General features: G+C 31.4%; 102 protein-coding genes and 1 riboswitch (1 of these 103 only partly in view). Of the genes, 76 read left to right on the top strand and 26 right to left on the bottom strand.

Annotation, left to right across the window (positions count from 1 at the left end):
- Positions 1-3270: the 3' portion of an AAA family ATPase gene (locus tag KPL50_RS03635; RefSeq protein ID WP_216297080.1), read on the top strand. It extends 360 nt beyond the left edge of the window; the window shows 3270 of its 3630 coding nt (coding positions 361-3630); the start codon falls outside the window, past its left edge; the stop codon is at positions 3268-3270.
- A 475-nt stretch (positions 3271-3745) separates the two neighbouring features.
- Positions 3746-4015 carry a DUF1294 domain-containing protein gene (locus KPL50_RS03630; RefSeq protein ID WP_216297079.1) on the top strand — a complete coding sequence of 90 codons (270 nt, stop codon included), beginning with the start codon at positions 3746-3748 and terminating at the stop codon, positions 4013-4015.
- A 525-nt stretch (positions 4016-4540) separates the two neighbouring features.
- On the opposite strand, the gene KPL50_RS27375 is transcribed toward KPL50_RS03630, so the two are convergent.
- The 3 genes from KPL50_RS27375 to KPL50_RS03620 all read right to left on the bottom strand — a co-directional run bounded on the left by KPL50_RS27375 (position 4541) and on the right by KPL50_RS03620 (position 6175).
- The gene (locus KPL50_RS27375; protein WP_290443191.1) at positions 4541-4669 is read right to left on the bottom strand and encodes a hypothetical protein; all 129 of its coding nucleotides are present in this window, start codon (positions 4667-4669) and stop codon (positions 4541-4543) included.
- A gap of 139 nt (positions 4670-4808) precedes the next feature.
- Positions 4809-5351: a VanZ family protein gene (locus tag KPL50_RS03625; protein WP_216297078.1), complete on the bottom strand. Its 543-nt coding sequence runs from the start codon at positions 5349-5351 to the stop codon at positions 4809-4811.
- A 38-nt stretch (positions 5352-5389) separates the two neighbouring features.
- The gene (locus KPL50_RS03620; RefSeq protein ID WP_216297077.1) at positions 5390-6175 is read right to left on the bottom strand and encodes a nitrilase-related carbon-nitrogen hydrolase; all 786 of its coding nucleotides are present in this window, start codon (positions 6173-6175) and stop codon (positions 5390-5392) included.
- Positions 6176-6501: 326 nt separating this feature from the next.
- Between KPL50_RS03620 and KPL50_RS03615 the strand changes: the two genes are divergently transcribed.
- The 22 genes from KPL50_RS03615 (at position 6502) to KPL50_RS03510 (ending at position 32640) form a co-directional block, all read left to right on the top strand.
- Positions 6502-7338 carry a YihY/virulence factor BrkB family protein gene (locus KPL50_RS03615; RefSeq protein ID WP_216297076.1) on the top strand — a complete coding sequence of 279 codons (837 nt, stop codon included), beginning with the start codon at positions 6502-6504 and terminating at the stop codon, positions 7336-7338.
- Between the two features lie 1386 nt (positions 7339-8724).
- Entirely contained in the window at positions 8725-9393 is a 669-nt protein-coding gene (locus KPL50_RS03610) for a sugar transferase (protein WP_216297075.1), read from the top strand.
- Between the two features lie 50 nt (positions 9394-9443).
- Positions 9444-10493 (top strand): mannose-1-phosphate guanylyltransferase, encoded by a 1050-nt coding sequence (locus tag KPL50_RS03605; RefSeq protein ID WP_216297074.1) that lies wholly within the window; start codon positions 9444-9446, stop codon positions 10491-10493.
- Between the two features lie 20 nt (positions 10494-10513).
- A complete protein-coding gene (gene gmd / locus KPL50_RS03600; RefSeq protein WP_216297073.1) occupies positions 10514-11638 on the top strand; it encodes a GDP-mannose 4,6-dehydratase in 1125 nt (374 codons plus the stop codon).
- Between the two features lie 12 nt (positions 11639-11650).
- Entirely contained in the window at positions 11651-12583 is a 933-nt protein-coding gene (locus KPL50_RS03595) for a GDP-L-fucose synthase (protein ID WP_216297072.1), read from the top strand.
- Between the two features lie 8 nt (positions 12584-12591).
- Positions 12592-13176 carry a DapH/DapD/GlmU-related protein gene (locus KPL50_RS27370; protein WP_290443190.1) on the top strand — a complete coding sequence of 195 codons (585 nt, stop codon included), beginning with the start codon at positions 12592-12594 and terminating at the stop codon, positions 13174-13176.
- Between the two features lie 118 nt (positions 13177-13294).
- Positions 13295-14530 carry a glycosyltransferase family 4 protein gene (locus tag KPL50_RS03585; RefSeq protein WP_253200430.1) on the top strand — a complete coding sequence of 412 codons (1236 nt, stop codon included), beginning with the start codon at positions 13295-13297 and terminating at the stop codon, positions 14528-14530.
- 117 nt (positions 14531-14647) lie between these two features.
- A complete protein-coding gene (locus KPL50_RS03580) occupies positions 14648-15739 on the top strand; it encodes a glycosyltransferase family 4 protein (RefSeq protein ID WP_216297071.1) in 1092 nt (363 codons plus the stop codon).
- Between the two features lie 91 nt (positions 15740-15830).
- Positions 15831-17090, top strand: a complete 1260-nt coding sequence (locus KPL50_RS03575) for a hypothetical protein (RefSeq protein ID WP_216297070.1) — start codon at positions 15831-15833, stop codon at positions 17088-17090.
- A 69-nt stretch (positions 17091-17159) separates the two neighbouring features.
- On the top strand, positions 17160-18254 hold the full coding sequence (locus KPL50_RS03570) for a glycosyltransferase (protein ID WP_216297069.1): 1095 nt from the start codon (positions 17160-17162) through the stop codon (positions 18252-18254).
- A 4-nt stretch (positions 18255-18258) separates the two neighbouring features.
- Positions 18259-19290, top strand: coding sequence for a glycosyltransferase family 2 protein (locus KPL50_RS03565; protein ID WP_216297068.1), 1032 nt, complete (start codon positions 18259-18261; stop codon positions 19288-19290).
- Positions 19291-19373: 83 nt separating this feature from the next.
- On the top strand, positions 19374-20561 hold the full coding sequence (locus KPL50_RS03560; RefSeq protein ID WP_216297067.1) for a polysaccharide pyruvyl transferase family protein: 1188 nt from the start codon (positions 19374-19376) through the stop codon (positions 20559-20561).
- Positions 20562-20581: 20 nt separating this feature from the next.
- On the top strand, positions 20582-22108 hold the full coding sequence (locus KPL50_RS03555; protein WP_216297066.1) for an oligosaccharide flippase family protein: 1527 nt from the start codon (positions 20582-20584) through the stop codon (positions 22106-22108).
- Positions 22105-23289, top strand: a complete 1185-nt coding sequence (locus KPL50_RS03550; RefSeq protein ID WP_216297065.1) for a Coenzyme F420 hydrogenase/dehydrogenase, beta subunit C-terminal domain — start codon at positions 22105-22107, stop codon at positions 23287-23289. The genes KPL50_RS03555 and KPL50_RS03550 overlap by 4 nt, the downstream gene beginning before the upstream one ends.
- Positions 23290-23338: 49 nt before the next feature.
- Positions 23339-24391, top strand: coding sequence for an acyltransferase (locus KPL50_RS03545; RefSeq protein ID WP_216297064.1), 1053 nt, complete (start codon positions 23339-23341; stop codon positions 24389-24391).
- A gap of 51 nt (positions 24392-24442) precedes the next feature.
- Positions 24443-25429: a UDP-glucose 4-epimerase GalE gene (gene galE, locus KPL50_RS03540; RefSeq protein WP_216297063.1), complete on the top strand. Its 987-nt coding sequence runs from the start codon at positions 24443-24445 to the stop codon at positions 25427-25429.
- 91 nt (positions 25430-25520) lie between these two features.
- Entirely contained in the window at positions 25521-26432 is a 912-nt protein-coding gene (galU, locus tag KPL50_RS03535; RefSeq protein WP_216297062.1) for a UTP--glucose-1-phosphate uridylyltransferase GalU, read from the top strand.
- A gap of 2 nt (positions 26433-26434) precedes the next feature.
- Positions 26435-27538: an acyltransferase family protein gene (locus KPL50_RS03530; RefSeq protein WP_216297061.1), complete on the top strand. Its 1104-nt coding sequence runs from the start codon at positions 26435-26437 to the stop codon at positions 27536-27538.
- A 28-nt stretch (positions 27539-27566) separates the two neighbouring features.
- Positions 27567-28448: a beta-1,6-N-acetylglucosaminyltransferase gene (locus KPL50_RS03525; protein ID WP_216297060.1), complete on the top strand. Its 882-nt coding sequence runs from the start codon at positions 27567-27569 to the stop codon at positions 28446-28448.
- A gap of 46 nt (positions 28449-28494) precedes the next feature.
- The gene (locus KPL50_RS03520; protein WP_216297059.1) at positions 28495-29595 is read left to right on the top strand and encodes a right-handed parallel beta-helix repeat-containing protein; all 1101 of its coding nucleotides are present in this window, start codon (positions 28495-28497) and stop codon (positions 29593-29595) included.
- Between the two features lie 670 nt (positions 29596-30265).
- The gene (locus KPL50_RS03515; protein ID WP_216297058.1) at positions 30266-32137 is read left to right on the top strand and encodes a nucleoside-diphosphate sugar epimerase/dehydratase; all 1872 of its coding nucleotides are present in this window, start codon (positions 30266-30268) and stop codon (positions 32135-32137) included.
- Between the two features lie 320 nt (positions 32138-32457).
- Positions 32458-32640, top strand: a complete 183-nt coding sequence (locus tag KPL50_RS03510) for a hypothetical protein (RefSeq protein WP_216297057.1) — start codon at positions 32458-32460, stop codon at positions 32638-32640.
- Between the two features lie 240 nt (positions 32641-32880).
- Here the strand turns inward: KPL50_RS03510 and KPL50_RS03505 are convergent, their stop codons facing one another.
- Positions 32881-33771 (bottom strand): TraX family protein, encoded by an 891-nt coding sequence (locus KPL50_RS03505; RefSeq protein ID WP_216297056.1) that lies wholly within the window; start codon positions 33769-33771, stop codon positions 32881-32883.
- A gap of 316 nt (positions 33772-34087) precedes the next feature.
- Between KPL50_RS03505 and KPL50_RS03500 the strand changes: the two genes are divergently transcribed.
- From KPL50_RS03500 to KPL50_RS03490, 3 genes are all read left to right on the top strand, one after another.
- Positions 34088-35440 (top strand): nucleotide sugar dehydrogenase, encoded by a 1353-nt coding sequence (locus KPL50_RS03500; RefSeq protein WP_216297055.1) that lies wholly within the window; start codon positions 34088-34090, stop codon positions 35438-35440.
- Positions 35441-35734: 294 nt separating this feature from the next.
- Complete coding sequence (locus KPL50_RS03495; RefSeq protein WP_216297054.1) at positions 35735-38320, top strand: transglutaminase domain-containing protein; 2586 nt, start codon at positions 35735-35737, stop codon at positions 38318-38320.
- A 60-nt stretch (positions 38321-38380) separates the two neighbouring features.
- Positions 38381-40174, top strand: a complete 1794-nt coding sequence (locus KPL50_RS03490) for a hypothetical protein (RefSeq protein ID WP_216297053.1) — start codon at positions 38381-38383, stop codon at positions 40172-40174.
- 162 nt (positions 40175-40336) lie between these two features.
- Here KPL50_RS03490 and KPL50_RS03485 read toward each other — a convergent pair whose 3' ends face one another.
- Entirely contained in the window at positions 40337-41002 is a 666-nt protein-coding gene (locus tag KPL50_RS03485; protein WP_216297052.1) for a cell wall hydrolase, read from the bottom strand.
- Between the two features lies 1 nt (position 41003).
- A riboswitch (cyclic di-AMP (ydaO/yuaA leader) is annotated at positions 41004-41130 on the bottom strand.
- A gap of 279 nt (positions 41131-41409) precedes the next feature.
- On the opposite strand from KPL50_RS03485, the gene KPL50_RS03480 reads away from it, so the two are divergent.
- A complete protein-coding gene (locus KPL50_RS03480; protein ID WP_216297051.1) occupies positions 41410-42819 on the top strand; it encodes an oligosaccharide flippase family protein in 1410 nt (469 codons plus the stop codon).
- 72 nt (positions 42820-42891) lie between these two features.
- On the opposite strand, the gene KPL50_RS03475 is transcribed toward KPL50_RS03480, so the two are convergent.
- The 3 genes from KPL50_RS03475 to KPL50_RS27365 form a co-directional block, all read right to left on the bottom strand.
- On the bottom strand, positions 42892-44334 hold the full coding sequence (locus KPL50_RS03475; RefSeq protein WP_216297050.1) for a polysaccharide deacetylase family protein: 1443 nt from the start codon (positions 44332-44334) through the stop codon (positions 42892-42894).
- 295 nt (positions 44335-44629) lie between these two features.
- Positions 44630-44905, bottom strand: coding sequence for a transposase (locus KPL50_RS03470; protein WP_216297049.1), 276 nt, complete (start codon positions 44903-44905; stop codon positions 44630-44632).
- A gap of 520 nt (positions 44906-45425) precedes the next feature.
- Complete coding sequence (locus KPL50_RS27365) at positions 45426-45557, bottom strand: hypothetical protein (protein WP_290443189.1); 132 nt, start codon at positions 45555-45557, stop codon at positions 45426-45428.
- A 492-nt stretch (positions 45558-46049) separates the two neighbouring features.
- Here KPL50_RS27365 and KPL50_RS03465 point away from each other — a divergent pair, with 492 nt between their 5' ends.
- From KPL50_RS03465 to KPL50_RS03385, 17 genes are all read left to right on the top strand, one after another.
- Positions 46050-46718, top strand: coding sequence for a sugar transferase (locus tag KPL50_RS03465; RefSeq protein WP_216297048.1), 669 nt, complete (start codon positions 46050-46052; stop codon positions 46716-46718).
- Between the two features lie 11 nt (positions 46719-46729).
- Positions 46730-48067 carry a nucleotide sugar dehydrogenase gene (locus KPL50_RS03460; protein ID WP_216297047.1) on the top strand — a complete coding sequence of 446 codons (1338 nt, stop codon included), beginning with the start codon at positions 46730-46732 and terminating at the stop codon, positions 48065-48067.
- A complete protein-coding gene (locus KPL50_RS03455; RefSeq protein WP_216297046.1) occupies positions 48068-50017 on the top strand; it encodes an alginate lyase family protein in 1950 nt (649 codons plus the stop codon).
- Positions 50018-50032: 15 nt separating this feature from the next.
- Positions 50033-51430, top strand: a complete 1398-nt coding sequence (locus KPL50_RS03450; RefSeq protein WP_216297045.1) for a phenylacetate--CoA ligase family protein — start codon at positions 50033-50035, stop codon at positions 51428-51430.
- Between the two features lie 4 nt (positions 51431-51434).
- Positions 51435-52589, top strand: a complete 1155-nt coding sequence (locus KPL50_RS03445) for a sugar-transfer associated ATP-grasp domain-containing protein (protein ID WP_216297044.1) — start codon at positions 51435-51437, stop codon at positions 52587-52589.
- Entirely contained in the window at positions 52586-53629 is a 1044-nt protein-coding gene (locus KPL50_RS03440) for a glycosyltransferase (RefSeq protein WP_216297043.1), read from the top strand. Before KPL50_RS03445 ends, KPL50_RS03440 begins: the two co-directional genes overlap by 4 nt.
- Positions 53630-53679: 50 nt before the next feature.
- Positions 53680-55146, top strand: a complete 1467-nt coding sequence (locus tag KPL50_RS03435) for an oligosaccharide flippase family protein (RefSeq protein ID WP_216297042.1) — start codon at positions 53680-53682, stop codon at positions 55144-55146.
- Between the two features lie 95 nt (positions 55147-55241).
- Entirely contained in the window at positions 55242-56408 is a 1167-nt protein-coding gene (locus tag KPL50_RS03430) for a hypothetical protein (RefSeq protein WP_253200429.1), read from the top strand.
- A gap of 24 nt (positions 56409-56432) precedes the next feature.
- A complete protein-coding gene (locus tag KPL50_RS03425; RefSeq protein ID WP_216297041.1) occupies positions 56433-57680 on the top strand; it encodes a hypothetical protein in 1248 nt (415 codons plus the stop codon).
- Between the two features lie 15 nt (positions 57681-57695).
- Positions 57696-58526, top strand: a complete 831-nt coding sequence (locus KPL50_RS03420) for a glycosyltransferase family 2 protein (protein ID WP_216297040.1) — start codon at positions 57696-57698, stop codon at positions 58524-58526.
- A 3-nt stretch (positions 58527-58529) separates the two neighbouring features.
- A complete protein-coding gene (gene pssD / locus KPL50_RS03415; protein ID WP_216297039.1) occupies positions 58530-58979 on the top strand; it encodes a PssD/Cps14F family polysaccharide biosynthesis glycosyltransferase in 450 nt (149 codons plus the stop codon).
- On the top strand, positions 58976-59473 hold the full coding sequence (gene pssE / locus KPL50_RS03410; protein WP_216297038.1) for a PssE/Cps14G family polysaccharide biosynthesis glycosyltransferase: 498 nt from the start codon (positions 58976-58978) through the stop codon (positions 59471-59473). Before pssD ends, pssE begins: the two co-directional genes overlap by 4 nt.
- Before the next feature lie 26 nt (positions 59474-59499).
- The gene (locus KPL50_RS03405; RefSeq protein WP_216297037.1) at positions 59500-60627 is read left to right on the top strand and encodes a glycosyltransferase; all 1128 of its coding nucleotides are present in this window, start codon (positions 59500-59502) and stop codon (positions 60625-60627) included.
- A gap of 112 nt (positions 60628-60739) precedes the next feature.
- On the top strand, positions 60740-62275 hold the full coding sequence (locus tag KPL50_RS03400; RefSeq protein ID WP_216297036.1) for a right-handed parallel beta-helix repeat-containing protein: 1536 nt from the start codon (positions 60740-60742) through the stop codon (positions 62273-62275).
- A 181-nt stretch (positions 62276-62456) separates the two neighbouring features.
- Positions 62457-63149 carry a YveK family protein gene (locus KPL50_RS03395; RefSeq protein WP_216297035.1) on the top strand — a complete coding sequence of 231 codons (693 nt, stop codon included), beginning with the start codon at positions 62457-62459 and terminating at the stop codon, positions 63147-63149.
- Positions 63143-63811 carry a CpsD/CapB family tyrosine-protein kinase gene (locus KPL50_RS03390; RefSeq protein ID WP_216297034.1) on the top strand — a complete coding sequence of 223 codons (669 nt, stop codon included), beginning with the start codon at positions 63143-63145 and terminating at the stop codon, positions 63809-63811. Before KPL50_RS03395 ends, KPL50_RS03390 begins: the two co-directional genes overlap by 7 nt.
- 244 nt (positions 63812-64055) lie before the next feature.
- Positions 64056-65105 carry an LCP family protein gene (locus tag KPL50_RS03385; protein WP_216297033.1) on the top strand — a complete coding sequence of 350 codons (1050 nt, stop codon included), beginning with the start codon at positions 64056-64058 and terminating at the stop codon, positions 65103-65105.
- A gap of 157 nt (positions 65106-65262) precedes the next feature.
- Here KPL50_RS03385 and KPL50_RS03380 read toward each other — a convergent pair whose 3' ends face one another.
- The 6 genes from KPL50_RS03380 to KPL50_RS03355 all read right to left on the bottom strand — a co-directional run bounded on the left by KPL50_RS03380 (position 65263) and on the right by KPL50_RS03355 (position 73111).
- Complete coding sequence (locus KPL50_RS03380; protein ID WP_253200428.1) at positions 65263-66837, bottom strand: glycine betaine ABC transporter substrate-binding protein; 1575 nt, start codon at positions 66835-66837, stop codon at positions 65263-65265.
- Entirely contained in the window at positions 66830-67966 is a 1137-nt protein-coding gene (locus KPL50_RS03375; protein ID WP_216297032.1) for an ABC transporter ATP-binding protein, read from the bottom strand. Before KPL50_RS03375 ends, KPL50_RS03380 begins: the two co-directional genes overlap by 8 nt.
- 180 nt (positions 67967-68146) lie before the next feature.
- Entirely contained in the window at positions 68147-69724 is a 1578-nt protein-coding gene (locus tag KPL50_RS03370) for a glycine betaine ABC transporter substrate-binding protein (RefSeq protein WP_216297031.1), read from the bottom strand.
- The gene (locus KPL50_RS03365) at positions 69717-70850 is read right to left on the bottom strand and encodes an ABC transporter ATP-binding protein (protein ID WP_216297030.1); all 1134 of its coding nucleotides are present in this window, start codon (positions 70848-70850) and stop codon (positions 69717-69719) included. Before KPL50_RS03365 ends, KPL50_RS03370 begins: the two co-directional genes overlap by 8 nt.
- A gap of 273 nt (positions 70851-71123) precedes the next feature.
- On the bottom strand, positions 71124-71750 hold the full coding sequence (locus tag KPL50_RS03360; RefSeq protein WP_216297205.1) for a TrkA C-terminal domain-containing protein: 627 nt from the start codon (positions 71748-71750) through the stop codon (positions 71124-71126).
- A 224-nt stretch (positions 71751-71974) separates the two neighbouring features.
- Entirely contained in the window at positions 71975-73111 is a 1137-nt protein-coding gene (locus tag KPL50_RS03355) for an SLC13 family permease (protein ID WP_216297029.1), read from the bottom strand.
- Positions 73112-73256: 145 nt separating this feature from the next.
- Here KPL50_RS03355 and KPL50_RS03350 point away from each other — a divergent pair, with 145 nt between their 5' ends.
- On the top strand, positions 73257-73745 hold the full coding sequence (locus tag KPL50_RS03350) for a VanZ family protein (protein ID WP_216297028.1): 489 nt from the start codon (positions 73257-73259) through the stop codon (positions 73743-73745).
- A 67-nt stretch (positions 73746-73812) separates the two neighbouring features.
- Entirely contained in the window at positions 73813-74577 is a 765-nt protein-coding gene (locus KPL50_RS03345; protein WP_216297027.1) for a hypothetical protein, read from the top strand.
- 71 nt (positions 74578-74648) lie between these two features.
- Here KPL50_RS03345 and KPL50_RS03340 read toward each other — a convergent pair whose 3' ends face one another.
- On the bottom strand, positions 74649-74792 hold the full coding sequence (locus KPL50_RS03340; RefSeq protein WP_216297026.1) for a hypothetical protein: 144 nt from the start codon (positions 74790-74792) through the stop codon (positions 74649-74651).
- Between the two features lie 251 nt (positions 74793-75043).
- Here KPL50_RS03340 and KPL50_RS03335 point away from each other — a divergent pair, with 251 nt between their 5' ends.
- On the top strand, positions 75044-76063 hold the full coding sequence (locus tag KPL50_RS03335) for a ComEC/Rec2 family competence protein (protein ID WP_253200427.1): 1020 nt from the start codon (positions 75044-75046) through the stop codon (positions 76061-76063).
- Positions 76064-76211: 148 nt separating this feature from the next.
- Here the strand turns inward: KPL50_RS03335 and KPL50_RS03330 are convergent, their stop codons facing one another.
- Positions 76212-78035: a MutS family DNA mismatch repair protein gene (locus tag KPL50_RS03330; RefSeq protein ID WP_216297025.1), complete on the bottom strand. Its 1824-nt coding sequence runs from the start codon at positions 78033-78035 to the stop codon at positions 76212-76214.
- Between the two features lie 193 nt (positions 78036-78228).
- Here KPL50_RS03330 and KPL50_RS03325 point away from each other — a divergent pair, with 193 nt between their 5' ends.
- Entirely contained in the window at positions 78229-79053 is an 825-nt protein-coding gene (locus KPL50_RS03325; protein ID WP_216297024.1) for a hypothetical protein, read from the top strand.
- 60 nt (positions 79054-79113) lie between these two features.
- On the opposite strand, the gene KPL50_RS03320 is transcribed toward KPL50_RS03325, so the two are convergent.
- Positions 79114-80616: a leucyl aminopeptidase gene (locus tag KPL50_RS03320; protein WP_216297023.1), complete on the bottom strand. Its 1503-nt coding sequence runs from the start codon at positions 80614-80616 to the stop codon at positions 79114-79116.
- Positions 80617-80871: 255 nt separating this feature from the next.
- Positions 80872-81351 carry a ferritin-like domain-containing protein gene (locus KPL50_RS03315; RefSeq protein WP_216297022.1) on the bottom strand — a complete coding sequence of 160 codons (480 nt, stop codon included), beginning with the start codon at positions 81349-81351 and terminating at the stop codon, positions 80872-80874.
- Positions 81352-81547: 196 nt separating this feature from the next.
- Between KPL50_RS03315 and cmk the strand changes: the two genes are divergently transcribed.
- Positions 81548-82093 carry a (d)CMP kinase gene (gene cmk, locus KPL50_RS03310; RefSeq protein ID WP_216297021.1) on the top strand — a complete coding sequence of 182 codons (546 nt, stop codon included), beginning with the start codon at positions 81548-81550 and terminating at the stop codon, positions 82091-82093.
- Here cmk and KPL50_RS03305 read toward each other — a convergent pair.
- Positions 82065-82235: a hypothetical protein gene (locus KPL50_RS03305; RefSeq protein WP_216297020.1), complete on the bottom strand. Its 171-nt coding sequence runs from the start codon at positions 82233-82235 to the stop codon at positions 82065-82067. The genes cmk and KPL50_RS03305 overlap by 29 nt on opposite strands.
- Positions 82236-82390: 155 nt before the next feature.
- Here KPL50_RS03305 and KPL50_RS03300 point away from each other — a divergent pair, with 155 nt between their 5' ends.
- Positions 82391-82564 carry a hypothetical protein gene (locus tag KPL50_RS03300; protein ID WP_216297019.1) on the top strand — a complete coding sequence of 58 codons (174 nt, stop codon included), beginning with the start codon at positions 82391-82393 and terminating at the stop codon, positions 82562-82564.
- A gap of 302 nt (positions 82565-82866) precedes the next feature.
- On the opposite strand, the gene KPL50_RS03295 is transcribed toward KPL50_RS03300, so the two are convergent.
- Positions 82867-85164 (bottom strand): diguanylate cyclase, encoded by a 2298-nt coding sequence (locus KPL50_RS03295; protein ID WP_216297018.1) that lies wholly within the window; start codon positions 85162-85164, stop codon positions 82867-82869.
- A gap of 386 nt (positions 85165-85550) precedes the next feature.
- Between KPL50_RS03295 and yidA the strand changes: the two genes are divergently transcribed.
- From yidA to KPL50_RS03275, 4 genes are all read left to right on the top strand, one after another.
- On the top strand, positions 85551-86375 hold the full coding sequence (gene yidA, locus KPL50_RS03290) for a sugar-phosphatase (RefSeq protein ID WP_216297017.1): 825 nt from the start codon (positions 85551-85553) through the stop codon (positions 86373-86375).
- 299 nt (positions 86376-86674) lie between these two features.
- A complete protein-coding gene (locus KPL50_RS03285; RefSeq protein ID WP_216297016.1) occupies positions 86675-87352 on the top strand; it encodes a hypothetical protein in 678 nt (225 codons plus the stop codon).
- Between the two features lie 492 nt (positions 87353-87844).
- Positions 87845-88501: a deoxynucleoside kinase gene (locus KPL50_RS03280; protein ID WP_253200426.1), complete on the top strand. Its 657-nt coding sequence runs from the start codon at positions 87845-87847 to the stop codon at positions 88499-88501.
- 731 nt (positions 88502-89232) lie between these two features.
- Positions 89233-89919: a PBECR4 domain-containing protein gene (locus KPL50_RS03275; RefSeq protein WP_216297015.1), complete on the top strand. Its 687-nt coding sequence runs from the start codon at positions 89233-89235 to the stop codon at positions 89917-89919.
- A 15-nt stretch (positions 89920-89934) separates the two neighbouring features.
- On the opposite strand, the gene KPL50_RS03270 is transcribed toward KPL50_RS03275, so the two are convergent.
- A complete protein-coding gene (locus KPL50_RS03270) occupies positions 89935-90318 on the bottom strand; it encodes a hypothetical protein (RefSeq protein ID WP_216297014.1) in 384 nt (127 codons plus the stop codon).
- Between the two features lie 206 nt (positions 90319-90524).
- On the opposite strand from KPL50_RS03270, the gene KPL50_RS03265 reads away from it, so the two are divergent.
- Positions 90525-91415 (top strand): N-acetylmuramoyl-L-alanine amidase, encoded by an 891-nt coding sequence (locus tag KPL50_RS03265; RefSeq protein WP_216297013.1) that lies wholly within the window; start codon positions 90525-90527, stop codon positions 91413-91415.
- A gap of 225 nt (positions 91416-91640) precedes the next feature.
- Here the strand turns inward: KPL50_RS03265 and KPL50_RS03260 are convergent, their stop codons facing one another.
- On the bottom strand, positions 91641-94184 hold the full coding sequence (locus KPL50_RS03260; protein ID WP_216297012.1) for an FAD-dependent oxidoreductase: 2544 nt from the start codon (positions 94182-94184) through the stop codon (positions 91641-91643).
- A gap of 194 nt (positions 94185-94378) precedes the next feature.
- Between KPL50_RS03260 and KPL50_RS03255 the strand changes: the two genes are divergently transcribed.
- The 20 genes from KPL50_RS03255 to KPL50_RS03160 all read left to right on the top strand — a co-directional run bounded on the left by KPL50_RS03255 (position 94379) and on the right by KPL50_RS03160 (position 112256).
- Positions 94379-95269: a DegV family protein gene (locus KPL50_RS03255; RefSeq protein ID WP_216297011.1), complete on the top strand. Its 891-nt coding sequence runs from the start codon at positions 94379-94381 to the stop codon at positions 95267-95269.
- 180 nt (positions 95270-95449) lie between these two features.
- Positions 95450-95908 (top strand): small multi-drug export protein, encoded by a 459-nt coding sequence (locus KPL50_RS03250; RefSeq protein ID WP_216297010.1) that lies wholly within the window; start codon positions 95450-95452, stop codon positions 95906-95908.
- Positions 95909-96439: 531 nt separating this feature from the next.
- Entirely contained in the window at positions 96440-96835 is a 396-nt protein-coding gene (locus KPL50_RS03245; protein ID WP_216297009.1) for a hypothetical protein, read from the top strand.
- An 85-nt stretch (positions 96836-96920) separates the two neighbouring features.
- On the top strand, positions 96921-97868 hold the full coding sequence (locus KPL50_RS03240) for a MoxR family ATPase (RefSeq protein WP_216297008.1): 948 nt from the start codon (positions 96921-96923) through the stop codon (positions 97866-97868).
- Positions 97869-97878: 10 nt separating this feature from the next.
- Positions 97879-99003, top strand: a complete 1125-nt coding sequence (locus KPL50_RS03235; protein WP_216297007.1) for a DUF58 domain-containing protein — start codon at positions 97879-97881, stop codon at positions 99001-99003.
- Positions 99004-99005: 2 nt separating this feature from the next.
- Complete coding sequence (locus KPL50_RS03230; protein ID WP_216297006.1) at positions 99006-100250, top strand: hypothetical protein; 1245 nt, start codon at positions 99006-99008, stop codon at positions 100248-100250.
- A 160-nt stretch (positions 100251-100410) separates the two neighbouring features.
- Positions 100411-101019 (top strand): hypothetical protein, encoded by a 609-nt coding sequence (locus tag KPL50_RS03225; protein WP_216297005.1) that lies wholly within the window; start codon positions 100411-100413, stop codon positions 101017-101019.
- A gap of 358 nt (positions 101020-101377) precedes the next feature.
- Positions 101378-101731, top strand: coding sequence for a DUF6514 family protein (locus KPL50_RS03220; RefSeq protein ID WP_216297004.1), 354 nt, complete (start codon positions 101378-101380; stop codon positions 101729-101731).
- A gap of 234 nt (positions 101732-101965) precedes the next feature.
- Positions 101966-102364 (top strand): holo-ACP synthase, encoded by a 399-nt coding sequence (gene acpS, locus KPL50_RS03215; protein WP_216297003.1) that lies wholly within the window; start codon positions 101966-101968, stop codon positions 102362-102364.
- Between the two features lie 143 nt (positions 102365-102507).
- The gene (locus KPL50_RS03210) at positions 102508-103107 is read left to right on the top strand and encodes a germination lipoprotein GerS-related protein (protein ID WP_216297002.1); all 600 of its coding nucleotides are present in this window, start codon (positions 102508-102510) and stop codon (positions 103105-103107) included.
- Positions 103108-103178: 71 nt separating this feature from the next.
- Positions 103179-104339 carry an alanine racemase gene (alr, locus tag KPL50_RS03205; RefSeq protein ID WP_216297001.1) on the top strand — a complete coding sequence of 387 codons (1161 nt, stop codon included), beginning with the start codon at positions 103179-103181 and terminating at the stop codon, positions 104337-104339.
- Between the two features lie 158 nt (positions 104340-104497).
- Positions 104498-104818 (top strand): CopG family transcriptional regulator, encoded by a 321-nt coding sequence (locus KPL50_RS03200; protein ID WP_216297000.1) that lies wholly within the window; start codon positions 104498-104500, stop codon positions 104816-104818.
- Positions 104778-105125, top strand: a complete 348-nt coding sequence (locus KPL50_RS03195; protein WP_164959548.1) for a type II toxin-antitoxin system PemK/MazF family toxin — start codon at positions 104778-104780, stop codon at positions 105123-105125. The genes KPL50_RS03200 and KPL50_RS03195 overlap by 41 nt, the downstream gene beginning before the upstream one ends.
- A gap of 241 nt (positions 105126-105366) precedes the next feature.
- Entirely contained in the window at positions 105367-106191 is an 825-nt protein-coding gene (locus KPL50_RS03190) for a transketolase (RefSeq protein WP_216296999.1), read from the top strand.
- Positions 106191-107129 carry a transketolase family protein gene (locus tag KPL50_RS03185; protein WP_216296998.1) on the top strand — a complete coding sequence of 313 codons (939 nt, stop codon included), beginning with the start codon at positions 106191-106193 and terminating at the stop codon, positions 107127-107129. Before KPL50_RS03190 ends, KPL50_RS03185 begins: the two co-directional genes overlap by 1 nt.
- A gap of 116 nt (positions 107130-107245) precedes the next feature.
- Positions 107246-107602 carry a hypothetical protein gene (locus KPL50_RS03180; protein WP_216296997.1) on the top strand — a complete coding sequence of 119 codons (357 nt, stop codon included), beginning with the start codon at positions 107246-107248 and terminating at the stop codon, positions 107600-107602.
- Between the two features lie 208 nt (positions 107603-107810).
- Positions 107811-108497 (top strand): cell division ATP-binding protein FtsE, encoded by a 687-nt coding sequence (gene ftsE, locus KPL50_RS03175; protein ID WP_216296996.1) that lies wholly within the window; start codon positions 107811-107813, stop codon positions 108495-108497.
- Positions 108487-109377 carry a permease-like cell division protein FtsX gene (gene ftsX, locus KPL50_RS03170; RefSeq protein ID WP_216296995.1) on the top strand — a complete coding sequence of 297 codons (891 nt, stop codon included), beginning with the start codon at positions 108487-108489 and terminating at the stop codon, positions 109375-109377. Before ftsE ends, ftsX begins: the two co-directional genes overlap by 11 nt.
- Positions 109378-109464: 87 nt before the next feature.
- Entirely contained in the window at positions 109465-110745 is a 1281-nt protein-coding gene (locus KPL50_RS03165; protein WP_216296994.1) for a S41 family peptidase, read from the top strand.
- Between the two features lie 218 nt (positions 110746-110963).
- Complete coding sequence (locus KPL50_RS03160; protein ID WP_216296993.1) at positions 110964-112256, top strand: PDZ domain-containing protein; 1293 nt, start codon at positions 110964-110966, stop codon at positions 112254-112256.
- A 347-nt stretch (positions 112257-112603) separates the two neighbouring features.
- Here KPL50_RS03160 and KPL50_RS03155 read toward each other — a convergent pair whose 3' ends face one another.
- From KPL50_RS03155 to KPL50_RS03140, 4 genes are all read right to left on the bottom strand, one after another.
- The gene (locus KPL50_RS03155) at positions 112604-112852 is read right to left on the bottom strand and encodes a hypothetical protein (protein WP_216296992.1); all 249 of its coding nucleotides are present in this window, start codon (positions 112850-112852) and stop codon (positions 112604-112606) included.
- 90 nt (positions 112853-112942) lie between these two features.
- On the bottom strand, positions 112943-113494 hold the full coding sequence (locus KPL50_RS03150) for a GNAT family N-acetyltransferase (protein ID WP_216296991.1): 552 nt from the start codon (positions 113492-113494) through the stop codon (positions 112943-112945).
- A 102-nt stretch (positions 113495-113596) separates the two neighbouring features.
- Positions 113597-114466: a DUF4037 domain-containing protein gene (locus KPL50_RS03145; RefSeq protein WP_216296990.1), complete on the bottom strand. Its 870-nt coding sequence runs from the start codon at positions 114464-114466 to the stop codon at positions 113597-113599.
- A gap of 314 nt (positions 114467-114780) precedes the next feature.
- Entirely contained in the window at positions 114781-115251 is a 471-nt protein-coding gene (locus KPL50_RS03140; protein ID WP_253200425.1) for a hypothetical protein, read from the bottom strand.
- Positions 115252-115343 lie beyond the last annotated feature (92 nt).

Raw genomic sequence — 115343 nt, 5'->3', positions numbered from 1 at the left:
AAGGTGCTAGCAGAAGGACCAAAGGATGTAGAAGAGAACATTATAGATATTATAGGACTAAAAGTTGAAGATTTTACTAGGTCTGTAGTACTACCTCAAGGTAAGTTCAATGAATTCTTAAAACTTTCAGGAAAAGATAGAAGAAATATGCTAGAGAGAATATTTGCCTTAGAAAAATACGGCACAAAGCTCTATGAGAAAATAAGAACAATTAGAAATGAAAACATAAAAACTAAAAATGAGCTTGATGGAGAAATGAAGGGCTATGAAAATGTAGGGGAAGAAGCACATAAGGTATTAGAAGCTTCACTATCCGACTTAAAAAAAGAAGAAAAGGACCTCAGAACTGAGAAAAGTACAATAGACAAACAATATGAAGAATATAAAACCCTATGGGAGCTACAAGAAGAAAAAAGCCAGTATGTAAAAAAGGTAACCCAGTTAAAGCTTCAGGAAGAAGAAATAAAAAATAAAAGTGACAAATTTACAAAAGGAAGCGCAGCACTAAATGTAAAACCCTTTATTGACAATGTAGATGAGATTAAAGAGTCTTTAGTCATAAATAAAGCAACCTTCCAAAAACTAAACAATGATTTCATATCCCTAAGTGAAAAGCTAAATAAAACAAAAATCTCCTATGAGGGAGCCTTAAATAATAAAAACAATAAACTTCCTATTTTAATTGAAAAGGAAGTAAGCCTTAAGCAAGCTATAACTATTGAAGAAAAAATAAACTATCTAGCAAAGGAAAAAGATATTCTTTTAGAACAATATAAAAAACTTATGATAAATATAAATGAAAAGAATTTAAATTATAATCTGCTAGAAACAAATAAATCAGAAACAGAAAATAAACTAAAAATTACAGAAGAACGCCTAAATGAAATAGAAATACTTCCAGAATATAGGGAAAAACTGCAAAATACCTACAATCTTGAGCTAGAAGTTTTAGCTATGGTGAAAAATGTAGAAGGGCTTAAAAATAAAGAGGAATCCTCCCAAAAAGCCATACAAATAACGGATGCACGTCATAGTGAAGCATTATTACTTCAGAAAAATAGTGGGAATAAATTAGTGGTTTTAGGGGGAAAAAATGAAATTCTAGCGAATAATTTCCCGGGAGATAATAATTTGTTGTTAGACAAGCAGAATGCTTATAGCACACTTCGGGATACTTTAGAAAAAGCTGTAGAAAACCAAAAAATATTAGAAGAACTCCGAAGAAAATATACAATTATTAACATTGAAAGTGAAAAAGTTAGCTCAGATTTAAAAAACAGGTCACAAACTATAGAAATGGCAAAAGCTCAGCTTAAAACCATAGAAACTGAGATAAAAGACATAGAACTAGGTGGCATGGCAGCAGTTTTAGCTTCTAATATAAGACCAGGGGACCTCTGCCCAGTATGTGGATCGGAGCATCATACGCATTTAGCCCAGGTAATAATAAACACAGACTTAGAAGAAAAGAAAAAACTAAAGCAAAGTGTAGAGCTAAACTTAGAAAAACACTCTAAAGAACTTCAAAAAGATCAAATCAAAGCTGCAGAGCTTTTAAGAGATGCACAGCATATAAATAACAGTCTTTCAGAAGTATCTGAAAAACTACGTGACATAAATATGGAAGAGCTACAAGAGCAGAAGAACCTAAGTGAAAAGGGATTACTTCAGTTTAGAGCAAACACAGAATCCTACAATAAGCAAAAAACTGAGCTAGACTTAGCATTAGTTGTACTTCAAGATGAAAAAAGTAAAGTGGATTTGGAGGAAGCAAGACTGTCAGAGGGTTTAAAAAAGGAAAAAGAAGTGCTAATAGCAATAATTGTAGAGCTATCTATTGCCACAGAAAGACTAAAGATACTCCAAGACAAGTACATTCTTTTGAAAGAAGACTTGCTAATGGAGGAATTCTTGTCCAGGCAAGAACTCTCCCTTAAGCAAGATCAAAGTGGCGGGATATCATCAGTATCTATAAGTGAAAAAATAGTGCAGCTTAAAGCTACAGATAATGAAGTGACAAAACTGTCTACCATAGCTAAAAAATATAGAGTAGAGCTAGTTTTATTAGAAAAGCAAAGGTGGGAAGTAGACAAAAGCTTAAAGGAACTTACCACCTCAAAAACAGAAATAGAAACCAGCGGCAAGGAAAAAAAGGCGGAAATAAAACGTTTGACTATTCAAATTGTGGAACTTTGTGGAATCAAGCCTTCAATGGACCCAGCACTAGATTACACACCTAAAGTTGAAATAGAAAAGGTAAGAGATGAAATAAAAAGCATAACTTTGAATGAGGCAAATTTAAAAGAAGTTTTAGAAAGAGAAAATATAGAAAAGCAAAATGTGGAAACTCAGAAAACCAGTGAAGAAAAGGAAAGTAAAATGCTTTTAAAGCTACTCGCTACAGGAGAAGAAAAATTAAAAATTGTTTTAAGTGAAAATTCCTTCCAAAATAGTGAAATAGCTATTCACTATTTAATTACAAAACAAGCATTGCTGATTTTGGATGGTGAAATAAAACAGTACGAAGAGGTACTACGTAGAGTTTTAGATAATTTGCAAAGAGTAGAAACCCTTCTTCGCGGAAAAGAGATAGACCCTATTTTATGGGAAGGGCTAAAAGAAAAAAGGCAAGTATTACAAAATGTATTAGAAGAAAAAAATAAAGCGATAGGTGCTGAAAATCGTGAACTTGAGGAAATGGAAAGAAAACTAAAAGAGTTTGCAGCACTTATAATAAAGCGCAGCGAAGTAGATCATATGCTAGGCCTTTTAAGAGAGCTTGACACCTTAATTCAAGGGAATAAATTTGTGGAATATGTAGCCATGAAGCAACTTAAATATATATCATTGGAAGCCTCAAAACGCCTAAAGGAAATAACAAGGGGGCGTTATGCCTTAGAGCTTGACTCTGATGGAGCTTTTATAATGAGGGATGATTTCAATGGAGGAACAAGACGTGAAACCAACACCTTATCCGGTGGAGAAACCTTCTTAACCTCATTATGTCTTGCGCTGGCACTATCCTCACAAATTCAATTAAAAGGTAGTGCTCCACTAGAATTCTTCTTCCTAGATGAAGGGTTTGGAACTTTAGACACGGATCTATTAGAAATAGTAATGAATTCACTTGAGAAGCTTCATTCAAGTACGCTTTCTGTGGGAATAATAAGTCACGTGGAGGAGCTTAAGAGTAGGGTTCCTATAAAACTAATAGTAACGCCGGCAGAGCAGGGACAGGGTGGGAGCAAAGTAAAGCTGGAGTATACGTAGAATAATTCTCCTACGTGCCTTGCAATAAGTGCTTGAAACGTGAAATTGCATTAAGAAATTCTAATCTTTTGCAAAAATAAAATTCTCTACCGCTCACACTCGGCGTCCTGCCTCGGGTTCCCTAGCCTGCCGTCCTGGCCAGGCTTACGAGAATTTTATTTTCGCAAAAGAAGAATTTCTAAATGCAATTTCAATGTTTCTGCGCCTCTTATTGCAAGTCACTTCGGAGAGATTTCACAACCAAAGCCCCCCCATCAATGGCCAAAGACCCCGAGGCATGTGAGCGTTCGAATGGAATTTCGATAACCCGCCCAAAATCTTTTAGCCGATAGGCTGTGTTTGCCATGTATTATATAGGAGAAATGAAAACAATAAATCCCCCAATGGAATTTCATTTAATGCATTGGGGAATTATTGTTAAAGACAAGCATTTAATATATAATAAAAGCACTAGAATTCAATTGGAGGAAAAAACATGAAATTTTTGTTGTATTATATTTTAGCTATTAACTTATACGGTATTTTTGTGATGTATTCAGATAAGAAGAAATCAAAAAAGAAGAGCTGGAGAACGCCAGAAAGTACTCTTTTCATTATAGCTTTTGCGTTTGGTGCTTTGGGTATATTTATGGGTATGCGATTATTTAGGCATAAAACTAAGCATAATAAGTTTGTTATAGGAATACCTATAATACTGATAGTTCAATTGTTTATATTCTTTACATATATTTATAAATTGCTGTAGGAGACAATAAAAAGTGCTATAAAACATATTTCAAATTAGGTTTAAAATGTGAGTAAAAAATGATTATATTAGCATGAAGGAGTTAACGATGAACGGGATATATTCATGATGAAAAAGAAATTTTCTGATAGAATTTATATTTAGACTTAATTCGTGCCTGTGTATAACTATTCTGTTAATTAGAATGAATTTCATAAAATTTGGAGTTATTAGCATCGTATGGCTTATTACATGTACATTTAAACAAAGTTATCCTCTTTATGTGGATAACTTTGCTTAAATTGTGGATAAATTTTTAATTATCTGAAAATTTATTATCTAAAAATATATTATAATATTAACTTTTCGCTATTAAAATAATCTAAATTTCTTAATATATTGAAAAAAATTCCTTTAATTCATAATAATCAATACTGCTAGAAATATGAAAAATATAGCTCAATTAAAACTTGTAAGTAAAAAAAATTAGCCTGTTAACTTTTTTTTATAAAAGTTGCAGGCCTTATATTTTTGATAAAGAATCATTTACTTTATTATATCTACTAAATCGGTAATTCCATTTCTTTCAAAGGTATCTCTAATTACAATCTCGAAAAACTCATTAATCAAGTCAATATCTTCAGTTTTAGGTCTGCTAATTTCTATATTTATCATAAACAAAACTCCTTATCTTGATTTTGATTTTATTACCATCTATAACTTATAGTTTTAATAACTTATTCAGTAGCGAAACTGAAAATCTTCGACTTCACTTAATCCGTGTTTAATCTCATTCTTAATCTATTGTGTAAAATTATACAGCGAACAATTCATTAAAACTCTCTGCAAAACCAATCATCATAAAAGAGAAAATCATAATTAAAAATACAGTACTAATTATTTTTTTTGATACTAATTTAGATTTATTCCCTATTTTGTATGATAAAAAACCTATGGTAGCTCCTAGTGAGTTTACAATTATATCTTCTATATCAAAACTACCAAGGTATGTTATCATTTGAAGAATTTCTAATGAAAATATAGAAATCAAAAAAATAAATATAAATTTGTGATATTTATTACCAAATATCATAGGTATTAGTATTCCAAAAGGTACAAAGGCTAATAGATTACCTAAACTAAAAATCCATGATTTAAAAATACCAAGTGATAAACCTTTTGGATACCATAAAGGTATTCGAGTAGGAATTACTGAAAATCGATATTCTCGAAGGGTGTTACCCATATGTCTACTGAATCCAAAGAACATAAAATAGATTATGGCAATTGTATAAATTATTAATAATGTTAGTTTAATTTTTTTGTTTGACAATAAATTTCGTCTTTTTATATTCATAATTCTTACTCCTTAGTTTAATAATAGCATATATTTTCCTATTTCGAGCCCGCTGATAAATTAGAATACAAAGCTTCTTTTCTATCTTCTTTAAGCCTAAAGGTTTCCCTAATCTGAGTAACATTCTCAGTGCAGATATCAGCTATAATTAGACCATCTTCCATATATAAGCTACTTATTATATTTCCTAGTGGATCTACTATCATGGAGTCCCCACTGTAGGTTAGAGCATTTCCTTCCCCAACTCTGTTTATACCCGCTATATAACATTGGTTTTCTATAGCCCTTGCTTTTAGTAGAGTAATCCAGTGTTCACGGCGCTGGAGTGGCCAGTTAGCTGCGACGGTAATTAAGTTCGCAGTCTTTGAAGCTATCTGAAATATTTCTGGAAAGCGCAAATCGTAGCAGATGAAAGGGGCAACAGTAAAACCAAAAGCATCGAAAAATTCTATTTGATTTCCACTTTGGTAAAATTCAGTTTCCTCTCCGAAGGAAAAAGGATGGATTTTAGTGTAGTTTACAAGGTCTACGTTAGAGGGAGCCACTACAGAGTATTTATTTTTACTATTAGAAGTACCTTCTACATATCCAAAGCCTATGAAAATATTAAATTTAGAACTCATCTCTTTAAAGAATTCGGTGGTTTCATCATTAATCTCTCCTATTAAAGAGGTATTCATAGAAAAGCCTGTTAAAGTCATTTCAGGGAAAAGTATCATATCCACCTTTTCTGAAGCTGCCTGCTTTATGAATTGCAACGCAGTTTCACTATTCACAGCTTTATCTTCAAAGGCAATATCTAATTGGGCTAGTGCTAATTTCATGCTAAGGACCTCCTCTGATGTAATATCTTCATATAATACATATTATATCAGAGTAATTACAAAATGCGTATAGTTACTATCGCCCCTGAGACAGTACGTCGAATAAGTGCGCTAGGAAATTTTTCATAGAATAAACTTAGGGTCTGTTAACGAATGCTCTACTATCAGAACATCCTATATGGCGGACCTTCATGGGTTGATTAGCCTACCGCTGGATAACTTATTGGAATATAAATACACTTTAGGTTATAATATTAGAATATAGAGATTATTAATAAATCTCAGCGGATCATTGTTGATTGTAAACTGAAAAGGGTGGTGACTATATGTTTAAGGATTTAAAAAGACTTGTATCAAGGGTTATTGATGATGATATTACTGCCTTGGCAGCTCAGGTTACTTATTATTTGTTGTTATCTTTTTTTCCTTTTCTATTACTGCTACTTAGCATGCTGGGGTATAGTGATTTAAAGAGTAATGATGTGTTAGTATATCTAAGCCAAATAATGCCTAAGAGTACTTTTGATTTAATTTACACTACGGTTATAGATGTCTTTGATAAAACAAGTGGTAATTTAGTATCACTAAGTATAATAGGTTTATTGTGGACTGGGTCTAGCGGATTTAGAGCTATAATAAAGGCATTAAATAAAGCCTATGATGAGAAAGAAACAAGACCTTACTGGAAAACTCTAATTATATCTGTATTATTTATGGTAGGTCTGGCCTTGGTTATCATAGGTGCAGTAGCCTTAGTAGTATTTGGACAAATGATAGGTGGAGTGATTGTAAATAAGTTTCATGTATCTAGTAAGTTCATATTAAATTGGGATATCATAAGGTACGTAGTAACTCTAATAGGGATGGTGTTTATATTTGCATCCTTGTACCATTTTACTCCTTGTAGAAGAATGACCTGGAGAGAAGTAATGCCGGGGGCTACTTTTAGTACTTTAGGTTGGTTGTTATCTTCTTTAGGTTTTGCATATTATGTGAATAACTTCAATAACTATTCTAGTGTATATGGCGGTATAGGAGGAGTTATAGTGCTTATGCTGTGGCTTTATATTACCTCTATTATAATATTACTGGGGGGAGAGCTTAATGCTCAGTTAGCGTTTGATAGAGAAGGTAAAGAAAAACCCAAGTGCAAAAAATATTAAGGGGAGTAATTCTCCTACGTGCCTTGCAATCGGACTTAAAACAGGAAATTCGATTAAGAAATTCTAATGCTTTGCTCATGTAAAATTCTCTAACACTCACACTCGGCGTCCTGCCTCGGGTTCGTAAGCCTGCCGTCCTGGCAGGCTTACGAGGATTTTACATTCGCAAAGCAAGAATTTCTAAATCCAATTTCAATAGTTTCTGCGTATCTTATTGCAAGTCACTTCGGAGAAATTCACACTTAATAGTTGGAGAGGGAAGGGAAATTAAAAACAAAAATCAAATCTTTTGCTTATGTAAAATTATATAGCGTTCACCCTGGCTGTACTGCCTCGGGTTCGCTAGCCTGACATCCTGTCAGGCTTACGAGGATTTTATATTCGCAAAAGAAGAATTTCTAAATGGAATTTCAATGTTTTTTCGCTTCTTTATTGCAAGTCACTACGGAGAAATTCATACTTAATAGACGGGGAGAGAAGGGAAAGAATCCGAAGGAAGAAAATCTATTTTTTCTATTATATGAAATTATCCAACTGTCACATTCGATAGTTATTGCGATTTTTTATTGCAAATCACTTGTCGAAATTTATACTTAATGCGTACAGAAGGAAATCAAAAGAGAACGAAAAAAGAATTATCACTCTTTTATTCATGTAAAGTTCACAGAATGAGGGATTGTTGGGGTATTGAAAGAATTTAGAGTGACTATTTAAATTATAATCATAAATGTGAAAGTATGAAATCAGAAGTAACCTTCTGGTTTTTTTTGCGTCGAGTTATAGAGGTCCTTATGGGTGCAGTAAGACCAAGGGGGGCACTATAAGTTATAGGCAGAAAGGGTGAATTAGAGGGTAAAATACATCATCACACTACTGCGGTGATATTCAAATTATCCATATTTATCAGAAAAGATTTAATTAAATTAAAATATAAGTCGAGAAAAACAACAAAATTGGAATAATAAAGAAAATAAATGTCGTAAATATTGGATTTAATAAGATTTTAACCAAACTTAATGAAAAATTAACACTTATTTTGTAGAATTATGGTATACTCTAAATTATAGAAAAAAAACGCACTAAATTTAATATTTCTTTAATTACATACAAGATATTAGAAAAAAGATCATGTTTTTTAAATGTGAAATTAATAAAAAACGAGATAGTATTATTGTCCATACATATAAAATTAAAACCTAAATACATAACACTTTAGATAGTGTATATATTTTTAGAAATATCATTTACATGAAATTACATTTTTTGAATATAGTTTTAAAAATGTAAAATAACTAGTGGTTAACTTTATATTGCAGTACATGGTTATTAATGCAATAGATTGATAAATTGAAAATTTGCATATTATAAAACAAGGAGGGAATATAAATGCAAGAAACAAAGACAGATTCAAGAGTTACACAGGTGGAGTTTGTAAAAGAGAATGAGAAAAACCTAGGATATTTTATAATTAAAAGAATAATTGATATTGTGGGCGCACTGTGCGGGATTTTAATAATAAGTCCAGTTATGATTGTGGTGGGTATTTGGATTAAGTTAGATTCCAAGGGGCCTGTTTTTTTTGCTCAGAAAAGAGTTGGACAAGATGGCAAAAGATTTTTGATGTATAAATTTAGATCTATGTGCCCAGATGCAGAAGTTCTTCTAGATGATCTTGAAGAGGATAATGAAATGTCAGGACCCATGTTTAAGATAAAGGAAGATCCAAGAATAACTAAAATAGGAAAGTTTATTAGAAAGACAAGTATAGATGAGTTGCCTCAACTTATAAATATATTAAAGGGCGAGATGTCACTGGTTGGACCAAGACCAAGTTTGCCTAAAGAAGTAGCGCAGTTCACCCCTTTTCAAAAGCAAAGATTAGTTGCTAAACCAGGCTTAACTTGCTATTGGCAGGTTGGGGGTAGGAGTGATGTTAGCTTTGAAGAATGGATGGAAATGGATGTTGAGTATTTAAAGGATAGAAATACGCTTGTAGATATAGTACTTATTTTTAAAACTGTTGGAGTTCTATTTGGAGATGAGAAAGCAAGTTAGAATTAGAACAATTTTCAGCTATATTAATTAGTAAGAGGAGGAAAATAAATATGTTATGTGCGTTAATAATGGCAGGAGGAAAAGGAAGTAGATTTTGGCCCTTGTCCACGGAAGAAAAACCTAAACAGTTTTTGAATCTTACAGGTGAGGATACAATGATTCAAATGAGTGTGAATAGATTAGTGAAGCTTATTCCTATAGAAAGAATATTTATAGTAACGGGAAGTCGTTATATGGATTTAGTTAAGGCGCAGCTACCTAGTTTGCCACATAGGAATATTATTATAGAGCCAGTAGGGAAGAACACAGCTCCTTGCATAGCGCTTTCGGCTTTTCACATTAATAAAATATATGAAGATGCAACTATTGCCGTATTACCCTCAGATCATCTTATAGAAGATGAGGAGAATTTCCTTGAAGTATTAAACTCCGCGGATGCTTTTGTAAATGAGAATAAAGAAGCTATAGTAACTATTGGTATGAAACCAGATAGACCAGAAATCGGCTATGGCTATATAAATTACGGCCATATGAATTGTAAGGTAGCTGGGAATGAGGTTAGACATGTTGAAAAATTTGTTGAAAAACCAGATTTACAAAGGGCTGAGGAGTATTTAAAAGATGGAAACTATCTTTGGAATGGTGGAATGTTTATTTGGAAGGCTGCGAACATCTTAAGACTTACAAGGCAGCATTTGAAAAATACCTTTGATGTGCTAAGTGAAATAGCTGGGGCCTCAGATGAAGATTATAGTAGAGTACTAGAGGAAAAATACAATAATGTAGACAACATATCTGTAGATTTTGGAATTATGGAGAAAGTGGAAGACATATACGTTATTCCAGCAGATTTCGGATGGGATGATGTGGGTAGTTGGGAGTCTGTAGAGAGATATAGAGAGAAAGACTGCGATAATAATGTTTGTATGGGTAATGTACGTAACATTGATTGTAGCAATAATATTATTATTAGTAATGGTAAACCTATTGTTATTGCGGGACTTAAGGACATATTTGTGGTTGAAAATGACGATATGATATTTGTTGGAAATAAGGATGAAATGGAAAATATGAAGGAACTAAAAAGTAGAATTAGTTAGATTGAAAGGGAGTAATATATATGAAAAAAGCATTGATAACAGGAATAACAGGACAAGATGGATCTTATTTAACAGAATTATTATTAGGAAAAGGTTATGAAGTACACGGAATAATTAGACGTGCTAGTTCTTTTAATACAAAGAGAATAGATCATTTATTTGAAGATCCAAAGATAGGAAATAAAACACTATTTCTTCATCACGGAGATTTAACGGATTCAAGTAATCTGAATAGAATAATAGAAAAAGTTAGACCAGATGAGATATACAATTTAGGTGCTCAAAGTCATGTTCAGGTATCTTTTGAAGTGCCAGAATATACTGCAGAAACAGATGGAATAGGTACACTTAGGCTACTGGATGCTATAAAAGAGAGCGGACTCAAATGCAAATTTTATCAAGCTTCCACATCAGAACTATTCGGTGGGCTGCCAGGTACTGCACCACAAAGTGAAAAAACACCTTTTTACCCAAAGAGTCCTTATGGAGTAGCTAAATTATACTCTTATTGGATGACTGTAAACTATAGAGAAGCTTATGATTTGTTTGCTTGTAATGGTATATTATTTAATCACGAATCCCCTAGACGTGGAGAAACCTTTGTTACTAGAAAGATAACAAGAGCAGTGGCTAGTATTATAGCAGGTAAACAAGAAAAACTATCTCTTGGTAATATGGATGCAAAAAGAGATTGGGGCTTTGCAGGAGACTATGTAGAGGCTATGTGGTTGTTGCTTCAACAAGATAAGCCACAGGATGTTGTTATAGCTACTAATGAAACTCATACTGTTAGGGAATTTGTAGAACTGGCTTTTAAGGAAGTTGATATAGAGGTAATGTGGAAGGGCACAGCAGTAGATGAAAAAGGATATGATAAAGAAACTGGAAAGCTTTTAGTTGATATAAATCCTAGATACTTTAGACCTACAGAGGTTGAACTGCTTTGGGGAGATTCCACAAAGGCTGAAACAGAACTTAATTGGGAAAGAAAAGTTAGTTTTAAAGGACTAGTTAAGATGATGGTAGATGCTGATATGAGAGCAATAGCTGGAATTAGTTCAGAGGAATTTATAGCTGGAATAGATGATGAATTTATAGATGAAGAGGATTATGTAGCTAGAGCAAAAGCTGCGGTAAATATGTAAGGAAGTGTTGTTATGAATAAAAATAGTAAAATTTATATAGCTGGAAATCGCGGACTTGTAGGGTCCGCTATAGTTAGAAACCTTAAACAAAAGGGATATACAAACATAATAGAAAAAACTCATAGCGAGTTAGATTTAATGGATAAGCAAGCTGTTCGACTTTTTTTTGAAACAGAAAAACCTGATTATGTAGTCCTGGCAGCGGCGAAAGTTGGCGGAATTGGTGCTAATAAAACCTACCCAGCTGATTTTATATATGAAAATTTGGAAATACAAAATAATGTTATTAAAGCTGCACATGATTTTAAGGTTACAAAGCTTTTGTTTTTAGGAAGCTCATGTATATATCCTAAAATGTGCCCTCAACCAATTAAAGAAGAATATTTATTATCAGGATATCTTGAACCAACAAATGAAGGCTATGCATTAGCTAAAATTGCTGGGCTTAAGATGTGTCAGTTTTTCAAAAGACAATATGGTGATAATTTTATAAGCTGTATGCCAACTAATCTTTATGGTCCCAATGACAATTACGATTTGAATAATTCCCACGTTATGCCTGCACTTATTAGAAAATTTCATGAGGCTAAGGTTAATAATGATAAGGTAGTTGAAGTTTGGGGAACTGGGAAGCCACTAAGAGAGTTTTTATATGTAGATGATATGGCAGATGCTTGTGTTTTCCTTCTAGAAAACTACGATGGTGAAGAGCATGTGAATGTGGGAACTGGCAAGGAGCTCACTATAGGGCAATTAGCAGAGATGATACAGCGGGTTGTTGACTTTAAGGGTGAATTAAAATTTAATAGTGATAAGCCTGATGGCACTATGAGAAAGCTTCTAGATGTAAGCAAGCTTGAAGAGACAGGATGGAAGTACAAGGTGGAACTAGAGGATGGAGTTAAGATGGCATACCAATGGTTCAAAGAAAACTATAAGGGTTAGGAGATAAAATGCTTAAATTTAAAAGTAATTACTTTAAAGTGTTTATGAAATTTAATAAGGTTGAATATGGAGAGCATTTAAATTTAATTGGATTGCCTGTTATTTTTAAGCAGAAAAAGGCAGAGCTAAGCCTAGGTAATAACTGTACTATAAAAAGTGATTTCCTATCTAATTTAGTTGGATTATATCAAAGAACAATAATTGTAGCTAGAGAAGGAGGAAAAATTCACATTGGTAATAATGTGGGGATTTCCGGGGCTACAATTTATTCTAAACAATCTATCCAAATTGGAGATTATACTAATATAGGTGGAAATGTTAAAATATTGGACCACGATTTTCACCCTATTGAAGCAGAAGCGAGAAAAATGAATAATATGAGTATGGTAGCTAAAAAAGCTATTGTCATTGGAGAAAATGTTTTTATAGGCTGTAATTCACTTATTTTAAAAGGATCAGAAATAGGAGATAATTCTGTAGTTGGAGCTGGCAGTGTGGTAAGTGGTAAATTCCCAGAAAATGTTATTATAGCCGGCAACCCTGCTAGAATAATCAAAAGACTAGACAGTAATTATGAATTAAACAGGTTTTAAAATTTTTTTTTTGCAAGTGACAATTAAACAATAATATTACGATCAACAATTAAACAATAACATTACAATCGACGATTAAACAATAACATTACAACTAGACAATCAAAAGGAGCAGATTATGAAGAGAAAACTATTAGTGTATGCACACTATTTTTATCCGGATGTAGCCTCTACTGGGCAAATATTAACAGAGTTATGCGAGGGCCTTCGGGAAGAGTTTGAAATAACCGTAATATGTGTTGTGCCTAGTTATGATGGCAAGGTGGCAGATAAATATAAAGGTAAAAGAATACATAAAGAGGAGTATAACGGTATGCAGCTTATACGTGTTAGAGTGCCTGAGTTTCAAAAGAAAAATAAAATCAGCCGCGTGAAAAACATTTTAGCATACTTTTTTAATGCAATAATTGCTACTTTTAGTGCAGGAAAACAAGATGTGGTTTTTAGTATATCTCAACCACCAATTTTAGGTGGATTACTAGGAGTAATAGGTAAGACGCTAAAAAGAGCTAAATATATATATAATATTCAAGACTTTAATCCAGAACAAACGGAAGCTGTAGGCTATTCTAAAAATAAATTTATATTGAACTTTGCAAGGGCCTTAGATAAATTCAGTTGCAAAAGAGCTGACACTGTTGTGGTAGTAGGAAGAGATATGCAGCAAACACTAAGGGCGAGATTTGAGGGCCAGGAGACTCCAAATAATGTTGTTATAAATAACTGGATAGATGAAGAGCAGATATATCCACTATCACCTCTGGATCCAAAGGTAGTTTCTTTTAAAGAGAAATACGGATTAAAGAATAAGTTTGTATTCATGTGTTCAGGAAATATTGGTCTTTATTATGATTTAGAAAATATTATTAAAGTTATTGGTGAGTTTAAGCATAGCACGGATGTGGTTTTCGCCTTTGTAGGGGATGGCACTATGAAGCAGACACTAGTTGATTATGTGGTCAAGCATGATATGAGCAATGTTAAATTCATACCTTATCAGGATAAAGAGGATTTAATTTATTCCTTGAATGCTGCAGATGCACATCTAGTTACTAATGCTAAGGGCATAAAGGGTATTTCCGTACCTAGTAAGATTTATGGGGTAATGGCATCAGGAAAAGCAGTTTTAGGAATACTCGAGGAAGATTCTGAAGCAAGGCTTCTAATTGAAAATTGTGAGTGCGGCATGTGTGTATGCCCAGGTGATTATTCGAATATCAAATCTGCTATAAGTGAAATTCTCGAAGACAAAGCTTCCTTTAAAAAACTGGGAGCAAGAGGCAGAAAAACCATAGAAGATAAACTTAAAAAGAATAGTTCAATAGATAAATACGCCCAAATGCTTAATAGTTAATATTGCAGCACCACAGGTGATGATTTATAGATAGATTTGCAGAAATGCGTAGTAATAGATAATAGGTGCTAAATAGTAGATATTAGGTTTTAAATAATATAGATAGTAGGTGATCTTATGAAAAAGAAAATATGTTTTATAGCTCAGTTTCCACCTCCAATACATGGATTATCTAAGGCGGTGGATACATTATACAATTCAGAGCTTAAGGAAAAATATGAGTTTAGTAACGTGGATATTACAAATAATAAGAGAATAATCTCTAATATATATAAAATTATTAAGAATGATGCTGATTTGTATTATTTAACAATAGCACAAACTACAGGTGGAAATTTAAGAGACTTAATAATAATTAAGCTTTTACTTATGAAGAAGAAAAAAATCTTAGTACATTTACATGGTGGATACTTCCGAACTATGCTAGAGAGCGATTGCAAAAACCACATAAAGAAGATCAATTTGAAACTTTTCGGAAAGCTCAGTGGAGCTATAGTACTGGGGAATTCGCTTAAACATATATTTAAAGGCATTGTGGAACCAAGTAAAATACATGTTGTAGAAAATTGTGTAGATGAACAATATTTAATTAATGAAGAAAAATTTAATTTAAAAATGAGTGATTTAGATACTAAGGCCAAATTTAATATAGTGTATTTAAGTAATTTTATTGAAAGTAAAGGGTATAAAGACGTACTCAAAGTGGCAAAGCTATGTAGTGATAATTCAGTGAAAAAGTTTAATTTTATCTTTGCAGGTAAATTTTATAATAGTGAAGATGAAAGTGAGTTTAATGAATTTATAGATGAAAATAAACTCAGAGATATTATTGATTATAGAGGTATAGTTCAAGGAAATGAAAAATTAGAAATGCTACAAGAGGGCGATGTATTTATGCTCTTAACAAGATATCCTAAAGAAGGTCAGCCTATATCAATTATAGAGGGTATGGCAAATGGAATGTCTATTGTAACAACAAATTATGCTGGTATACCAGATTTAATAGAGCATAGTAAAAATGGATATTTTGTGAGGTATGATGATCACGAGAAAATATATAAATTATTGTTGTCTATTGAGGGAGATCGAGATATGCAGAAAACAGTGATTTTAAATAATAGAGAAAAAGTGTTAAATATGTTTACCCAAGCAAAATATATAAACAGGATGGACAAGGTATTTAATGAAGTGCTAGATTGTGAAAGTTAATTTGAGTATCTATTATAACTCTTTTAGAATATGACGGAAAAGTGATTTTTAGTTTATTATAACAGCAGTGTTATAAGAAGGAGAGATATTAATGGAGTTTTTATTTAAATTAGCGGTATTTTTTATTCCCTTTGACAATTTATTTTTTGCACCCTCTAAGGGCTGGGCAACAATTTCACCAATAATATTTGCCTTTTATGCCCTTACCAACATCAAGCAATTAGGACAGAGTATTAGATTAAATTCAAAATATGTTTTTTTAATGGTGATAATTGCGATTTATACCTTTTCATTATACTTATTTTACAAACCTGACATAGCAAATACTATTGACGGGGTAATTACATTATCCTTTGGGATGTTGTTTTATTTATCCCTATATATTAGATATATAATTTATAAAATTGATATGAAAAAAGACGTGAAGATCTTAACCTTTGCATATTCAATTGCTTTTGTTTATGGAGTAGTTAAGTTTATAGCATTAAAGTTTGGAATAGGCTTTGTACTCTCCATATTTAATCTAATAGAAAAAAGATATTACGATAGACTAGCATTTTCTTTTACAGAACCATCTTTTATTTCACTACATATAGCAGGTGTTCTTTACTTAACTTATTTAGCAACTAAGGATAAATTGCTAAAAAAGAAATTAGTTATATTAATGAGTTTGTTTTGTGCCCTAACCTTAATATCCGGAGATAGTGCTAGATTTTTAGTGGATTTCGTAGTTGTTATGGCACTTATAGTTGCAAAGCTCTTTGCTCAGAAAAAAATAGTGGTTTCTAAGAAAATTGTGGTTTTTGTACTGATTATTTTAATGTCTAGTGTATTATCGCTTCAGATACAAGGAAATACAAGGGTTACTAAGATGTTAAATGGAGACACCTACACTGATATGATATATAGTGATCCCTCGCTAGCAGCAAGGTTTTTTAGGATAAATAGTTCTATACGGGGCTATCAAAAGGAACCCATGAGAGCACTATTTGGTGCAGGACTTGGGAATTCGTATTATTTTCTTCAATATGGATTTTACGATGCCTTAGCGGAATATTCAAATCCTTATACGAGTGAAGTTGCGGTGCTTGCTAATTCAAAGGAAAATCAATTATTTTGTATGCCTATAAGACTAATAAGTGAGCTAGGGTTCTTATGGTTTATAGCTATAATGCTTCTTATATTATCAAAAGTAATTAGAAATAGAGAAAATATATTTGATTTGATAATTATTTTATATTTATATGTACAATTTGATAGCTTTGCATTTTATACCTTCCCACTTTATTTGTTTATTATTGATTATAAGGCTCACAAAAGGCGAGAAGTGGAAAATAAGGTAATAGAATGAGAATTATCTCATCACTATAAAAATAGAAGATTCTAAAGACATTGTGCTTTAGGAGTAATGGAGGTTCAAATGGAAAAAATGCCAGAGATTGTAGTTAGTTTAATTATGCCTGTTTATAATGTAGAAGCTTATATTGAAAAATGTTTATGTAGCGCGCTTAGTCAGACGCTGACCGATATTGAAATTATAGTTGTTAATGATGGATCAACGGATAATAGCATGAAAATAGTAAATAGTTTTGCAAGTAAGTACAATAACCTTCGCATTATAAACAAGGAAAATGGAGGACTTAGCTCAGCAAGAAACAGCGGACTTGAAATTGCCAGAGGGAAATACATCGCTTTTATAGATAGCGATGATTATATAGATAAAGCGATGATTGAAGAAATGTATGCTAGTGCTAGAGATAGACAACTAGACATTGTATGCTGTAATTTAACAAAGGTAGATTCTGAAGGCACCATCCTTGGCCAGGAGAAGAATATTGTGGATTATGATCGCATCTATAATAAAGATGAAGTTATTCGCGCATACTTAACAAATAATATTCCAGCATATGCATGGAACAAGCTATATAGTAAAAGCTTATTTGTGCAAGGTAATATTACTTACCCAGAAGGCATGCTTTACGAGGATATTGGGACAACCTTTGAATTATTCTTTAAAGCGGACCGTGTGGGGTTTATAGATGAACCACTTTATTCATATGTTCAACGAGAGGGAGCAATTACGAAGGTACCATCCTTTAAGGCTGGTAGAGATATAATATCTACGGTTAACAACATAAAATCCAGTTTAAATGAAAGCGAACTGTATTATAAATATGAAGAAGTTTTTCAAAGCTTTAGCCTAAAATATCTATTTTTAGCTAATGTATTATTTTATAAAAGATACGGACAGGCAAAGAAGTTAGAAAAAGTAAATAATTATAAAGAACATGATAATTATAAGGACTACAACAGTTACAAAGAACTTGAAGGTTTTAGAGAATTAGTTTCTATTAAAATAGCTGAAATAAATTCTAAGTCAATAATGCATAGTAAATATTTGAGTACCGCAGATAAGCTAAAGTATTTACTGCTTAAAACAGGATTATTATATTTTGCTGTATCAATCAGGGAAACACTCCTGAAAGTGAAAAACAAACTATGCCTGGAGGGATAAGAAAATGAAATTAAGTATTATTATCCCCACCTACAATGTAGAAAAGTTTATAAAAACAACAATTAACTCCCTTTTGGTACAGTCCCAAAAGGACTTTGAAATAGTTATAGTGGATGATGGCTCCACGGATAATACCCTGAAAATTATTGAGGAAGTAATAAAAGATAGCAAATTAAATAATTGTATCCTAATAAAACAAACAAATGGTGGAGTAAGTTCAGCTAGAAATAGTGGAATTCACGGGGCAAGTGGCAAATATATAATGTTTTTAGATGGAGACGATTATGTAGATATAGATTTAATAAAAAATATATATGAAAATATAGATAAAAGTGAAAGTGATATTATCTGCTTTGGATGTAATATTGTTGACGAGCAGGGAGTCGCTATAACAAATTACTTTGATACCTATAAATTAGAGCAGACCCAGATGACTGGAACTAGCGCATTAAATAATATGATTAATCATAAAAATATGTGGATTTATACAGGGAGTGCAGTTTACAAAAGTGAAATGTTAATCCGATACAAATTAGAATATACGCAAGGCTGTGCTAATGGGGAAGATCAAGAATTCACAATTAAAGCCCTATCCAGAGCAAAAACCGTAAGCTTTATAGATAAAAGTCTAGCGTGTTATGTACAAAGAGCAGCTTCAATATCTAATAGCTATAATATAAAACGGTTTGATGCAATAGCTGCTCTGGAGAGAACTTACAAATACATTGAAGATCTAGGAAATAGTGAACTTAACATAATTTATGCATTGTTAAAAAATCGGCATATTGTGGACAATTATATATATAATTTTGACTGTTGTTTGGATTATATTTATAAAAACTCTAAGTTAAATAGTGATAGTTTTAAAATTTTATATGATGACATTGAAAAAGCTTATCCAAGCTCTCATAGCAATGTAATTTCTAGTATGAAAAATTATAGTGGAAACAAGAAAGTATTCTTTAAGGTTAAATTGTTTTTGATGGCACCTTCACTATATATTTGGATATTTAAGTTGAAGAATAAAATAGTGTAAAAAATGATAAAGAAGATAAGCTAAAAACAGGAAAGTAAGGTCACAATAAAATAACCAAATAAACATAATGAGAAGAGGTAAATATGAATATATATGTGTACAACTGTCCCAACACCTTTAATTACGGTTCAATGATGATGGGAGAAAACTTTATAAGCGCCTTTAATGATATAACGGGTAAAGAAAATAAATATTACGTGGAAACTGATGATGAAATAAATATAACAAGATTAAAAGAGGCTACAGGCATTAATGAAATTTATGCAGTAAAGCAAAATTCACTTTTTAAAGCAGATACAGAAAAAAATGATTACATTCTCGGCTATTTAAAAATGAAAAATATAATTTCGGATTTTATTATGAATATAGATTTAGTAGTTATTTTAGGTGGAGATGATTTCACAGAGGATTACGGCTGGAAAAGACCTATAGTTAATGGGATAAAATTTAATATATTAAAAAGAGAAGGCTTAAAGGTTGTAATGCTGGGACAAACTATGGGACCGTACGTTTCCTTTAGAAAGCCAGTAATGAAATTTCTCTTAAGTAAAATAGATAAAATATATCCAAGGGATCCAATTACGTATAATTACCTTAAGGAAATGGGACTACGCAACATAGATATTACGGATGATTTAGCTCTGCTTACCCTTTCAAAACAAGAAGTAAAGGTAAGGTCCAAAGAATATATAACCTATTGCCCAAGTGAGCTAATTTATAGATTTTCAAAGGAAGGCAACAGGCAGGACTGGATTGATTTCAATTTATTTATGATAGATGAAATAATGAAAAAATATCCAACAAAAAAAATAGTAATACTACCTCATGTTACAAGGCCAGAAGCTGTAGATGATAGTATTATTGCAAATGAACTTTATGCATTGGTTGAAAATAAATATGAAGATAGGATTATTGTTGAAAGTAATAGTATGTTCCCCTACGAGGTAAGAAACTATATACAACAATCCTTCATTACTATATCTAGCAGAATGCATCCCGTGGTTTCCTCCATTCAATGTGAGATACCAGCTATAGCACTATCTTATAGTTCTAAGTACTGGGGAATTATTGGAGAAAGATATGGTCTAGGGGATTATATAATAGACGTGAGACATTTAAATTATGATGAAATGAGAACAAAGTTCTCTGAGCTGCTTAATAATATTGAAGCAGAATATGAGGTCATACAAGAGAAAATGAACCATAAGAATAAACTAGCAAAGGTCACAATTTTGAAAACACTTACAGAGATATCCAGTGCAAATTTTTAGAAAAATTGAGGTAGATAGAGTTGGCAATTAATCAGAGAAAAGCAGGAATAGTTTTATCCTATGTATCAATGTTTTTTAGTATAGCCATAGGTCTTATATACGTACCAATGCTGCTACATTTTCTAGGGAAAGCGCAGTATGGTCTATACCAATTAATGGGCTCACTAATTGCTTATATGGCAGTTATGGACTTTGGTCTTTCGAATACCATAACAAGATATTATTCCAGGTATCTGGCGCTAAAAGACGAAGAAAATCAATCTAATGTACTAGCTATATCATCTATTATATATGGTGTAATAACAGTGGTTGTACTAATCGCCGGTGTTATTTTATATTTTAAGTTAGGGGATATATTTAAAAGCTCCTTAACAGCAGATGAGCTTACGTCCGCCAAACAAATATATATTATACAACTAGTAAATATAGTAATAACAATACCTTCAAATATATTTAGCGCGGTTATTAATTCCCACGAGAGATTTATATTTATTAGAGGCTTATCAATTCTTCAAACCGTGCTTCAGCCTTTTGTGGTAATTGCGGTTATGATGTATAAAGCAGATGTTATTGGCCTTGTTATAGTAATATCAGTATTTAATATTGGCACAATACTTATTAAAATTTATTATGCAATGTTCAAGATAAGGGCGAAAATAAAACTATACTGCTGGAATAAGGTTCTTGTACGGGAAATGACCATATTTTCATTTTTTATCTTTTTAAATATGGTTATAGATCAAATTTATTTCAAAACAGACCAGATAATTTTAGGGATCGTCGCTGGAACCTCAGTTGTAGCGGTATATTCTATAGCCTCTCAATTGAATCAGTACTACATAAACTTTTCATCCTCTGTTAATAGCGTTTTCTTGCCGAGAATAGCGGCAATTTCGGCTAAAACAGAGGATATGACTGAGATAAATGGTATGTTCAATAAGGTAGGGCGAATACAATATGCCATTATGGCTATGATGCTTTCAGGATTTATATTATACGGCAAAAGTTTTATAGTGTTTTGGGCGGGGGCGGATTTTGTGGATGCTTATTATATGTCCTTAATAGTAATGGTTCCACTCCTGGTACCCTTAATTCAAAGCATGGGAATTGTAATACTTCAAGCAAAAAACAAACATGCCTTTAGATCAAAAATGTATTTTGCTATTGCCTTATTAAATATTGCATTGTCCATACCTCTTGCAAAAATTTATGGAGGGATTGGGTGTGCCATTGGTACAGCTCTAGGGCTTATTATTGGAAATTGGTTTGTCATAAATATTTATTATCATAAGGTAATAGGAATTGATATCATAGCCTTTGCAAAAGAAATATTATCAATGACTTTGCCTATAGTAATAGTTATGATCCTTGGTGTAATTACAAACTATTTTATACCTACAACAAACTTTATAATACTAGGCATAAAAATGATTGCATATATAGGTATTTACTCGCAACTAATGTGGGCTATGGGTCTTAATGCTTATGAGAAAGATATATTTGCCTCCATATATAAAAAGGTAAAGAGGAGGAAACAAGCTCTATGATTAAAATTACTGATAAAAAAAATTGCTCCGGCTGCAAGGCCTGTTATAATATATGTCCCAGAAACTGTATTTATATGATTAGTGATGGAGAAGGTTTTTGGTATCCAGAGGCTAATGAGGAAAGGTGTGTTAGCTGTGGATTATGTGAAAATGTATGCCCTGAAATCAATATTTATAAAAATGGGAGAGCAGGGGATGTGCCAACTTGCATAGCCGCCTGGAATTTAGATAAGGGTGCAAGGGAAAACTCCTCCTCAGGTGGAGTATTTACAAGTATAGCAGCGTGGATATTAAAGAATGATGGAGTAGTATTTGGTGCAGCATACGATGTGGAGCACAATGTAATACATAATGAAGCTCATACAATAGAAGCTTTAAGTGAGCTGCGTGGTTCTAAATATGTTCAAAGTGACATTAACAATACATATAACAGGGCAAAAAAACACCTGAAGACGGGAAAACGCGTTTTATTTACAGGAACACCCTGCCAAATAGCAGGTCTATATAATTTTCTTCGAAAAGATTATGCAGAGTTATATACTTGTGATATAGTTTGTCATGGGGTGCCATCACCTATTGTATTCCAAAAATATAAGAAAAATCTAGAACAATCATATAATTCAAATATAAGTGAAATAACTTTCCGAAATAAGAAGCATGGTTGGAAGAGTTACTGCGTAGCAATGCAATTTGAGAATGGTAGTGAGTATAGCAAAACCTTTATAAATGACGTGTATATGAAGGGATTTCTAAGAAATTATTATTTAAGACCAAGTTGCTATAAATGCTCTTATGCAAAGCTCCCAAGAATAAGCGATATAACTCTAGGAGACTTTTGGGGAATAGCAAGCAAATACCCAGAACTTGATGATGATGGTGGAACCTCACTATTATTAATCAATACTAATAAGGGAAAAGCTATGCTTGAGGGTTGCAAAAATGGAATTGAGAAACATAAATGTGATTTAGAGCATGCGTTGCGAGGCAATCCTTCTATAATAAGTTCTGTAAAACAGCCCCAAAAAAGAAAGAGTTTTTTTGAGGATTTACATAATCGGGATTTTAATTATGTAATTAAAAAGTACATGAGTCCCCCAACTTATATGGAAAGAGTGATTATTTTTGGAGTGAGAGTACTTAGATTATTGAAAAAACGCGTCAGGATGCTTATCAAAAGATAAACACAACAAACAACAACTAAAATGAGGTGTGAATATTAACCAGCAAGCAGTGAAAACTAAAGACAAAGACAATTATTTTGAAATTATAAGAGGTATTTGTATAATTTGTGTTGTGCTTATTCACAGTCAAAATGGAATTGAATATAAAGATTCAGGGATATACTCATTTAATTATGATTATTGGTTAATAGGTCGGCAATTCATCAATTTTCCTGTTGCAGTGTTTGTGTTCCTAACAGCATATTTTACTAATATTACAAAAGTAACAGAAAGTCCCTTGCGGTATTATAAAAGTAGGGGAAGCCGCCTCTTAATTCCGTTTCTGGTTTGGTCCATACTTTATTCTGCTCTTAGTGTAGTAATCGGTGGATTTAATATAGATATAGTGTCAATCCTATTAAAAATAGTAGAGGGACAAGCGTCAACTCCCATGTACTATATTGTTGTATTGATGCAACTGGTATTAATTACGCCAATACTAATAAGATGTATAGGAAACAGATATTTAAATTTAATGGTTTTTCTAATCACACCAATTTACTTAATTTTAATTTACGCTTATTCATACGTCACGAAACATCAAATGCCTCTTTACGGGACCCTTTTTCCTGCATGGCTGATATTTTACTACTTAGGATTATATATAAAAATTAAGGGTTATCCAATTACAATAAAAGTGAAACCTGTAGGTAAGGCATTAATCATAGTTTTAGGTGTCTCATTATTTAGCATAATTGAATGTTATCTTATGATATATTTGGGATTTGAAGATGGATTTGCAAGTAGTCAAATTAAAATTTCATCTTTTTTATATTCAATATCAATAATAAATCTGATTCTCGTGCTAAAGGATAATCATCACAAAACAATGCAAAATGCTATTGTTAAAATTGGTAATTACTCCTACGGAATATTTTATGTGCACTGTTTCTGGCTACTGATTATTAATGTGGTAATAGTTAAGATACCATTCATTCATAACCTATTACCAGTATATCAGTTAACGCAAGTTACGGCCGCACTAGCACTTAGCATCGCTTGCATAATAGTAACAAATAAAATTATTGGGAAAAAACTCTCCAGTAAATATTTAGGCTTTTAAAAGGTCCTAATAGTGTATTATAATTAACTTAAATGAAAGGGGTTGGAAATATTGGCTATTTTAGTTTGTGGTGGAGCTGGTTATATCGGAAGTCATATGGTAGCAGAGCTAATAGAGCGTGGTGAAGAAGTTGTAATTTTAGATAATCTCCAAAAGGGACATAGACAGGCTGTGCTTGGTGGCAAGTTTTATGAGGGAGATTTAAGAGATGATAAAATACTCAATCTTGTTTTCAATGAAAATAAAATAGAGGCAGTTATAGATTTTGCAGCAGACTCACTAGTGGGAGAAAGTGTTGTGGAACCACTAAAGTATTTTGAAAACAATATAGGAAGTACTATTAATTTATTAAAAGCTATGAGGGATCATGAAGTAAAACACATAGTATTTTCCTCAACGGCTGCAACTTATGGAGAGCCAGAGCGTGTACCAATTCTTGAAGGGGATAAAACCCTGCCAACTAATCCCTATGGAGAGTCAAAGCTTGCGGTAGAAAAGATATTAAAGTGGTGTGATAAGGCCTATGGAATTACCTATACAGCTCTTAGATATTTTAATGCAGCAGGAGCCCATATAAGTGGGAAAATAGGAGAAGATCATAGCCCAGAGTCTCATTTAATACCATTAATTCTTGAGGTGGCTCTAGGAAAAAGAGAGAAAATCATGATTTTCGGTGATGACTATCCAACAGGCGATGGCACCTGCATACGTGATTATGTACATGTAACAGATTTAGCAAGTGCTCATTTGTTGGCCCTTAAAAGACTTATGAATGGAGCGGAAAGCACAATTTGTAACTTAGGTAATGGTGAAGGTTTTTCTGTTAAAGAAGTTATAGAGGTTGCAAGGAAAGTTACAGGTCATGAAATAAAGGCAGAAATTGCTCCAAGGCGCGGGGGAGACCCAGCAGTACTTATAGCTTCAAGTGATAAGGCTAAAGTGGAACTAGGTTGGAAGCCTAAATATAATTCATTGCAAACTATAATAGAAACCGCCTGGGAATGGCATAAAAATAATCCTAATGGGTATGAAAAATAATTTATAAGTATAAGTTTACTTATAAATAAACTTATACTTATAAATAAACTTATACTTATGAAATAAATTAGAATTAAGAGGAGATGTTTATATGAGAGTTAAAAAAGCTATTATACCAGCAGCAGGACTTGGAACCAGGTTTTTACCTGCTACAAAGGCACTACCTAAAGAAATGTTGCCTATAGTTGATAAGCCTACTATGCAATATATTATAGAGGAAGCTGTAGCTTCAGGAATAGAAGAAATATTAATTATTACAGGAAGAAATAAAAAGTCTATAGAAGATCACTTTGATAAATCTGTAGAACTAGAGCTAGAACTAGAAAGCAAACATAAAGACGGTTTACTTTCGCTGGTTAAGGATATATCAAACATGGTGAATATACATTTTATAAGACAAAAAGAGCCTAAAGGACTTGGACATGCTATAAATTGTGCAAGAGCCTTTGTTGGTAATGAACCTTTTGCTGTAATGCTAGGTGATGATATTGTAGATGCTAAGACTCCATGTTTAAAGCAGCTTATGGATTGTTTTGATGAAAAACAAACCTCTATATTAGGGGTTCAAGAAGTAGCTAAGGAAAATGTAGATAAATATGGCATAGTTGATGGAGCTCAAATTAGTGATAGACTATACAAAGTTAATAGCCTTGTTGAAAAACCACCAATAGGTTCAGCACCCTCAAATGTTGCTATACTTGGTAGATACATAATAACTCCAGAAATATTTGATATATTGGATGTTGCAGTGCCTGGCAAGGGTGGAGAAATTCAGTTAACGGATGCTCTAAAAACTCTAATTTCACAGCAAGACATGTATGCATATGTATTCGAAGGAAGAAGATATGACGTAGGTGATAAATTAGGATTTCTTGAGGCTACAGTAGAGTTTGCATTAAAAAGAGAAGAGTTAAAGGTTCCCTTTATGGAATACCTTCAAACGCTAAAGGATAATGAAGAATTTAGTGAGCTATATAATAGTGTAGAAAAAAGCAGATTGTAATAATGAGTGATGTGAACTATGAATTTACTAAAGCACATACTCAAATAGCAAAAGGCCTTGCCATTACCCTAATGATGATTCATCACTTATTTCGTTTCCCGGATAGGATACAAAATGTTTCTTATATTTCTATATTACATTTTGGAAATACAAGTATTGAATATCTATTAGGGGATTTTGGGAACATATGCATAGCTATGTATCTATTTTTAAGTGGGTATGGGCTATGCAAGGCCTCCCTAAAAAAAGAAAGGGTTACCTTGAAGGATTCATTGGGAAAGATTTTAAAATTTCTCATAAACTATTGGGTAGTTTTTATAATATTTGTACCTGTAGGACTAATATGGTTTAGCAATAGTGCAAGGTATCAGTTTAATATAAGGTTCTTTATGGCAAACTTTTTTACTCTAAGTTCTTCTTATAATAGTGAGTGGTGGTTCGTCCGCCTATACATAGAATTATTACTGCTATTCCCACTTATAGTGCGAATATTAAAAGGGAGCATTATAGCCTCCTTTGCCACAAGTTTAGGTTTTTATATTGTAGCAATTATTATGGAACTAATACCAGTAATTATACCAAAGCTTGCTTTCCTTAAAAAAAGTTTCATATATGGTGATATAAGAAATATACTATTCTGGCAAATGGTATTCTCTGCGGGATACATAATTTCTAAGTTTAAGCTATTTTTACATATAAATAAATGGATTTCACGCAAAAAGCTAGATAAAAAGACATTTTATATTGCCATAATATTAGGAGTAGTAGCAATTAGAATTGGAAGCACCTATGTGTTTGAGCAGGTTGGGAAAGGTAACCCTACCTATGTTGATTTTATATTAGCTCCCATATTTATATTAATGGCAACAAATTTTATTTATAAGAGTATGAGTAAAAAGATATTCGGGATCCTGGGAGTTCATTCCACAAATATGTGGTTAACTCATACTTTTTTCTGCTATTACTATTTTCAAAGCATAGTATTTATGCCTAGGTTATCCCTGCTAATTGTAATATGGCTAGCTGCTTTAAGTCTTGGGTCCTCTATAGCTATTAATTTTGTGATCAAATTCTCAGCGAGGCTTATGAAAAAATCAGTTTATTAGAATCTTGAAAAGGTGGTGTTAAAATAAAATGGATATTGCTTATTGTATAATTTGTCATAAAAACACAAACATTTTAAGAACTACTATTGAAATTTTATGGCAGGGAAATAACAATATATATTTACATGTAGATAAAAAAGCAAATATTGAGGATTTTTATGAGTATACTGATAAAGTTCATTTTATGAAACATCGAATAGATATTACCTGGGCGAGTTTCTCTCAAATAGAGGCTACTCTGCTGGTTTTAAAAGAAGTATCAAGAAAAAAATATGATTATGTATGCTTATTATCTGGAGATTGTTTGCCACTAAAAAATTCAGAGGAGATTAGTGAATTTTTAAGTAAAAATAGTGGAAAAGAATTTATAGGAATACAGAAAAAGCCTGATGATAACGAGCTGGAAAATAATATTAAATATGAACACAGTAATTTATATTTAAAAAGACGTAAAAGTGTTTTAGATTCTATAATGTTTAAAATACAAAGACACATAGAATCCCCTAAAATAAATCCTGGCTATAAATCCTTGCCAAAGCTGTATAAAGGGGCTAATTGGTTTTGTCTAACGGGAGAGCTATGCAATTACATTCTGAAGTATTTACAAGAAAATGCTTGGTATAGTGAGGCTTTTGAAAAATCCTTCTGCGGAGATGAAGTGTTTTTTCAAACTATAATAATGAATTCCAAGTATAGTGAAAAAATATATAATTATAATAAAGAGTATGATGATAATCATATGGCCCTTCGGTATATCGACTGGAACAGTGGCCCGGAATATCCTAAAATATTAACAGAAGAGGATTTTACAAACATTAAAGCAACTGAAAATGGAGATTGTATTTTTGCTAGAAAATTTAGTGAAAATTTAGATATAGATAAATATAAAAGTGCCTTTAATATAAATTAATTTTTTTATTATAAGAGGCTTTGGGAAAGTTATTGATAGGTGAAAAATGAAGAAAATTAAATTTAATAAAACAATTCCACTTAGTACAATTTTTTTATTATTGTTTATATTTGTATTGGTTAATGCAAGCTCCTATGTAAATAATGGATTTAGCTTTGTAGACTTATATACCAGGGGCGAAGTAGTTAATATAAAAAGTTACGGGGCGGTGCTTGATGGAAAGCATTTTGATGACAAAGCCTTAATAAAGGCAATTAGCTCCATAAAAAAGGGTACAGTTTATATTCCCCGTGGCACACTTTTAATAGGGAATAAAACAACTATTACTGTTCCAAAGGGTATAAATATTAGTGGCGAGGGTTTTAATAAAACTACAATAAAACAAATTAACGGATATCCCTCAAATAAAATATTCAATGCCATGGGACAACAAAAGATCCAAGGTCTAACCATAGATTCAAAGCTTGGTATAAAACCTAGTGGAGACGATATAGAAATATCAAAATGTAAATTTACTAATGCTGTGCAAGCAATCCAAGTAGCGGATACAGTACATCGATTAATCATAGATAAGTGTGTATTTGAGAATAATCCTGGGTATGGCATTTTGTTTAATAAAAACCCTTCTTATGATTGTATAATTTCAAATTCTGTGTTCAAGGAAACAAAAGGTGATTTTATAGAAATAAATGCTCCCTGCGTTGGAATAAAAATTGAAAATTGCAGCTTTAAAGATAATTATGGTACTGGGCAATGGGCTGGATTTGGTATTGGGGTTGCAGTAAAAGCGAAAGAGGTTTCTATAAATAACTGCAGCTTCAATAATATTTATGGTCAAGGTATACATGTAGAGGATAGTGCAGAGGTCACAATTTCTAATTGCAAATTTAAAAATTGTGGGAATGCAGCATACAAGGGGTCCCCAAAATCAGATATAGCTGTATTATCCCGGGCAAAAGTTAAAATTTCAAAATCTATTCACAACGCGCCAGAGGGTAAATATAGCAAAATACCTGTGTTTTGTACTGGTGCAAAAGCTAAGGCAGAGGAATGTACTTATTATGGAAGATCTGCTAGTAATGGAGTAAAGGTATCAAAAGGTGTGTTTTATGGTCAAGTCACTAAAAAGAAAAATACAAATAATTAATATGAAAAAAGAGATAAGTTTGTATGCCCGCAAACTTTATCTCTTTTTTTCTTTAAAAAAACCAATCATTACGTATATGATATATATGGGAAAAATATATGTTTTGATAAAGAAGCACAATGGTTGGATTGACATTTTATAACATAAAATACTATTGCGGTCTATGGGTATTTAGTGAATATTATGGTATAATTAAAGAAAAAATTCAAACTAGTGTAAATGTATGTAAATGTATGTTTAATTTTATTTTTAATAATATTCTAAAAAATGATTATAATGTTTTAATTTTATTACATATGGAGTAAATAAAAGATAAATATAAGATAAATAAAATCATATTAAGTCGATATATAAAGAACTGCAAAGTCTGTATATACAGCGCTTTCAGAGCGATTTATATATCGAAAAATAAGCTTAAAACCGTGAAATAAGTATGAATTTGAAGTATGTAGAAGTATGTGGCTATTAACGTATTAAATTAGCAAAATATAAAATTGCTATAAAAATCACAATAATATATACTTAAGTTCGATAGAATTGCATAAATTTGTAAAAAAATAATTTGAGAATTTTCAATCAATTTCAAAGTATAGTTATTATTTGGAAAGAAAAAATATAACATGAAAATGGATGAATTGCTTTTCAAAAAACAACAGAAGAGGTGGATAATATGAAGGCGCTCGGAAAATGGAAAAAACCAATATTAATCCTAAGTGATGCAGTTTTAATAAACTTAGCTTATATATTAGCTTTTTATTTTAGATATAATTTTACAACTTTCAAGTTTTATTCAAAAAACTACAAAGAAATAGCCATAATTGTAACAGTTATTTACATAGCTTGTTTTTATCTCTTTAAGCTTTATGAAAGCCTTTGGAGTTATGCAAGTATAGATGAATTTATGCTAGCTATTGGCGCATGCCTTACTGCCAATCTTGCAACCATCGCCTTTGTTAGAACCTTCGGCCATGGATTTGCTTATGGAGTAAGTATAATAGCTTGTGCTTTTTCGATTATTTTTATACTAGGGCTACGAATGTCCTTTAGAATTTATGGTAGATTTGAAAGTATTCTAAATTGTAATGCTAGTAAAATTGTAAAGTCAAGAGTAATGATAATTGGAGCTGGGGAAGCTGCAGCTATGGTTATAAAAGAAATGAAAAGAAGTAGCCATAGTAAATATATGCCGGTAGCTGTAATTGATGATGAAATTTACAAAAAAGGAAACAATATTATGGGAGTAAAGATTCTTGGAAGTAGGAAGGATATACCTACCATAGCTACCCAGCAAGCTATAGAAACTATACTTATAGCTATTCCCACCATAAAAGATGAGGATAAAAAACAGATTTTAGAATTATGTAAAAAAACAAATTGCAAAATAGAAATCATTCCCGGCATGTATGAAATAATAAACGGGAAAGTATCCTTAAGTCAAATTAGAAAAGTGGATATTGAAGATTTACTAGGACGTGAAACAGTGCAGCTAGATATGCAAGGCATCGCAAGTTATATTCACAATAAGATAGTCCTTGTAACTGGGGGTGGAGGGTCCATTGGATCAGAACTCTGTCGCCAAATTATAAAATTCGAACCCAAACAATTAATTATTTTCGATATATATGAAAATAATGCTTATGATCTTCAAATGGAGCTACAGTATAAATATCCGAAACTAGATTTAAAGGTATTGATAGGATCTGTTAGAGATATTAAACGACTAGAGAGTGTCTTTAAAAAGTATTCGCCAAATATAGTTTTCCATGCAGCAGCACATAAGCATGTTCCGCTCATGGAAGAGAGTCCTATGGAAGCTATAAAAAACAATGTGTTTGGAACCTTTAATATGGCAGAATGTGCACATAAGTTTAATGTAGAAAGGTTTGTTATGATATCTACGGATAAAGCAGTAAACCCCACAAATGTAATGGGTGCTACTAAGAGAATGTGTGAAATGATTATACAATCCATGGATAAAATAAGTGAAACACACTTTGTAGCAGTGAGATTTGGAAATGTACTGGGAAGCAATGGGTCAGTTATACCACTGTTTAAAAAACAAATAGAGCATGGTGGACCGGTTACACTTACTAATAAATATATAACTAGATTCTTTATGACTATACCAGAAGCGGCGCAATTGGTACTTCAATCTGGAGCATATGCTGAGGGTGGAGAAATCTTTGTGCTAGATATGGGCAAGCCTGTTAAGATTTATGATTTGGCTTGGGATTTGATTAAGCTGTCTGGGTTTGAGCCTAACAAGGATATTAAGATTGAAATTACGGGGCTGAGACCGGGAGAAAAGCTTTATGAGGAATTGATGATGAGTGAGGAAGGGCTGAAGAATACTAGGCATGAGAAGATATTTGTGGGGAGACCTACGTTTAGTGATTTGGTGGTGCTTAGGGAGAGAATGGAAGAGCTTAGGGAGATTATTGATAGGGATGATGTTGAGTTGTTGATTGAGAAGATAGAGGAGATAGTTCCAACCTACAATAGAAATATGGAAGAAAGCGCAGTTACTACTATGCTGGATTAATAGCTAACCTTCCAGCCATATCCTAGCGTCACAGGGGTGAAGTGAATATTTACTAAAGACTATACGTGGAAGCTACTGAAATTTATAGGAATATATTTCGGTAGTCTTTTCGTCGTTTAAAATGTTATACATTATTATGACTTCATATCAATAAAAAATATACAATATTTTGATTATAAAGAAAACATTGTATGGCTATATCTAAATAGTATATAATATGGGAAAGCAATAGCATTAAGATAAGCAACTAGTCTTACAATGGATTCTACTAATGTATTTTCAACTCCACTCGACTTATTGGAAAGGAGAATTTTAATTAAATGGAAAATGGTATAGAGGATATTGATTTAAGTATAAATGAAAATATTATAAACCCTAGATTATATGGATTTGTGGGTGATGGAGTTTTTAATGACTCTATAGCCTTAGATAATATGTTTTTATATATTTCAGAGGGTTCAACTGTTAGATTTCCAATGAACAGTATTGTAAGAAGTAATTAATTAGAAGCATGGAATAAATTCACATGGAGAGTAATTATTGTATTAAACTAACAATGAAAGCAGGGATTTTAACACTAACTCTTGCTTTTGATTTTTAAATTGTTTTTGAATTATTTTTATCAACTGCTTCAGGATGGTTAATGGTTTCATTATAATGATGTACTTTCGAAGAGTTATCACAGGTTAACTCTTTATTATCATTTGTTTTATTTAAAGTGAATAACGGCTCTGTTGTTGGAATTAGTGAGCCTTCAAGATAAGCGCAATAGCAACTAGAAGCATCATGTGTGCTGGATAAAAAATATAACCTACATATTTATTGAGCCTAATTCTGCTAGTATTTATACTTTCCAATATCAAAATCGGAATTAATGCAAAAACTCCCAATGCATTAAAATAGTATACTTGCAATTGTGATAATCCATTCTGTAAGTCAAGCTGGTTCCATACATATTTAAAATTGAGAAGGTTGCTCCAAAATAGTACTGATGAATATGCGGAGTTCCATAGGGCAACTCTGTAATAACCATGAAGTAGATATAATAGTATAATACTTATTACGGCAAGGTGCATCTTTTCTTGAAATACATGAAATAATAAAACTAAAGCGAGTCCCAGCAAGCCGTATTCCAAATAAAAGTCCTTTATAAGGAAACTTAATATTTCGGGAAGAATGATTATTACAATAGCTAGAGCTAGCAAAAATATACCATACAAAAGGTGTATATAATTCTTGTCTTTAATAAAATTCTTAATATTTATGATTCCCATATCATAAACACAAAGTAGACCAATGGCTGCTAGAAACGTAAACAATACATTAAAATGAATAGGGTTAAATTTAATATCGGGGCTAAAAAAACAATAGGGTATTTGAGTTATTAGAGCAAATAAGGAAAGTCTTAAAACATATTTTTTGATATTAGATGTCCGGGAATAGCCTATGGCAATTTGATAGGCAAAGATGGGAAAGGCCAATCTTCCTATAATTCTTAAAAGTATCTCATTTGGAAAATACATATACCCAATATGATCTACAAGCATTGTTACTAAGGCTAGTAGCTTTAGCATATCATTACGATATGCGACTGTTTGTAGTACCATTTTTTCAATAACGGATGTTTCCACCATAGATTTCCCTCCCACAAGTTGTAATGTTTCAAATGATTATATCATTTAAATTCAATATGACAAAATTTTCAATTATATCTTCTATCAATATTTAAAAAAAATGCATTTTTAAAATAAAAATAAAATAAATAATTTTATTTTTATATTTTAAATGGTATACTTTATGGTGATAGTAACGATGAATTACAGTATTACTATAAACAAAAGCATGGAAATAATAGATAGTAGCAAAATTAGAGAGGTTGTAGATGTTATATTTGAGACCATTTGACATTGTCAAGAAGAAAAATACCCATTAGGAAAAGGAGAATTAATTATGAATTTATATAAAGAGTTATTAAATAAAAATACAAAGCTATCATTAGTTGGGTTAGGTTATGTAGGGCTACCTTTAGCCATAGCTTTCGATAAAAAAATTGATGTTATAGGCTTTGATATAAACAAAGAGAAGTTAGAAACATATAAGTCTGGAATTGATCCAACAAATGAAATAGGTGATGAAGGAGTTAAAAATTCATCAGTGTATTTTACTAATGATGAAAGTAAATTAAGAGAATGCAAATTTCATGTAGTTGCAGTACCAACGCCTACTAATGATGATAAATCTCCAGACTTAAGACCAGTTATAGGTTCAAGTGAAATAATAGGAAGAAACTTAACTAAAGGTTCTATAGTAGTATATGAGTCAACAGTGTACCCAGGTGTAACTGAAGAAATATGTGTACCTATATTAGAAAGAGAATCAGGTTTAAAATGTGGAATAGATTTCAAAGTAGCATATTCACCAGAGAGAATTAATCCAGGAGATAAGGTTAATAGACTAGAGAACATAGTGAAAATAGTCTCAGGAATGGACGAGGAAACATTAGATACTGTAGCAAAAGTTTATGAGCTAGTAATAGAAGCTGGAGTGTATAGAGCAGAGAGTATAAAGGTTGCAGAGGCAGCTAAGCTTATAGAAAATTGTCAAAGAGATGTTAATATAGCTTTTGTAAATGAACTAGCTATGATATTCGATAAAATGAACATAGATACTAAGGCTGTAATAGATGCAGCAGGTAGTAAGTGGAACTTTATTAAAATGAATCCAGGCTTAGTTGGAGGACATTGTATAGGGGTTGATCCATACTATCTAATACACAGAGCAAAGGAAGTAGGTTTAGAGTCTCAGGTAATAGCAGCTGCTAGAAAAATAAACGATGGTATGGCTAAGTATGTTGCTGAGAATACAGTTAAGAGTTTAATAAAAGCTAATAAGAGAGTAAAAGGTGCCAAGGTAGCGGTACTGGGAATTACATTTAAAGAGGATTGTGGTGATACTAGAAATACTAAAGTTGTAGATATTATTAAAGAGTTAAAAGAGTATGAAGTAGAAGTAGTAGTTACAGATCCAGTTGCTGATAAGGATGAGTTAAGAAGAGAATATGGAATAGAGTTAAAAGATATTCAAGATATAAATAGTATGGATGCAGTTATATTAGCAGTATCGCATAGTGATTATAGAAAAATGGATATTAATGATTTTAGCAAATTATATTGTGTAAATGATGCATTGCAAGAAGTTGCAGTAGATAAAGAAGTGAATGATAAAAATGTATTTATAGATGTTAAAGGAATAGTGAGTAAAGCTAGTGTTGATAAAGAGAAATTTGTGTACTGGAGATTATAGGAAATCCCCCGAGTCGTGTGAACTACTGAAATTTATTTTCGGTAGTTTTTTTTCGTCGTTAAATACTAGATTTCGTCACATTATCTTAATAGGATAAAAGTGTAAGAAATGAACTATTTAGACTTTTAAGGAAAAACTAGAACAGACTAATTTGTTTTATGATAAAATGATAATAAATTATGAATGGCGAGGTGTAGCTAATTTTATTGAGATTAGTAGAAAAGGCAGAAATTAAATTTACAAGCAAATAATTGTTGTTGGGATAATAATAGAATATGTTAAGGTAGGTGAAATATGGTATATACAGATGAAGTAAAACAATATGTAAATTCTAGCTTTATAGAGGTATTAGACTTATTTGGATATAAAAAAGAGGATATAATTAATAAGCTTTCCCTATGTATGGAAGAAGAAAAATTATTAATGAAATACTTATATTCTACAATGCCTTTAAGTGATATCACAAATTATGATTTTGAGCTTTTTTATGAATATGTTAAACATGCTATCTTTTTAAGGGGAAATACCCCGTGGGGGGCTACAATTCCTGAAGATATTTTCTTGAATTATGTGCTTCACTATCGTATTAATAATGAGGCTATAGAAAATTGCAGAAAAACATTTTATGATTTGATATACCATAGATTAGAAAATAGGAGCATATATCAGGCAGTTTTAGAAGTTAACTATTGGTGTGCTGAGAATGCAACATATAAATCAACAGATGAAAGGACAGCCTCACCTCTGGCAGTATTAAAGTGTGCATATGGAAGATGTGGAGAAGAATCCACTTTTACAGTTACTGCGCTTCGAAGTGTGGGAATACCAGCGAGACAGATCTACACCCCCAGATGGGCTCATTGTGATGATAATCATGCGTGGGTAGAGGTATGGTGTGATGGGAAGTGGCATTATCTCGGGGCCTGCGAGCCAAAACCAGTGCTAAACAAAGGATGGTTTACATCAGCAGCCTCTAGAGCCATGGTTATCCACAGTAGAGTATTTTCCAGCTATTTTAAAAATGAGGATGTAATCTCAAAGAATAAGGCAGTAATTACTATTAACAATATCAGTAAATATGCCGATTCAAAAGCTTTCTATGTAAAGGTTATAAATTCAAAAAATAAACCTATAGAAGGTGTAGAAGTAAGATTTGAAATACTTAATTATTCTGAATTAACACCGATAGCAATATTATTTACAGATAAGAAAGGACAAGCCCACATAAATATTGGACTTGGTATCATAGCTATTCATGTGGTAAAAGATGATAGGTTTATATGCAGAATAGTTGATACAAAAGTTTCGGAGGAAATTATATTCAATATTGATGATGCAGTAGATTATGAAGAAGAGATTCAAGGAATTGATATTGATATAGTACCTCCAGTTGATAAAATGGTTTTGGCGCGCGCCACATCTGAAGAAGAAAAAATTACACAAAAGAAAAGATTTGACTATTGTAATAAAGCTCGAGAAGAAAGGAACAAAAAAATTGTAAACATAATAGATAAAATTGAGTATTTAGGTAAATATGATTCTGAAATTAGAAATATCCTATTAGGTGCTATGGGAAACTATAAGTCTATATTAGAATTTTTAAATTACAAGCATAATGGTGAGGACTTAAAAAAGAGAATAAATTTATTAATGTGTTTATCAAAGAAGGATTATGTAGACAGCGTATGTAGCATATTAAACTCCCACATTAATAATACTACCGGTTTTGAGGTGGATTATCCTGAAGGAATATATTTTAAATATGTTCTTTGTCCAAGAATCTACCTAGAAAAAATCACGGATTTCAGGAAGTTTATTATTAACTATTTTGCCGCTGATTTAAAAGATGATTTTATAAAAAGTCCTAGCAAGGTATGGAATTATATTAAAGAAAATATTACAGAACTCCCAGAGCGTGAATATGAGTCATTATATGCTACCCCTGCAGAGGTGATTAAACTAGGAAGGGGAAGCCTTATATCCAAAAAGATTTTGTTTGTTGCTGTATGCAGAAGTTTAGGTATACCTGCTAGAATAAATAGTAGTGATTTATCTATAGAATATTATAAGCATTGTAATGAAAGTAACGGGAGATTTATAAAGGTAGAGGATAAATATAGCTCAGTAAATTCACATGTTTTAATTGTTAATACTGGTAAAGCAAAGCTTACGTACTATAAGAATTGGACTATTGCATTGCTTGAAAATGGAGTATATAGAACCCTTGTTTTAGATATGGATATATTAGAGGGTAATAAGGCAAGTATTAGTGTTGCTTCTGGGCATTATAGAATTTTAACCTCCAACAGATTACCTAATGGGAGTATATTTGCAGTGAAGTATACTTTTGAGGTAAAACATAATGAGACAAAAGCTATAAATATAAGCCTTCGAGATGCAAAAATTTCAGATATGCTAGAGAATTATGAGCTTCAAGATTTTAATCTTAAGGATGCTAATAGAAATGTAATGCATGCCTCTGATTTAATAAAAGATGAAAAAAATATCATTATATGGATAGAGGAAGGTAAAGAACCTACAGAACATATCTTAAATGAAATGATAGAAATGCAACGAGATTTCATAAGTATAAAGGGACAAATTATATTTATTTTAAGAGATAGTTTTGCAAAGCAGAACAAAACATTACAAAGAGTGTATGAGTTAATTCCAGGCATAGAAACTTACTATGACGATTTTTTCCAGAGTGTAAATACCATAGCTAGAAGAATGTATTTGGATCCGGATAAACTTCCACTAGTGCTCGTTTCCAACGGCTGCATTAACCATGGTGATATTACTAATAAACGCATTAACGTAATTTATGCTTGTAGTGGATATAGTGTGGGTATAGGAGATATGCTAATTAAAATTATATAACAAAGACCCCCGAGCCGTGTGAACTCCACTCAAGTTATTGCAAAGGAGAATTATAATTAAATGGAAAATAATTTAGAGTATATTGATTTAAGTATAAATGAAAATATTATAAACCCTAGATTATATGGATTTGTGGGTGATGGAATTTTTAATGATTCTATAGCCTTAGATAATATGTTTTTAAATATTTCAGAGGGTTCAACTGTTAGATTTCCAATGAATAGCATTGTAAGATTAGAAAGTGATGTTATTACAAATAAATCCTGTAATATAGATTTCCAAAATAGTACTATATTAAGTTACTGTGATAATGGCTTGAAATTCAGTGGAACTCTTAAAAATACATTTTCAGTAGTTGAAGACTATGTTGAGATAGCAAATAAAAATACGTTAACATTAAATTCGGTCATAGGTATTGAAGTTGGAGATTTAATTAGTGTTATATCATCTGAATTATACGACACTTCAAGATTGTATTATTTTAAGGGTGGGAATGCTATTATTACAAAAGTAGTTGGCAATATAGTTTATTTTAATATTATATTTCCTTTCGATATGTTAGCGGGTTCTATTACTGTGAGTATATACGAACCAATAATAGTTAAGATAAAAAATATTAAGTTATTAGAGGGTAAAAAAGATTTGAGTTTATCAATAGCTGGATTATCTATAGAGTATGGTAAGAATATTTGCTTAGAGTATATAAATACGAGGGGCTTTCATGCCAATATATCATTAAAAAGATGTGTAAATTCCAAATTAGATTTTATTAATACTGGAAATGCTAAAAATATAAATACTGATCCTTGGGATGGGTATGGAATATGTATTTATAGCTGTAATAATTTAAGAGGAAACAATATAATGACTAATAGCGGACAGCATGGATTAACTTGGGGAGGCCAAGAAGTTAATTATGGATTACACTTTGAAGATTGTATTTTCAAATCAGAGGTTACAACTTATGGAGTAGGAGCACATGAAAATTTGCATGATGCTATATTTATAAATGTAAAAATATTTGGCGCTTCTCTTTCTAATAATATTAATTGTATAAATTGTGAATTTGTATCTTCCGAGCTTGGAAACGTTGCAGTTTTGTTATTTTGTGCTGAAAATCCTAGAAGGGCAAATTATAAATTTTCAAAATGTAATTTCTCTAATCTGACGATAGTACTTGCGGATTATTATCAGGTAGTATGTCCCACTCGTAAATATGTGGGTAATATTGTTCTTGAGGATTGTGAGAATTTTTCAATGCTAATAAAGGTAAATGCACAAACTACAGGTGGCAAGATTGCTGAGATTGGTAGGATAGCTTTTAATAGAGTAAAAAACTACTCCTTTAATTGTACCGATATTTTAGGTTATTTAGAAATAAAGAATAGTGATAGTGAAAAAGATGGAGGAATTATTACTCAAGCTGCTGTTAATTCTACATACCAAAAGATAAAGAATGTATACCTAGAAAATATAAGTATATGTAGGGGCTATGATAATGTATACTTTGGTAATTGTGATTCCGTGGTTATTAAAGGATTTAGCTATAATGCACTAGATAGGACAAATGGACAAGAGACATTTGCTAATGTAGGAAAATTATATTTAGAGAATTACGTTAATAGTTCTGCTCCAAGAGGAATAAGACTCACTTCCATAGGAGAATTGATGATGATTAATTGTGAGATAAAGTTACTTTGTGTACTGGCTACTGCACTTGCAAATGTTGTTAGAGCTGAGGCTAAGGGTTTAAAAATAGGAAATGAGTATATGGATATAATTACTTCAACAAGTAATAAAAAATATAAATTACAAGTAAATTCTAATGGTGCCCAAACCTTACTGTTAACCTAAGAAATTTGTAGCAAGGAGCTGACCTTCCAGTCATCATCTAATGCCTCGGTGGAAGATCTTTTCAATCATTTGTTTTAATGATAAATCATTAGAAAAAGGGTTTTCTCTTAAAAAGAGATAGAATTCATAGTAAATTATGAGTTCTATCTCTTTTTTATTAGCTTAGTTTTTTATCAAGTATACAAATGTTATATTACCTATTACTATGGAAACTGGTTGTGGTTCAGTCAATGCTTTGGGAGTAACCCCATCATAAAAAAACAATGCTTTATTTGTTGGATCGTTTCCACTGAGTGCGGCCTGTGCAGCCTTAACAGCACTCTCATTTGCAGGTCTATTAATGTTACCATTAAGTACTGGTGTAAATTCATAATTACCATTTGTCCTTTGATTAATAACAGCACCTATTGAATTTGGAAAGAGTTCATGCTTAACCCTGTTTACAACTACGGCTCCTACAGCAACCTGAGCTTCATAAGGCTCTCCTTGTGCTTCGGCAGTAATTAATCTAGCTAGCATGTCCAAATCGCTTGCAGTATATTTTATTGCAGTAGGTTTGGTTTGCTCAGCAGCAGAACTATTGGTTACAGTAACCTTGAGAATTTGTCCTGGAAAAATAAAATCATTCCATATATTATTAGCCTTCCTTAAATCACTTAATGATTCTCCGTGTTTTTGTGCTATCACAGATAAGCAATCCCCACTTTTCACAGTGTAAGGTCCAGTTGTTAAGGTAGCTGCAAGTGTGCTCTGTGATGCAATTACTGAGACACCTATTGTTAATACTGACGTTAAAAAAATAGTTCTTAATGGTTTAAATTTGTTCATTATGTATCCTCCTATTGCCTCCCAGGTTAGTTGACGGGTTAGGGTAGAGGTACCCCGCTTCATTATAAAGCTTCACCCCAAAATTAAGTCCCCGGTACTTTCTTTGAAAGATTCGGCTATTGCCCCATAATAATACAATGATAATAAAAAATCAAGCGAGTTCATTGAAAGTTAATATTGATGGTGCCACTCACGTGGCAAGTGGCATGTTGTGTAATGATTTATTTAACTAATTAGTGATAATTCATATAAAATGTGGAGTTCAAAGAAAGTATTCAAAGAAAGTTCATCATAATCTTTAAGGAAATAGTGCAGAAGATAGGAAAAAGGGATATAATAGAGTGAGTTTTAAACAAACTGCTATTGTACATAAATAAAAATAAATAAATTAGAAAGTAGTGAATTACATGGAACAAGATTCAAAAGGATTTTTAAAAAGCTTATTTGGTTTTTCAGTTGGACCTATAGTGGCGGCTATATTGTCATTTATTACGGTTCCTGTTACAACTTATTTTGTATCACCTGGTGATTTTGGAAAAGCAGCAATGTATACTATGGGTTATACTATAAGTTCAATGTTTATTTTTTTAGGCCTAGATCAAGCTTTTGTAAGAGAGTATAATGAGCATAAAAATAAGAATAACCTATTTTGGAATTCGCTAATTTTTCCTTTGATATTCTCTTTTTTACTGGCTTTTATTTTTATAGTTTTTTATAAACCCGTATCATTACTTATGTTTGATAGCGTAGAAAAGTACGTAATAATTATATTAGCACTATCATTACCGTTTGCAATAATAGATAGATTTAATATGCTAGTATTAAGAATGGAAGAAAAAGCTAAAACCTATTCTTTTTTTAATATATTAAATAAATTTCTAACTTTAATAATATTAATTCCATATTTAATATTTATAGATAGAAGTTTTAAAGGCATCATAAATGCAACTTTCATAAATTTAATTGTAATTTGCATAATAGAAACTTATTTTGTAAGACACATTTGGAAAGTTAAATTTAGACTTGATAAAGAATTACTTATGAAACTATTTAGATATGGAATACCATTAGTGCCAGCAACATTAATTGGCTGGTTTTTGAGTTCTATGGATAGGATTGCGCTAAGGCAATGGTCCACCTTTAATGAAATTGGAATATATTCAGCAGCATTTAAAATAGTGGCTGTACTCGGAATTATACAGCAAGCATTTTGTACATTTTGGGTTCCTACAGCATTAAGATGGCATAAAGAAAAGGTTTCAAATGATAAGTATGTGCAAGTGAGTGATACTATTTTAGCAGTAATGGTAATGGTATTTTCATTTATTGTACTCTTTAAAGATTTAATAATAAGGTTACTTTCTTCAGACTATATTACTGCAGCAAATAGTGTCCCGTTTTTGTTATTTTTCCCAATTATGTATACTGTATCTGAAACTACAACTTTGGGAATTTCTTTTTCAAGAAAGACTTATTATAATATAGTAATATCGATAGTAGCTGCCGTAAGTAACTATGTAGGTAATTATTTATTAGTGCCTAGATTTGGAGCAGTGGGAGCTTCTATATCAACAGGAATTTCTTATATAATATTTTTCTGGATGAGAACACTAATATCCCGAAAATTATGGTTTAAATTTGATATAAAATTATATGTATATAATACAATTTTAATGGTAGTGCTCTCATTATTAAGCATTACAATTAATAATATATTTATTAATTTAATTGTTGTGTTGCTTTTGATATTTGTAAATAGAGTTTGCATTTTACAAACAATTGAAACAGTTAAGAAATACATAAAAAGTAAGGTTTGATATATTGATAGCCTTTGGAGAACATAAAGCTCAAGGATATTTTCTAATATCCTTGAGCTTTGTTTTAATATATTATATTTTTTTTATACTTACATCGTCCCAATCCATAACGGTTCCTGAACTTCCATAAAGACGCAATGCTATAGTTTTGGTGTTTGGAGGTATACAAAAGACAAAGCTTACCTTTTTCCATGATGTCCCTTCACCTACTACTTTATTAATTATTTTGAGTTTCTTAGAATCATTATAATCCACTACCTCTATTATCCCGGTTGCCTTTCTGATGCCCTGTGGCCTAATCCATCCTTCAAATAGGAATTGTTCACCTGTTACTCCTAGCTTATCTAAGGAAATAATCTTCTGAGTTACACCGGAACCTTTGCCATTTATGCGTAAAAAACTAGATCCTGTTCTACCGCCACTTGTTTCAATGGTCTTTCCCGTCCAGTTTGTTGTTTCCTTCCAGGCGCCTGAACTTACCACAGTTAAATTTTCGAAACTACCATCAGTAGTAAGTTTAAGCCTATTTACGCTACTGGGATCTGCAAAGAGAAGTCCAGAGGGTGTTAAGACCTCTATTGAACCCTTATCCCATTGTTCTTTTATATAATCCAGCAAGATAGTAAAATCAGAAAATGACATACGGCCAGGTGTTCCTAAATTACCTGCGTGACACATTAATTCAATACCAGACTTATCTCTACTAGCAATATTAATAGCTTTTATTGAAGCTGCCAATGTTCCTCTACCATCAGAAACAGTTATATGATTTAATCCGTGATATATCTGTGTTGGTAATGTCCTTGGTGGACTATATGCATAGGCTTCCGTTAAAGCATAAGTTTCCATTAGTAATTTTCCTACTGCGCTGTTGTAATCACTTGGTTTAGTTAATCCATTATAGGGTAAGTTCTTTGTTTTAGGAGTAACACCTGGGAGTGCCCAACCAACAACTTTCATATTTTGTGCTTCTATTTCTATTTTAGAAGTTACTATTTGACTATATAAGCCTGCATCGCCTTTTAAGCTATAGTCCTTATGATCGGTTCCATGACTCCATATTTCAACGCCATGTCTATTCCAATTCCGTACTTCACCCCAAGTTGTGCCTTTACCCCAACTTTGCTGCGTGTTAAATTGTGATATTAAAACCATGCTGCAGGGTAGACCACGAGCAACTAATAAGGGGAAAATTCTCTCTCCAAATACATTTTGATAATCATCAAATCTTAATGCAACTACCCCTTTGCCAGCTGTACCAATTACTCCACCTTTTGAAGTACGCTCTTTCTGTAATAAAAGTAATGATTTGTTAAGCGTAGTAGAAGGTAACTGGAAGTTGAAATTAGTAGGTTGATTATTTTTTTCAGTTTTCAGAGAAATAGAGTCTACTGAATTATACTTTACTTGCAGTGGCTGAAATACACTTGCAGATCTATATATTACTTTAAGCCCTACAATAGTAAAAAAAATTAATAAACACATTATAATTATAACTCCAAAAGTTTTTTTCAATTTCTATACTCCTTTTCTATTGGTTTATATGTAAACACCGGATTTAATAGTTATATTTATAGTTTATTCTGCTCTATTAATATAGTTCTAAACATTAAATTTTTGAGCCCATAAGTAAAGTGCCATCCACGTGGCAAGTGGCATGTTGCATTTAAATTAATAGTTACTACTCAGGAATTCCCAATAGGGAATGCCTGAGATAATATAAAAGCATGGTCGTAGCCCCCCTATCTAAAAATAGGTATAATAATAAGGGGAGCCGAGAGGCGTCCCCTTATTATAAAATTTAATAGAGCTATATCTTTTCAGGGATAAATGGTTCACCTTTTATTGCATTCTTTAGTGATTCCATTATATCTTGCCCATTCTTATTGCAGGTAGAAATATAGCTTCTTATTCTACAGAACAGGCTACCGCCATCATCACTTCTAAAGCAGCCAGATATCTTTTGTCTGAGCTTTGCCATTCTAATATCTCGCTCCGTCAAATTATTATCGAAGGGGATATTGAAGTCATACATAAACGAAAGTGTTTCCACATCATATTCTTCTAATTTTCGTAAAAATTTCAAAGCATCGATTTTTGCAGGCTTACCATGCTAGTAGCCACCACCAATCAAATCATATTATTAATCTCTCTAGTGGTATATTCTACATCGGATAGGCAATATCCTTTTTGCTAATATAAGTATTTTATTGATTTACAATGCCTGAGTAGTAACAATTAATAAAGAAATCAATTGATAAATATTTAAAATATGAAGGTGGTAAGGAAGCAGTAGGACTGTAATAAAATTAGGAAATTATTACAAAAATGATATAAATAACTTTAAGAAGGGTATAAAGTTACGATATAGTTATATCGAAGTCAGCGTAGAAAACTACCGAATTGCAATGCAATTGGTAGTTTTTGTTTTTCAAAAAGTTAATTGGATATAATTTAGAAGGCAAAATTTATATAGAGAATTTGCATGTATAGGAGGAATTAATGAAAAATAAATTGACGAACTTTAAATATTTTTGATATATTAATTGACTTTAGCGGTGGGATTTTAGGAATGTTAACATATAATATTGCTTGCAAAATGCATATTATTTATCTTCATCCTCGACATATTTAATAGGGGGCATCGGGGGGGTTGGCTTACCAGCCGCTTTCATCAAGCTAGCATATGAAATATAGATAATAGATAATACAATTGCAATAATTATAAATTTCAGCATAAAGACAACATCCTCCTCTACTAATAACAATTAATAGAATTTTATTCGTATAAAGATATATATAGAGTATATGTCTTAATGTAAAAAAAAACAATATATGCATATAAGATTTTGTTTATTTATGAAGATTATTGTAGAATATTAAGATTATCTAAATTTGGAATGATTTAATAAGGTAAAGATAACACCCTTAGTTTTTATAAACTAAGGGTGTTATCTTTATTGCTTTGCTTCACTATGGCAAATATAAAACATGATAAAGTTGTAAACATATTGAACAACAAATAGTATTATTTCAGGTTTAGAGTACCAACCAAATAAAATATAACTTCATACATTTTAACAATATGACATAGGATCCATTTTAAATGGTGGTGAATTATATGTCTTTATTTTTTTGTAATCAAAACCTTAAAGTTGGTTATAAATATAGGGGGGGAGGGAATAAGATAGAGGATAGAGATTAGTAGAAGTATTTGAGGGGGGGTATAAATGCAAGAATTAGAAAGAAATTTAGAAGTGATACAGGTGGAGATTGTCAGTGAATATGAGAAAAACGTAGGATACTTTATATTCAAAAGGATAATTGATATTGTAGGTGCTTTATGTGGAATTTTACTACTAAGCCCATTGATGGTTGTGGTTTCTATTTGGATTAAGTTAGATTCAGTGGGACCTGCTTTTTTTTCACAGGAGAGAGTTGGACAATATGGTAGAGGGTTTATGATGTATAAATTTAGGTCTATGTGTTCAGATGCAGAATCTCTTGTGGAGGAACTTCAAGAAAAAAACGAAGTGCTAGGACCTATGTTTAAAATTAAAAAAGATCCAAGAATAACTAAAATAGGGAGATTTATAAGGAAGACAAGTATAGATGAGTTACCACAGCTTTTTAATATATTAAAGGGAGAAATGTCATTAGTAGGGCCAAGACCAAGTTTACCTAGGGAAGTTGCGCAGTTTACATCTTTCCAAAAACAAAGGTTAATCGGAAAGCCAGGGTTAACTTGCTATTGGCAGGTAATGGGGAGAAGTAGTTTGGGCTTTGAAGAATGGATGGAGTTAGATATAAAGTATATAGAGGATAGAAGTTTATGGGTAGATGTAAAATTGATATTCAAGACTTTTCGAGTTTTATTTGGAGATAGAAATGCAAGTTAAGGAGGAGTTAAATGGAAAACAGAAGTGAGTATATAGCAAATGAATCAAAGTATAAGAATGTGTGCATATTCGGGCAAGGTTTTGTTGGATTGCCTCTAACATTAAGTTTCGCACTTAGGGGGTGTGACACTATAGGGGTGGATGTGAACAGTGGATTAGTAGAACAAATAAATAATGGAATAACGTATCACACAGAAAAGTTTTATGGCACAGGAATTCAAGAGATACTTAGAAAGGAACTAAAAAAAGGGAAATATAGAGTAACAAATAATGCTTCAGAAGCAGTTCGGAAATGTAATAATATTATAGTTACAGTGGGTATTCCTGTAAAAAACGGGAATTACAATATGGAAGATTTAGAAAGTGCCTGCAGAGTAATAGGGAAAAATCTTAAGAAGGAAGACTTAGTAGTCATAAGAAGTACTGTTATACCAGGTACCACAGAAAATTTTATACTACCAATATTAGAAGAGGAATCTGCAATGAAGGCGGGAGAAGAATTCTATTTAGCATATTCATCAGAGAGAATCGCTGAAGGCAACGCTTTTGATGAATTTGAAAATATGCCTACCTTAGTTGCAGGAATCAATGAAAAAAGCACAAAAAAAGCAATTGGTTTATTATCAATTGTATGCAAATCTGAAGTAGTGCCTGCAAGCTGTATTAAAGTAGTGGAAACTGCAAAGGTATTTGAAAATGCTCAAAGGGACGTTAATATTGCTATGTCTCAGGAATTTGCAAGATTTACGGAAGGATTGGGAATAGACATATTCGAAGTTATAAAATTAGCCAATACCCATAAACGAGTTAATCTTTTAACACCTGGTCCAGGTGTTGGTGGATATTGCGTACCCAACGCCTATCACTATATATCACATAAGGCAGAGGCTATGGGGATTGATATGGAGATATTAAAACTTGCAAGGCGAAAGAATGCTGCTATACCTAAGCTTATTGTAAACAAAATAGAAGAGTTGTTAAAGGAAGTTGGGAAGGAGATAAAAGGTTGCACGGTTGGAGTTATAGGTCTTGCTATGAAAGATTACTCAAATGATGACAGAATAAGTCCTCCCGTGGATATATGCAAATTACTCCTTGAAAAAGGAGCAGAGATTAGAGCTTTTGATCCAGTAGTGAAAACTTATTATGATTTTAAAGTGAATAGCCAAGAAGAGGCGCTGCGAAATTCTGATGTTGTTGTAATACTTGCAAGGCAGCATAATATAGTCTTTGACGATTATGAATATATGGCGAAACTTATGAATGAAAAGCCAGTGTGTATAGATGCAAAGGCTGTGATAAACAAAACAGAAGCTGAAAAGTATGGGTTTTTATATTGGAGGCTTTAGGTGTTTTATATTAAAAGCTGTATAGGCAAAGTGAGGAAGATGGGCTTTCAAGCCTTAATAAATAAAGTTTTTGCAAAAGTAAAGCATAAAATATATTTTTCATTAAGAGCATATTATTTAAAGATTTTTGGAGTAGATATTGATGAGAACTACTTTAAAGATTTTGCACCTAGATGTAATTTTTTATTTGATGTATCACAAATTGATATGTATGTGGATGAGCTTATAAAACTAGATAAATCAGAAGAAATAATAAAAGATGGTGAAAAAATATGTAGCCATGTATTCAATTTATTAGGTTCAGGAGATATATATTTAGGGGAGAGGCTTCCTTGGAATAAGGATTTTAAGACTGGTTTTATATGGAAAAACAAGTTTTATAAAAATATTAGAATAATTGATCTAAATAATAATTCAGATGTGAAGATCCCTTGGGAGCTTTCACGATTTCAACATTTTTTTACACTAGGAAAGGCCTACTTGTTAACTACTAATGAGAAGTATTCATTGGAATTTAAAGAGGAAATTGAAGATTGGATTAAAAGTAACCCCGTGGAGATGTCAGTAAATTGGGCATGCACTATGGATGTAGCTATTAGAGCAGTAAATTGGATAATCGGATATTTCTTTTTTAAAGATTCCGTAAGTATTTCAAAAGAATTCTTGGTTAATTATAATAAAAACCTATATCTTCATGGGAGATATATAATTAAAAACTTAGAAAACCAAGGAGAGCATACAGGTAATCATTATCTATCAAATATTGTTGGATTAATATGGCTTGGAATATATTTTGGTGAGTTTGTGGTGGAGGATAATACCTACGAGAATAATCCAAGGCTATGGCTAGGCTATGCTGCGGTGGAACTTGAAAAAGAAATGTTTATCCAGGTAAATGAAGATGGAACTAATTATGAAGCATCAACATCCTACCATAGATTAGTAACGGAATTATTTTTATTAACAACAGTGCTATGTAATAAAAATACTATTAGTTTCTCTGGTGTGTATATGAGTAGATTAGAAAAAATGTGTGAGTTTATAATGGACATAACTAAACCTAATAACTTATCACCATTAATAGGAGATACGGATGATGGAAGATTGGCTATTGTTTCTAATTATTCATCTTGGCTCAGAAGAGATTTTGGTCATATTTTAGCCATAGCTGGGGAGTGTTTTAATAGAGAGGATTTTAGATACTATGGTAGGCATTATAAAGAGGACGCATTATGGATTGTAGGCTCCTTTAAAGAAAATGTACCTGTGCCAGAAAAATTAAAATCCAAGGCATATAAAGATGGAGGATTTTACATATTACGCAATGATAGGATTTATTGCTTAATAAGATGCGGACAGCTTTCATTTAGAGGGCAAGGGTGCCATAGCCACAATGATCAGTTAAGCTTTGAGTTAAATGTTGATGGTGAAGATTTTATAGTAGATCCAGGAGTATATGTTTATACTGCGGATTATAAAATGAGGAATTTATTTAGAAGTACAGAGATGCATAACACATTATATGTTGTCGGATATGAACAAAATAATTATGAAAAATATGATTTGTTTAATATGGAAGAACAGACATTTGCGGAGTGTGTTGAATTTTGCGGAAATATATTTGTTGGAAGACATTTGGGGTATAGAAGTAAGTGTGGTGTTATTCACCAGAGGACTATTGATATAAGTGATAATTATATGAGAGTAATAGATGAAGTAATAGATGAAAGCAATGGTAAGGCAAATAATGAAAATAATTTGACAGCAAATTTTATATTAGATAGTGAAGTTGTGGCTTTAATAAAAGATGATGGTGTAGAACTGGTGAAAAACAATATAAGAATAACACTGGCTACTGAAAATGAAAAGAAAATAAAACCTAGTTATTTATCCTGGAGTTACGGTGATATAAAAGAAACTAGGAAGATCGAAATCTATAATAAATTATAGAATGGTGGGGATGTAATGCTGAAACAAATAATTAGAAAAGCTCCAAGCTTTATTGAAAAACCAGCTAGATATGTATATATGAGTATACCAGATTATAAGCGGTACGGTAAAACCTATAGAGAAAAATATGATTTTTTAAAGAAGTCAGGGAGCTGGACAAAAGATCAACAAGAAGAATATCAGATGGAGCAAATCAACAAACTATTAGAGCATGCATATACAAATGTTCCATATTACACAAGGGTCTTTGATGAAAGAGGAATAAAACCTAAGGATATTCAAAACTTTAATGATTTAAAACAATTACCCTATTTGACCAAAGAGATCATACAAAATAACTTAGAAGATTTAATTTCAAAAAATAAGAAAAAAAATAAGTTTAGATATGTTGAAACTAGCGGAACTACAGCTATGCCCATGGGTTTCTATATAGACCCACAGTTAGATAAAGCTAGGGAATGGGCTTATATATCTAATTTATGGCGACAAGTTGGATATGATGTAAATAAAGTTAATAAGTGTGTAATCATAAGAGGTAATATTCCTAAAAATGGGATATGCGAATTCAAAGGCAGAGACCTAATACTGTCCTCTTTTCAACTGAAGGAGGAAAATATGAAAGAGTATATTAAACAAATGGTAGCATTTAACCCGGATTTTATACAGGCATATCCTTCTTCCATTCATACACTATCTAAATACATTTTAAGAAATAATATAAATATAATATTAGATAAGCTTAAGTGTATTTTATGTTCTTCAGAAAATTTATCTGACAATCAAAGACTAGAGATACAGAAGGCTTTTGGTGTAAGGATATATAATTTTTATGGGCATACAGAGCACGCATGCTTAGCTGGTGAATGTGAGCAAACCAGCTATTTTCATTTGCAAAGTGAATATGGGTATACAGAAATAATTGATGAAAATGGACAAGAGGTAAGCAAAGAAGATGAAGTAGGAGAAATAGTGGCAACTGGATTTAATAATTATGCAGTTCCTTTTATTAGGTATAAAACTGGGGATTTAGCAGCTAATACAAATAAAGAATGCGAATGTGGAAGAAATTACAAGAAAATCAAGAGGATTGAAGGAAGAAAACAAGATTTTTTAGTGGATAGGGATGGAAGGCCAATTGATGCTCTCTGGTCTGATTATCCATTGTGGCATATAAAGGAAAAAGTTTCGACTTTTCAATATATTCAAAATGAACCTGGAAAAGTTATATTAAATATTCAGTGCAGTGAGAAGCTTGTGGATGAGGATATAAAATGCGTTATGGATGTTTTTAACTTGTATTATTCCGGTTTTGAAGTGAGAATTAATATTGTAGATTATATTGAGAGAACTAAAAGGGGGAAATTTAGGTTTTTAGTTCAAAACTTAGATATTACTAAATTGGAAGGAGAATAGGAGCATGGATCTAATTAATCAATTTGAAAATTCATATATGGGATTTGTTCTAAAGGAAATAAAGTATCGTTTAACATGTAAAAAATCTTATGAAAGAATGTCAATTTCTATGGATAGGTATAAAAAATGTACTACTAAAAAACCCTTGAAGCAAATTAGAAGTGAAATAAATTTATGTAAAAAATATTGGAAGTGTTATCCACTACATTATTTCCGATATGACTTATATGAAAGGGATGTACAATTATCAGAAAGTGAATTAATTAATTATATTCCAGAATTTTTTTTCTACCGATTATTTTTAGCTTATCATGATTCAAATAAGTATACAACTCTGGTTGAGGAAAAAAACATAACAGAACAAGTATTTAGAAGCTTAGAGATAAATCAACCAGAAACAATATATAAATTAATAAATAACAATTTATATGATATATATATGAAAAAGCAATCTATAGATAATTTTATAAAAGATTTAGAAGTTAAGAAATATAACAAAATCTTTGTAAAACCTGTTAATGGAGAAGGTGGGAGTGGGATATATGTTTTCCATAGAAAAGCTGATGGAAGCTATAAGACTAAAGCTCAGGAAGAATTAACGAGAGAATTTATAATGAAAATTGGTAGTAACTGTGATTATATATTTCAACTAGCAGTGAGTCAGGATAAAAGACTTTCTGATATATATCCAAACGCTGTAAACACATTCAGGATAGCAACAGAAAACAAAAATGGTAAGGTTAGAATAATTTGTGCAACGTTAAGAATGGGTAAGTATGGTAATGAAGTTGATAACAGCTGTCAAAATGGATTATCGCTAGGAATTGAAATTGCCACAGGTAGAATCCAAGAAATTGCTATTACTAGAAATGGAGAAAAATTCTATAAGCATCCGGATACAGGCTTTGTTTTTAAAGATTATGAAATTCCAGAATGGAAGAAGATAAAAGCTTTTGTAATGGACAGTGCTAGTAAGCTGGCACAGTGTACTTATTTAGGCTGGGATATAGCATTGAGCGAGAGTGGACCATTGGCAATTGAAACTAATCTGAATTTTGGATTAGATCATTATCAATCATCATTAGGTGGCTTAAAGGAGTTGTTTTCCATAGATAATGTGAATTTTTATTGGAAAAAAAGGGGGAGAAAATCAAAATGATTGTTCAAGTTGGACCCTATCCTGAACCTATCGGCGGTATATCAATATATATTAAAAGAATGAAACAATATATGGATTTATTAGGAATGAAAAATGAGGTATGGGACTTAAACAGAATAGAAAAACATAAAGAAAAGGTGTTACAGGTAAGATTAAGATATGTCCCCTTTAAATATTTATTTCGAAAAGATATACAAATAATACATTATAATTTATGCGGAATAAGACCTAAAGTATATATAAGCATTTTTAATAAAATATTCTTTGCCAAAAGAAAAAAAATAATCACTGTACATGGGGACTGTAAAGAAACATTAAAAAATAATAAGAGAAAATTGGTTAAAGCCTTGAATAGTTTTGATGCCATAATATGCGTTAAAGTCGGTGATGCAGCGCAGTTAGAAAGTTCAGGTGTAACTAAACCAATATATGAGGTCCCTGCATTTTTGTTTCCTCTCAAAGAAGGGGAAGGAGATATACCAGAGTATATACTTAACTTTATAGAGAGTAAAGACTTCGTTATTTCAGCCAACGCCTCCTCCATACAATTTCATAACGATATTGATTTGTATGGAATAGATATGTGCATTGATTTAGTAATAGGGTTGAAAAAGAAAGGACTTAATATAGGAATGGTATTTTGTCTTCCTCATGTTGACAATGATGTGTATTACAGAAAACTAATGACGAGTATTGACACAAACATAATAGAAGATAATTTTTTGTTTGTACACGAACAGATGGAATTATGGCCAATCATTAAAAAATCTGATTTATTTATTAGGCCCACCAATTATGACGGATACGGGGTGTCCATAGCAGAAGCTATACAGCAAAGTATTCCTGCTATTGCCAGTGATGTATGTGAGAGGCCAGAAGGAACAATAGTGTTTAAATCAAGAGATTCAAAGGATTTATATAACAAAACCATGGATGTAATTTATAACTATAATTCTTATAAGAATAGGATAAAAGATATACAGTATGAAGACAATAGTAAAAAAATTTTAGATATATACGATAGGATAATAAATACATAGATTACAAAATAATATAATTAGATTGGATGGTAGATTGGAGCTAAATTTATATGTCAAATGAAAATAAGTTTGCAAAGCTAGGAGTTATTTATGCTATAGGCCAAGTAATGTCTAAAGCCATATCTTTCATTTTATTACCTATTTATGTAAATGAACTAGGAATGGTTGGATATGGACAACTTGCGTTGGTTGATACAGTACTTGATTTTATTTCTTCTTTTACAATTGTTGCTATTTATTCTGGTTATATAAGATTTTATAGGGATTATGAGGATGCAGAAAGAGAAAAATTGAAAAATACAGCTTTAAATTTTGCCATGATTATGAGCTTAGTAAGTATAACTTTAGCACTAACTTTAGGCAAGGTTGTTTGTAGTTCCATTTTTAACTTTGAGAATTCACATTATGTTTTAATTTTAGTGGTATTTAGAAGCATAATTTCCCAATTGGTAATATTGCTTATGTGTGACTATACCTTAAATTATAGAGCGGGAATTACTGTCACATTAAACTTCGCAAATCTTTTACTGAATTTAATGTTCACCATTGTATTTGTTGTATTGTGGAGTCGTGGAATTATAGGGGTCTATGAAGGATATATACTGAGTAATATATTTATGTTTATTTATCTCATGATTGTTAAGGATTCCAAATATAGGTTTGAAATGGATTTAAAGATGCTAAAAAACATGCTTAAATTTTCGGCAGGCTTTATACCTTCCTGCATGGCTTCTACAGTACTAACACTTTCAGATAGATATTTTCTAAGAAATTATAGAAGTTTTGGGGAAACAGGTATTTATTCAGTTGGGTATAAATTTGGAATGCTTATTGAACCTTTATTTGTCAGTCCCTTTCGGCAAATATTCACGCCATACAAACTACAAATATGGAAAGAAAAGAATGCAGAAGAAAAGTTTAATGCCATGTTTATTAAATATCATGTAATGGGATGTTTTGTAATGTTAGGGATTTGTATGTATAGTAAAACAATGATTTTATTACTTAGTACAGCGGATTCAATAGTAGCTTATAAAATTGTACCTTTTGTAGTGATTTCTTATTTTTTATATGGAATGTCTATTTTTTATTCTTTGGGAATAGAACTTAAGAATAAGACCTATTTAGATGGTTTCGTTATGATAGCGGCAGGCATAGTAAATATTATATTAAATATACTACTGATTCCTAGTATGGGGATGTATGGAGCAGCGCTTGCAACTGCAATATCCTATATAGTAATGAATTTAATATATTTAAAGTTTTCCATGCCACTATATTATATAAAATATAAATTTGATGTTGTGTTTAAAGTATATGGTATAACTTTTGTTTTGTATTTAATCTATTATATAGTGTCTGTTTTTAATATTCCAACTTTAGCAGAAATGCTAATAGGTATGATTTTATTAAGCAGTTATTTGATTTGTTGTATATATCTTAAATTGATTAAAAAAGAGGATTTACTAAAATATTTACCGCTTAATAAGAAAGGAAGATGCAAAGATGATGAATAGTAAGTTGAACTTTTCATGGGAGGTGTATTTTAATAATAAAATCTTATATTGAAATATGTAAATGGTATAATAACGCAGATTCGCCAGTGCTTCTTATGATTGATGATTTGGCAAATGTATGGGTGGATAGAAGTGGCAGCGGTGAAGTTGATTTAGAAGAAGACTGGGGATATGCCAGGAATAGTGAAAATTCTTCCTTTCGATTTTTAAATGAAGTAATCTTGAAGCATTATCCAGATGTAAAAGTAACTTTTTTTACCCCAGTTGGAATAAGAGTAGGGATGATTGAAAACGCAGCAATAAAATCAATTTCCAAAATGATTAATTGCGATGAAGAAACTAAAGAGTTTTTTAGAAGTATACATAGAAACGATAGGTTTGAAATTGCATATCATGGTACAACTCATGGGAAGGTTGGGAAAAACATTCAAGGTTTTGCGCAAGAATGGGAATTGTTTAGTAATTTAGAACAAGCAATATCAACGGTAAACTATGGCAAAGAAGTTTATAAGGAAGTATTTGGTGAGTATCCTAAGGGCGGAAAATATTGTGGATATAGTTCAAATAGTTTTAGTGATAATAGTATAGATAAAACCGGTTTTTCATGGTGGTGTAGGTTTTGTAATTTAGATACAAAAGATGTTGCTAAAAAAGGATATTTTAATAAGTTTATCTATGGCGAAGATAGCTCTAATATAACAAATTTCGATGTGAAAAAATTTGGTGACAATGATGTCATTGATATCCCAACCACTATAAATGGTGAAATGTTTAATAGTGTCATTTATTCTGATACAAAAACCATTAAGGGCATGCTAAAAAGAATTCTTAGAAAATATTTAATCAAGAAAAGAACAAAAGAGATAGGCTATTTGCTAGAGAATAATTTAGTTGTAAGTATTCAAGAACATATATCGCCAATGCGGGATGATGGAAAAAGGCAAAAACCCAATATTTTTGATGATCAATTAAGCTTAAAGCGAATTTTTGACTATTTAAAGGGAAAAAACGTTTGGTATTGCACTGGAAGTGAACTTACAGAATATGTGTATTTAAAAGATGCTATTAAATTAATTCCAGGGTATGAAAGTAGATTTTCCTTCCAGTTTAATATTGAAAAGCAGGTAAAAAGGAATGAAATAACATTAAAAATAGTGGATAATAATAAGTCTATTTTAAAAACACCAGATGGAAATTATTTAAAAATAAATGCTGGAATAGTAAATGTGCCTCTCTTACAGGGAGAATACGAATTAAGTTAAATATATGTTTGGAGATGAGACAATTTGCAGCTATCTAAAGAAGTAGGTAATAGTGACTATTTTAAATTTGAAAAGGACTATGTAGCATTGGTTTTTATTGGAATAGTAATATTTATTTTAAACGAAACCACAAGAACAATATTTACAAATAACAAAGTCAATCAAATAAATATTTTATATAGTATTAGTGCTCTAATCATATTGTTTAAATATATCTATTATTTAAGATGCGAAAGAATCTATGTATATACATTACTTGTTTTTACAGGAATGATTATGGTAAATGATTATTACCTAGGTAAAAATGTTGCTTACTTCGCATTAATGCTTACTTCTTTAATACTGCCACTATTTCTTTCTACTATAAAGCTAGATGAAGAAACATCCTTTAAAGTCTTTGATAAGTTTTTATATATTTATAATGTGTTATGTATAACTTTACTCCTTTCAGGACTCATTGATTATATAACTCACGGACAAATTCAATATATATTGGCAAAGTATTTAATTAAAGGAGAGATGGCTGACTTAATATTATTTGAAAGAGCAGGGGGGACATATAGATTTTATTCTTTTATTGGACATCCACTTACTAATGCCAATTATTTTCTGTGTTTTTTTAGTTTGAATAATATATGCTCTAAATTTTACAAATCTAAAATGAATAAGTATCTTCTTGTTGTGATTACAATTCTAGGCTTGATACTAAGCGGTAGTAAAACCGCTATGTTACTTGGGCTATTTTTAATACTATTTTGTAGTGAGATAAAAAAATATAAGTGGCTGTATTATTTACTATTCTTTGTGATGGCGGTAATCCTATTTAATTCATCCTTGTTTCAAGAAAATTTAATGCAGAGATATTTAGAAGGGATGAAAAGTGGTGATATTAGCACTGGAAGGAACTTGCTATTAAATAAATGGTTAAATAGTGATACCGAAATGCCGAATTGGATATTTGGAGGGGGTGGAGGCTATTCAAGAGTAATTTCAAAATCTTTAGGATATGGTATTAATTTTGAGTACCCCTTACTTATGTTAGCCTATGATTATTCAATAATTGGGGTGGTTATTATATATTTTGTTATTTTACTTAACCCAATTATTTGTTTTATAAAAAATAAAGCGTATTATATTTTAATTAATTTTATTGTACTGAGTTTGTATCTTAATGGGAATAATGGTATAGCAAATTTTTCGGATTCAATGGCTCAGTTATGCTTTATAATACTCTTGTTTAAAAATACGGCAAATCACAAAAAAAGTCTGTAGGGAGTGGAGAAAAGTATGTGCAAAGTAAGTGTCGTTATTCCATATTACAACAGCCGTGATACAATTTTACGGGCTTTAAACTCAGTAAAGAATCAAAGCTTTAAAGATTATGAAATAATAGTAGTTAACGATGGTTCAAAAGATGACAGTGAGGAAATAGTGAAGCTTTATATTTCTAACAATAAGGAGCTAAGAATTAAAAGCTTAAACCAAACCAATAGAGGCCCATCCGTAGCAAGAAACAATGGAATAAAAGCTGCTAATGGAGAGTATATTGCCTTTTTAGATTCAGATGATAGCTTTGAGCCAAACAAATTAGAAATACAAATAGACTTTTTGGAAAAGAACAAGGATATATTTATAGTGAGTACAAATTATATCATCCAAAAGGGAGAAGAACCAATAATTAGGTATAAGCAAGATAAAGAATATGAGGAAGCAAATTTTTATAAAATGCTATTTAAATTTTTCTTTTATTTATCATCCACGGTTATAAGAAGACATATTTTTGAAGAAGGATTGGGTTTTAAAGAAAATAAAAACTATGGAGAGGATCATTTATTATTTTTAGAGGTAGCAAGAAAGTATAGGGGGGCAAGACTTGCTATTCCGCTAACTAGAATATATAAATTTGAATTTGGTGAAGGAGGATTAACGGAAAATCTAAATGCACTAAAAGTAAATGAATTTGATAACTTTAGAATATTATATAAAAACAATATATATAGCGATAAGAAGATAAACATTGTACTATATTACTTTATTATATTTATGGCCTATTTAAAGCATTTAAAAAGAGTATGGAAAACGAAGCTCATGCATAAAAGAAATAGGGAGATGATGTAGAAAATGAAAATATGTATGGTTGGTTCTAGTGGAGGGCATTTAACTCATTTAATGCAATTGCAAAAATGGTGGGAAAAGCATGAGCGGTTTTGGGTTACTTTTAACAAGGAAGATGCACAATCAGCCTTGAAAGGAGAGCAAACATATTGGTGCTATTTTCCTACTAATAGAAATATTATAAATTTAATAAAGAATACTTTTTTAGCAATTATGATATTAAGAAAAGAGAGGCCAGATATTATTATTTCTTCAGGAGCAGCAGTGGCTGTTCCATTTTTTTATATAGGTAAGCTTCTTGGAGCAAAATTAATTTATATTGAGGTCTATGATAGAATTGAAATCCCTACATTAACGGGAAAATTAGTATATCCAATAACGGACAAATTTATAGTTCAATGGGAGGAGCAAAAAAAATTCTATGAAAAAGCAATAAACTTGGGAGGATTATTTTGATATTTGTTACTGTGGGTACCCATGAGCAGCAATTTAATAGGTTAATAAAAAAAGTTGATGAATTAAAAGGCAAAAATATAATCAAAGAAGAGGTTTTTATGCAGATAGGATATTCTAATTATTTACCTGTTAACTGTGATTATAAAAAGTTACTTACCTATGAGGAGATGACAAAATATATAATGAGTGCAAATATAATAATAACCCATGGTGGGCCAGGAAGCATATTTTTGCCATTGAAGTACAATAAAGTTCCAATTGTAGTACCAAGGAATCCATTGTATAAGGAACATGTTGATGAACATCAGATTAAATTTGTTAAAAAAATGGAAAGCCAAAATAGAATTATTGCAGTTTATGATATAGAGGAAATTGAAGAAAACATAGTAGAGTATAATCATTCTTTAAGTAAAATAGCCATATCAAATAGTAGTAACCTTGATAGTTTTATTGAAAAAATAGAAGAGATATGTAATGGGCTACTTTCAAACTAAAATAAATAATTCAGGTTGGTGAGGGTATGAAAAAAATTATAATTTCAGATTTTGTTGAATATAATGATGAATCTAGCAAGCTTGGCAATTATCATTATGCAAATTGTTTTGCTAAGGAAGGTTACGAAGTATTATGGATGTCTAATGCTTTTAATCAATTGGTGTATATTAAAGATAAAAAAGATTATAAATTTAAAAAAAATATGTCAAAGCCTATAAAACATGAATTAGCACCAAATATATATGGGTATGCGCCCTATTCACTATGGCTATATGGGAATTATATGTTTCATAGAAACTCAAGTATTGTTTTTAACCTGCATAAACTTATTAGGCCTAATATAAATAAAATATTAAAAGAAATCGGATTTGATGAAGTAGATGTACTGTGGATCTCTAATCCAAAGCAGTATTGGTTAACCAATGTAGTAAAGTACAACAAACTTATATATAGAATAGCAGATGACTTCACCAAATTTTCTGAGTATCCGAGTTCTGTGGCTCAAATAGAAGAAAGATTAATTGATACAGCAGACCATATTTTTATTACTTCTAAATTGTTAGAGGAAAAGGTTTTAAAAAGAAATAAAACACCTTATATATTGAATAATGGTGTGGAGTTTGAGAGATTTAATAAAAGTTATAAATGTCCAAAAGAATATTCTGGATTTAGAAAAAGAATAGTATATATTGGAGCAATAAAATATTGGTTTGATAGTAAACTTGTAAAAAAGCTTGCCTCTGAAGTGGAGGCAGATATATATTTAATTGGAAAGCCGCAAATTGATTTATCAGAGCTGGGTAGCATGCCCAATGTCTTTATTTTAGGAGCAAAATCATATCAAGACATTCCAGCATATTTACAATATGGAGATGTAGCTATCATTCCTTTTATAAAAAACGAGCTTACAAATGCCATAAGTCCAATTAAATTATATGAATATTGCTGTGCAGGAATAGCTGTCGTTTCCACAAATATGAGAGAAACAGCAAATTTAAATGCACCGATCCATATAGCTGAAAATGATAAAGAGTTTATAGATGGTGTAAAATATTATTTGGAAAATGAATATGATAAGGAAAGGTTAATAGATTTTGCTAAAAGTAATTCATGGCATTCAAGATATGAATATGTGAAAAATATAATTACGTAAACTTTTTTTAATTTATTCTCTCTTATTACATAAATGAACAATTTTTATTTTGGATAATATTATGTAGTAGAAAATAATACTTAATGTATTATTTTAAATTAGGGGGAGTAGTATGAGTATAAATTTAAATAGCACGTTGCAAATAGATGGGTATGTATCTGTAAAAAGCTTTGGAGCCCTGGGAGATGGAACAACTGACGATACAATTGCAATTCAAAATGCAATAAATAGTTTGACCACTGGAGGGACACTATTTTTTCAAAAGGGAACCTATTTATCTAATCCACTGAAAATTAAATCTAGGGTAATATTGCTGGGGGATGGCTTTGGAACTGTATTAAAGGCAAGACCTAGTCTAGGAAACCATTTTATTACCTTGGAGAATGTAAATGTAGAAAGATGTGGTATTGTAAATATGGTTGTAGATGGGAATAATTTAAACCAAACTGCACCCTACGATATCATTCATTTTGATCCAATAGGCGGACAATGGGAAACCAATGAGCAGAATTATTTATTTGAAAATTTAGCAATACGAAATAGTAAAAATCATGGGGTATATCTTAGCCAAGAGTGTAGAGGGGGTAAATTTAATAATGTAGATATTTATTGGTGCGATGGTGATGGTAGTTATGTTATAGGTTCAGATAATTTTTTTATTAATTCTGTTTGCTGGGGCAATGGCTTAAATGGATTTCATAATCGGGGTGGTAACAATTTTTATACCAACTGCAAAGGCTTTTATAATGGAATGCTTAATTCTGTAGATGCTGGGGATGGTTTTTATATGGATGAGAGTTCTGTTTCTACAAAATTAAGCAATTGTGAGGCACAAGAAAATGGAAGAAATGGGTTGACACTGTATGGTGCCTCTAATGTTTTAGTTAGTACTTTTGCATCTGATTCTAATGCAATTAAAAATGTAAATGGAGTAGCTTATTTACTAGATCATTGCGATTATTGTGTGATAGATAATTTTACAATGACAAATAGAAGTAGTCTAGCTGGAAATATGAAATATGGCATAAAAATTATAAATAATTCTGTAGGAAATATTTTGAATGGGGTTATGCCTAATTATTCGTCAACTAAACCTATGAAGCCCATCTTTAATTATATTCCTATTAGCAATAAGGTTACTATAAATGGTATAAGTAAAAACACGAAAAATATAATCTCACCTTATGAACAAATGAATAGTGATAGTAACTCTGACGGCTTAGTGGATGGATTTATTTATTCTAAAGATACTGGAATTACAGGTGCAAAAAGTTTTGATGCTGTAGAGCAATGTCAAAGATTTGATATAATGGGAGGAACTCTGATTGGGAAAATGGTGTTATATCAGGATATAATCTGCAAGGCTGGAGATAAGATAGGATTCTATTGCATAGGGAAAATAGTAGGAAATGTTGTTTTGCAAGTGCAAATATCTTTTTTAAAAGGAACAAATTATATATCAACAGTAACAGGAAATGTTTTGAAATCTAATCAAGAGGATATTTCCATGATTTTAGAAACAATAATACCCGCAACAGCAGATAAGTGCAGATTCCAGGTATCAGTAGTTCCTCAAAGTATAAATAGCAAAGGAACAGGATTTGTAAAATATATGGAAGCCACAATATATAGTAACAAAATAGTATAATAGTTGAAAAGCAGAGCTTAATTCTCTGCTTTTTTAGTACGGGCTATCAAAGACTATGAATTAGATTAATCAGAAGTTAAGGGGTGTTTTTTTTGATATAAACTACCAATAATAATGGTATAAAATAAAAATTTATATCATAATAATGTATAAGTTGAATTATTTTATTAAAGGAGAAACTATGGAATTTAAAGATTATTTTTATATTCTGAGAAAGCGATTTATTTTAATATTCCTCATAACTTTAATTGTAACTTTGGCCACTGGCGCTTTCAATTATTATGTAATTAGACCTACATACAAGGCAGACATTTCCGTTATAATTGGTGATATAAATCATGGTTATGATGCTACTATACAAGATTACAATGATATCTTAATGTATCAGAAAATGGTTAAAACGTATAGCAAGCTTGCAAAATCAAGAATTGTTTTAGAGGATGTAATAGAGAAACTAAAGGCTCAGCCTATGAAACCCGCAGACTTGTTATTAATGACATCTGTTGAAGCTGATGAGGAAACGGAGTTTTTAACCATTACAGTAAAATCTGGAGACCCAAGCCAAGCAATGAATATTGCAAATCAATTTGCTAAATCATTAAAAGAGGTCGGAGCTGAAGTCAAGAGCGTGGATAGTGTTAAGCTTATAGACAAGGCTATATTACCATCAACGCCAGATAGTCCACATAAAGCCCGTAATATCATTATGGCATGCTTTTTAGGACTTATGTTTTCTATTGGGTTGGTTTTTGCGCTAGAATATTTAGATAATACAATAAAAACCAAGGAAGAGGTTGAAAAAATCTTTGGACTGCATGTCATAGGAACCATTTCTTTAGTTAAAACAAAAAATAAGGATGTGATGATATGTTAAGCAAAGGTAGAGCATTGAAGAATTTAAAAGCACAAGTAGCAGAACAATATAGAACGCTTAGGACAAACATACAATTTTCATCTTTAGGAGATGAAGTTAAAATTATTGTTATTACTTCTAGCTTACCTTGTGAGGGGAAAAGTACGATTATTTCTAATTTAGCAATTACAATGGCCCAAATTGATAAACGAGTGGTTGTAGTAGATTGTGATCTTAGGAAGCCATCCATCCATAAAAAATTTTTACTGTCTAACGTGCAAGGGCTTACAAATATATTGGCCCAAGGAAAAAAAATAGAAGAAATTATTAGTACGACAAATGTGCCCAATCTATATGTAATAACAAGTGGACCTATCCCTCCAAATCCATCAGAACTTTTAGGTACCCCAAAAATGAAAGATATTTTAGAGGAATTAACGGAAACTTTCGATATTATATTGATTGATACGCCACCAATTTTATCCGTCACAGATGCGCAAATTCTATCTTCCTTAGCACAGGGGACGATTATCATTACATCTTACGGAAAATTGGAAAAAAAACTACTATTGAGTGCAAAAGAAAATATTGAAAAGGTTGGTGGCAAGATTTTAGGCGTTGTAATCAATAAAATACCAGAGAAGGCGAAGGGGCATTATAATAATTATTACAGTTCTTCTTAAATCTGAAAGGCGTAACCATATTTCACGAAAAGACTACTAAGATAAATTTAATTTAAATATATCTTAGTAGTCTTTTAATCGTTAAAATATTTCCATTTCAATAACATTAATGCTATTTTCACTACCCTCTTTAATTAAATAGTCATAAGGTAATAACCAAATGAATAACATAATAAAGGGCGTATTATTTTATGACTATATTCCTCTTTTTAAATATACATAAAAGATTGAAGAAGGTGAAAACATGAGTAAAATAAAACCATGGATGAAGCTATTTTTAGGTGTATTTATTATTGTTGTACTAGCAGTTAGCGTAACAATTAGTTACACATTCTATAAACTTAGTAAAATAAACACTACAAAAATAATACAAACCGATGAGGAGCTAGGTATTAAGCCTAAAATACCTCAAAAACAAGAAGTAACATCAAAAAATGAATTACCAATAATACAAGATGTCCCTTTAAAACAAGAAGTTCCTTTAAAAGAAGAAGTGGGCACTGAAATAATAAATATTGCCTTTTTCGGTGTGGATAGAAGAGCTGCAAATGAGCCAAGTCGTTCAGATGCCATAATGATAGTTTCTATAGATACGGTGCACAAGAAAATAAAAATATCTTCTATTATGAGAGATACTTATGTAGCAATTAAGAATCATGGTGACACAAAGATTAACCATGCCTATGCATACGGGGGGCCACAACTTGCCATAAGAACTCTTAATGAGAATTTCAATTTAGATATTAAAGCTTATGCCAGCGTTGATTTTTTTAATTTAGAAAAGATAATAGATGTAATGGGAGGAGTAATTATAGATGTTCAGGCAGATGAAATTAGCTTAATAAACAGCTATATGACTGAAGTTGCTAATATTGAAAAAAAATCGGTGCCTCAGGTTACAAAATCGGGACCCCAGACTCTAAGCGGACTACAAGCTGTAGCATATTCACGAATACGTTATACTGCCGGTGGGGATTTTGTGAGAACCGAAAGGCAAAGGACGGTATTATCCGCTATGCTTAAAAAAATTCAGTCCCTAGGGATAACGAAATTCCCATCTGTTGTTTCTAAGCTTCTACCATATACAGAAACAAGCATTAATAGTATAGACATAATAAAGCTTGGCACAAAAGTGTTTACCTCTAATATTACCACCTTGGAGAAGGAGAGATTTCCAATTGATGGATACTGCAAAGGTAAAACGATGGATGGAGTGTGGTATTTGGTTACTGATTTAGAGGCTACGGCAGAGCAACTCCATAAATTTATTTACGAGGACATAAAGCCAAAGTAGTGCCACCCACGTGGCAAGTGGCAAGTTAGATAATAAACAATGCTAGTCAGCTACTAATATTGTAGAGTAGGAAATGTAGCTAGAGTTGTTTACACAAATCTAGCTACATTTCCGAAAAGCGAGATATGGTATTAAAACATATCTCGCTTTTTCTAATTTAATCTATTAAATTTTTTGATCTTAAAAAGTCTTCTGCAACTGTTTTAGGATCCTCTCCATTATCTGCTTTTAAATTCAGCTTTTGCATTTCTTCATCGCTGACTTTTCCCTCGAGTTGTAGTAATAATCCCTTTAATTCGGGGAATTTTTTCAATGAATCTGCGCGAACTATAGGAACTGGATTGTAAGGCGGGAAGAAATTCTTATCATCTTTTAATAGTGAAAGATCGAATTTCTGTAATAATCCATCCGTAGAGTTTGCATCTAGAACTTGGGTTTCATTTTTATCAAGTGCAGTATATCTAAGTCCGCCATCTATACCTTTTACACTTTTAAAGTTTAGATTATATTTTTTTTGAAGCCCAGGATAACCGTCTGATCTATTTGTAAATTCCATAGTAAACCCAGCATTTAGTGTTGGACTTATTTTTGCTAAATCAGAAACAGTCTTCAAATTATTTTTTTTAGCAAGCTCTTTGTTTACTGCTATTATATATGCGTTATTAAAACCTATGGGTTTCATAAACTCTATACCATAATTTTTAGCAAAATCCGATTTTACTATATCATAAACTTTAGCTGGATCGCTCATAGAAGGTTTTTTTAGGATAGTTATAAGCGCTGTTCCAGTATATTCAACATAACAATCTAAATTTTTAGATTTCATAGCATTAAATATTACAGCAGTTCCTCCTAAATTAAACTTTCTTTCTACTTTATATTTGGTCTTATTTTCTATTAGTGAGGCTACCATATTTCCAAGTATTATTTGTTCATTGTAATTTTTAGAGCCTATAACTATTGTATTTTTACTTTTATTAAAACTTAAAGCTACTGATGATATTATCAGTATAAGAGCTAATACTGAAGCTCCAATTTTAAATTTTTTGTTCTTAAATAATTTATTAGTTTTTCTGACTTTAGTCGTAGTTCTTATGCCTTCTGGAACTACTATGTTTTCTACCTTGCCTAAAATGAAATCTAGAATGACAGCAAGTAAACAAGCAGGAATAGCTCCAGCTAGAATCATATTATTATTAACAGTTGAAACACCAGAGAACACTAAGTATCCAAGACCACCAGCACCTATAAATGCGGCTATGGTCATAAGGCCTACTGCTGTAACTGAGGACACTCTAACACCTGACATTATGATAGGCATAGCTAGTGGGAAACGAACTTTTAGAAGTACCTGAGTTTGGGTAAGTCCCATACCATCTGAAGCTTCAATAAGTGCAGGGCTTATGTTAGTGAGTCCAGTATAGGTGTTTTTTACAATAGGTAGAAGAGAATACATAACTACCATAATAATTGCGGGCTTACTGCCGATACCAACTACCGGTATTAAAAATCCCAAAAGTGCTAAACTAGGTATAGATTGTACTATATTTGTAAAACCAATGACTGGAGCTGCAAATTTTCTAAATCTAACTATAAGTATTGCTAAGGGTATTGCAATTATTACAGACATTAAAATTGAAAATATAGTTAGTTGAATATGTTGCATAAGTAAATTTGATATTTCATCTTTTCTCTCTACGACGAATTTTATAAAAGCAGTTATACTATTCATTGTCATCTACCTCCTCATCATCTATAAATTGATTACTTAATATAGATAAAAGGCTGCTCTTGGTAATAAGCCCTGATAGCTTTAAGTTATCATCGAGTACTGGAACAAAGCTTATGTCTTCTTTCTTTATGATTTCTAATACATCAATTATAGAATCTTCGTTATTTACCGTTATAATATCTTTTATCATTATATCCTTAAGCATTTTAGTTTTATCTGGATTTTTCCTAATTTGTTTTAAGGTAACAAGTCCACATAAAAGGTTAGCTTTATCTACCACAAGCAAGCTATCTACATGACTAGACTTCATTATTTCAATTGCTTGCAAAATCGTTCGTTCTCCAACTGATTTTATAGGCATTTCTATCATAATATCTTTTGCCTTAATTAGTTCAGGCTGATTCCATATTCTGTTTTTACCTACAAAGTCTCGTACAAAGTCATTAATAGGGTTTTTTAATAGTTCCTCTGGAGTATCAAATTGAACTACTGATCCAGCATCTAGGATACAAATTTTATCTCCAAGTTTTAGTGCCTCATCCATATCATGAGTTACAAATATTATGGTTTTCTTGAAGTTTTGTTGTATATTGAATATCTCATCTTGAAGTTGTGTTTTAGTTATTGGGTCTAGTGCACTAAAGGGCTCGTCCATTAATATTACATCAGGGTCCATTACAAGAGCCCTTGCCACTCCAACTCTTTGCTGTTGGCCACCACTAAGCTGCTTAGGGTATTTACTGAGATAATCCTCAGGAGCTAGTCCTACTAAATTTAATAATTCAAGAACTTTCTTCTCTATTTTATCCTTTGGCATCTTTTCTATAGATGCTATTAGCCCAATGTTTTCACCTATAGTTAAGTGAGGAAGGAGCCCTGCTTGTTGTATAACATAGCCCATGTTACGTCTAAGCTTTATAGTATTTTTATCTCCAATTTTATCCCCATCTATTAGAATTTCACCAGAAGTTGGAGTTAGTAATTTATTTATCATTTTTAGTGTTGTAGTTTTTCCACAACCACTAGGTCCGATAAAAACAACTAATTGTCCTTTTTCTATAGTGATATTTATATCCTTTAATATAACCTTGCCGTTTATGCTTTTATTTACATGTTTAAACTCAATCAAAATATAGCCTCCTTAATTACTAAAAGTAACAACTTAAGTATATCATCAAGTTGTTACTTTGTAAAGAATGCATGTTTATACCAATAAGGAGTAAATTTCCAGTGAGGCACCGTAAAGTCCTCTAAGAGGCTTAAAAGGAGCGTGATATACTAATTTGCTAGTATATCACGCTCTTTTAATTTATTTCATCAAGTTTATTGACTTTAAAAAGTCTTCTGCAACTTTTCTCGATTGTTCTCCATTGTCTACTCTATAGTTGAGCTCTCTCATGGTTTTATCATCAATTTTATTTTCTAAAGACAGTAATATTTCTTTAAGCTCAGGATATTTCTTTAAGGTTTCTGCTCTTATTACAGGAACTGCATAGTAAGGTGGGAAAAAATTCTTATCATCTTTTAAAAGCTGAAGATTGAATTTTTTAAGTAACCCATCTGTAGCAAAGGCATCTAAAACCTGGGTTTCACCTTTTTCAAGAGCCGTATACCTAAGTCCACCATCTATACCTTTTACACTTTTGAAATTTAAACCATATGATTTTTGAACTCCAGGGAAACCATCTGGCCTATTTGCAAATTCCATAGTAACTCCCGCATTTAATGTAGGACTTATTTTTGCTAAATCAGAAATAGCCTTTAAATTATTTTTCTTAGCAAAATCTTGTTTTACTGCAATTACATAAGTGTTGTTAAATCCTAAGGGATTCATTACTTCCATGTCATAATTTTTAGCAAAATCAGTTTTCATCACATTATAAACTTTAGTTGGATCCGTCATAGTGGTTTTTTTAAGTATATTTACAAGTCCGGTTCCAGTATATTCTACATATATATCTACATTTTTTGATTGCATAGCACTAAATACTACTGCAGTGCCTCCTAAATTTAATTTTCTTTCAACTTTAATATTGGTTTTACTTTCTATTAAAGAGGCTACCATATCTCCAAGCAATAATTGTTCATTAAAGTTTTTAGAGCCTACCACAATAGTATCTTTAGATTTAATAAAACTGAAGGCTACTGAGGATATGACCAGTAAAAGTGCGAGTATCAAGGCTCCAAGTTTAAATTTTTTGTTGTTAAAAATAGAATTAGCTTTTCGTGGTTTAACAGGAGTAGTTCTTATTCCAATAGGAATTACTATATTTTCTACCTTACCTATAATTATGTCTAGAAAAATAGCAAGGAAACAAGCAGGAATAGCTCCAGCGAGTATCATATTATTATTAACAGTTGAAACACCAGAAAACACTAAATATCCCAGACCGCCAGCGCCTATGAAAGCGGCTATGGTCATAAGTCCTACTGCTGTAACTGAAGATATTCTAACACCTGACATTATTATTGGCATAGCTAGTGGGAACCTAACTTTGAGAAGTACCTGTGTTTCAGTAAGTCCCATACCCTTGGCTGCTTCAATAAGTGAAGGATCTATATTAGTGAGTCCTGTATATGTGCTTTTTACAATAGGTAGAAGAGAATACATAACTACCATAATAATTGCTGGTTTACTTCCAATTCCAAGTATAGGAATTAAAAATCCTAGCAATGCTAAACTTGGTATAGATTGAACTATATTCGTAAACCCAATAATAGGGGCCGCAAGCTTTCTATATCTAACTATAAGTATCCCAAGGGGTATAGCAATTGCAATAGCAATTAAAATTGAAAATATAGTTAGTTGGATATGTTGCATTAATAAATTTAAAATTTCAGACTTTCTCTCTATTACGAATTTTATAAAAGAATTTATACTACTCATTATCGTCTACCTCCTCATCTATAAACTGGTTACTTAAGATAGATAAAAGGCTGCTCTTGGTAATTAGCCCTGACAGTTTTGAGTTTTCATCTATTACAGGTACAAAGCTTATATTTTCACTCTTTATCATTTCTAATATATCAATTATAGAATCTTCGTTATTTACTGTTAAAAGATCCTTTTCCATTATATCTTTAAGCTTTTTAGTTTTATCTGGATTTGATCTAATTTGTTTTAAGGTTACAAGTCCACATAAAAGGTTAGCTTTATCTACCACAAGTAAACTATCCACATGACTAGATTTCATTATCTCAATTGCTTGCAAAATTGTTCGCTCACCAACTGATTTAATAGGCATTTCTATCATAATATCTTTTGCCTTAATTAGTTCAGGCTGATTCCATATTCTGTTTTTACCTACAAAGTCCCGTACAAAGTCATTAATAGGATTTTTCAATATTTCCTCTGGAGTATCAAATTGAACTACGCTTCCAGCATCAAGGATACAGATTTTATCACCGAGTTTTAGGGCCTCATCCATATCATGAGTTACAAATATTATAGTTTTCTTGAAATTTTGTTGTATATTAAATATCTCATCTTGAAGTTGGGTTTTTGTTATAGGGTCTAGTGCACTAAAAGGTTCATCCATGAGTATTACATCAGGATCCATTACAAGAGCCCTTGCCACACCTACTCTTTGTTGTTGGCCTCCACTAAGCTGCTTAGGGTATTTATTCATATAATCATCAGGATCTAGTCCTACTAGATTTAATAATTCATGGACCTTAGCCTCTATTTTATCCTTTGGCATTTTTTCAATAGATGCTATTAAGCCAATATTTTCACCTATAGTTAAATGGGGAAGAAGTCCGGCTTGTTGTATTACGTAACCCATGTTACGTCTAAGCTTTATAGTATTTTTCTCTCCGATTTTTTCCTCATCAATTAAAATCTCGCCAGAAGTTGGAGTTAGTAATTTATTAATCATTTTTAATGTAGTAGTTTTTCCACAACCACTAGGTCCGATAAAAACGACTAATTGTCCTTTCTCTATAGTAATATTTATATCTTTTAATATAACTTTACCATTTATGCTTTTGTTTACATTTTTAAATTGGATCAATGTATGGCCTCCTTAATTATTGCAAAGTAACAACTTAAGCATAACATTGAGTTGTTACTTTGTAAAGAATGTATTATTATGTGGAATTTATTATTCCCTTATTAAGGTATATTATAATATTTTTTTATAATTTGTTGAATATTTTAGATTTGAATAAAAATAAAGTGATAAGAACAACTAATTCTCCTTTTTCTATAGTGATATTTATAAAAAAAGCCCTTACATCACATTATCAAATATCTGTGAGGTAAGGGTTAAGGCACATTTAAATTTTTAGCTTTCTTTAAGAAAGTCTTTAATTCTATAATAACTATTTTCGCTACAAATCACTATAAATATATCATTATCTTTAAATACTGTTTTTGGTCCAGGAGAAAGTATTAATTCATCATCTCGCCTTATACCAATTATAGTTGCGCCTGTATTTTGCCAAAATTTAACTTGAGATATAGTTTTATCTATTATACTCATGTTAGAGTGTATTTCAAACTCAAAAGGTATGAATGGGTTGCTATTTTTAAATCTGCTAGAATAATCTACTAGTTCTTCAATAGAATGTTCTATATTTTTATCCAACTCTTTTTTCTTTTCAAGCAAATCCACAATATTTTTTTTAATAGAAGTTATAGAATCTATATCTTTAAATTTATCTATAAACTGCAAACAATTATCTACTGAGTTTATAACAATCCCGCTGCCTTTTGTTACTTTCACTATATCCATGTCACTTAAAAGACTTATAGATCTTCTTACAGTTTCTGGTGACACATTATATTTACTTGCAAGTGAAGAACGCCCATGTAGCTTATCACCTATTGAAAGATCCCCAGATACTATTCTATTAGCAATATCTATAGCTATTTTTTGATATACAGGCTTTAAAGTAGAGTTATTTTGCATTCTTGTTTTTATCAAAAGTGAAATTTAAACTTTTGATAAATTCACCCCCTTCAAATATATAATAAGTTTTTCAAATTAAGTATAGGGTATAATGACCATATTGTAAACAAGAAAACGGTGCCACCCACGTGGCAAGTGGCAAGTTTAAGCCGAGATTTGTAAGAAAAACTAAGTAGAGTTATAAAAGCATATAATGGAAGAGATTTATTATAGTTAGTTTAACATTAAAATATAAAAATAAAGTAATTTATAAAGGTAAATAGAAATAAACTTATTATATTGTAAAATGTAAAACAACTAAGGTATTTATTTTTTTCCTTGTGGCTACATTCATTTACGTAGAGTTTATAGGAAATAACACTAGCTAAAGATGCGATGAGTGTTCCAAGGCCACCTATATTAACCCCCAATAAGAGCTCTCTCCAGTTTGAGGTGAAGTTGGCGAGTAGTATTGAACAGGGAACGTTGCTAATAATTTGACTTAATATAATTGAAGAAAAATAAGTTGTAGTTTTATCTTGCAAAACACCTTTGGCATAGTGCTCTATAAAAGGTAAACTTGACAAGTTACCGATAAAAATAAAAAAACAAATAAAGGTAAGTAGTAAACTATAATCTACTTTTACTAATAACTTTTTATTTAATAGTAAAACTATTAAAATTGTAATTATAGTGGCTAATTTATAATTTATAATATTAAAAACGGATAATAATATAAATAAGAACAAAGCGAAAAAAATCAGCACTGGCAAGCTATTTTCAATAATTACCTTGTCTAGATCAAAATCAAGTTTTCTGTTTTTTTCTGTTAAATTTAAGATGAAAAGCCAAATAGCACCCAGAATTGCAAAGGGGAGCATTACTTCTAAAAATCCAAAGGCTGTTAGTTTATAATAAGAAAAAACAAATAGATTTTGTGGACTCCCCATAGGGGTAAGGCTACTACCAATATTAGCAGCTAGTGTTTGAAAGACAACTAACTTCATGGGACTTAAGTGGGCTCTTTTACTTACTATAAGGGCTAAGGGGACAAAAGTTATTAGAGCTACGTCGTTAGTTATAAGCATAGAACTAAAAAAAGTAAGGAATATTAAAATAAATGAAATTTTTCTAGAATTATTGAATTTAGTAAGTAGACCTACAGCTATTTTGTCCAATATTTTCATGTGTTTAAAAGCACCTACAACTATCATGAGATTAAACAAGGTAAATAATACTTTAAAATCAATATATCCTATTTTCGGAAATGAAAAAAACGAAGTGATAATGGCCAATGTTAAGGATATGGAAAAAACTACTTCATTTTTTAATGCATTTACTATGTGCGTTGTGTTATGCTTAAGAGATATCGTATTTAACATTTTTTATCACTCACTTTATATTCAATATTTCAAACTAGAATAGTATAGCATCTTTTAGTGTTGAAATCCATTGGATATTAGTGTGAAGGTGACGTGTGAAAAGCCTAACACTTAAAAATAATAAAGTTACGTATAGGAGAAATTTATGGAAAATATATTTAAAAGAAAAACAATAGCTAAGGTTTTACTTTGTGTCATTTGGCTTGGTGTGATTTTTTATAATGGCACAAGACAAGGAGAGACATCACAAAAAACTAGTAAAGAGGTTATAAAGGTAGCAAGTAAGGTTATGAGGATTACGCCTGTTAGCGTTGCTGTACCCGGTTTTAAAATTAGTGATATAAACTATTATGTAAGGAAAAATGCGCATTTTTTCCAGTACTTTATTTTTAGCTTATTGTTATGCAGTGCAGTGAGGGAATTTAAATTATATAAGACAAGTGAAATATTTTTATTATTATTTATTCTTTTACTTTTTCCTGTGATAGATGAATTTATTCAAAAACTTGTACCAGGTCGAACCTCATTGGTTTTTGATATAGTAATTGATTTTGCCGGCGGAGTTTTAGCCCTGTTAATATATAATATTGGCTATAAATTCCGCGGAAATAAGGTGGCAGCGAGGATATACTAATGCATATTATTGATTCAATATAGTCATAATAAGTAGGTACTAAAATTCGCTGTAAGGAGAGTTAAATATGAAAAAAACATCTTTAAGAATTAAAATATTAAGTGGAATGTTATGCACAGGCTTAGCATTTTCTGGAACAAGTCTTAGTTTTGCTGCAGTAAAAGATAGTGGAAGTGCAAATATGAAACTTGCTTCAAGTATGGATGTTAAAGTTCCTATGGAAAGTGAAAAGTTAATGCAAGAAAGACAGGCAGAGATGAAGGTTATACTAGAAACTGTAATTGGGGATAGTGTAAATTCAGGTATTATAACACAACATGAAGGTGTTAAGGTCTTAGAATATGTAAAGACTAAATCCCAGAATAGATCCATCGAAAACAAAACCGATGAAAAATGCAAAAGTGGAAAGTGTGAAGGTCCAAAAGGTGGATTATTTACGGGCCTAGTAACGGATGGTATCCTAACTCAGGAAAAATCTAATGCACTTAAAGAAAAAATGCAACTTAAACATACAGAATTGAGAAATGAAAAAATACAAAAGGGCTTAAATACTCTTGTAACTAGTAAAGTATTAACTGCAGATCAAAGTGTTAAGGTTAAAGAAGCTATAATGGCAAGGGATGCTGAAAGAAAAGAAAATTATAAAAAAATGAAGGACATGAACGAAAAAGAAAGAAACGAATATATGGAAAAAAACAAGAGCAATATGGTAAATCCAATGAAAGTACTCCTTGATAATAAAACTATAACTAAAGAGCAAGAAAAAGAAATACAAAAAATATTGCCGGAGTATAACCATGGCAAACATGGTCACCATGTAGAAAAAAAATAATTTATTTCTTTAAAAAAGTTATACATGCTTTCCATTGGATAGCATGTATAACTTTTTTATTTTTTTGACTTTTACTCGGCTAAAACTAATTGAACGCCATACTTGTTTTTAAAGTCTTCATCTTTGCTACAATTTTTTACAAAAAAGGAGCTTCTTAAAAAAGTAGTTATAGAAATTAAGATAATAAAATTTTTGAATATTAAATTAATTTTCATAACATTTCTCCTTTCCGACAATACTATATTACTATAATACTATTTTGCTCAAAAATAAAATTAAAACACTATTGAATCATAGGGAAATAGTTAAAATATATACATGGTTTAATTGTTAATTGACATTAAAAATAAAAATAAAATTACAAAAAAAGCCAAAAAAATTCACAAAACTACAAAAGTGTTGTATGGTAGTATATAATTGTTATAATTATGGCATGGTCATAAAAAGATTAAAAGGGGGAATTCATATGAAAAGATTTAAAATTAACTTTTTGATCTTGTTTTTATTTGTTTTTATTTTATCAGGGTGTGCTAGTAGTGTAGGAGATAACTCAACTAGTGTTGTAAATGAAAAAATGAGTAACAATACGCAGCAAGCAGTAAAGTCAAAGGAAAACAGTAAAATAGCAGATGAAAGTACTAAGATAGCGGTGGATAATAGCAAAACAACCCAAGACACAGGTAAAAATGCTAATTTAACTGTAAATGGCAATTTAAAAGTTCATTTTATTAATGTAGGACAAGCAGATAGTATTTTAATAGAGCAAGGTTCAAAATTTATGCTTATTGATGCAGGAAATAATGGTGATGGTAAGCTAGTTAAAAATTACTTGTTACAGCAAGGCGTAAAGAGCTTAGATTATGTTATTGGAACTCATCCACATGAGGATCATATTGGAGGCTTAGATTATGTAATTAATGATTTTAAAATAGATAAAATATATTTACCTAAAGCTACATCTACTACAAAAGCTTTTGGAGATGTAATCGTAGCAATAAAAAATAAAGGATTGAAGGTAGCAGTACCAAAACCAGGCGAAACCTTCAATTTAGGTTCTGCAAAACTTACTATATTAGCACCAAACAATAGTAAATATAAGGATCTCAATAATTTTTCTGTAGTGGTAAAATTAGAATTTGGAAGCAATTCTTTCCTTTTAACAGGAGATGCCGAAGACATATCAGAAAGTGAAATTCTTGCAAAAGGTTTTAATGTGAAGTCAGATTTACTTAAAGTAGGCCATCATGGAAGCCATTCTTCTTCTAAGTCGGAATTTCTAGCTAAGGTAAATCCAAAGTATGCAGTTATATCTTGTGAAAAAGGAAACGATTATGGTCATCCACATAAGGAAACCATGGATAAGTTAAAAAAGAAAAATATAACTGTATACAGAACAGATGAACTAGGCACAATTATTGCCACATCTAATGGGAAAACCATAACTTTTAACACAAAACCGGGCAGTTATAAGGCAGGTAGACCTTAGGCTATCCTTCCTATGATTCTTCTTCATATCAAGCTTCTACTAGGATAATTACAGTAAAATATATGAAGATAGCAAAAATAAAACTATCAAGATACCTGAGAGGTATTTTGATAGTTTTATTATTTTAGTAGAGATACAAACTATATTTTTATTTAGGAATTTCAATGTCAGGTGGAATTTCAAGCCCTGCCATTTTCATTAAGTATAATGCATTTCTAGTGGTAGAAACGCCAGGTCTAAGTTTATAGTCAAAGTATAATTTATCATCTTTATAATATTCTTTAAGGTGATAATTTTTTACTTTCACATTGGTATTCTGTATTTCGCCTAGTTCTAAATCGTGGGTAGATACAAAGCCTAGTGCATTCTCATTACTTAGTTTGCTTACCAAAACCTTTGCCCCGGTATGCCTATCTATAGAATTTGTTCCTTTAAAGATTTCATCTAATAAGAAGAATATTGGTGCTTTATTTTCCGTAGCGCTTACAAGCTTCTTTATTCTTAAAAGCTCTGCATAGAAGGAAGAAATATTTTTTTCTAAATTATCACTTGTCCTCATGCAGGTATAAATATCCATTATAGAGCAGTAAAAGTCATCTGCACATACAGGAGCACCAGCATAGGCTAAGACCAAGTTAATGCCTGTAGTACGAAGTAGTGTGCTTTTTCCAGACATATTGGAACCAGTTATTAAAAGAATATTTTGTGATTTTTCTATGAGAACGTCATTGTATACTCTTTTGCTTCCAAGTAGTGGATGGCCAAGCTTTTTAGCTTTAAATATAGGGGATTCGGCCTGGAACTTTGGCATAGCCCAATCACTATGCTCATAGGCTATAGCTCCTAAACTATTCAAGGCTTCCATTTCACCAATAACCTCTAGCCAAGATTTTAGTGAAGCACCGCTAGCTTTTTTAAAACGCTGTAGATTAATTAAACATTGGTAATCCCACAGAGTAAGGATATTTATAGGAATATAATACATATTGCTTCTGTCAGATATTAGGTTTACTAGATTTACTAACTTTTTTATCTGAAAAGAAGCCGTAAGTCCTTGACTATTTATAAGTTTTTCTTTTAATTTTATCAAATACTCTGAGCTAAAAGCCTTATTTTCTATATGCAAAAGGAGATTATTATATATAAGAATTGTATTTTTATATTGATGTACAGTATTCAAATCCTTACTTGTTGGTTTATAGCCAAGTGCCAGCAGTATTATGTGAAGCACAATGGATAAAAGTCCTATTTTATAGGAAACCTTTGAAAAAATAAGTGAGGCAAGAAAAATTGATATAGTTATTATTGGCAATATCCTTATTGTTGCTATTACCCAGGATTTCAGGAAAAACTCATTTGAATCCTCTGCCCATTGAAATAATTCTTTAGGGTCATGATTTTTGTTTTCACTTAGGATCGCTTCCGCTTGTAATCTTTGTGTCCACCCAATATTATTTGCCAGCTCCTTAAGGGCGGTCTGTCTTTTATGTATTTGTTCAATACTATAAATAGGGGCAGAGAGAGTATCCTTCAATTTTTTTCTGCCAAAATAAGTTGTGCAGGTGTTGATCCATTGAAAAAGGGAGCTTTCACCAAATATATCTAAGTCTTTTGTATAATTGTGATTTTCATCAGAAAAATCCTCACCATTATCAGCGAAATCCTTCCAATTATTATCAAGACGTTTTATACAATTTTCGTTAATTTCAGACAAAATTGAACAACGAATTTTATTGTGTTTTATCTTGATATGTTTAATTGCCAAAAATACAAATATGATAGAGGTGGCAATTAATGCAGAAAGGCACAAATAATAATTAGTTCGCATGTAGAAGAAAATCGTAAAGCCTAACCCGCTTGCAAAGACTAAAAATCTTAATAGGCTTATAAAACTTACCGTTTCATTTTGTTTTTTTAATAGATTATCATAATGTTTTTTTCGATTAGCATAAAGTGTTTTTTTAGTTTCCATGATATCCTCCTAGAAGTTTCTATATTAGATATATAATATCATAAAAAAGGCTTGGTCCGCAATTTTCGATAATAGGATAATATAAACAAAAATATGGTAGGTAAGGATAAACTATTTGTGAACTATCTAATTTGCGGGGTTATGATATATTATATGTGATAATATATAATTATTAAGAATAGAAGGAGAGATTATGGCTAGAAATAAAAAAATGAAGAAAATCAGCGGGATATTTAAACTAATTATTAAAGTAGTACTACTGGCAGTCTTTGCATACATGATATTATATACTGGTGGAGTAGCTGTTAAAAAAACAGATTCCACAGAGGTTATAAATAAGCTTAAATTTATTAAGATAAAAGGTGGAGAATTTGGATTAATTCAAAAGGAAATAGATGAGTTATGTAACATATATTTTGCGAAGCCTATAAGTAAGGGCAATATAACTGTACAGGGCGTTAATGTAAATGTATTAAAGGATGAGCTTTTAATTGAGGTTCCTATAAGTTATAACAAACTTAATTTATTACTTTCTTCTAGAGGCAAACTAAATTACTCAAATGGAGAAATTTCATATGTTGCTGACAATTTTAAGATTGGCAAGATTCCATTACCTAAGAGCCTTATAATTTCACAAATAAAAAAGCAAAACAATACGGTGTTTTATGTAGAAGGCAATCTAATAAAAATCAATGAGAGCGCACTTCCTTTTAAGATCGAAAGTTTGAAAATTGTAGATAATAAAATATTAGGAACAGCTGAGAAATTAGATGTTAAAAAGATAATTGAAGATTTCAGTAAGAGTAGTGTGGCGGATATAGACAAGCAGCTAGCAACTTTAGAAGAAAAAATACAAAGTGCTGTTGTGTTTATGAATGAAACACAAAAGGAAGAAATAAAACAAGTTCAAAACACCATTAAAGAAGTTAAAGGTAAATCTATAGAAGAAAAGAAAAAGGTCATAAGTGATATTAATAGCAAGCTTAATAAAGCTTTAGGTGAAGCTAAGGGTCAGTAAAAATTTAAGGTGTTGACTCGAAATGATTTTTTAATCATTTCGAGGCAACACCTTATTTTTCTATTTTTCTAATTGCTTAATTAAGTGATATAACAATCTAGCTCCTGAGCCAGTCCCACCCTTGGATGCATAATCACTGTCTTTTTCTGACCAAGAAGTTCCAGCTATATCAAGGTGTAGCCAAGGATTTTCTCCTACAAATTCGCCAATGAATAATCCAGCGGTTATAGTTCCAGCTTTTGGACCACCTAGGTTTTTAAGGTCTGCTACATCAGATTTTAGTAATTCTTTATATTCATCAAAGGCAGGTAATCTCCAAACCTTTTCATCACAAATTTTTGAAGCTTGCTCTAATCTATTATAGAAGAAATCATTATTTGAAACTACCCCTGTAGCTGTAGTGCCTAAAGCTGAAATAACTGCTCCAGTTAAGGTGGCTACATCTACTACTTTAGTAGCGTGCTCTTTTTCAATTATATAATTTACTGCATCTACAAGAGTTAATCTTCCTTCGGCATCAGTATTAAGTACTTCTATGGTTTTTCCACCCATGGAGCCAATTATGTCTCCTGGTCTGTAACTTTTTCCACTAATCATATTTTCACAAGAAGCAACTACTGCAACTACATTTACCTTTGCTTTTAGTTTTGTTATAGCGGTCATAGCGCCAATTACGGCTGCTGCTCCACCCATATCAGATTTCATTGTAACCATTCCGGGAGTAGTTTTTATAGATAATCCGCCGCAATCATAAGTAAGGCCTTTCCCAACTAGTCCTATAATTTCATCTTTGTTATCTGGGTTACCATTGTATCTCATTACAATTAATCTTGGTGGGTTCTCAGAACCTTTAGCAACTTCAAGGAATGCTTGCATATTCAATTCTTTAATGGAAGGTTCATCAAATATTTCTACTTCAAAGCCACTTTCATCACCAGCTTTTTTTGACGCGCTAGCTAGCTCTATAGGACTTAATATATTAGCAGGTTCATTAACTAAGGTTCTAGCTAATAAGTTAGCCTGTCCAAGTATTATACCCTCATTAATTCCCTTATCAATATTTTCTAATTGGTCCTCCTGGGTATAGATTATAGTAAATTGTTCTAAGGTAGAAACTTTTTTATCTGATTTATACTTATCAAACTTATAACCAGCCATAATCGTAGCTTCGGAAATAGTTCGAGCTGTCTCATCTAAGTTCATTAAGCTAATTAAGTTTTCTATATTTATGTCAATGGATTTAGATTTAAGATTTGCTGATTCTTTTACTGCTTTTGCAATACTTTTTCTTAATTTGTCTAAATTAAAATCTTCTTTTTTACCAACACCAACTAGGATTATATTTTTAGGGCTTTCATTTCTAAATAAATTGATAATTTGAAGCTGGCCATTTTTACATTTAAAGTCTTCATTATCTAATGTAAATTTAATTTTAGAGATTAATTCATTATCTAATGATAAATTTAAATCTTCTAATTTGGAATCCTCAAAATATGTAATAAATTTTGTTTCAGCTTCATTTTCATTGCTGCTAGATTTTATATTTTTGCTATTGAATATCATACATATTCACCTTCTCTTTCTTTTTTTGTAAATGCGCATTTATTTATGGGCCTAATTTGTATAAAACGATAATGATTATCAAGTAATATCTAATTTGATTGTATGCTTAGTGACTAATTTTGTCAATAGCCATTTAGTTCATACATGAAGTATGAAATTTCTCATACGTGCCTTGCAAAAGAGCTTGAAACTGGAAATTCCATTAAGAAATCTAACAGTTTCAAGCTTCTTATTGCAAGTCACTACTGAGATCTACTAGAACTCACCATAGCGTAAATCTCTTAGCATATTGTGACTGTTTAAGGTGAATAAGTAATTGTATTTAGCACTATGCTTTATTTCGTCAGTTATAATGTTGAAAAGAATGTCTCTATACATTGTAGATGGAAGGCCTCTTCTGATTTCTCTATATCTTTCTACTGCACTAAGTTCTCCAAATAAAGCTTTTTTTATACCATCAAGGTAAGAAATAGGCTTCACAAATTCCTCAGCTTCACCAGGGGGTAGGGAAGCACCAGTTATGCTTTTATATATTTGTCTAAACATTTTATTATGTCCACGTTCATCGTCTCTTATAGAGGCAATGATTCTCTTTTCATCGTCCGTAGGGGCAATACTTATTAAGTAGTCATAGAACAATTCATCTTCTTTTTCACCTTGAACAGCTAATTTAATCCCTTCTAAGGATTTTTCTAATAAAGCCATATCATACATGGTATATGGGCTTGTAAACATTTTAACCCTCCTTTTAGTGTTTTTTAGGGCACAACAATTATTAATTGTTGTGAAAATAATTGTAAAGTCAATATTATATATAATATGAAGAACCCTTGTTATTTGTTACTTGGATGGTTTCAAAAAGTATATGAATGAAGTATAATTGGAGTTATAATTTGATGGATTATTTTAATGTATTGGAGATGATTTTAAATTGAAAATAACTATAACGGGAGCCTTATATTCAGGAAAAAGCAGTGTTGCTAAGGCTATAAGTAAGGCTTTAGATTATACTTATTTTAGTGTAGGTGAATTACAAAGAAGGTTAGCGGTGGAAAAAGGGATGTCCATAACAGAATACAATAAGTATATGCTTGATAATAATTTAGATTATGAAGTTGATAATAAGACTATGGAAATTGGAAGGGACAAAGTGAATTTTATTTTTGATGCTAGACTTGCATGGTTTTTTATACCAGATTCCTTTAAAATTTATTTAAAGGTAGATCTAGATGTTGCAGTAGAGAGGTCTATGAAGAATGAAAGAGGTAATTCAGAGAAGTATGCTTCAATAAAAGAAGCCAAGGTGAGTATAACTGAAAGAAGGCGACTCGAGGTTAGTAGATTTAAGGATATTTATAAAATTGATATAGATAAGGAAAGTAACTACGATTTAGTTATTGATACTTCACACGTTAGTATGGAAGGGGTTATAGAAAACACGGTAGAGGCTATAAAAAGGGTAATTGAGAAAGTATGAAATTTCTCCTACGTGCCTTGCAAAAGAGCTTAAAGCTGGGAATTTCTGTTTTTAGTATCTTAAGTGAGAACTTCATTGAAGCAGCATTATCACCTCTGTATATTTCTTGACCAGAGGCATCTTCCAAAGAAAATTTTTTCATAATAATTAATCCTCATTAAAATACTTGAATGAAAATAATAATAATCTCTATTTAGAATATATATTCCGCGAAATATAAAAGTAATCATAAATCCCTTGAATATTTAATACTATTAATAGTGATTAGAGAACAATAAACAAAGAGGGGGATTTGGAATGGGAAAAGAATTTCGCGGTAGAGCTTTGTGGAAATTGCCATCAAGAGGAAGAGGAACTTGCCCAGTATGTAAGACGGAAAGAATAAAAGTGTTATATGAAATAATGTTAGGTAATAATGAAAAAATTAAGGTTTGCAAGAGATGTCAGAATAAAAAAATAGATAGTCTTTAACAAGGAAATAGAGAAAGTATGAAATTTCTCCTGCGTACCTTGCAAAAGAGCTTGAAATAGGAAATTTGATTAAGAAATTCTAATTTCAATTATTTCTGCGCTTCTTATTGCAAGTTACTCCGTCGAAATTCCATACTTTTATTTAATAATCGTTATGTATCCTGGCAGGCTTACGAGAATTTTATATTACCAAAAGAAGAATTTCTAAATGGAATTTCAATAGTTTTACCGTTTCTTATTGCAAGTCACTCCATAGAAAATTCATACTTTTATTTTCACGATTTGATAGGTATCCTCTCCATCTAAGTTAATATTAAACTGTCTAGATTTATTGACACAACCTGATTTTTACCTAGAGCTTTCGCCTGGTACATCGCTTTATCAGCCGCTACAAACAAATATTCCAAATCTTGTTTTGTTGGAGTAATAGACACAACTCCAATGCTTAAGGTTATAGGGATTGAATCCGTTTTTCTAATAATTATAGGATTATTTTCTATAGTGCTTCGTAGTTTCTCCCCAATTATTTCTGCCTCTTCAAAGGACGTGGCTGGTAATAGAACAATAAATTCTTCACCGCCAAAACGACCTAAAATATGATTCTTATTTAAGACTTCAGAGCAAACTTTAGATAGACGTTTTAATACCAAGTCACCGGTATGGTGACCTAGGTTGTCATTAATTTTCTTGAAATCGTCAATGTCCATCATAATGCCTGAAATAGTCTGTGGCAATGCTTTTGCTTTATCAAAGCTTATGTTTGCAAGTTCAAAAAAACTACGTCTGTTATATAAATTAGTTAGGGGGTCTATACTAGCTAGTTTTTGAGTTTTTCCATGCAACTTAGCATTCTCTATAGCCATTCCTGCATGACATGCAAAGTATGAGGCGATGTCGCAGTGGTACTGGGTATAAATATCCTTTTCAGTTGAATCTAAGGTTAAGATACCAACAAGTCTGTTTTTAAATAATATAGGTATTCCCATCCAACTTTCAAGAGTAGTTAGCTCCATATGATGCTTAAAACGAGGATCAGCTTTAACGTTAGAAACTAATAATGGAGTTTTAGTTTCTAATATTTCTTTAAATAGCTTGTCTTCTTCTTTATTAATAGAAATTTTGTATATTATTTCCATATTTTCGAAGCCATTAGCGGCACTAACATTAAAACAACCATTTTCTTCCATAAAAAATGAGGCGCTGTCATAGGGTACTAATTCTTTTAAACTTTTTAATAGTTTATCTAGAACCTCTTGCAAATTTAAGGTGGAATTTAGGAGAAAGGTAACTTGTGTAAGTTTTTCTGCTAATAGATACTGTTCTTTTTCTTTAGATAAATTTTCTATTTTTCTATAGGATTTAGATTCATTCATTGCCAATATAAAAGCATTTAAGAGTATGAGAAGGAAAAATCCCGATAGTGAATAGTCATTGGCATTATTTAAACCAAGATATCGTAGTATGGACATAGCGGTTATTGCAATAGGAACTAAGCAACCAATTACAATAATTAAGCTTGTTTGTTTTCTACTGCGGTATGCTTTTAATATAATAAAAGCAGCATAAAGAATCATTAGTAAAGTGAATATTTGAAAGATCATAAGAAGCTTTGATGCCAGTAGTGGAGATATAAGCATGGTAGCAATTATAAAGAAAAAACAAAAGAGTTTGGAACTATTTCTAACCCATTTTGAATAATTATCTCTAAAAACCACATATATGTAACTTATCATAAAATAAACTCCAGCATAAAAAGTTAGGTATTCTAGTTTAAGAGCCGAGCTATAACCTAAGTTATTAAACATGGATATAAGGTACTTGTTACCAATAATCGAGGCCCTTACAGATAAAGTTATACAAAAAGCACCGAAATACAGTTTGGACAGATCAGCTGGCCTAAAAGCAAATAACCATAAGTGATATAAACCCATTATAAGAAAACCACCAAAATGAAAAATTTCAAGTGCAATGGAAGCCTCTCTTTTATTGGACATTTGAGATTGGGTGCCTAGATATATTTTGTCCCAGGTACCGCCATCTCTAAAGTTATAATTGGATACTTGAAGTACTAAATGAACTTCGCCTTTATTATTCATAAAATAACTAGTTATGGGCATGGTTCCTGGGCGTTCTGTAGAAAGGCTTGTACCAACAACTCCATTGGTGGATAATAGGTTTCCATTCACCCATAATTTATATGAAGATAACATGGAAGGCACGCTTATACCTAAAAGCGTGTTTTTATATTTTTCATTTAGTTTTATTGTTAAACTATAAGTAGCATAGCCATTAGAACTGTAATTTTTATTATATTTATTCCACTCCATTGGCATTTCCATATAAGAGGGAGGTGTTAAGTTCGTAGCAATTTCTTTTGGTGTCAATAATTGTTGCCAGTAAAATTCCCACTGACCGTCAAGAGAAGTAAAGCCATCTTTATGAAAATTCCAATTTGAAAGCTCCAATACACCCTTTTGGGAGCTAATATTTGAGGTGGTATTTATGGTGGCTAATTTATTTAAGGTGATAATAACAAATAATAATGCTCCTAAAATAATAATTGATAGAAAAATTATTAAGGGTCTTTCTTTTTTAAGCATTATAATTAGCCTCCTAATTGTATAGAGTTAGTGTATTTTACATATTACAGTTATTATTTTACATTAATACAACTGATTTGTCAGTATATTTTCTCTAACTTAACATTATTATGTATTGAAATTCACAATAGCTAGTTATAATTAAAATATTTTACAAAAAAGAAGCTATAAGATATTTATAGAGTTAGTATTAAGTAAATTTTAGGGAAACTTATACTTTTATAATTGATATAAAGAGTATCGAAATAAAAAATTCACGTAAAGTTCACAAACTCTGAAATCCATTACTTATAAAAATTCATGATATACTTAATAAGAATATAGTTAAGAATGATTTTGTCACTTTAGAGTGATTTATAATAAATGTAGTTACATGGAGGTTATGAATGTATAAATTATTAGCATTAGATATGGATGGAACATTATTAAATGATGAAAAGAAAATTTCACCAGCAAATTATGAGGCAATACAACTAGCGATAGAAAATGGAGTAAAAGTTGTGTTAGCATCAGGAAGACCTTTAGTTGGTTTCAAAAAATATTTAGAGCAACTTAATTTAGTTTCAGAGACGGACTATGCTGTAGCTTTTAACGGAGCCCTTGTTCAAAGCTCTCAAGGTGGCGAAATAATATCTAAAACAACATTAACACTCGAAGACTATAAATATTTGTACAAGCTAAGTAAAGATTTAAAAGTGAATATACATGCATTAACAGAGACTAGCGTAATTTCGCCTAAGGATACTAAGTATACTAGAGGCGAGGCTGAAATGAATGGTATCTCAAATGAAATAATTCCTGTAGAAGATGTATCTTCAGATACAACTATAGTAAAGGTTATGTTTGTAGACGAGCCAGAGTCAATAGAGGAAATAATGCAGAATATTCCTGAAGAAGTAAGTAGCAAGTATACAATAGTTAGAAGTGCACCGTTCTACTTGGAGTTTCTTCATAAATCAGTGAACAAAGGTGCAGGGGTAGCGGCTCTTGCAAAAAAACTTAATATTAAACAAGAAGAGGTTATATGCATAGGCGATGCAGGCAATGATATCCATATGATTAAATATGCTGGACTAGGAGTTGCCATGGGGAATGCCTTCCCAGAAGTTAAAAGAGTTGCAAACTTTATAACTAAAACTAACGAAGAAGATGGAGTAGCATATATAATCAACAAGTTCATTTTGAATGGCGAAGAGGCTTTCGCAGTATAAAGAAAGAATGAATACAATTAATATTAGTTAATAATAGTTGTTGACAAATAAATTAAAGCAGTATATAATAAAAACATAGAAACTGTTAATACATTGAGTATTGATCATCTTTATACCCCCCAGTTAAAGAAAAAATTAATACTAAAAAAATAATTCCCTCTAAAAACAAATATCGAAAGCTAGTAAGAGTCCAATTACTAGCTTTTTTTATGTTTAAATAGGCACAATTCCGTTAAAAAAATCTGTAAACTGCTTTGGGATTCTGATATAATACAAAGGAATACAAAGGGGGAATTATAGTGAAAAAAAATGATTTAATATGGCTTGGAGCATTACTGATAATTGTTTTTTTATTGGCTTTTCCATCAACTAATGAAATATATACAGTAGCTAACAAAGCACATCCTTACATAATGGGATTTATAAAGGTTTCAATTTTAGCTACTATGGGAGAACTTTTAGCACTTAGAATATCAACTGGAAATTATAAGAAACCTGTGGGAGTTATATATAAATTTATAGTTTGGGGTTTTTTAGGAATGGGGTTTGTTATAGCCTTTGATTTATTTGCAAATGGAGTAATTGGATCGATGAAGAAGGGACTATTGCCTAGTGGTGTACCGGATACTTTTTCAGCTAAATTATTATTTGCCTTTTTCACAAGTGCTTTTATGAATTTGATTTTTGGACCTACCTTTATGACGCTGCATAGACTTACCGATACTTATATAGATTTGGGTCATGGGGAATTTAGTGAAATTAGAAAGGTTAAGCTTAGAGCTGTAACGAATAAAATAGATTGGTATGGATTTATGAGTTTTGTTGTGTTTAAAACTATTCCTTTTTTCTGGATACCTGCTCATACAATAACTTTCTTGTTGCCAGGTGAGTATAGGGTACTTATGGCTGCATTTTTATCCTTGGCCTTGGGTGTAATTTTGGCTTATTCAAAAAGAAAAAATCTTAGAATTGCCTAGTGGGGTAACAGGGGAGTATGAAATTTCGCCTGCGTGCCCTGCAAACGAACTCAAAACTGGAAATTCCATTAAGAAATTCTAATCTTTTGCGAATATAAAATTCTCTGACGCTCACATTCGCCGTCCTGGCTCAGGTTCGCTAGCCTGACTTCCTGTCAGGCTCACGAGAATTTTATATTCGTAAAAGAAAGAATTTCTAAATGGAATTTCAACAGTTTCTTCGTCTCATATTGCAAGTCACTCCGGCGAAATTTCATACTAGCCGTAAGACTCTTACATGATTTCAACTTTATGATTATAATAAACACTGTATATAGAAATACATTTTACGTTTTTTTAAATGCTTGGAGTTGCTGAAATTCCTTTTATCAGGATCGCGAGGATTTTACATTTAATTTCACCTACATTTGTAGTAATCAAATTTTAGTAGGAAAATATTTAGCGGATGTGTATTTTCTATACATAAGAAGGACATAAGAGGAGTATAAGATTATGGGGTTTTATGAGAAATCACTAAGTAAGATAAATAGAGGAGGACACTGGGACATGATAGTTATCGATGGAGTAGTTGGCGTGGGGAAGACCACACTTATGAACATATTGGCGGAAAAAGGGTATGTGCGTTTTGAAGAGCCAGTTGTGGATAATCCAATATTAGAAAAATTTTATTATGACAGAGAGAGATATAGTTTTTCACTCCAAATATTTTTTCTTAATAAAAGATTTAAACATATTAAGGAAGCTTCAAAAGTAAAAGATGCGGTTATGGATAGAAGTATTTATGGAGACGTAATTTTTGCTAAAATGCTAAAGGATGCAGGAGAGATGTGTGTAGAAGAGTTTGATTTGTATGCCGAACTATTCGAAAATATGATTGAACATTGCAATGCACCAAAATTACTTGTATATCTTGAAACATCTGTGGATGCAGCTATGGAAAAGATAAATAGAAGAGGCAGAGAGTATGAGAAAATTGTGGAACGTGAGTATTGGGAAAAGTTAAATTCTAATTATAGAGCTTATTTTGAGCAATACAATATATCGCCAATTTTGAAGATAAATGTAGAAGGATTAGATTTTGAAAATAATGAAAAAGATAAAGAATATGTGCTGGGGCTTATAGATGAGGCGCTAGAAAAAATAAAGTAAGAAATCTACGGAGTGACTTGCAATAAGAGCTTAAAACGTGAAATTTGATTAAGAAATTCTAATGCTTTGCGATTGTAAAATTCTCTACCGCTCACATTCGGCGTCCTGCCTCAGTTCGCTAGCCTGCCGTCCTGGCAGGCTTACGAGGATTTTACAATCGCAAAGCAAGAATTTCTAAATCAAATTTCAATGTTTCTGCGCTTCTTATTGCAAGTCACTCCGTTGAAATTTCATACTTACTTTTATCAACTTCTACGTGATTTCGTCTTCATGGTTATAATTTATATCTTCTTCTGGGCATGTCTCTGGGGGACATAACAATTATTAATCGTTATGCGGATTGGGAGACTTACGAGAATTTTATATTTGCAAAAGAAGAATTTCTAAATGGAATTTCAACAGTTTCTGCGCTTCTTTTGCAAGTCACTCGTTGAAATTTCATACTTGAACTCTTTGGTTATCAGGAGTATAATGACTATATAGACTTTGAAAATATTTGAGTCTTGTGAGGGAATAAGCGAACGGCCCCGCACTCTCGCCTAGGAGACAATAAATATACTAGGAGCTTAGCCGATTAGGGCATAAAATACTAATATGCTGTTCATCTATACATAGAATATATTTTTTTAGAAGTCTTAACTTTTATTAGTTAAGACTTTATTAGTATCATAGAGTATTATAAAATTTTTATATTTAGAATGAGTTTTAACGACATTCCTTATGGAGGGAATATGCTAACTACAGATGAGCTATTAAATTTAACTAGATTACCCAAGATTTCTGAAATTTCTTTGAAGCTTCTACAGGAGTTTTATGATATATATATTTGCCCTAACATATATGTGTTCCAGTTGGAAAATGAAAGTATAATTAAGTTGGAATTCTTAGATGTTAATCTATGCCATTTGATGGGGTTTCAACATATTGTGCCCTATAAGTCGAAAAAATTCTACAGTGGTGAAAATGGCTATATGGGTATATTTAACGGGGATATAACTATTAAAAAACTAAAAAGCATGGATGAAAGAAAATTTTCTAGGGATAAAGACAAAATCCTTTGCTTTTCATTCCTGTATCAATTATTGAGGCAATGTGAAATTATAAAATTTAATAATATTACGGGTCATTCTAAGATATCCTGTGAATTTATATTATATGATACTCACTATGAACGTAGGATACATTTGGGAATTGAGAAGGATGAGAAAAGAGGAGTTTACTACCCCCGCACTTTTATTGTTGAAAGAGACAATAGTGATAGGTTTATTATTAATCAAGAGTACATGAAGATTATAAATAAAAAAATCATTTCTAAACATCCTTTTAAATCAGAACTAGAGGTTGCAGCAACTATTGAGGTTAAACAGCAAGGAAAGAAAATTAAAGTATTAAAAAGAAAAGGCAGGCAAAATCCTTAGGATTTTGCCTGCCTTTTAAGTTAATCCGTTCATCCTGTCCCTTCGGTTTTGCTGCTTTTCTTTCATGTTTTCTAAGGCTAGTTCATCCATGTGTTCTTTGTTATGTTCAATGTATCCATTAGCAAAGGTATAATTTCGTGCTAGGCCTTCTGATTCATTGGACTGGGTCTTGTTTCCACTTACAATTTTATCTTTTAATATTTCGATATTATCTTCTCTCTCAGCTTGTTTTTCTCTTGATTCACTGATTTTTCTAGGTGAAGAAATATCAGAGTGTTGTTCAAGATGTCGCTCTGTTCTAGTGTGACTTTCTATTAGGTTTTCAAGTTCCTCTATTCTATTAGCCTTTTCTATTTTATCACGGTCCTCATTTACGTAGTTATCTTTTTTACGTACCATTAAAAGGCCTCCTTTTTTAACATTCATCTTTTTTAGTTTAGGGTTTTTAGGCTATTATAATACTATGAAATGCTTGGAATTTAAAATATAATATTTTTTTAAATTTTAGTTAACAAGCTTATATAAGTATATACATTCCCATAAAGGAATAGTAAGATAGGCATTGGTTATTGTTATTTTTCAAGAAAAGTGTTGGGAGTGTTTAAATGTCGAAAATGAAGAAGATTATTTTGATTTTTATTTGTATACCTATTATTGGTGGAGTAATATATGGGGCAACTTATGTGAGTAAAGCAAATGGGAAATCTGAACAAGATATGAATGTTAATAAAGAAACTATAAATAAAACTAGTAAAGTCGCGTTGACGAGAATGGAAAAAGAAAAAATAGCTAGGGTAGGAAAAAAGGTAACAGCTGAGGTCAAGACTGAAACTAAAAAAGAAGTTAAAATTCCGGTATTGAAAAAAACTTCTGACATGGTTATTGTTATAGACCCAGGACATGCAAGTGTTACCAGTATAGAAAAAGAGCAACAAGCTCCAGGTTCCAATATAATGAAAATAAAGGAACCGGGTGGGGGTCAGGGGATTAATACAAAAACTCCTGAGTACATGATTAATATGAGAGTAGCAGTTAGGTTAAAGAGGTTGCTAGAAGAAAAAGGCTATAAGGTAATAATGACTAAAACAGAAAATAAACAAATGTTAGGGAATATTGCAAGGGCACAGGTTGGGAATAAGGCCGAGGCAGACTTAGTCATAAGAATTCATGCGGATTCAAATAATAATTCATCTGTTGAGGGAGCCTCAATGCTAGTTCCAGCAGATGGTAAAAACACAAATGCTATATATAAAACAAGCAAAAGATATGGTGAGATAGTTTTTAATAATTTAATTAACAGTATTGGGATGAAAAATAGAGGTGTTGTGGAAAGAAATGATCTTACAGGTTTTAATTGGTCCGTGGTTCCTGTTATTTTAGTGGAAATGGGTTTCCAATCTAATGTGGAAGAGGACAAGCAACTCGCAAATGTAAATTACCAATATAAATTATCGAAAGCATTGTCAGAGGGTATCGATAAGGCGTTAATGCAATAGAAAATTCTCTTGCGATTACCTACTATTTTAATCACCAGTTAGGTATTATTTAGGAGGACATAGCAATTACTAATTGTTATGCATCCTGTTCAGGCAACGATAATTTTACCTTCGTAAAATAAGCAAAGAGCACATAAGACATTTAAGTCTTATGTGCTCTTTATTACGTGGATGCCTAAAACTAAAAAATGCAACATGCCACTTGCCACGTGGGTGGCACCAGCTCTAAAGCATATCAAATACTTCTTTTAGTGTTTTTGATTCTTCAATGGAACTTATTAGTTTGGCTGAAGACTTGTTGTCTCCTATTAGAATTCCACCGGTTAGGATGTTTTCAGTGAAGAATAATTTTTTATATATTTTGTTTTCATCATCCTTTATACTAATAGCAATAGATCCTGCTTTGGATATCTCACCTACGGATAATAGTTCTAGTCCCATAGCATTGAAGGAGATAGCACTTAGAGAGATGGCTAAGTCTTTACTTTCGCCTACCGCATTCATTCCTGCCGCTTTACCCATTTCTACAGAAGCTGGCCAATTACCATATACTCTACCCCCGAATTCTGCAATGTCTCCACAGGCATATATATCTTTAACATTGGTTTCCATTTTATCGTTTATTAGTATGCCTCTGTTAGTGATTATATTAGTTTTATGGGCTATATTTTTATTTGGTACAATACCTGTTGAAAATAGCACGAGATCTGCCTCTAGCGTTCTTCCACTTTTTAGCTTAACAGAGGAAACTGATTTTTCACCTACTATAGAGGTCACAGAATCGGAAAGTATAACTTCGATATTTTGGTTTTCAACTGCAGTCTTAAGGATAAGGCTACTTTCACTATCTAATTGCTTATTAAGTAGGAAACTACTGACTTCCACTACACAAACGTCTAGACCAGTCTTGCTTATTTCGTAGGCTGCTTCAAGACCTAGGAGTCCGCCACCTACAATTACTACGTTCTTTGCAGTTTTCATATTTTTTCTAATGGCTTCTAAATCTTTTAAATTTCTTAAAGTGAAGACTCCTGGTTTTTCTACTCCTTGTATAGGAATTATGAAGTTTTGACTTCCATTTGCTAAAATTAGTTTATCATAACTCATAGAGCTACCATCTTTAAGTAATACTTTTTTTTCTTCAGGCTTTAGGCTTTGAACCTGAACTCCTAAGGTAAGGCTAATGTTATTATCCACATACCACTGTTTCGGAGATAGATAAAAAGTATCTTCTTTAAGGTCTTCACTTATACCATCAGAGATGGAAGGTCTATAATAGGTTAAGTATGGTTCATCAGAGATTATTTCTATAACACATTGTTTATTTCTTTTTCTTATGGCATCCGCAGCATAATATCCAGCAGCACCGTTACCGATGATTAGGAATTTTTCATTTTTATCAGAACTAAAGGTTACTACATCTTGTGATACTTGAATAAATTGGTCAGCACTGGCTCCACAAGCAGGGCATGTTTCAGGTGGGTTAGGGCCATCAAATTCTTCTCCACAAACTACGCATTTCCATCTTTTTTCTGTAGCAGGTTTGATTGGGCAACTTTTTATTTTAATTTTTTCAGCTATTTTTTCTGCAAAACTTTCTCCGAATTTGTAGGCAAAGTTTAAATCTCCTTCTGTGGGGTTAAAATTATATTTCATGGAAGGATATAAATGTAGCTTAATTTGTTTTAATCTAGCCTCTATATTTGGAACGGCTTCTCCACTCCAACCATAAGAGCCAAATGCAGAAGCTACTTTACCACCATGAACTAGAGGATTTAAATTTATTAGAATATCCCATATTGGTTTTAGAGCATCTCCATTCATAGTAGGAGAACCGAAAATTATTCCTTGAGATTTATCTATACTATCTAGAATATCATTCATATCACTATGTATAACATCATACATGTTAACTTTGAAGTTACAGTAGGTGTTTATGCCCTGTTGTATTTTTTTAGCAACAGCCTCAGTATAGCCGTAAGCTGATACGTAGCATAAGGTAATTTGCGGCTCCTGCGAAGCTTCCATTGGAAGGCTCCACTCTTTGTACTGGCTTACTATATTCCAAGGGTCTTCTCTTAAAATGGGGCCATGTCCTGGGCATATAATATCTATTGGAAGGTCTTTGATTTTGTCTATAGCTTTTAACACATATGGTTTAAAGGGGGACATAATACCATCAAAGTAGTATTTTAAGGCTTCTCTATAATTATCCTGGTTTTGGTTTAAATCATTATACATTTCAGGATTGCAGTAATGACTTCCAAAGGAATCACAGGTGATAAGAACCTTGTCTTCCACAATATAGGTAAATATTGAATCTGGCCAGTGAAGAAAAGGAGCTGAAATAAAGGATAGGGTTTTATTTCCAAGATTTATAGTATCGCCATCTTTAACAGTTATGTATTCAAAATCTCTATTTGCAATACCCTTAAGAAATTTAATGGCTGCTGCTGAACCCACTACTTTTGCATTTTTAGAAATTTCTAAAAGTTTAGCAACTGAACCTGCGTGGTCTGGCTCTGTATGGCTGACTACAATATAATCAAGGGTTTCTATATTAATGTCTAAAGATTTTAGTCTTTCAATATATTCATCAAAAAATTTTACTTTTACTGTCTCGAATACAGCTGTCTTTTCGCTACCTTTAACTACAAAAGAGTTATAAGTAGAACCAAAAGGGGTATACATAACTATATCAAAAATTCTAAGGTTTGGGTCTAATGCACCTACCCAGTAAATATCTTTTTTTACTTCTAATGCCTTCATTGTCAACACTCCTTTAATTACTATTGGAAAATAATAGTTATTATTCAACATTATAATATAGGCGTATTTATAAAGCAATAATAAATTACTCTGTAAATACAATTTCGTTGTACAGTGAACGTTTTTATGCTATAGTTTTTACTGTATTGTTTAACAAAATATTTGCGGAATTATAAAAACTAGGAGGAGTACAAATGAGAGATTTTGTTATTATGACAGATTCTTGCTGCGATTTGCCAAAGGAATATATTTATGGAAATAATATACCCTTTGCTATGTTACCATTTAGTTATAATGGTAAAGAGTACTTAGATGATTTTGGACAAAGTTTAAGTCAAAAACAGTTTTTTGATGACCTTAGGGAAGGCGCATTGCCTAATACCTCTCAAGCAAATTCTGAAAGCTTCTATAATATGTTTAAACCTGCGGCTAAGCGTGGTCAGGATATAATTTATGTTGGAGTTTCTTCAGGTCTTAGCGGAACGTATAATAGCGCTAACATTGGAAAGACCGCTATATTGGAAGAGTTTCCAAGTGCTATAATATATATTATCGATGTGTTAACAGCATCACTTGGACAAGGTCTTATGGTTAGAAAAGCTGTGGAAATGAAAAAGGACGGATGCACTGCAGAGGAAATTGTGTGCGAAATAGAAAAAAACATACAAAATTTAAATACTTATATTACTGTGCAAGACTTGAATTTCTTAAAAAGAGGCGGAAGAATATCTAATATGGCGGCTACCTTAGGGCTAGTACTACATATAAAGCCTATACTTACACTTAACCATGAGGGACGCGTAATGCCAGTGTTTAAGGTTCGTGGGCGTAAAAAATCTATAACAAAGCTTGCAGAAATATTGAAGGAAAAGATTAAAAATCCTGAAACTCAAACCATAGCTATCTGTCATGCAGATTGTTATGAGGAAGCTGTAAGGCTTAAAGAGGAGATTTTGGAAAAGGTTAGTGTTAAAGAAGTACTTATTCATTATATTGGACCAGTTGTAGGAAGATTTAGTGGACCAGGGGCACTAGCAGTGTTTTTTATTGGTGAGAGTAGACAACACCATATAATTGATATTTAGAAATGTGAATATATAGTTAAATATTAATTTATTTATAATATCTACTTGAAAGTATGGAAGCATAATACTTATAATAGTAGAGTAAATAATAAATTAAGCATCAAAAAAATAGACTAGTATATAACTAGTCATTTTTTTTGAAGGTACATTAAGAAAAAATTATAAATGAGGAGAGTTTTTATGGAGTGGTTACAAGTGTTTTTACTATCTGCAGTGCCTCTTATTGAGCAGAAAGGTGCTATACCTCTTGGAATAAATGTTTATAATATTAATCCAATAGCGGTATTTTTAATAAGTTTTTTGGGAAGTTTGCTTCCGGTTCCTTTTGTATTGATATGTTTCAATAAAATATTTGAATGGTTAGGCAAATATAAGGCCTTTAGTGGCTTTTACAATTTAATTGATAAGAAGATAAATAAGAATAAATCTAAATTTCAAAAATTTGAAGAAATAGCGCTTATAACATTTATTGCAATACCTCTTCCAACTACAGGAGTTTGGACAGGGACTGCAATAGCAGCTTTTTTAAAGTTGGATTTTAAAAGATCTGTTATGTGTGCAGTTGTAGGATCTTTTTTATGTGGACTTATTATTACTGGGCTTGCTGTAGCTTTCCCAGCGTTCTTGAATATGCTTTAATTAAAAATCTCTTACCTAACGGTGAGAGATTTTTTTTATAAGTGATCTACACAAAGGGGTATGAAATTCCTCCTACGTGCCTTGCAATACGAACTTGAAGCTGGAAATTTGATTAAGAAATTCTAATGTTTTGCAAATATAAAATTCTCTGACTCTCACACTCGCCGTCCTGGCTCGGGTTCGCTAGCCTGACTTCCTGTCAGGCTCACGAGAATTTTATATTCGCAAAACAAGAATTTCTAAATCAAATTTCAAAAGCTTCTTCGCCTCGTATTGCAAGTCACTTCGGAGAAATTTCATACCTAGTATATAGTTGCTATAAGAATCTTCTGGGTATTCCTTAGGGGGTCAATAACACTATGTAAATCATCATAGAGCTTACATATATAATTTCAATAAAAAGTTAAGAGATTTAAATCGAAAAACAAGCATGTATTTCTATGTTAAATATTTGAAATTTATATATATATTTTATATAATTGAATAATTAGATAATTATAATCTATTATGATATTAATGGGAGGGATATGTATGGGTAAAAAAAGACCTTTAGGTATAACATTAATTGGGTATTTTTATATTTTTGGTGCAATTGTATTAATAATAACGTTATTTACAAATGCTACAGAAAAATATGGAATTGCAGTTAGAGTTGGATTGCCAAATGTTCCAGAGAGGTTAATGAAGGTATTAGTTTCAATAATTTTTTTAATAATAGCTTATGGGTATTTGAAACTTAAAAAGTGGGGTTGGTGGCTTATGATAGCCTACACTATATACCTTTTAGTAGTAAGTATTATTTTGTCAAATCAATATAAGCAACAACTTTTTTATGGAAATGCCCAGTGGTCAATAATAGTATTAATATATACTTTATATAAAAGAAGCTATTTTAATAAGTCTCAAATAACAACAAATCATATTTAAAAGAATTACTATATATGGTATATTTACATTAAAGAATTTGTAAGTCACTATATGTAAATATATAAATTAATGGGGGGGGTTAAAAATGGATACTAAGAAATTTGAGGAATTTAGAGGCAAAATCAAGGGGAATGTGGGTAAAGTTATAGTTGGAAAAGGGGACAATATCGATAAAATTATAGTAGCGTTTATATGTTCTGGACATGTTCTTATTGAGGATGTTCCCGGACTTGGTAAAACAAAGCTTGCGAAGAGTCTTTCAAGGTCTATGAATTGCATGTTTAAGAGGATACAGTTTACACCGGATTTATTGCCTTCAGATTTAACTGGAATATATTATTATAATCAAAAGAACCAGGACTTTGAGTTTAGAAAAGGTCCGCTACTCAGTCAGATAGTTTTGGCAGATGAAATTAATAGAGCTACACCTAGAACACAGTCAGCGCTTTTAGAGTGTATGGAAGAGAGACAAATTACTGTGGAGGGTAATACTATAAAACTCGAAAAACCCTTTTTCGTAATTGCTACTCAAAATCCAGTGGAACAGTTTGGAACCTTTCCATTACCAGAAGCACAATTAGATAGATTTTTTATGAAGCTTTCATTGGGATATCCAGATATTAACGAAGAGAAGACTATGATGAATAGATTTATGACAGTAGATCCACTCAATGACCTTGAGGCAGTGGTTAGTATGGAAGAAATAGAGTACGTTCAAAATAATTATACTATGGTACATGTTAGTGAAGAAATAAAAGATTACATAATAGCAATAGTGAGCGCTACAAGAAGTCATAGGGAAGTGGAGCTTGGATGTAGTCCAAGAGCTACATTAAATATGATGAAGGGAAGCCAAGCACTAGCTGCGATAAGAGGGAGAGACTATGTAATTCCGGAGGATATAAAGGAACTCGCAATCCCGATCTTAAGCCATAGGTTGATGCTTAAGAATGATCTTGGCCTTGGGAATAAAAGTAGAACAATTATAGAGGATATAATAAGTACTATTCAAGCTCCACTCGAAAAGTTATAGGGGGCGCACTATGTTTATACAATTTGCTTTGATTCTGGCAATAATAACTACTATTTTTTTTATAGGGGAGTTTACAAGGAAAAAAGGCTTTGATAACCTTAAAATCAGTAGAAATATTGATAAAGATAGAATGGTACCAGGTGAGGAATTCACACTAACTACAACTATTGAAAATAATAAATGGCTACCTATATCATTTCTAATGCTAAGTGAAAAAATGCCTGCAGTTATAGAATTTGTATCAGACAGTAATAAATCTAAAGAAGGGGCTGACTTATGGCATTTAAGTAAATACACCATAAGCTGGTATGAGAGAAAAAAAAGGATTTGTAAATTGAAGTGTAACACCCGTGGGGCCTATATTTTAAGAGACATTAACGTTACAGTGGGAGATTTATTTGGGTTATCAGCAGAAACTATGCCCGTAGAGGATTTCTTAGAGTTTTTGGTTTATCCTAAACTTATTAATATGAATAATGTTCAGTTTGCAAATACGAATCTGCAAGGGAATAATTACGTTAAAAGATGGATTCATCAAGACCCATTATATATTAAAGGCATAAGGGAATATAACGTAGAGGATAGAATGAAGGATATTCATTGGAAATCTAGTTTGAAAATGGATAGGCTTATGGTGAAGGAATATGATTTTACTTCAGATAGAGAGCTTACAATTATTTTCAATGGTCAATGTGGTGAACCTTATTGGGGCAGCATTCAACCAGTGCTTATAGAAAATGGAATTACAGTGGCAGCATCACTGGCAGCTATTGCCATCAAAGAAGGGGTTCCAACAGGGATGTGGACTAATTGTCAATTAATAGGGATTCAAACTAAAGTAGCTAGTGAGGTTTATCCAGACATTAATGCGCTTAATAAAATAATGGAACTTAGTGCTAGGATTAGTTATAGCATTACTATTAGATTTAGCGAGTATCTAAGAAGTAAAATAAAAGAATTTAATCCAAATTCTACTTATGTAATCATTACCCCTTATTTAGATGAGGAGAGCGTTGGTATTTTATCTAAACTAAAAAGACGTGGTATTTTAATTAAAGTTATTGATGTTTCTTTAAAAGCTACTGTTCCACACATTGCAGGTATTGAAAAGATGGATTATAAAGGGGGGGTATAGGGATGAGCTGGTATAGAAAAGTCAAGAGTATGTATAGTATAAGCCTTGTCACTATTTCTTTTATAATTTGGTCAACTTTAAGTAACTGGCTATTTAAAACAGCCTTGGACTATAAACTGTTTTTGATTTGTTTATGTATTGTTTTTTTTACACAGTATCTTAACAGTGTGAAGTTGAAAAAGAGTCTTTTTATAGTAGTGCTTTTGGGAGTTAGTATATTAGCTTCTTTTATATTTTTTAAAAGTAAAACCATATTAATAAATACAATTTTTTTGCTTTTTATGAGTTTAATAACTTATTCATTGGAAGATAGCCCTGTAGATCATTCGCAATATAAAGAAGATATAGGAAAGTCTATGGTAGTTTTAGTATTCATTTGGCTCCTTTCCTTCACCTTAGAAATTGACTTTGTAAATGAAATGTACAGGTTTCATGTTATCTATATAATCATGATTGTTATTCTTATGCGAGAAGCGCGAAGCTATGTGTATGATGTTAAAAGCAATACATCTATAGTTACAAATATAATTATAGGCATATCAGTACTTACACTATCTTTAGATTTTGCTAACAAAATTATTGCGAAGGTATTAGATATGCTTATTAAGCTAGCGAATTTTATTTTGTTTCTAATTGTAGCCCTCTTAACTACAGTTTTTGGTGCACCAATAAGTTGGATTGCTGAAAAAATAAAGCAACTTCTCATGAAAAGTGAAAATAATTTCATATTAAAAGGTAGCACAGCAGAGGAGAGTTTAAAGAATCAACCCGATATGACTAAATATCAAAATATTGAACTACCACCAGTGCTTATTTTAGTTTTTAAAATTATTATTTTAATAGTTATTTTATATGGAATATATAAATTTTTATCTAGATTGACAAATAAAACAAAAATATATGATGGATTTATAGAAGAAAAAGAAAGAATTGTTAACAGAAAGAATAAAAAACATTGGGTTAAGAACTTGATTTCTAAGATTTTTCAAGGTGGTGGAAGTAATAGAGATAAGATTCTTTATACATACAAAGGCTTTGAGAAAATAACTGAAGAAGCAGATATTTATAAGCCTTACATGACCGCAACGCAGCTAAAGAATGTAACTAAAATTAATGTGGACAATTCTGATAGTTTAGATGAGATGACACTGGTATATAACGAAGCTAAGTTTTCATTGCATCCTATGACCGAGGAAAATGTGGCGAGTGTTAAAAAGGGACATAGTAATATTAAAAAGCAACTATAAGGTCAAAGCACAGGAAAACAAATAACAAGTCAGTAGGTTAGTATACTTGACTTGTTATTTATTTTTCTGTGATTTAGTATAGTTTGAATTAAATTAGCCACACTAAATATGGTTGACTTAGAATTCACAAATAATTTATTATAGTGGGAGTGATAGGTTTATGAGTGATATGGATTACAATAATAAAAGTTATTTAAATAAGGCTTATAAAAACTTTTCAGAGCTGGTGTATATTGTGTCTACTAAAGAACTTCAATATTTCATTACAAAAGGCGAATTTACTAGTTATTTCAACTATAGGATGAAGAAAATGTTATCAGAAATTAATGTCCAGAAGAATGGGCTTTTAGATGCTTGTATTTTTTTTAATACGGAGGGTGAAATTACTCTAATAGATGTCGAAATAGTTGGGAAGTTTATCCAAGAAAATTATGGATTAAAAATGTTAGAGTATTACAAAAATACTTCTTTAAATAAAATTATTAGAGAGGTAGTTAATGGTAGTGAGAAAGCAAAAGGGGATTTTATTTTAATATCATATTCTATATTGTACAATACGTTAAGGGAGTTATATAAAACTATTAGTTGCAAAAAAGATAATACAATTGTGTATAAAAATCGTTATGAATTAGAGGATTATTACAAAGATGATTGCACTATGGTTATTGCAGTATTATTAATATTGGAAGATTTATGTAAATACATTGGCGTTGATAGGAATAAAATGGTAAAAGAAATAAAGGGAAAATTTACAAATAACATAATTTGATTAAAAAACAAAGAAAGTAGTTGGAAAGATTAATGATTAATATGCTAAATATTTACATAATAATTATAATTTTCATTATATTGTGGGGCAAATAAGAAACAATCGCAGATTTTCAAAATATATTCAAGTTAAAATCAAAAAACTTTTATATATATTAATTATAATTTCGACAAAATAAGCTAGCGTATATACAAGTAGATGTCCGTTAACACTTTGTTAATAAAAACATTATGGGCGTGGAAGGTTGAAGATGTCAGTTTTAAGAGATAATACATTTAAGACCATTTCATAAAATGACAGATTTTTCTGAAAAGTAATGTTACTATGTTTTAAATAAGATAAAACAAGGGGGACGAACATGGTAGTTTTAGAAAATTTATCTAAAAAAGTGACAGAGGAAGATGTAAAGCATAATTATTTTTATAGATTAGTGAAAAGTCAAATTTCTGTTTCAATGGATAATGAACCTACTTCAATACAAGCTTATGGTATTGAGATTGAAAGACAAGACATCATTGATGATACAGTGGTATTTATTGAGAGAGATTGTGTAGAAAACATAAGTCCTCAAAGACATAAAGTTAAAAATCTTTTGAAAATGCTATATGAAAATACAGTATCACCTATCCACATGATTGAAGTATTGGGTGATTATATTGATGAGTATATTAGCGATTTTGATGAGATGTTAAAAAATATTGGCACTTGCTAATTTTTAATTAGACTAACATAGTGAGGAGGATTCTCCTCTTTTGGAGGAAATCTCTTCTTTATATGAGGAGACTTATCCTCCTTTTGTTATATAAAAAATAATATAGCTTGAAATACAAATATATAAAATAAAATATCTTATGAATAATACTATAAATAATCATAATTTTATTATATTATTGTAATAATATTAATAGTAAAAATAATAGAATGATAAAAATCGGGAGTGATAGTTTTGATTATTGGAGTAGGTACTGATATTGTTGAAATACGACGAATAAAAAATGCTATGGTCGCAAACAACAGGTTTTTAGAAAAAATTTTCACAACAACTGAATTAGAATATCTTGAAAGTAGAAATTTGAGGCCGGAATATGTGGCTGGAAGATTTGCAGCTAAAGAAGCAGTAGCGAAAGCTTTAGGTACAGGATTTAGGGGATTTGATTTTAAAGATATTGAAATTGACAGGACAACCCTTGGAAAACCAATAGTAATTTTAAAAGGAAAGGCAAAGTTAATAGCTAAAAAAGAGGGACAATACAATATTCACCTTAGTATATCTCATGGTGAAGATTGTGCCATAGCTTATGCTATATTGGAAGTAGAAAAAAAAATTGAAGAGGTGTATGAATAGCTGCAGATAATGATTTTTTTATCCTTAGTTATTTTTGTAATAGTATCAAACCATGAGTAATAATAATAGTAGTAGAGTGATTTGTTATGGTAAAAAATAGGAGGTAATCCTATCTGCTCTAGAGAAATGCTAGGAGGATAACAATGAAAAAAAAATTACTATTATTTTTAATTCTTTTACTTGCTTTTAGTTCCATACTATTAATTTCATGTAATAAAAAACCTAAGAATTCTAATGATATTGTAAGCTTTTTAAAAAACATGGAAAGTTATACTACAGAAATGAACATGGATATAAAGAATGATAAGCAGACTATTAACTATAAGGCAAGGCAATCATATTTGAGAGGAGGTGGATATAAACTAGAGCTAAACAAAGACAGGGTGTTTATCTATAAGACCGATGATAATATTTATATTAGTGATAAAAACAATGGAACAAAGTATGTGCAAAGTAAGGATTTCGATGAGGTTCTTAAACTGTGTTTTATTGGAGAGTACATAGGATTATTGTATACTAATGAGGAAATAAAATATTCAATTGAAAAGATTAATGATATCGAATACTCAGTAATTAATTTATTTATACCTGGTAACAATAAAAATATTAACAATGCATTGCTGTATGTTAATTATAAAAGCATGATACCAGAAAAATTAGTTATCTATGATATAAAAGGGATAGAAAAGATTAACATAACATATTCAAATTTTCTTCCAAACGTAAAAATTGAACCATTTTAGTTTTGATGACCTAGTGCGAGTAAAAGCATAAGCAAATGAGTGAAATTTCAATAACGGATGAGGTGAAGGTCATGTTTAGACATTTAAGGCCTGTATGGGCAGAGGTTGATTTAGATAAATTAGCTTATAATATGCGAGAAATTCGCAGGGTAGCTAGAAGCGCAAGTATTATAGCTGTTGTAAAGGCAGATGCCTATGGACATGGAGCTATAGATGTAGCTCCGGTGCTCTTACAAAATGGAGCTAATAGATTAGCGGTAGCAGTAATAAGTGAAGCAGTGGAGCTTAGGCGCTCAGGGATAGAATGCCCAATTATGATTTTAGGGTTTACACCACCAAATTTAATAGATAATCTATTGAAATATAACATTGAACAAGCCGTATACTCTTATGAATTTGCAAAAGAATTATCAAAAATGGCTAAAAACAAAAATAAAATAGCTAGAATTCATATAGTAGTGGATACTGGTATGGGTAGGTTAGGCTATCTGCCAAATGATGACAGTGTGGAAGAAGTATACAATATTAGCAAACTACCTAATATAATTGTAGAAGGAATGTTTTGTCACTTTTCCAGCGCGGATGAAAAAGACAAGGCTTATACCTATAGTCAAGTGAATAAATACAATTATTTTTATGAAAAGTTAAAAGAGAAAAAGGTGAACATATATATGAGACATATGGCCAATAGTGCTGCTATTATAGATTTGCCAGAAACGCATTATGAGGCAGTACGTCCAGGAATAATATTATATGGCTATTATCCATCAGAGGAAGTAAACAAGGAAAATATAAATCTAAAACCTGTAATGACCTTAAAAACAAATGTGGTACACATAAAAACAATGCCACCTGGAGAATACGTAAGTTATGGAAGAAAGTTTAAAACAGAAAGAGAAAGTATTATAGCTACACTTCCAGTTGGCTATGCGGATGGATATACAAGGCTACTATATCAAAAGGGAAAGGTTATCATAAAGGGCAGCTTTGCTCCGGTAATAGGTAGGATTTGCATGGATCAATGTATGATTGATGTTACTGATATTCCTGGAGTTAAAATTGGTGATGAGGTTATACTAATGGGTGAGGATGAGAAAAATAAATTTACAGCTGATACAATTGCGGAACTAATAGGAACTATAAACTATGAAATAGTTTGTATGGTTGGTAAAAGAGTTCCACGAGTATACATTAAAGATAATAAGGTTGTAAAAATAAGAAATTACGTGTAATATTAAACTATTATATGTATAATAAACCATTTATGTGTATAATTCCTGATGAAGAAGGTTGAAAACACTCATAATTTCTTTGACAGACTGACATAGGTTGAATTATAATATACTTTATACATATTGCTCTAAAGTAAATAGGAGGTATTAAAATTTCTATGTCAACTTCAAAGAAACTAGTAGTAAACCTCTCAGAAACACTTTATATTGAATTTAATAAGGCACTTTTGAAAGATTCTAAAAAAAGAAGTGAATTTTTTAGGGAAGCTATAATACTATATATTGAGGAAAAGAAAAGACTTAGTTATATAGATGAAATGAAACGTGGTTATTTAGAAATGGCTGAATTAAATTTAGAAATAGCTGACATGGGTTTTGAAATTGATATTAAAGATTTTAAAGATTACGAAGTTAAGCTTTCGGAGAGTGATTTGTCTAATGACAACAATAGTGAAAAGAGGAGATATATTTTATGCTGATTTGAGTCCGGTTGTAGGCTCAGAGCAAGGTGGGGTTAGACCAGTAATTATAATTCAAAACGATATTGGTAATAAGTACAGTCCCACTATTATTATTGCAGCTATTACGTCTCAAATAAACAAGGCAAAACTCCCTACTCATGTTGAAATTTCTTCAGAAGAGTATGGGTTAAATAAAGATTCAGTAGTTTTGCTAGAACAAATAAGAACACTAGATAAAAAGAGATTAAAAGAAAAAATTGGTCATATGACTGATAGCGATATGAAAAAAGTAGATACTGCACTTTTAATTAGTGTAGGTTTATAAAGTAGATAAGGGCATATATTGCCCTTATTTTATTTTATGAATTAGTAGTCCGAAGTAGTTTAGTAAAGCTATAGATTTTTTAATTATCCTATAGGAATTTAATTATTTTTGTGGAATTTCTAATAAATATGTTGTTATAGTATATAATATTGTTATAATAATTGTGGAAGATAAATAGGAATACAGGAAGATAACTATTAATAAGGTTATTTACCCCAAAGCAATATTAGGAGGAATACATATGGAAAAAACAGTAGAAAGATTAAAAGCAATTGCTAAAGAAGTTCGAAAAAATATAATAGCTATGATTACAGAGTCACGTTCTGGTCACCCAGGTGGATCATTATCTTGCGTGGAAATTATAACTACCTTATATTTTAATGAGATGAATATAAGTGTAGAAAAGAAAAATGATCCAGATAGAGATAGATTTGTACTATCAAAGGGGCATGCTGCACCTGCATTGTATAGTGTGCTTGCTGAAAAGGGATTTTTTGATAAGGATGAGCTAATTGGGCTAAGAAAATTAGGATCAAGGCTTCAAGGACATCCTAATATGAATACAGTACCCGGAGTAGATATGTCTACGGGTTCACTCGGACAAGGTATTTCAGCAGCAGTAGGTATGGCCCTGGCTGGAAAACTTGATAAAAAAGAATATAGAGTATATTCATTACTTGGAGATGGAGAGCTTGCAGAGGGTCAAGTATGGGAAGCTACTATGGCAGCTGCACATTATAAGCTTGATAACCTAACGGTTTTTGTAGACCATAATGGACTTCAAATAGATGGCAAAGTTTCTGAGGTTATGGGTTCTGATCCAGTAGATGCTAAATTTGCAGCTTTCGGATGGAATACTATTTCTGTGGATGGGCATGATTTCGCCTCAATTAAAAATGCTATAGAAGAAGCTAAAAAAACAAAAGGAAAACCAACAGTTATAATCTGTGAAACTATAAAGGGAAAAGGCGTGTCCTTCATGGAAAATGAAGCTAGTTGGCATGGTACGGCTCCAAGCAAAGAACAATGCCAAATGGCAATAGACGAAATTGGGGGTGTTGTATAATGGGTAAAATTGCAACAAGAGAAGCTTATGGCAAGGCCTTAGCTAAATTAGGACTTGAAAACGAAAATATAGTAGTTTTAGATGCAGATTTATCTAAATCCACTAAAACTGCAGATTTTAAAAAAGTTGCTCCTGAAAGATTTATTAATATGGGTATTGCTGAAGGGAATATGATGTCCGTTGCGGCAGGACTTGCTACTTGTGGAAAAATTCCTTTTGCAAGCACTTTTGCTATATTTGCAGCAGGAAGAGCTTTTGAACAAATAAGAAACTCTATTTGTTATCCTAAATTAAATGTTAAAATTTGCGCAACACATGCAGGCTTAACTGTAGGAGAAGATGGAGCATCTCATCAAGCTATAGAAGATATAGCACTAATGAGAAGTATTCCCAATATGGTAGTTATAAGCCCAAGTGATAATATTGAAACGCAAGCTGCCATAGAAGCTATTACAAAATACAATGGACCATGTTATGTAAGACTTGGAAGAATGGGCGTTGAGACAATAAATGATAACCCTGATTACAAATTTGAACTAGGAAAAGCTGTAACACTTAGAGAAGGCCGCGACGCAACTATAATAGCTACAGGTATTATGGTAGACGCTGCACTAGAAGCTTATAATATTTTAGCTGAGGAAGGAATAAAGGTTAAAGTGTTAAATATACATACTATTAAACCAATAGATGAAGAAGCAATTATTACTGCAGCTAGAAAGACTGGATTAATTGTTACTGCAGAAGAACATAGCATTATAGGCGGACTTGGCTCTGCAGTAGCGGAGGTTGTTTGTTCAAATCATCCAGTACCCGTTATGAGAGTGGGAATTAAAGATACCTTTGGTGAAAGTGGTAAACCAGAGGAACTTTTAAAAGCTTATGGATTAACTGCAGATGAAATAGTTAAAGCTGTTAAAAAAGGTCTCAATTTAAAATAATTTTTAAGACCCTTATGTATTTATACATGAGGGTTTTAACTATTTTACTCCATAATGTTTTTTGTGATGCTTTATGATATAATACATCAAGAATAACTATGGGGAGAGGAACAAACATGAAAGAAATTTTAAAGGATTTATTACATTGTTTTATATTATCGTTAAAGATATTTTTAGTTCCTATAATTTTGGGAGCCTTAATTGGCGTAATAAGTGGGCTTGTGGGTGGTGACTTAAAGCTTCAAGGAGTACTCGCTTCAGTAAACAGAACAGCTATTAGAATATCTTGTTTTGGTCTTGCTATTTCAGGTATAGGCTTTGTAAAAAGAGAAATGTTAGAACCACTAAATTATGAGGAAAAATGGATGGAGTACTTTGAAAAATTCAATTTAGTTGGTGTAATATTTTTTATTTCCCTATTTATGTTAGCTTATTCAACAATAATAGACCTAGTTTTATTTCAAATTTATTAATCAATAATAATTCCTCATAAATTTAATTTTATAGGAAACTATAATAATAATATTATTTATGAATTTTTGAAGAAGTAAATTAGCGTATTATGAGTAATATTCACGAAAATTTTATAATAAAATTTATTATAGGCCTAGTCCTTATGATATAATGTTGTTATGGATTTTACTGAAATGAATTACAGAAACGTGGTAAGGAGAATGAATAATGATAGAATTTAAGAAAGTAACTAAGATTTATGACAATAATGTAATAGCTTTATCCAATGTTGATATTACTATTGAAAAAGGGGAATTTGTATTCCTTGTAGGGCCTAGTGGAGCAGGAAAATCTACTTTTATTAAAATACTTTTAAAAGAGGTAGAGCCAACTACAGGTAGTGTAATTTTAGACAAAACTGATATAACGAAATTAAAAAGAAACCAGATACCTTATTTTAGAAGGAAAATTGGAGTGGTTTTCCAAGACTTTAGATTAATTGATAATTTAAATATTTACGAAAATGTAGCATTTGCACTTAGAGTTACAGAATGTTCACCAAGAGACATTAAGAAAAGAGTACCTTTGGTTTTAGATCTAGTTGGATTATCTAAAAAACATATGGCTTATCCTCATGAGATTTCAGGTGGAGAGCAACAAAGAGTTTCTCTTGCTAGAGCTATAGTAAACAATCCTACATTGCTAATAGCAGATGAGCCAACAGGAAATTTAGATCCTGAAACAGCAATAGGTATCATGGATATTTTAAATGATATTAATAAGGCTGGTACTACAATAGTTATGGCAACACATGCAAAGAATATAGTAGACTCGATGAAGAAGAGAGTAATAGCGATAGAAAAAGGTGTTCTAGCTAGAGATGAGCAAAGGGGAAGATACGGTTATGAAGATTAGTACAGTTAAATATTATTTTGTAGATGCACTAAGAAGTTTAAAAAGAAATAGAACTGTTAGTATGGCGTCAATCGCTACTGTGGCAGCTACTCTATTTATTTTAGGCGTATTCTTACTAATTGTTTTTAATGTTAATGCAGGAGTTCAAGAACTAGGTTCTAAGTTGCAGGTGAAAATTTATCTTAAAGATGATTTAACAATAGGTGATAAATCAGCTATCGAAAAAGCTCTTAACAATGTGCAGGGCGTTTCAGAGATTAAATTTGAAGATAAAGGTGATGCACTAGAAAAAGTGAAGGAACAATTTGGAGAAGATAGTAAATCCTTAGTACAAGGTTTTGAAAAAAAGAATCCATTCCCAAATGCGTATGTTGTAAGTGTAGAAAAACCTGAAATAGTAAATAATGTAGTTAAGGCTGCTGAAGGATTAAAGGGTATAGAGAAGATTAAGGATGTTAGGGAAATTGTTGACAAAATTATAAAAATAACAAATACATTAAAGATAGTAGGCCTAGCCTTATTTGTAATTTTAATAAGTGTATCACTGTTCTTAATAGGAAACACAATTAAGCTTACATTGTACTCTAGAAAAAAAGAAATAGGTATTATGAAATTTGTTGGAGCTACTGATTGGTTTATAAGATGGCCATTTATTATTGAAGGCATGATGCTTGGTATATCGGGAGCACTTATTTCTACAGGTATACTATATTATGCTTATAGAATGGTTTTCCTGAAGTATACTAATGTATTATTAGGAGTTAATCTAATAAATCCTCATTTTATATTAAGCACGACTTTATGGCAATTTATGTTAGGAGGACTAATTATTGGGGCAATGGGCAGTATTATGTCTATTAGAAAGTTCTTAATTGTGTAAATACAATATATTTATTTTCTTGTAAGTGTTATAAATTTATTATATTTACATAAATAATATATATAGAATTACAAAGAGGGGTATAAAATGGGCGATGAAAATAAGTTCGGACAATTTAAAACTGTACAATATAACGATGGAGTACACAAACCTAAAAAAATAAAAGGGATTATTTGGATTGTAGTTATAGTACTTGTTACTAACGCCATAACCCTAGTAGTTTCAAATAAAATTTCCTTAGGAACTCCCAATGGAAAAGTAATAATTGGAAGAGAAGATTATGATCAAGTATTAAAGTTTCAAAAACTATTTTTAGTAAGAGACAAATTATACGAGTACTACGATGGCAAAATCAGTGATGATGTTTTAGTAGAAGGTGCTATAAAGGGCATGACTAATTCACTAGAGGATCCATATACAGTTTTTATGAACAAAAAAGAGTTTACAGATTTTAATGCTCAAACAACAGGAGCTTATACAGGACTTGGTTTACAAGTTGGGGTTAAAGAAGACAATATAGTTGTAATTGCGCCTTTCGATCCATCACCAGCTAAAAGTGCAGGAATACTTCCTGGGGATGTTATTGAAAAGGTTAATGGTATAGCTGTAAAAGGAAAAGAACTAGAAAAAGCTGTTACAATGATGAAAGGCAAGGAAAATGAAGCTGTAAAGTTAACTCTTAATAGAAAAGATAAAGGTGTTTTTGAAGTTAGTGTCAAACGTGCTAAGATCGATTTGATAACAGTTAAAGGTGAAATGTTAGACAAAAATGTTGGATATATTCAACTTACAATGTTTGATGAAAATACCTCTAAAAATTTCAATAAAAAATTAGCAGAATTAAAAGGCAAAGGTATGAAAAGTCTAGTATTAGATATAAGAGGAAATCCAGGTGGTCTTTTAGATCAATGTGTAGAGCTAACTTCTAATTTTGTACCTGAAGGAAAAGTTATAGTTTATACAATAGATAAGAATAAGAAAAAGAAAGAATATAAGTCTACAGGAGGCCTAGCAGTAGGTATGCCTCTAACTGTATTGACAGATGAGGGAAGTGCAAGTGCTTCAGAAATTTTTGCAGGAGCAGTTAGGGACTATAAGGTTGGTACTTTAGTGGGAGAAAAGACTTTTGGAAAAGGCGTGGTTCAAACTATGCTTTACCAAAGTAGGGATGGATTTGATGATGGTACTGCATTAAAAGTAACAATATCAAAATATTATACTCCTAATGGAGAAAATATACATCATATTGGAATAAAACCAGAAATTGAAATTGTGTATCCAAAAGCACTTAAAGAAAAAACATATGATAGAACTTTGGATCCACAGTTTAAAAAAGCACTAGAGATAGCTAAAGGTAAAATCAAGTAATAACATACCAAGTATCTACCAATAAATTTGGTGGATACTTGGTTTTTAACAACATCTCAGAACCGCAGATGATTTCACACATCCTAGGCTATGTCATTACCAAAGGTAATGGCTTCACTGTAGGTGAGCGCATCACTGTAGGTCATGTAACGCATTTACATAGGAGATATTGGAAATATATAGTTTTTTATAGCAATATGAAAGGAGAATTTTATTCAATGGATATTGCAATACATACTTTAAGAGCAGTTGCTTCTGCAATTTCAGATCCTTCAAATGCGTTTATCCTAATAATGATTGGAGTAATTTTTTATAATAAAAATAAGAAAATCGCTATTATGCAGAAAATGATAATGGGAGAAAAGTTAGATTCACCCTTTGAGTTAACTATATCTCAGATTGTAATAGGAATTTTTGCAGGAGCCCTAGCAAGTCTTATGTTTACATTTTTAGGGCTAGTTTTTGATGAGAATTCAAATATTTATTTATTGTTTATGTTGTCATTGTTTTTTATGGCATTTAAGCCTAGATTTATCTGTTTTTCTTATTCAGGTGCAGTTTTGGGTATAACCAGCCTAGTATTTAAATATGCAGCTATTATATTACATATGCCGAAATTGGATTTTATAAACATAGATATTCTTACCTTAATGACTTTGGTTGGGGTATTACATATTATAGAGGGAAGTTTAGTGATGATAGATGGATCAAGAGGAGCCATTCCTGTGTTTACAAACAGAGATAATAAGATTATTGGTGGATTTGCCTTGAAAAGATATTGGGCATTACCAATTGCTATACTTATACTGTTAAGTTCAGCTTCATCAGATTTAGTGGCTGGACAGAGCTTAATGACTCCACAGTGGATGCCTGCAATAAGAGGGGATATTGCTTCTAGAATCCTAAAAAGTTCAGTTATAGCTTCTATTGCTCTTTATGGGGTTATCGGTTATAGCAGTATCACCTTTACAAAGAGTAAAGGCAAGAAGACCCTTTTTTCAGGAGCGTTAATAATGGCCTATGGCGTACTGCTAACAGCCATATCACAACTCGCAGTATTCGGGGTAGCTTATCAATTTTTTATTTTGATATTTGCAGCTGCGTTGCATGAAGCAATGCTGCATTTAGAAAAACATATGGAGCTCACTTTAAAGCCTAAATTTTTTAGCAGCGATGAGGGAATTATGGTGCTAGAAGTAGCACCTAGATCCCCTGCTTTCGAAATGGGGATTCAAAGTGGAGATTTAATAGTCCAGATTGATAATAAAAAAATAGAGGTTGAAGAAGAGATTTTAGATATTGTTAAAGGAAATTTTAAGTCACTATCTTTAAAAATCAAAAAACCGTCTGGGGAACTAAAGGACATGAGCTATAGCAATATGGCTGGGAACAAGAGACTAGGAATAGTAATTGTACCAAGGGAGTTACCAAAAGATAATTCTATAGTAAAGATGGATGATGAAAGTTTTAAAGATGTGTTAGAAAAAATGAAAGACATAGATAAGAAATAAAAAAAGGTGCCCAGTCTCCTGCGTGCCTTGCAATCAGAGCTTGCAACTTGAAATTCCATTAAGGAATTCTAATCTTTTGCAAATATAAAATTCTCTGGCGCTCACATTCGGCGTCCTGCCTCAGGTTCGCTAGCCTGACGTCCTGGCAGGCTCACGAGAATTTTATATTTGCAAAAGAAGAATTTCTAAATGGAATTTCAATAGTTTCTACGCTTCTTATTGCAAGTCACGCAGGAGAAATTTTACGCTTTGTTTTCTAGGTAGTGGGAAAAACCTTGGGGGGATATAACGATTATTATTTTTTTAGTAGTTCATTAGCTTTATTTGAAGATTGTGGGATAACTATTTTAATTGCTATATTTCTTTTTCCAGGTTTCACTCCATTGCTGAAAACTCAATACTGTTACTTCCTGTAATGATTTTCCATATAAAGAACTGCATGCTCCGAATACATCTGTATTAGGATAAGAGTAACCGCCAATGACTTTACCTGCTAACATAATATATAAATTCACGCCACTTTTAGCATTGTTATCTTTTTTTGCAGAGGATGATTTGTGACTACACTTATCTTCTACGAGATTTTTTTGATGCAAGTCATAATAATATACTCTTGTGACGCGGTTTATGAATATTCCGTCATCTTTTTTTTGATTTTCTCTTATAAGTAAAGTATGTAATAAATACTACATAAGACTATACATATTATCTGATATTAATTTTTCATATAGTTTAAACCAATCCAATCCGTAGTTTCCAAGTCCCAAATCAACAGTATCAATATATTTAAAACTACATTTTTCATACAACTTTATGGCAGGTATATTTCCTTCATATACATCCAGCCTAATTGATTTAACTTGTGACTTAATGCTGCATTCATCAGCAAATTCCATTAGTGCTTTGCCTACACCACATTTCATAAATTTCGGATGAACAACAAATGTATGTATAACAAAAACATCTGAATAGTCAGACTCAAATCCCCATTTAGCATTATAATATTCTGGTTCAGGTTCATTACTTAAAATAATAGAACCAATGATTTTCCCATTATGCTTTGCCACATAAAGGTTGTCGTTTTTGACTCCATCAATTGCATTTTGTCTTATAGGATATATACCCTTTTTCCATCCAGGATAATTTACTCCTTTTGCCAAATAGTCATTTAAATCATTGTAAAGTTGTTCTAATTCATCAATATCATTTGCTTGTCCAAATTCAATAGTAAAATCCATATGTATCCCCTCCAAATAAATGTAAAATAAAAATTTTGCTCCATCACAATATACGAAAATTACGTCTTAACATCAGTCAATAAGTGAAAAACAAGAATAATACTATACTATCGTAGTTGTATCAATATTTTTTAATATATCTGCAACTGTCTCATCTAGTTCAAGGTCTTTTGGTATAAGTAATAATGTATCATTTATTAACTCAAAACAATTCTTTAAATTCTCTTTAGTATCTTTTATACATATAATTGAATCTATCCTCTCTTCTAGATTTTGTGGTTTTATCTCTAGATTACTAATTATATATTTTGTCCATTTCCAATCTGGTTCCCACTGTCTATTTATTGCATATAAAATTCTTAAAATCCTTTGAATATCTGGTATCATTCTTTGAAGGAATGGAATTTTATCCTCTCTCTTAGATAGCATTTTTCTAACCGCTATTGACAAACCCATAGTCCAAGGTTCAATTGTATTTGCTATGATATCTTTCTGAAGTTCTTCTGGATAAAGATTTAATTGTCCTTGTAAATCACTTAATATAGCATTATCTCTGATAAAAATTGCATCTTTTAATACTGAAGCAAGAATAAGTTTATCATGGGTAATTACTTTACCTTCTATAATTGAATTTATGTTATTTTTCATGCTACTAATAGTCTGCCATCCTGCTTCAATCCAATAATCTTTATACTTAAATATTATCCAAACTGATCCATCCCCTATTGGTACACCATACGGATGTATATCTGTTCCTCCAATCTGTTTAATCCAATTAATCATGTTTTCTTCTGATATTAAATTATCTACTAAAAATTCTATTTCAATATCAGAATCTTCATCTGCAAGATTCCTTGAAACAGAACCAACAATAATGATTTCCCTTCCATATTCTATTGAACATTTACTCGCAATTTCTCTTGCTAACTTAATTCTAGCTTCACACTCTTTATTAAATATATCTTTTGACATAATAAGCCCCCCCCTATCTCATATGTTTTTTTATTAAAACAGTAAAATTATTATATACTACAACCCCACTCATATAGCATTATATGAATAACGAACTACTATTTTATGGCTGGTATGACATAAAAAATGAACATTATGAATCAACCTATCTTTTCAACTTTATCCCCTAATACCAATATTGCTTGATTGTTATTTAAGCGAGTAACTTCGCATTTATATTTTGATTCAAATTCTAGAATCCTTCCTACTAACTACACAAACTTTAAGAAAAATATGTACTAACTATAACTTGGCATTATTCATATTTGGTATGGCTATCTAGCTGTTTTAATGATAAATGCATATTCACATTCATTTTTCCCCCAAGAAGCAGTTATTCTATAACCTCTAAAATAAGTCATATTTGGAACAAAATACGAATCCAATTCTGCTTCTATGTTTTTCTTAATTTCAAAAGAATATTTGCCATCCTTTAGTTCAAATGGAATATTAATTATTGGGGTAAAATACCTCTTACTTCCGTTTTTATCAATTAAAATATCAGATATAGTGAATTTGTCTGGAGGATTATTTTTAAAATTAATCACAACAATTTTACCAAACTCAAAATATGGAGTCTCAATGCTAGAGTCTTCTTTTAATATACTTTGAAATGTATTTTTCCTATCATATATAGCACCATCCCATTTGTTTTTTACAGTAACATATTGTAATCCTTTGTCTCCAATAGTTATTGTTAATTTAGGTGGTTCTTGTGATAATTTCTGTGAAGTACATCCAATCAATAGTATATTTGATAGTAACGTAATAATAATCAGGAATATTATTCTTTTAATTGTAATCAGTTCCTTTCTTTCAAATTCTTATTATTAAGGAA

This window comes from Clostridium sp. CF012, from assembly GCF_018861755.1.
Lineage (GTDB): Bacteria > Bacillota > Clostridia > Clostridiales > Clostridiaceae > Clostridium_AD.
The sequence above is the reverse complement of the archived record's forward strand: the minus strand, read 5'-3'. Positions and strand labels throughout refer to the sequence as shown.

What these genes read in the sequence shown, in the direction of transcription:
- KPL50_RS03630 (WP_216297079.1), top strand. Translation starts at nt 3,746, where the DNA reads ATGAAATTTTTGTTGTATTATATTTTAGCTATTAACTTATACGGTATT.
- KPL50_RS27375 (WP_290443191.1), bottom strand. Translation starts at nt 4,669, where the DNA reads ATGATAAATATAGAAATTAGCAGACCTAAAACTGAAGATATTGACTTG.
- KPL50_RS03625 (WP_216297078.1), bottom strand. Translation starts at nt 5,351, where the DNA reads ATGAATATAAAAAGACGAAATTTATTGTCAAACAAAAAAATTAAACTA.
- KPL50_RS03620 (WP_216297077.1), bottom strand. Translation starts at nt 6,175, where the DNA reads ATGAAATTAGCACTAGCCCAATTAGATATTGCCTTTGAAGATAAAGCT.
- KPL50_RS03615 (WP_216297076.1), top strand. Translation starts at nt 6,502, where the DNA reads ATGTTTAAGGATTTAAAAAGACTTGTATCAAGGGTTATTGATGATGAT.
- KPL50_RS03610 (WP_216297075.1), top strand. Translation starts at nt 8,725, where the DNA reads ATGCAAGAAACAAAGACAGATTCAAGAGTTACACAGGTGGAGTTTGTA.
- KPL50_RS03605 (WP_216297074.1), top strand. Translation starts at nt 9,444, where the DNA reads ATGTTATGTGCGTTAATAATGGCAGGAGGAAAAGGAAGTAGATTTTGG.
- gmd (WP_216297073.1), top strand. Translation starts at nt 10,514, where the DNA reads ATGAAAAAAGCATTGATAACAGGAATAACAGGACAAGATGGATCTTAT.
- KPL50_RS03595 (WP_216297072.1), top strand. Translation starts at nt 11,651, where the DNA reads ATGAATAAAAATAGTAAAATTTATATAGCTGGAAATCGCGGACTTGTA.
- KPL50_RS27370 (WP_290443190.1), top strand. Translation starts at nt 12,592, where the DNA reads ATGCTTAAATTTAAAAGTAATTACTTTAAAGTGTTTATGAAATTTAAT.
- KPL50_RS03585 (WP_253200430.1), top strand. Translation starts at nt 13,295, where the DNA reads ATGAAGAGAAAACTATTAGTGTATGCACACTATTTTTATCCGGATGTA.
- KPL50_RS03580 (WP_216297071.1), top strand. Translation starts at nt 14,648, where the DNA reads ATGAAAAAGAAAATATGTTTTATAGCTCAGTTTCCACCTCCAATACAT.
- KPL50_RS03575 (WP_216297070.1), top strand. Translation starts at nt 15,831, where the DNA reads ATGGAGTTTTTATTTAAATTAGCGGTATTTTTTATTCCCTTTGACAAT.
- KPL50_RS03570 (WP_216297069.1), top strand. Translation starts at nt 17,160, where the DNA reads ATGGAAAAAATGCCAGAGATTGTAGTTAGTTTAATTATGCCTGTTTAT.
- KPL50_RS03565 (WP_216297068.1), top strand. Translation starts at nt 18,259, where the DNA reads ATGAAATTAAGTATTATTATCCCCACCTACAATGTAGAAAAGTTTATA.
- KPL50_RS03560 (WP_216297067.1), top strand. Translation starts at nt 19,374, where the DNA reads ATGAATATATATGTGTACAACTGTCCCAACACCTTTAATTACGGTTCA.
- KPL50_RS03550 (WP_216297065.1), top strand. Translation starts at nt 22,105, where the DNA reads ATGATTAAAATTACTGATAAAAAAAATTGCTCCGGCTGCAAGGCCTGT.
- galU (WP_216297062.1), top strand. Translation starts at nt 25,521, where the DNA reads ATGAGAGTTAAAAAAGCTATTATACCAGCAGCAGGACTTGGAACCAGG.
- KPL50_RS03530 (WP_216297061.1), top strand. Translation starts at nt 26,435, where the DNA reads ATGAGTGATGTGAACTATGAATTTACTAAAGCACATACTCAAATAGCA.
- KPL50_RS03525 (WP_216297060.1), top strand. Translation starts at nt 27,567, where the DNA reads ATGGATATTGCTTATTGTATAATTTGTCATAAAAACACAAACATTTTA.
- KPL50_RS03520 (WP_216297059.1), top strand. Translation starts at nt 28,495, where the DNA reads ATGAAGAAAATTAAATTTAATAAAACAATTCCACTTAGTACAATTTTT.
- KPL50_RS03515 (WP_216297058.1), top strand. Translation starts at nt 30,266, where the DNA reads ATGAAGGCGCTCGGAAAATGGAAAAAACCAATATTAATCCTAAGTGAT.
- KPL50_RS03510 (WP_216297057.1), top strand. Translation starts at nt 32,458, where the DNA reads ATGGAAAATGGTATAGAGGATATTGATTTAAGTATAAATGAAAATATT.
- KPL50_RS03505 (WP_216297056.1), bottom strand. Translation starts at nt 33,771, where the DNA reads ATGGTGGAAACATCCGTTATTGAAAAAATGGTACTACAAACAGTCGCA.
- KPL50_RS03500 (WP_216297055.1), top strand. Translation starts at nt 34,088, where the DNA reads ATGAATTTATATAAAGAGTTATTAAATAAAAATACAAAGCTATCATTA.
- KPL50_RS03495 (WP_216297054.1), top strand. Translation starts at nt 35,735, where the DNA reads ATGGTATATACAGATGAAGTAAAACAATATGTAAATTCTAGCTTTATA.
- KPL50_RS03490 (WP_216297053.1), top strand. Translation starts at nt 38,381, where the DNA reads ATGGAAAATAATTTAGAGTATATTGATTTAAGTATAAATGAAAATATT.
- KPL50_RS03485 (WP_216297052.1), bottom strand. Translation starts at nt 41,002, where the DNA reads ATGAACAAATTTAAACCATTAAGAACTATTTTTTTAACGTCAGTATTA.
- KPL50_RS03480 (WP_216297051.1), top strand. Translation starts at nt 41,410, where the DNA reads ATGGAACAAGATTCAAAAGGATTTTTAAAAAGCTTATTTGGTTTTTCA.
- KPL50_RS27365 (WP_290443189.1), bottom strand. Translation starts at nt 45,557, where the DNA reads ATGCTGAAATTTATAATTATTGCAATTGTATTATCTATTATCTATATT.
- KPL50_RS03465 (WP_216297048.1), top strand. Translation starts at nt 46,050, where the DNA reads ATGCAAGAATTAGAAAGAAATTTAGAAGTGATACAGGTGGAGATTGTC.
- KPL50_RS03460 (WP_216297047.1), top strand. Translation starts at nt 46,730, where the DNA reads ATGGAAAACAGAAGTGAGTATATAGCAAATGAATCAAAGTATAAGAAT.
- KPL50_RS03450 (WP_216297045.1), top strand. Translation starts at nt 50,033, where the DNA reads ATGCTGAAACAAATAATTAGAAAAGCTCCAAGCTTTATTGAAAAACCA.
- KPL50_RS03445 (WP_216297044.1), top strand. Translation starts at nt 51,435, where the DNA reads ATGGATCTAATTAATCAATTTGAAAATTCATATATGGGATTTGTTCTA.
- KPL50_RS03440 (WP_216297043.1), top strand. Translation starts at nt 52,586, where the DNA reads ATGATTGTTCAAGTTGGACCCTATCCTGAACCTATCGGCGGTATATCA.
- KPL50_RS03435 (WP_216297042.1), top strand. Translation starts at nt 53,680, where the DNA reads ATGTCAAATGAAAATAAGTTTGCAAAGCTAGGAGTTATTTATGCTATA.
- KPL50_RS03430 (WP_253200429.1), top strand. Translation starts at nt 55,242, where the DNA reads ATGATTGATGATTTGGCAAATGTATGGGTGGATAGAAGTGGCAGCGGT.
- KPL50_RS03420 (WP_216297040.1), top strand. Translation starts at nt 57,696, where the DNA reads ATGTGCAAAGTAAGTGTCGTTATTCCATATTACAACAGCCGTGATACA.
- pssD (WP_216297039.1), top strand. Translation starts at nt 58,530, where the DNA reads ATGAAAATATGTATGGTTGGTTCTAGTGGAGGGCATTTAACTCATTTA.
- KPL50_RS03405 (WP_216297037.1), top strand. Translation starts at nt 59,500, where the DNA reads ATGAAAAAAATTATAATTTCAGATTTTGTTGAATATAATGATGAATCT.
- KPL50_RS03400 (WP_216297036.1), top strand. Translation starts at nt 60,740, where the DNA reads ATGAGTATAAATTTAAATAGCACGTTGCAAATAGATGGGTATGTATCT.
- KPL50_RS03395 (WP_216297035.1), top strand. Translation starts at nt 62,457, where the DNA reads ATGGAATTTAAAGATTATTTTTATATTCTGAGAAAGCGATTTATTTTA.
- KPL50_RS03390 (WP_216297034.1), top strand. Translation starts at nt 63,143, where the DNA reads ATGTTAAGCAAAGGTAGAGCATTGAAGAATTTAAAAGCACAAGTAGCA.
- KPL50_RS03385 (WP_216297033.1), top strand. Translation starts at nt 64,056, where the DNA reads ATGAGTAAAATAAAACCATGGATGAAGCTATTTTTAGGTGTATTTATT.
- KPL50_RS03380 (WP_253200428.1), bottom strand. Translation starts at nt 66,837, where the DNA reads ATGAATAGTATAACTGCTTTTATAAAATTCGTCGTAGAGAGAAAAGAT.
- KPL50_RS03370 (WP_216297031.1), bottom strand. Translation starts at nt 69,724, where the DNA reads ATGAGTAGTATAAATTCTTTTATAAAATTCGTAATAGAGAGAAAGTCT.
- KPL50_RS03360 (WP_216297205.1), bottom strand. Translation starts at nt 71,750, where the DNA reads ATGCAAAATAACTCTACTTTAAAGCCTGTATATCAAAAAATAGCTATA.
- KPL50_RS03355 (WP_216297029.1), bottom strand. Translation starts at nt 73,111, where the DNA reads ATGTTAAATACGATATCTCTTAAGCATAACACAACGCACATAGTAAAT.
- KPL50_RS03350 (WP_216297028.1), top strand. Translation starts at nt 73,257, where the DNA reads ATGGAAAATATATTTAAAAGAAAAACAATAGCTAAGGTTTTACTTTGT.
- KPL50_RS03345 (WP_216297027.1), top strand. Translation starts at nt 73,813, where the DNA reads ATGAAAAAAACATCTTTAAGAATTAAAATATTAAGTGGAATGTTATGC.
- KPL50_RS03340 (WP_216297026.1), bottom strand. Translation starts at nt 74,792, where the DNA reads ATGAAAATTAATTTAATATTCAAAAATTTTATTATCTTAATTTCTATA.
- KPL50_RS03335 (WP_253200427.1), top strand. Translation starts at nt 75,044, where the DNA reads ATGAAAAGATTTAAAATTAACTTTTTGATCTTGTTTTTATTTGTTTTT.
- KPL50_RS03330 (WP_216297025.1), bottom strand. Translation starts at nt 78,035, where the DNA reads ATGGAAACTAAAAAAACACTTTATGCTAATCGAAAAAAACATTATGAT.
- KPL50_RS03325 (WP_216297024.1), top strand. Translation starts at nt 78,229, where the DNA reads ATGGCTAGAAATAAAAAAATGAAGAAAATCAGCGGGATATTTAAACTA.
- KPL50_RS03320 (WP_216297023.1), bottom strand. Translation starts at nt 80,616, where the DNA reads ATGATATTCAATAGCAAAAATATAAAATCTAGCAGCAATGAAAATGAA.
- KPL50_RS03315 (WP_216297022.1), bottom strand. Translation starts at nt 81,351, where the DNA reads ATGTTTACAAGCCCATATACCATGTATGATATGGCTTTATTAGAAAAA.
- KPL50_RS03305 (WP_216297020.1), bottom strand. Translation starts at nt 82,235, where the DNA reads ATGAAAAAATTTTCTTTGGAAGATGCCTCTGGTCAAGAAATATACAGA.
- KPL50_RS03300 (WP_216297019.1), top strand. Translation starts at nt 82,391, where the DNA reads ATGGGAAAAGAATTTCGCGGTAGAGCTTTGTGGAAATTGCCATCAAGA.
- KPL50_RS03295 (WP_216297018.1), bottom strand. Translation starts at nt 85,164, where the DNA reads ATGCTTAAAAAAGAAAGACCCTTAATAATTTTTCTATCAATTATTATT.
- yidA (WP_216297017.1), top strand. Translation starts at nt 85,551, where the DNA reads ATGTATAAATTATTAGCATTAGATATGGATGGAACATTATTAAATGAT.
- KPL50_RS03280 (WP_253200426.1), top strand. Translation starts at nt 87,845, where the DNA reads ATGGGGTTTTATGAGAAATCACTAAGTAAGATAAATAGAGGAGGACAC.
- KPL50_RS03275 (WP_216297015.1), top strand. Translation starts at nt 89,233, where the DNA reads ATGCTAACTACAGATGAGCTATTAAATTTAACTAGATTACCCAAGATT.
- KPL50_RS03270 (WP_216297014.1), bottom strand. Translation starts at nt 90,318, where the DNA reads ATGGTACGTAAAAAAGATAACTACGTAAATGAGGACCGTGATAAAATA.
- KPL50_RS03265 (WP_216297013.1), top strand. Translation starts at nt 90,525, where the DNA reads ATGTCGAAAATGAAGAAGATTATTTTGATTTTTATTTGTATACCTATT.
- KPL50_RS03260 (WP_216297012.1), bottom strand. Translation starts at nt 94,184, where the DNA reads ATGAAGGCATTAGAAGTAAAAAAAGATATTTACTGGGTAGGTGCATTA.
- KPL50_RS03255 (WP_216297011.1), top strand. Translation starts at nt 94,379, where the DNA reads ATGAGAGATTTTGTTATTATGACAGATTCTTGCTGCGATTTGCCAAAG.
- KPL50_RS03250 (WP_216297010.1), top strand. Translation starts at nt 95,450, where the DNA reads ATGGAGTGGTTACAAGTGTTTTTACTATCTGCAGTGCCTCTTATTGAG.
- KPL50_RS03245 (WP_216297009.1), top strand. Translation starts at nt 96,440, where the DNA reads ATGGGTAAAAAAAGACCTTTAGGTATAACATTAATTGGGTATTTTTAT.
- KPL50_RS03240 (WP_216297008.1), top strand. Translation starts at nt 96,921, where the DNA reads ATGGATACTAAGAAATTTGAGGAATTTAGAGGCAAAATCAAGGGGAAT.
- KPL50_RS03235 (WP_216297007.1), top strand. Translation starts at nt 97,879, where the DNA reads ATGTTTATACAATTTGCTTTGATTCTGGCAATAATAACTACTATTTTT.
- KPL50_RS03230 (WP_216297006.1), top strand. Translation starts at nt 99,006, where the DNA reads ATGAGCTGGTATAGAAAAGTCAAGAGTATGTATAGTATAAGCCTTGTC.
- KPL50_RS03225 (WP_216297005.1), top strand. Translation starts at nt 100,411, where the DNA reads ATGAGTGATATGGATTACAATAATAAAAGTTATTTAAATAAGGCTTAT.
- KPL50_RS03220 (WP_216297004.1), top strand. Translation starts at nt 101,378, where the DNA reads ATGGTAGTTTTAGAAAATTTATCTAAAAAAGTGACAGAGGAAGATGTA.
- KPL50_RS03210 (WP_216297002.1), top strand. Translation starts at nt 102,508, where the DNA reads ATGAAAAAAAAATTACTATTATTTTTAATTCTTTTACTTGCTTTTAGT.
- alr (WP_216297001.1), top strand. Translation starts at nt 103,179, where the DNA reads ATGTTTAGACATTTAAGGCCTGTATGGGCAGAGGTTGATTTAGATAAA.
- KPL50_RS03200 (WP_216297000.1), top strand. Translation starts at nt 104,498, where the DNA reads ATGTCAACTTCAAAGAAACTAGTAGTAAACCTCTCAGAAACACTTTAT.
- KPL50_RS03195 (WP_164959548.1), top strand. Translation starts at nt 104,778, where the DNA reads ATGACAACAATAGTGAAAAGAGGAGATATATTTTATGCTGATTTGAGT.
- KPL50_RS03190 (WP_216296999.1), top strand. Translation starts at nt 105,367, where the DNA reads ATGGAAAAAACAGTAGAAAGATTAAAAGCAATTGCTAAAGAAGTTCGA.
- KPL50_RS03185 (WP_216296998.1), top strand. Translation starts at nt 106,191, where the DNA reads ATGGGTAAAATTGCAACAAGAGAAGCTTATGGCAAGGCCTTAGCTAAA.
- KPL50_RS03180 (WP_216296997.1), top strand. Translation starts at nt 107,246, where the DNA reads ATGAAAGAAATTTTAAAGGATTTATTACATTGTTTTATATTATCGTTA.
- ftsE (WP_216296996.1), top strand. Translation starts at nt 107,811, where the DNA reads ATGATAGAATTTAAGAAAGTAACTAAGATTTATGACAATAATGTAATA.
- ftsX (WP_216296995.1), top strand. Translation starts at nt 108,487, where the DNA reads ATGAAGATTAGTACAGTTAAATATTATTTTGTAGATGCACTAAGAAGT.
- KPL50_RS03165 (WP_216296994.1), top strand. Translation starts at nt 109,465, where the DNA reads ATGGGCGATGAAAATAAGTTCGGACAATTTAAAACTGTACAATATAAC.
- KPL50_RS03160 (WP_216296993.1), top strand. Translation starts at nt 110,964, where the DNA reads ATGGATATTGCAATACATACTTTAAGAGCAGTTGCTTCTGCAATTTCA.
- KPL50_RS03150 (WP_216296991.1), bottom strand. Translation starts at nt 113,494, where the DNA reads ATGGATTTTACTATTGAATTTGGACAAGCAAATGATATTGATGAATTA.
- KPL50_RS03145 (WP_216296990.1), bottom strand. Translation starts at nt 114,466, where the DNA reads ATGTCAAAAGATATATTTAATAAAGAGTGTGAAGCTAGAATTAAGTTA.